Below are 115,343 nucleotides of genomic sequence, written 5' to 3' on the forward strand. Positions count from 1 at the left end.
GACCGCGCCGCGATGAACAGGAAGATGTTCGCCGCGCTGAAGCCCGGCGGCTTCCTCATCATCGCCGACCATTCGGCCAAGCCGGGCGAAGGCACGAGTGTCGCCAAGACGTTGCACCGGATCGAGGAGAGCACGTTGAAGCAGGAGGTCGAGGCCGCCGGCTTCAAGCTGGCCGCCGAGGGCGATTTCCTGCATCATGCTGAGGACCCCAGGGACATCCCCGTCTTCAAGGCGCCGGTGCCGATCGACGAGTTTGTCCTGAAGTACCAGAAGCCGCAGTGAGATCAGCCCATCGCTTCGCCTGACCAGACCAAAGCCCTGCTCCGCATCACCGGACTGACCAAGAGCTATCGCTCGGCGAGCGAGGATGTCGCCGTGCTGCGCGGCGTCGATCTCGCCGTCGCAAGCGGCGAGAGCGTCGCGCTTTCCGGCGAATCCGGCAGCGGCAAGAGCACGCTGCTGCACCTGATCGCGGGGCTGGACGCCGCCGATGGCGGCGAGATCAGGCTCGCCGATACTATCGTCTCCGGGCTCAACGATGCCGGCCGCGCCGAATTGCGCCGTGACCGGCTCGGCCTCGTGTTCCAGCAGTTCAATCTGATCCCGAGCCTGACGGTATCGGACAATCTCGTCTTCCAGTCACGCATCGCCGGCCGGCACGATGCCAACTGGCATGACGAGCTGGTCGAGCGGCTCGGCCTGAAAAGCCTGCTCAAGCGCTATCCCGAGCAATTGTCCGGCGGCCAGCAGCAGCGCGTCGCGATCGGCCGCGCGCTGGCGCCGAAGCCCTTGCTGCTGCTCGCCGACGAGCCGACCGGCAATCTCGACGAGGACACCGCCGACGAGGTGCTGCGGCTGGCGCGCGATCTCGTGGCGCGCACCGGCTGCGGCTTCCTGATGGTCACCCACAGCGCACGGCTTGCCGCGACGCTGGACCGCCAGGTCACGCTCCACGCCGGGGTGATCGCGTGAGGCGACCTCTCTGGATACTGGCCGTGCTGCTCAGCCACTGGCGGCGACATCCGATGCAGCTCGCGACGCTGCTGATCGGCCTGATCTCGGCGACCGCGCTGTGGAGCGGCGTGCAGGCGCTGAACCAGCAGGCGCGCAACGCCTATGACCGCGCCGCGGCCACCTTCGGCGGCGCACGCACCGCGATGCTGGTGGCGAAGGACGGCGCGACCTTCCCGCAAAAATGGTTCGTCGATCTGCGCCGTGCCGGCTGGCCGGTGTCGCCGATGCTGGAGGGCCGCATCCAGATCGACGGACGCAGCTACCGCCTGCTCGGCGTCGAGCCGGTGACCTTGCCGACCGAAGTCGGCAACGCGCCGGCGGTCGCGCGCGGCAATCTGCAAGCCTTCGTCACGCCGCCCGGCGAGATGCTGGTGGCGCCGGAGACGTTGCGCGATCTCGGTCTCAAGCCAGGCGAGCGGCCACAGGCGAACGGCGTCGCACTGCCGCCGTTGCGCGTGCAGAGCGAGCTCACGCCGGGTGCGCTGGTGGTCGATATCGGCATCGCGCAGACTATCCTGAAACTGCCGGATCAGGTCTCGCGTCTGCTGGTCGGCAAGTCGAAGGCGCCGCGCGCGACGCTCGACAGCATCGTCGGCGACAAGCTCCGTCTGGTCGCGCCGAGCGCAGAGAGCGACCTCGAACGGCTCACCGACAGTTTCCATCTCAACCTCACCGCCTTCGGTCTGCTGTCGTTCTTCGTCGGCCTGTTCATCGTCAATTCCGCCGTCGGCCTCGCCTTCGAGCAGCGGCTGCCGATGCTGCGCACCTTGCGTGCCTGCGGCGTCTCGGCGCGGCTGCTCAACACCGTGCTTGTGATCGAGCTGGTGTCGCTGGCGCTGATCGCCGGCCTGATCGGCCTGGTCTGCGGCTATCTCATCGCGGCGGCGCTGCTGCCCGATGTCGCGGCGTCGCTGCGCGGCCTCTATGGCGCGCAGATCCCCGGCGAGCTTTCGCTCAAGCCTGCCTGGTGGTTCGCCGGCATCGCCATCAGCATTGTGGGCGCGCTCGCCGCGGCGGCCGCGAGCCTCGCCAAGGCGATCCGGATGCCGGTGCTGAGCACGGCGCAGCCGCAGGCCTGGCAGCAGGCGCAGCGGCGCTGGCTGATGGTCCAGAGCACGGCAGCGCTTGCCGTGTTCGCGGCCGCCGCCGGCCTGATCCGGTTCGGCGATTCGCTGATCGCGGGCTTTGCCGTGCTCGCCGCGCTGATGCTCGGCGCGGCGCTGATCCTGCCGATGGTGCTGCAGATCGCGCTCTCGCTCGGCCAGCGCAGCGCGCGCCAGCCTGTCAGCATCTGGTTCTGGGCCGACAGCCGCCAGCAGCTCTCCGGATTATCGCTGGCACTGATGGCGCTGCTGCTGGCGCTTGCGGTCAATGTCGGTGTCGGCACCATGGTGTCGAGCTTCAACCGCACCTTCCTGGTCTGGCTCGACGGCCGCCTCGCTGCCGACGTCTACATCAATGCGTCCAGCGACACCCAGGCCAAGGAGATCAAGGCATGGCTACGCGAGCGGCCCGAGGTCGAGGCGATCCTGCCCGGCGGCCGCGCCGACAGCCAATTCGGCGGCGCGCCGATCGAGGTGCTCGGCCTGCCCGATCACGCCATTTATCGCGACAACTGGCCGCTGCTCGATAGCGCCGCGAATGCCTGGGTGAAGCTGCGCCCCGGCGACACCTGCCTCGTCAGCGAGCAGCTGTCGCGACGGATGAAGCTCGGCCTCGGCGATCGCATCGAGGTGCCGACGCCTGGCGGACCCTGGCCGCTCGAGATCGTCGGCATCTATGCCGATTACGGCAACCCCAAGGGCCAGATCGCGGTCAATTTCGCCGCGCTGACGCGATACTTCCCGCAGACGCCGCTGACGCGGATGGGCCTGCGCGTCGTGCCGGACAAGATCCCGCCGCTGATCGCGGCGCTGCAGCAAAAATTCGAACTCGACGACCGTAACGTCGCCGACCAAGCGACGATGAAGGCGGAGTCAAAGCGGATCTTCAACCGCACCTTCTCAGTGACCGCGGCGCTCAATGCCTTCACGCTCGGCGTCGCCGGCATCGCGCTGTTGACCAGCCTGCTGACGCTCGCCAATTCGCGGCTGCCGCAGCTCGCGCCGCTGTGGGCGATCGGCCTGACGCGGCGGCGGCTCGCCGCGCTCGAGCTGCTGAAGACCATGGCGGTCGCGCTGATCACCGCGCTGTTCGCGCTGCCGCTCGGCCTTTTGGTGGCGTGGTGCCTGCTTGCGATCGTCAACGTCAAGGCGTTCGGCTGGCGGCTGCCGTTCCACGTATTCCCGCTGCAGCTGATCGAGCTGCTGGCGGTGGCGATGGCCGCGGCACTCTGTGCCGCAGCGCTCCCGGTCGCTAGACTGGCCCGCATGCAGCCGGCCAGGCTGATCAGGATCTTCGTCAATGAGCGCTAGGCTCACCCGCCGCGCCTTTGCCGGCGGCGCGCTGGCGCTTGCGCTGGGCGGCAAAAGCTTCGCGCAAGGCTTTGCCGGCCTCGGCGAGAGTGCGGAAGGGTTTGCCGCCGTCGCCCCCGGCAGGCCATTCGTGTTTCCATCCGACCACGGCCCGCATCCAGAATTCCGGGTCGAATGGTGGTACGTCACCGCAAACCTCGCCGACGCCAACGGCACCGCCTATGGCGCGCAATGGACGCTGTTTCGCCAGGCGATGCGGCCTGGCGCCAACGTCGAAGGCTGGGCCAACCAGCAGGTCTGGATGGGCCACGCCGCCGTCACGAGCGCCACGACACATCGCTTCAGCGAGACGTTTGCGCGCGGCGGTGTCGGACAGGCCGATGTCGTGGCCACGCCGTTCCGTGCATGGATCGACGCCTGGGAGATGGATGGGCTCGACGGCTTCGATGCGCAACGAACAGCGCCGCTCGCGCTGAAGGCCTCGGGCAGCGATTTCAGCTATGCACTCCGCCTCGACGCCGACCGTCCGCTGGTGCTGCAGGGCGACCATGGCTACAGCCGCAAGTCGGATCGCGGCCAGGCCTCCTATTACTACAGCCAGCCGTTCTTTGGGGCGTCCGGCCGCATCGTCATCGACGACAGATCGGTCGAGGTCACGGGCCGCGCCTGGATGGACCGCGAATGGAGCAGCCAGCCGCTCGCCTCCGACCAAACCGGCTGGGACTGGTTCTCGCTGCATCTGCCCAATGACGAGAAGCTGATGCTCTACCGGCTGCGCCAGAAGGACGGCCGAGAGAACCTGTTCGGCAACTGGATCACGCCGGACGGCCGCTCCACCGAGATCGCAGCTGATGGCAACAGCATCGTGCCAACTGCTGCCAGCGAGATCGGCAGCCGCAAGCTGCCGACGTCGTGGCGCGTATCGCTCCCATCGCGCGGCCTCTCGATCGAGACCACGCCGCTCAATCCGCAGAGCTGGATGGCAACCAGCGTTCCCTACTGGGAAGGCCCGATCCGTTTTGCGGGCAGTCATGCCGGGTTAGGCTATCTCGAACTGACGGGATACTGAGAAAAGCAACGAGGACACACCCGACATGTACCACATCACCGCCGTCATCACCTGCCTAGCCATCGCGTTCTATCTGTTCACCTCGATCGAGGTGTCGCGCGCTCGCGCACGCTACGGTGTCAAGCTGCCGGCGATCACGGGCAATGCCGATTTCGAGCGCGTCTACCGCATCCAGATGAACACGCTGGAATGGATGCCGATCTTCCTGCCTCCGTTGTGGCTGTTCGCGATCTACATCAGCGACGTCGGCGCCGCCGCGCTCGGCGCGATCTGGATCATCGGCCGCATTCTCTACTTCCTCGGCTATCGCGAGGCGGTGGCGAAACGCAGCCGTGGATTCGCGATCCAGGCCATGGCCTGCATCGTGCTGTGGATTGGCGCGCTTGGTGGCGCGATGTGGCGGCTGGTGCATTGAGGGCGCGGCGGCGCCGCACACTCACTGTCGTCCCGGGCTTGACCCGGGACCCATCAACCACAGGATGTGGTTTTGCGAAGGCTGGAGCTCCAGCCCGACGCTACAACTGACAACGGTGGTTATGGGTCCGTGCTCCGTGCGCAACCGCGCACTAGGCAGGGACGACACCTTTGTTGTTGCGCGCGCTGCGCATCACGAGCCACGGCTCACTTCGTCAGCGGGCAGCCCGAGTCTTTGGCCTTCGGGAACGCCTGGTCGCCGGGCACCACCGCGAGCTGCTTGTAATAGTCCCACGGCTTCTTCGATTCCGAGGGCTTCTTGACCTCGAACAGATACATGTCGTGGACCATGCGGCCGTTCTCCAGCACCTTGCCCTGCGCGAAGGCGTCGTCGACCGGCAGCTCCTTCAGCTTTTTGGCCACCGCCTCGCTATCCTTGGTGCCGGCAGCCTTCACCGCCTTCAGGTAGCTCAAGGTCGCCGAATAGGTGCCGGCATGGATCATGCTCGGCATCCGCCCGGTGCGCTTGAAGAAGCGCTCCGAGAAGGCGCGGCTCTTGTCGTCGTGGTCCCAATAGAAGCCTTCGGTCAGCACCAGGCCCTGCGCCGCCTCGAGGCCGAGGCCGTTGACCTCGGCCAGCGTCATCAGCAGGCCGGCGAGCTTCTGGCCCTGCTTGACGATGCCGAATTCGGCTGCCTGCTTGATCGAGTTGGTGGTGTCCTGGCCGGCATTGGCGAGACCGATGACCTTCGCCTTCGAGCTCTGCGCCTGCAGCAGGAAGGAGGAGAAGTCCGACGAGTTGAGCGGCACGCGCACCGAGCCCAGCACCTTGCCGCCGGCCGCGGTGACGATCTCGCTGGTGTCCTTTTCCAGCGCGTAGCCGAACGCATAGTCGGCGGTCAGGAAGAACCAGCTGTCGCCGCCCGCCTTCACCAGCGCGCCGCCGGTCCCGACCGCGAGCGCGTGGGTGTCGAACGCCCAGTGGAAGCCGTAGGGCGTGCAGGACGCACCTGTGATCGCCGAGGTCGCGGCGCCGACCACGATGTCGATCTTCTTCTTTTCCTTCGACAGCTCCTGCACCGCGAGCGCGACCGACGAGGTGGTGAGCTCCGTGATCATGTCGACGCCGTCGGCGTCATACCAGCGCCGCGCGATCGAAACGGCGAGATCCGGCTTGTTCTGATGGTCGGCGGTGACCATCTCGATCTTCTGGCCGAGCACCTCCCCGCCGAAATCCTCGATCGCCATCTTGGCGGCTTCGACCGAGTATTTTCCGCCGTAGTCGGCATAGACGCCGGACTGATCGTTCAGGATGCCGATCTTGACGCCCTGCGCCACCGCCGGCGCCGCAAGCAGCAGGCTGCACGCCGCGACCGCGGCCAAAAATCCCGATTTCATTTTGTTGGCTCTCCCTACAGTTTCTATCGAGAAAAATCGGCGCGAGACTATTTTATAACCCCGCGCCTGCCCATCACTTTCGGTTCAGCCAATAGTATGCCCCGTCATTCGCGGTGCGCAATTGCGCACCTGAGGGCATCGCGAAGCGGTGAGCCCGGAATCCATACTCACGATCGTGGTTATGGATTCCGGGCTCGCGCTGCGCGCGCCCCGGAATGACGAGGGAAATTGCGGCAGCCGCCTCACCCCGCCACTGCCGCCGGCTTCTCCACCGGCTTGCCCTCGTTCCTGCCTTCCGCGAGGTTGCGCACCACCATGTAGAAGATCGGGGTGAAGACGAGGCCGAACAGCGTGACGCCGAGCATGCCGAAGAACACGGCGACGCCGACCGCCTGGCGCATCTCCGAGCCCGAGCCGGTCGACACCACCAGCGGCAGCACGCCGAGGATGAAGGCGAACGACGTCATCAGGATCGGCCGCAGCCGTAATCGACAGGCCTCGATGACGGCTTCCAGCCTTGGCCGTCCCTCGAGTTCGATGTCGCGCGCGAACTCGACGATCAGGATCGCGTTCTTGGCCGCGAGCCCCACCAGCACCACGAAGCCGATCTGGGTCAGGATGTTGACGTCCTGGCCCATGATGCGGACGCCGATGGTTGCCGCGAGCAGGCACATCGGCACGATCAGGATCACCGCGAACGGCAGCGTCCAGCTGCCATATTGCGCGGCCAGCACCAGATAGACGAACAGCACGCAGACCGGGAAGACATAGAGACCGGCATTGGCGCCGTTGACCTGCTGATAGGACAGATCGGTCCATTCATAGGCGAAGCCCGACGGCAGCGTCTGGTCGGCGAGCTTCTTCATGGTGTCGATCGCAGTCGTCGAGCTGGTGCCGGGCAGCGCCTCGCCCTGCAGCTCCGACGTCGTGTAGAGATTGTAGCGCGCCACGCGATCCGGACCGGAGACGTCGCGGAATTCGACGATGCTGCCGAGCATCACCATGTCGCCATTGACGTTGCGCGTGCGCAGCCGGGCCAGATCGACATTGTCCTTGCGGAATTTGAGGTCGGCCTGCGCGGTGACGTGATAGGTGCGGCCGAACAGATTGAAGTCGTTGACATAGGTCGAGCCGAAATAGGTCTCGATCGCGTCCGTGACGTTCTGGATCGGCACGTTGAGCTTCTGCGCCTTGACGCGGTCGATATCGACGAACACCTGCGGCGTGTTGGCCGTGTAGGGCGAGAACACCGAGGTCAGGCCCGGCGCCTTGCGCGCGGCGCCCACAAGCTCGTCGGTCGCCGCCGCGAGCAGATCGGGTCCGCGGCCCTGGCGATCCTGGATACGCATCGTGAAGCCGCCGCCGGTGCCGATGCCCGGAATCGGAGGCGGTGGAATCACGATGATGAACGCGCCCTCGATTCCGGCGAGCCGCTTGCGCAGATCGGCGGTGATGGCGGACGCGGTCAGCCCCTTCTTCAGCCGCACCTCGGGATCATCGAACACCGGGAACAGCGCGGCGGCGTTGCTCGCCTGGGTTCGCGTCGCGCCCGACAGGCCGGCGAAGGCCGCGACGCGGATGATGCCCGGCGTCTCCAGCGCGGCCTTCTCGATCTGGCGCACGATCGCAGTGGTGCGCGCCAGCGATGCCGCGCCGGGCAGTTGCGCCGACACGATGACGTAGCCGCGATCCTGGGCGGGGATATAGCCTTGCGGTGTGGTCGCGATCAGCCAGCCGGCGCTGCCGAGCAGACAGACATAGACCACCAGCATGATCAGCCGGTGCCGGATCACGAAGCCGGCCAGGTCGGCATAGAAGTTCGACAACCAGTCGAAGGCGCGGTTGAACAGGCCCGTAAAGCCCTGCCACGCGCGCGCGATCAGGTTCCAGGCCGCGGGCTTCTTGTGCTCCTCATGCGCGACGAGAATCTGCGAAGCCAATGCCGGCGACAACGTCAGCGAGCAGAAGCACGAGATCGCGGTGGCGACCGCGATCGTGATGGCGAATTGCTGGAAGAACAGCCCGGAGATGCCGCCGAGGAACGCGGTCGGCACGAACACCGCGCACAGCACCAGCGCGATCGAGACCAGCGCGCCGCCGACCTCCTCCATGGTCTTCAGCGCCGCCTCGCGGCGACCGAGGCCATTGCGCAAGTGACGCTCGACATTCTCGACCACGACGATGGCGTCGTCGACCACGATGCCGACCGCGAGCACGAGGCCGAACAGCGTCAGATTGTTGATGGCGTAGCCGAGCGCCGACATCGCGGCGAAGGTGCCGACCAGCGACACCGGGATCGCCAGGATCGGAATGATCGCGGGACGCCAGCCCTGCAGGAACACCAGCACCACGATGACGACCAGGATCATCGCCTCGTAGATGGTCTTGATCAGCTCGTGGATCGACTGGGCGATGAACTCGGTCGGATTGTAGCCGATATTGTAGTCGAGCCCCTTGGGGAAGCTCGCCTTCAGCTTCTCCATGGTGTCCGAAATGCCCTTGGCGGTCGCCAGCGCGTTGGAGCCGGGAAGCTGGGTCACCAGCAGGGCCACCGCGGTCTTGCGCAGCATGAAGCTGTTGGTCGAATAATCCAGCGCGCCGAGCTCGACCCGCGCCACGTCACGCAGCCGCACGGTGCGTCCGTCGCCGCCGGCCTTGACGACGATGTCCTCGAATTGGGAGATGTCCTTGAGCCGCCCGGTGAAGGTGAGGTTGGGCTGGAAGGCGCGGTCGGAGATCGGTGGACTGCCGATCTGCCCGCCGGTGATCTGCAGATTCTGCGAGCGGATCGCCGCCACCACGTCGGTCGCGGTCATGCCGAGCGTGGCGATCTTGTCCGGATCGAGCCAGACCCGCATCGAATAGTCGCGCGCGCCGAATATCTGGATGTCGCCGATGCCGTCGAGCCGCAGCAACTGGTCGCGGACCTGCAACAGTGCGTAGTTGGAGATATAGAGCTGGTCGAGGCTGTCGTCGGGCGACAGCATGAACACGACCATCAGGATGTCGGGCGAGTTCTTTCGCGTGGTGATGCCGTTGCGCTGGACTTCTTCCGGAAGCTGCGGCGTTGCGATCGCGACGCGGTTCTGCACCAGCACCTGCGCCTGGTCGAGATTGGTGCCGAGCTTGAACGTGATGGTGATGGTGAGCTGGCCGTTCGAGGTCGCCTGGCTGTACATGTACAGCATGTTCTCGACGCCGTTGATCTGCTGCTCGATCGGAGCTGCGACCGTGTCGGAAATCGTCTGCGCCGAGGCACCCGGATATTGCGCGCTGACCACGACGGTCGGCGGCACGACTTGCGGATATTCGGCCACCGGCAGGGTCGGATAGGCGATCGCGCCGACGATCACCAGCACGATGGAGAGAACCATCGCCAGGATCGGCCGATTGACGGAAAGACTGCCAAGATTCATGACTTGCTACCCGCCGATCTTGCCGTCACGCGGGGTCACCTTGGCACCGATGCGCGCACGCTGGATGCCGTCGATGATGACCTTGTCTTCCGCCTTGAGGCCGTCGCGGATCACGCGCAGGCCTTCGTCGAGCGGGCCGAGCGTCACGGCTCTCGCCTCCACCGTATTGTCGGCCTTGACCACGAACACGATCTTGCGCGACTGGTCGGTGGCGACAGCGGTGTCCGGAATCAGCAGCGCCTCATAGGGCGAGGAGCCGATGATGCGGACGCGGCCGAACTGTCCGGGCAGGATCGAGAGATCCTTGTTCGGAATGATGGCGCGGCTGCGCAGCGTCGCGGTCGAGACGTCGAGCCGGTTGTCGAGGAAGTCCATCGTGCCCTCATGCGAGGGCTTGGTCTCGCCGGTCAGCGTCACCTGCACCGGGTTCGCGGTGTCGCGCGAGCTCGGCCGCTTGCCCTCGAACCAGAGCTTGCTGTTGCGCTGATAGGTCGCCTCGTCGACGTCGAAATAGATGTAGATCGGATCGAGCGACACGATCGAGGTCAACAGCGTTGCGCCGCCTTCCGAGCCCTGCACCAGATTGCCTTGCGTGACCAGATGGCGGCTGACGCGGCCGGTGATCGGCGCCAGCACATGGGTGAATTCGACGTTGAGCTGGGCCGCCTTCAGCACACCCTCGGCCTGGGTCTCGGCGGCGCGCGCCGCCTGCAAGGTCTGGCGGCGCTGGTCGACGGTCGCTTCGGTGACGGTCTGGTTCAGCGTCAGGCTCAGCGAACGGTCGAGCTCGCGCTTGGCCAGCTCGCCCCTGGCGCGGGCGTCGGCGAGCTGGCCTTCGGCCTGCAGCGCCACCGCCTCGAACGGACGCGGATCGATGATGTAGAGCAGATCGCCGGCATGGACGATGGCGCCGTCCTTGAACTCGACGCTGTTGACGAAGCCGCCGACCCGGGCGCGGACCTGGACCTCCTCGATCGCCTCGAAGCGACCGGTGAACTCATCCCAGTCGGTGACCGTGCGCTTGACCGGCTGGGCGACCGTCACCGGCGGAGCCGGCGGCGCAGCCTGGGCCTGGGGCTTGTCATCGCAGCCGCCCAGCGTCAGCGCCAGGAGAAGGCCAATCGGCGCTGCGCCGCGCCAGCCAAGGCTGCGGATAGGATGGCGCTCACAAGCACTCGCCGGAGCCGGACGCCCCGCTGTGTCAGTCGTACTCACGTCCGTCTCCCCAAAGACTTCAAACGTCGCAATTGAAATTGCCGTGATTCAGGCGAGGTTGGCCGCCACGACATCGCCGCGGCGGACGTCACAGATGTAGCTGCGCCCCAGTCTGTTCAAGATGGCCGCGGGATCAAGCGAATACTTGCGGAATCTGAAAGCCTTAAGACGCCGCTTCTAAAAATTCACGCCAAAAGGGTCAACGGCGCTGGCCTATCGCGGTGGATGACGTCACATTGCGTGCATCGCCAAGCGATCACAAGGCGGGTACGTGACACATGCCTGTCACGATGCGCCCCTGTCACGATGCGCCGCCCTTGGATGCACCGCAAAAACCTCGCGACGGAACCGCAGCACGGCGCTGATCGCTGCGCTCTACCTCCCGCTGCGTCGCGCGATCAAGGTTAACGGTGCGATGTCATGCAACCTCACATTGACACTCAGAAACATCGCCAATACGGTCGTGGTTGCCAAAGGGTAAATTTGATTGGCCGCCGCATTTTTCTTGAACATTCATTGAGCTTCAGTCGCGGCGTGAGTGAGTGAGGCGACTACGTAATGGCAAGCGCATTTGAACTTGCTGACGTCACGGCTCCGTCGAGCGTGCGGCTTTCGCGCAATGCGCGCGGCCCCCTGCGGTCTCGGGTCGCACAAGATCAACTTCAAGGTGTGAACGGCTTCACACCGGCTCTTTCTCGAAAATTGTAATTATTGACCGGCTTCCATGCCGGTCGCAGGAGTTCTCATGTCGATCATACCTGCCTATACAATCGGTGGTTTAACCCGCCCCGAACTTCATCTCGATGCCGACGGCCATATCATCCTGGATCCGGTCGCGCAGGCATTCGCCGACACGTATGGTCTGCAATATCTCTATCTCGGCTGCCCTCCCGGCACGCTGTGGCCGCCGATTCCCGGCGCCTTGTCGGCACCGGTCGACACCAACGCCACCGGTAATTCGGTCGTCGAAGGCGCCGCGGCCGACACCTCGGTCAATCTCACCGCGCACTCCGACAGCCTGGTCGGGCTTCCGGTCACCTATTCGCTGATCGGGGATACCTCGAACGGCGGCTTCAAGATCGATGCCAACACCGGCGTCGTGACCGTCGCCGATCCCACCAAAGTCGACTTCGAGAGCTCCGGCGGCAGCTACGCCGTTACCGTGCAGGCGACCGACGGCATCTTCGTCTCGTCGCAGAGCTTCACGATCGCGGTGGCCGATGCGCCGCCCTCGACGCCGACCGACAGCGACGCCGCGGCCAACACCATCGCGGAAGGCGCCGCCGTCAATACCCTGGTCGGCATCACCGCATCGTCCACCGACGTCAACGGCCCGGCCGTGAGTTACGCGCTGACGGACGATTCCTCCCATGGCGGCTTCAAGATCGATCCGAACACCGGCATCGTCACCGTCGCCGATTCCAGCAAGGTCGATTTCGAGACCGCGCCGGGCCACGCCTACACCATCACCGTGCAGGCCAGCGACGGCCATGGCGGCGTCAGCTCGCAGACCTTCACCATCGGTGTGACCGACGTGGCGCCGTCGACGCCGGTCGACGGCAATGCAGCAGCCAACGCGGTCACGGAGGGTGCCGCCGTCAACACCCTGGTCGGCATCACCGCATCGTCCACCGACGTCAACGGCCCCGCCGTGACCTGGTCGCTGACCGCGGATTCGTCGCATGGCGGCTTCAAGATCGATCCGAACACCGGCGTCGTCACCGTCGCTGATCCGACCAAGATCGACTACGAGAGCGCCGCCGGCCACGCTTACACCGTCACGGCCACCGCCAGCGACGGCACGCTGACCAGTTCGCAGAGCTTCACCATCGGCGTCACCGACGCCGCGCCGTCGACCCCGGTCGACAGCAACGCTGCTGCCAACGCCGTCGCCGAAGGCTCGGCGGCCGGCACTGCCGTCGGCATCACGGCGCACTCGACCGATGTCAACGGCCCGGCCGTGACCTATTCGCTGACCGCGGATTCGTCGCATGGCGGCTTCAAGATCGATCCGAACACCGGCGTCGTCACCGTCGCCGATCCCACCAAGATCGACTATGAAAGTGCCGCCGGCCACGCCTATACCGTCACGGCCACCGCCAGCGACGGCACGCTGACCAGTTCGCAGACCTTCACCGTCGGCGTCACCGATGTTGCGCCGTCGACGCCGGTCGACAGCAACGCCGCCGTCAACACGGTCGCCGAAGGCGCGGCGGTGGGCACCATCGTCGGCATCACGGCGTCATCGACCGACGTCAACGGTCCGGCCGTAACCTATTCGCTGACCGGCGACACCTCCGGCGGCGGCTTCACTATCAATGCGACCACCGGCGTCGTCACCGTCGCCGACCCGACCAAGATCGATTACGAAAGCGCGCCCGGCCACGCCTATACCGTTACCGCACAAGCGAGCGACGGCACACTGACCAGTTCGCAGACCTTTACGATCGCCGTCAGCGACGTGCCCATCGGCACGCCGACCGATGCCAATCCGGCAGCCAACACCGTGGTCGAAGGCGCCGCCGCTGGAACCACAGTCGGCATCACGGCATCCGCAATCGACCCGAACGGGCCGCCGACAACCTATGCATTGATCGGCGACACATCGGGCGGCGGCTTCACCATCGATTCCACGACCGGCATCGTCACCGTCGTCGATCCGACCAAGATCGATTACGAGAGCGCGCCCGGCCACGCCTACTCCGTCACCGTGCAGGCCACCAACGGCGCTGTCGTAACGTCGCAAAGCTTCGCGATCGCGGTGAGCGATGCGGCGCCATCGGCGCCGGTCGACAGCGACGTCGCTGCCAACACGGTCACCGAAGGCGCGGCGGCCGGCACCACCGTCGGCATCACCGCGTCATCGACCGACGTCAACGGCCCGGCCGTTACCTATTCGTTGACCGGCGACACCTCCGGCGGCGGCTTCACCATTAATGCCGCGACCGGCGTCATCACTGTCGCAGATCCGACCAAGATCGACTACGAGAGCGCGGTCGGCCACGCCTACACGGTGACGGCGCAGGCCAGCGACGGCACGCTGGCCAGCTCGCAGACCTTCACCATCGACGTCAACGATGTCGCGCCGTCGATTCCTGTCGACACCGACGCCACGGCCAACATTGTGATCGAAGGCGCAGCCGCCGGCACCCATGTCGGCGTGACCGCGCACTCGGACGACGTCAACGGTCCGCCCGTGACCTATTCGCTGACCGGCGACACCTCCGGCGGCGGCTTCACCATTGATTCGACCACCGGCATCATCATCGTCGCCGATCCCAGCAAGATCGACTACGAGAGCGCACCCGGCCATGCCTATACCGTCACCGCGCAGGCCAGCGACGGTACGCTGACCAGCTCGCAGACCTTCACCATCGGCGTCAACGACGCCGCGCCGTCGACACCTGCCGACAGCGACGTCGCTGCCAACACGGTCATCGAGGGCGCGGCCGCCGGCACCCATGTCGGCGTGACCGTGCACTCGGACGACGTCAACGGGCCGCCCGTGACCTATTCGCTGACCGGCGACACCTCCGGCGGCGGCTTCACCATCAATGCGACCACCGGCGTCATCACCGTCGCCGATCCCACCAAGATCGACTACGAGAGCAGCGGCGCGGCTCACAGCTACACCGTGACCGCGCAGGCCAGCGACGGCACCCTGGCCAGTTCGCAGACCTTCACTATCGCCGTCGGCGACGCGCCGCCGTCAACGCCGGTCGACACCGACGGCAGCGCCAACACCGTCGCCGAAGGCGCGGCGGCCGGCACCACCGTCGGCATCACGGCGGCCTCGACCGACGTCAATGGCCCGGCCGTAACCTATTCGCTGGTCGGCGATACCTCCAGCGGCGGCTTCACCATTGATTCGACCACCGGCGTTGTCACCGTCGCCGATCCCACCAAGATCGATTACGAGAGCACCGCTCCAGGACACACCTACACCATTACCGCGCAAGCGAGCGACGGCACCGATATCAGCTCGCAGACCTTCACCGTCGCCGTCACCGACGTCCCGCCGTTGACGCCGGTCGACAGCGACGCCACGGCCAACGCGGTGACCGAGGGCGCGGCCGCCGGCACCACCGTCGGTGTCACGGCGCACGCGACCGACGTCAATGGCCCGCCGGTGACCTATTCGCTGACCGGCGACACATCCGGAGGCGGCTTCACCATCAATGCGACCACTGGCGTCATCACTGTCGCGGATCCCACCAAGATCGACTACGAGTCCGCGCCAGGCCACGCCTACACCGTGACCGCGCAGGCGAGCGACGGCACCGACGTCAGCGCGCAGACCTTCACCATCGCCGTCAATGACGCCCCGCCATCGGTACCGGTCGACAGCGACGGCAGTGCCAACGCGATCGCCGAAGGTGCAGCCAATGGCTCGACCGTGGGCGTCACCGCCCACGCGACCGACGTCAACGGCCCGGCCGTGACCTATTCGCTGACCAGCGATACCTCCGGCGGCGGCTTTACCATCAATGCGACCACCGGCGTCATCACGGTGGCCGATTCGACCAAGATTGATTACGAGACCTCGCCCGGCCACGCCTATGCCGTCACCGCCACGGCCAGCGACGGCACGCTGACCAGTTCGCAGACCTTCGCCATCGCCGTCACCGACGTCGCGCCGTCGACTCCGGTCGACAGCAATGCCGCGGCCAACCAGGTTGCGGTCAGCGCACCGGCCGGCGCCACCGTCGGTATCACCGCCGCCTCCACCGACGTCAACGGACCGGCCGTGACGTATTCGCTGGTCGGCGACACCTCCGGTGGAGGCTTCACCATCAATGCGACGACCGGCGTCGTCACTGTCGCCGATCCCAGCAAGATCAACATTGCAGACCCGTCCTACGACATCACGGTCGATTCCTCGGATGGCACGCTGCACAGCCAGCAGACCTTCACCATCGCCGTCGTGATCGATGCGGCGCCAGTCGTCACCGCCGGCCATACGCTGAGCTACACCGAAAACCAGATCGCGACCGCGATCGATCCGGCGATCACGGTCACGGATTCCGACAACGCCAATCTCGACCACGCATCGGTGCAGATCACCGGCGGCTACGTCAACGGCGAGGACATCCTCGGCTTCACCGACCAGAACGGCATCCACGGCACCTGGGACGCCGCACACGGCACGCTGACGCTGACCGGCACCGCGACCGTCGCCGACTACCAGACCGCGCTTGCCTCGGTGACCTATTTCGACAACAGCGAGAATCCGTCCGGAGCCGATCGCACCGTCACCTTCATCGCCAATGACGGCACGCTCGACTCGGCAGCAGTGACCGACACCATCCACGTCACCCCGGTCAACGACCCGCCCGTCGTGGTCGCCGGCCACACCTTGAACTACACCGAGAACCAGGCCGCCACCGCGTTCGATCCGGCCATCGCCGTCTCCGACGTCGACAACACCACGCTGGCGTCCGCGAAGGTGCAGATCACCGGCAACTACGCCAGCGGCCAGGACGTGCTCGGCTTCACCGACCAGAACGGCATCCACGGCACCTGGGATGCCGGAACCGGCACGATGACGCTGACCGGATCCGCCAGCCTCGCGGACTACCAGACGGCGCTCGCCTCGATCACCTATGTCAACACCAGCGACAACCCGTCAGGTCTGGCACGCACGGTCACGATCACGGCCAATGACGGCACGGCCGACTCGACCGGCGTCACCGACACCATCAACGTCACCCCGGTCAACGACCCGCCGGTGACCACCGCCGGCGCCAGCAACACGCTGAACTATCTGGAGAACCAGGTCGCGACCGCGATCGATCCGACGTTCGCCGCGAGCGACGTCGACAACACCACGCTGGCGAGCGCGACGATCACGATATCCGGCAATTATGCCAGCGGCCAGGACGTGCTCGGCTTCACCGACCAGAATGGCATCCATGGCACCTGGGACGCCGTCCACGGCACGCTGACGCTGACCGGCGTTTCGAGCCTGGCGAACTACAATGCCGCGGTCGACTCCATCACCTATTTCAATTCGAGCGACAACCCGTCCGGGCTCGACCGCACCGTCAGCTTCACCGTCAATGACGGCGCCGCCGACAGCAATGCCTCGACCGCGACCATCCACGTCACGCCGGTCAACGACGCGCCGGTGGTGACCTTCGGCGCACTCAACGGCTTCACCGAGCCGCCGAACGGCACGCCGGCGTCGAGTTCGACGCCGATCACGATCGCGCCGAGCCTCACCATCAGCGACGTCGACAGCAGCAACCTGATCGGCGCCACTTTCGAGCTGACCGACCTCAAGCCGTCGGACGCGCTGTCGATCTCGGGCCATGCCGGAAGCAGCGGCGACATCGGCAGCATCCATTTCGATATTTCGAGTACCGCCGGCACCGAGACCGTCACCCTCACCGGCACCGACACGCTCGCGCACTACAACGCCGTGCTCGATGCGATCCAGTTCAACAACACCAGCGAGAATCCCGACCAAACCGCGCGCACCTATACCGTCACCGCACAGGACGACGGCGGCACCGCGAATGGCGGCCAGGACACCGGCACGGGCAGCGCGAACCAGACCGTGACCGGGGTGAACGATGCACCGACCGCGACGGTGCCGGCGGACAACTCGCTCGGCACCGCCTATTCGCACACCAATTTCTCGATCTCGGGGCTTTCGGTCGCCGACGTCGATTCCGACCCCGGCACCGTCACGGCAACGATCAGCGCGACGCACGCCAATCTCAGCTTCGACACGAATGGGCTTTCGGGCTTCACCAACAACAACAGCCACACCGTGACGCTGACCGGCACCGCCGCGCAGGTCAACACTGCGCTGGCCACGCTGACCTATAACAGCGACGACGGCTTCTCCGGCACCGACGCGGTGACGCTCAACGTCAGCGACAACGGCCACACCGGTTCCGGCGGCACGCAGACGTCGGGCGACCACACCTTCCATGTCGGCGTCGTGCCGCAGGTGTTCTATATCGACAATTCGGCGACCACGAGCCACAACCTCGGCACGCAGGCCGATCCGTACACCTCGATCGCCGCCTTCAACGCCGCGAATCCGGCGGGCTCGGGCGACTACGTGGTGCTGGAGCACGGCACCGGCACCTACAGCGAAGCCAGCGGCATCAACCTCAACTCCGGCGTCAACCTGATCGGCGGCAGCCAGACGCTGCAATTCACCAACCCGGTGACCAGCCAGGTGGTCACCGCAAATGTCGGATCCGGAACGGATCCGACCATCAAGGTGACAGGTGCCGACAGCGGCATCGATCTCGCCGGCGGCGGCGGGCACATCATCTCGCACGTCGACATCGACACCTCGGCCTCGAGCGGCGCCGGCATCAGCGACGACAACAACAACGTCGGCACCGTCGCGATCGACGACGTCACGATCAAGACGGCGAGCGGCGCCGGCATGAACTTCACGCACGGCGGCACCCTCACCGTCACCGGCACCAACTCGATCACGACCACCACCGGCACCGCGCTCGACGTCTCGAACACCAGCATCGGCAGCGCAGGCCTGACCTTCCACGACATCAGCGTCAACGGTGCCACCAACGGCATCATCCTCAACAACACCGGCACCGGCGCGGGCAATGGCGGGCTCACCGTGACCGGCGACGGCTCGACGGCGGGATCGGGCGGCACCATCCAGAACAACGTCGAAGGCGCGTTGTTCACCAACACCAAGGCGCTGTCGCTGTCCTACATGAACTTCACCAACCCCGACAGCGGCAACGGGACGGCGTTGAACGCCGACGATTCCACGTTCAACAGTGGTGCCGATGCCGGCATCAACATGAACGGCGTGGTGGGCGCGACGCTCGACCACCTCAATGTCAACGGCAACGGTGGTGCCGGCGGCGCGCAGATCGGCATCAACGGCATCAACGTCTCCAATCTCACCCTCAGCAACAGCACGGTCGTGGGCTTCGGCGACGACGACGGCGCCAACAATTCCGAAGGCGACGTCCGGATGTTCAATCTGAGCGGCACCTCGAACATCACCAACTCGACCTTCGGCTTCGTGCCCGGCGACGGCACGGCCGGCGACAACCTCGTCGATATCAGAAACACCGCCGGCACGCTGACGCTGAACGTCACCGGCAGCACTTTCCACAACACCGCCGACTCGACGTCCGGTGCGGACGGCCTCCAGGTCACCAGCAACAGCAGTTCGGTGATCAACCTCAACGTCTCCAACAGCACGTTCACCAACCTGAAGACCGCGGGCATCGACACCTTTGCCCGCGACTCCTCGACGATGAACGTCAACATCACCGACGGCGGCGTCACCGGACAGGGCAACAGCTTCACGCCGGGCTCGGTGGCGATGCGCGCCGTCGGATTGAACGCCGAGGATACCGCGCATCTGAATTTCAACATCAACCGCAACATCGCCATGAAGGGGTACGGCGGTCCGGTGGTCGAGGTCTTCGGCATCAACAGCGCGGTGATCAACGGCCATGTCGACAACAACGCCGACATCGAGAACAACGGCACCAGCAACCTGGCCGGCAGCCCGCTCGATTTCGACATCGAAGACAACGCCACCGCGGCGATCGAGGCCAGCGGCAACACCATCAAGAATGCCGGGTCGGACGCGGGTATCGTCGTGTACGCGACGGGCGACGGCGGCACCACGAACAACAAGGCTGCCGTCGACCTGACGCTGGCGAACAATACCATCAACATGACCGGGTCGAACCTGATCAACGACGGCAATCATTTCAACGACGGCATTCTGCTGGTTCCCGGCGCCAACGCCAACGACGCCACCACCATCGTCGCCAACATCCACAACAACACGGTCACCAACAACGCCACCAACACCCCCGGCGCCTTCGTCAACTCCGGCGTCCTTGCCTTCGTCAACGAAAACACCGGCGGCGCCGGATCGCATCTCTATCTCGAAGGCTTCACCACCAACACCAACACCACCTGGAACAACAACGGCAACACGCCGCAGAACTCGACGCTCGAGGCCAATTCGCCGGGCTCCGCGGCGATTCCGGGCGCCCACAATGGCGGCCATACCATATTGCCGTCCAATGCCAACGCGCTGTTCGCCGGCGCCGGCGGCGTCGCAAGCTCGACCGGCAGCACCGGCGAGACCAACCTCACCCAGGCAGAACTCGACACCGCCGTCGCCGCGGCGATTGCCGCCTGGGCCGCCGCCGGGCTGTCGTCCGAGCAGATCGCGACGCTCCAGCATGTCACTTATGATGTCGCCGACATCACATCCGGCTGGCTCGGCCAGTCGACAGCCGGCCATGTCACCATCGACGTCAACGCCGATGGGCACGGCTGGTTCGTCGATCCGACCCCGTCGGACAATTCCGAGTTCGCGCACGCGGCGTCGGCGACGGATCTGATCACGGATCCGACCACGGACGCCGCCGGTCACATCGACCTGCTCACCACCGTCATGCACGAGATGGGCGAGCAACTTGGCCTTCAGGACACGTTCGCGCCGTCGGATCAGGGCAGCCTGATGTATGCCTTCCTCGGCACCGGCGAGCGCGTGCTGCCTGATGCGGCCGATGTGGCTGCGATCCCGGCGTCCAACTCCGGTCCGGTCGCACCACCGCCGCCGGTCAGCCTCGCCGGCGGCGCAGCGCCGCACAGCGATTTCAGCGGCGACGGCCGGGACGCCATCGCGCTCGTCAACGACAACGGCTCGGTCACGACCTGGGACAGCAGTCAGGGCACCCAAACCGTTGCGTCGGCCGGCACCGTCGGCGACGGCTGGCACTTCGTCGGCACCGGCGATTTCGACGGCGACGGCAAGAGCGACATGCTCTGGGTCAATACCGACGGCGCGGCATCGATCTGGAGCGACGGCCAGCTCGCGCAAGCGCACTGGATTGCCCCCGTCGGCACCATTTCCAACGGCTGGCACTTTGCCGGCACCGGCGATTTCGACGGCAATGCCAAGAGCGACATCCTCTGGGTCAATGACAATGGATCGGTGTCGATCTGGGATAACGGCCAGATCGGCAGCGCTCACATCATTGCCCCCGCCGGCACCATTTCCGACGGCTGGCACTTCGCCGGCACCGGCGATTTCGACGGCAACGGCAAGACCGACATCGCGTGGGTCAACGATAACGGCAAGGTGTCGATCTGGGACAACGGCCAGATCAACAGCGCCCACATCATTGCCGACATCGGCAGCAACATGCAGGGCTGGCATTTCGCCGGTACCGGCGACTTCGACGGTAACGGCAAGAGCGACTTCCTCTGGGTCAACGACAACGGGTCGGCCTCGATCTGGGACAACGGCCAGCTCAGCGGCGCCCATATCATCGCTCCCGCCGGCACCCTCTCGAATGGCTGGCATTTTGCCGCAACAGGCGATTTCGACGGCAACGGCCGCACCGACATTGCCTGGCAGAACGACGACGGCGCGGTGTCGATCTGGGACAATGGCCAGCTCAGCGGCGCGCATATCGTCGCCAATCCGGGCACCGTCGTCAGCGGCTGGCACATCGTGTGAGCTGACGTTCCGCCCCGACAACAAACCGCCTGCCGGACAAGCCGGCAGGCGTTTTGCTGTGATCTCCGAATCCACTGCGCGCCGCTTGCAGCTGATAGCTTCGGTCCTGGCCCGGTGTTTGTTGATGTCCGGCTCGTGACATCCATGCTGCCCGCTCGAAGCGACCACAACCGATGCGCGAACAAAAAATTGCAAACCGCCGACAATCGTTGAGGTTGCGCTTGGCGCAAAACACGGTATCGTGCGTTTCGTTATCGTGTGACGACATTACCCTACATTCCTTTCATCGCGTGGCCTACGACAGAGAGCCACTGACACGACAGATCGCTTCGCGGAGAGATCGATGGCCGAGCCGTTTCTTTCAGAAATCAGGATGATGTCATTCGGCTTCCCGCCGAAGGGCTGGGCGCTCTGCAACGGCCAGCTATTGCCGATCAATCAGAACCAGGGGCTGTTTTCCCTGCTTGGAACGACCTATGGCGGGGATGGGCGCGTCAACTTCGGACTGCCCGATCTGCAGGGCCGCGCTCCGATGCACATGGGCGACGGCCATACGCTCGGTGAGAGGGGCGGCGAGACGTCCCACACGCTCTCGATCGCCGAAATCCCGACGCATACGCACACGCCGAATGCATCCAACACGACAGCGACGCTGCCGCCGGCCAACAACCTGTTGGGCAACTCGGCACCGAACAACATCTACGGGCCGCCGCAGAGCCTCACGGCACTGAATGCGGCGACGGTCGCCTCTGTCGGAGGCAGCCAGGCCCATCCCAACATGCAGCCCTACCTGGTGCTCAATTTCAGCATTGCCCTGCAGGGCATTTTCCCGTCCCAGACCTGAGGAGACGCCGATGGCACAACCTTATGTGGGCGAGGTTCGCATGTTCGCCGGCAACTTCGCACCGGCCGGCTGGATGTTCTGCGAGGGCCAGCTGCTTCCGATTTCCGAATATGAAACGCTGTTCAACCTGATCGGCACCACCTATGGCGGCGACGGTCAAAGCACATTTGCCTTGCCCGACCTGCGCGGCCGTCTACCCATCCACATGGGTACAGGCGCGGGAACCAGCTACACGCTTGCCGAGACCGGCGGCGTCGAGGAGGTCACCCTGACGATCCCCCAGACCCCGGCGCACGGCCATTCCTTCCTCGGTTCGAGCGACGTCGGCAATCTGCCCGGCCCGAACAACAATGTCGTGGCAAGATCCTCCCAGGTGAAGATGTTCGCCAACGCGACGCCCAGCGTTGCGATGGCCCCGCAGTTCCTCGGAAATACGGGTGGCAGTCAGCCGCACACCAATTTCCAACCCTATCTCTGCGTCGATTTCATCATTTCCCTTTTCGGCATATTTCCGAGCCAGACGTAGGAGCACGCCATGGATCCGTTCGTTGCGGAGATCCGCATTTTCCCATTCAATTTCTCGCCCAAGGGCTGGGCCTTCTGCGATGGACAGATCCTGCCGCTTTCGCAGAATACGGCGTTGTTCTCGCTGCTCGGCACCACCTATGGCGGCGATGGCAAGACCAATTTCGCGCTGCCCAACATGCAGGGCAACGCGCCGATGCATCCGGGACAGGGCCCGGGCCTGTCGTTGCACGATCTCGGCGAGACCGGCGGCTCGGATACGGTAAACCTGCTTGAATCAGAAATTCCATCCCATTCGCACGCCGTCCAGAGCGTGCCGGGTAACCTGCAAGCCACGCTGGACGTTCCCACCAACAATTCGTTCGCGAGGGCCGCGCAGGGAAATGCCTATATCGGTCCGCCAACTCAGGTGCCGTTGGCGCCCCAGACGATCGCCCCTGCCGGCGGCGGCCAGCCGCACAACAACCTGATGCCCTACCTCACGCTGAATTTTTGCATCGCGCTGCAGGGCGTCTACCCGCCACGCACCTGAGGTCATCTTGAATCTCGACGCGCCCGCCATCGCGATCGCCGCGCCCGGATTCGGCTGGGCGCGCGCGACCGAGGCCGGCTGCCGCTTTCGCCGCATCACGGATGCCGATCTACCGTTCCTCGGCCGGCTCTATGCCTCGACACGCGTCGAGGAGCTGGCGCCGGTGCCGTGGAGCCAGGCCGACAAGGACGCCTTCCTCGATCATCAGTTCCGCGCCCAGCACGCGCATTACCAGCGCTATTATCCCAACGCCGACTGGCTGGTGATCGCGCAGGGGGATGCGGACATCGGCCGGCTCTATATCGAGCGCTGGCCGAGCCAACACCGCATCATCGATATTGCCTTCCTGCCGGTGCATCGCGGCAAGGGGCACGGCGAGGCGCTGCTGCGCGACCTGATGGACGAGGCCGCCGCCGCCGGCAAGGACGTCTCGATCCATGTCGAGAAGCTCAATCCGGCGATGCGGCTTTACCGCCGGCTCGGCTTCACGGTCGAGGAGGACAAGGGCGTCTACGATTTGATGCGCTGGCGCGCGGAGGCCACGCCTCAGGTGAAGATCGCCTGATAGCCATTACCGCCGGCGAGCGGCCCGATCGGCACCAGGAATATCTCCATTGTGCCCAGCGCCGGATGCTGCACGGGATGGATCGCCTGCTCCAGCCACGGCCCCTTCGCACCCGCAAACAGCAATGAGAACGCACCACCCGGCCGCCCGCTGTTGCCGGCCGGCTCAACCTTGACGAGCTGCAGCGTCACCGGGCCATCCGCCGCCGGGACCTCGAACGTGGTGTCCTGATGCGGCTTGAAATCATCGATGCGCAACTGCGCGAGATCGACGGATGATGCCATGCTGATATGTCCCCGTTGCGCTGCAAGCTGTAGCACGCTGCGCGCCACGACGCGCGACAAAATGGCCGGCAGGCGATACGGCGGTATCCGTTGAGGTTGGCGGCATGCGCAGGTGATGACACCGATCTGTTGTGCGAGAGCAACAAACCCGGTGTCGTCCCCGGCGTAGGCGGGGACGACAATATAGAGTGTCCGCTCCGACCTCCACGGCTCCCTGATGACGCCCCCGATTTCCTCCGCTAACCTGCGACTAACGCCGTCGGCAAAACGGCAAACAACAGGGAGGACCGGCGCGTGCATCGAGGCCGTGTCGTATTCGGCGCCATGGACGAGGTCGTGTTCGGGCGCCCGGCCGTTGAGGCCATCGTCGAGCAACTGGACCGGCTGGGCGCGCAGCGCGCTTTCCTGATGGTCTCCGGCACCTTGAACCGCCAGACCGACGAGATCGAGAAAGTCCGCCGGGCGCTTGGGCCCCGCTGCGTCGGCACCTTCGACGAGATGCCGGCGCATACGCCGCGCGCCGCGGTGATCTCAGCGACTGCGCAGGCCCGCGCCGCCAAGGCCGATCTGATCGTCACGATCGGCGGCGGCTCGATCACCGACGGTGCGAAAGCCGTGCAGCTCTGCCTCGCCAACGACGTCACCACGTCCGACGGTATCGATGCGATCCGCACCCATGGCGGCGTCTCGCCCGAGATGAAGCCGCCGCTCGTGCGACAGATCAGCGTGCCGACCACGATCGCCGGCGGCGAGTTCTCGTCGATCGCCGGCGTCACCAACGAGGCCAAGCGGCAGAAGGAGATGCTGCGCCACCCGCTGGTGATGCCGCGCGCCACCATCCTCGATCCGGAACTGTCGGTGCACACGCCGGACTGGCTGTTCCTGTCGACCGGGATCCGCGCCGTCGACCATTGTGTCGAGGGCATCTGCTCGCGCGAGGCCAACCCCTATGGCGACGCGCAGGCGCTCAAGGGCCTCGAAATGCTGGCGCAAGGACTGCCGCGGGTGAAGGCCGACCCGAAGGACATCTCGGCGCGGATGGATTGCCAGATCGGCACCTGGCTCTCGATCGGCCCGCTCGCCGCGGGCGTGCCGATGGGCGCGAGCCACGGCATCGGCTATGTGCTCGGCGCCGAGTTCGACGTGCCGCACGGCTACACCTCCTGCGTGATGCTGCCGGCGGTGATGCACTGGAACAAGCGCGACAATGCCGACCGGCAGGCGCTGATCGCCGCCGTGATGGGGCACGCGCGCGAGGACGCCGGCGACGTGCTCGACAATTTCATCCGCAACCTCGGTATGCCACGCAGCCTTGCGGAGGTGCGCGTCGGCCCCGAACATTTCGACCGCATCGCATCGCAAGCGATGCGAACGCCCTGGGTGCCGCGCAATCCGCGCAAGATCGACGGCCCGTCCCAGGTTCGGGAAATTCTCGAGATGGCTGCTTAGGGAGACGTAAAACTCGATGTACACCGGCAAGCACGCGCACCTTCGTCCCTTGCAGCCCGCCTTCATCATGGCCGGCACCGGCGAGATCGTCACCTATCGCGAGCTGGAGGCGCGCAACAACCGGCTCGCGCATCTGTTCCGCAAGTGCGGCATGAAGCGGTTCGACCACTATTCGATCTTCATGGAGAACAACAACCGCTACCTCGAGGCCTGCGGCGCCGGCGAACGCGCAGGCCTGTATTTCACCTGCGTCAATTCCTTCCTCACCGCGGCCGAGCTCGCCTACATCCTGACCAACAGCCAGTCCCGCATGCTGATCACGTCGAAGCTGAAGCTCGATGTCGCGCGCGGGGCGCTCGAGGAGTGCCCTTTGGTCGAGCTCTGCATCGTCGTCGACGGTGAAACCGAGAACGACCGCATCGTCGGATTGCGCGAGGCGACCTTCGGCCTGCCGACGACACCGATCGCGGACGAAGTGCTGGGCACCGCGATGCTCTATTCGTCCGGCACCACCGGCCGGCCCAAGGGCATCGTGCGGCCGCTGCCGGAGCAGCCGCCCGGGCAGAACCTGCCGCTGTTCGATTTCCTGATCAAGCTGTGGCACTACCGCGAAGGCATGGTCTACCTCTCGCCGGCGCCGCTCTATCACTCGGCGCCACAGGCCGCCGTGAACCTCACGATCCGGATGGGTGGCACCGCCATCATCATGGAGAGTTTCGATCCCGAGCGCTATCTCGAGCTCGTGCAGAGATGGGGCATCACCCACAGCCAGCTGGTGCCGACCATGTTCTCGCGCATGCTGAAGCTGCCCGAGGGGGTGCGCCACCGCTACGATTTGTCGTCGCTGGAGATCGCGATCCACGCCGCGGCACCCTGCCCGGCGCTGGTCAAGGACGACATGATCAAATGGTGGGGCCCGATCATCCACGAGTATTACGGCGCCACCGAAGGCCTCGGCTTCACCGCCTGCGACAGTCACGAATGGCTGGCGCACCGTGGCACCGTCGGCCGCGTGCTGCTCGGCGACCTCCATATCCTCGACGAGAACATGCAGCCCTGCCCGACGGGCACGCCTGGGACGGTGTGGTTCAAGACCGGCTCGCCGTTCGAATATTTCAACGATCCGGCCAAGACCAGCGAAGCGCGCTCGCCCGACGGCAGCATGAGCACAGTCGGCGATGTCGGCTATATCGACGACGACAACTTCCTCTATCTCACCGACCGCGCCACCTTCATGATCATCTCCGGCGGGGTGAACATCTATCCGCAGGAATGCGAGAACCTCCTGATCACCCATCCCAAGGTCGCCGACGCCGCGGTGTTCGGCGTGCCCAATGTCGATCTCGGCGAGGAGGTGAAGGCGGTGGTGCAGGCAGCCGATGGCATTGCACCCGGGCCGGAGCTGGCTGAGGAACTGATCGCGTTCTGCGCGCAGTCGCTGTCGCGACAGAAGGTGCCGCGCTCGGTCGATTTCGAGAAAGAGCTGCCGCGGCTGCCGACCGGCAAGCTCTATAAACGCCTGCTGCGCGACCGCTACTGGGGCAACAAGACCTCGCGGATCGTGTGATGACGCGTTTGCGCCGATTGCCTCTCTGGCGTAGCCTCGCAGCAACAAGAACAAACGGGAGGATCTGCCCATGGACGTGATTCCACTCGCGCCGGGCTTCGGCGCCGAACTGCGCGGCGTCACACTCGCCGACGTCGCCAGTGACGATGCCGCCTATGCGGCCGTGCGTGCGGCGTTCGAGGACCATTCGGTGCTGGTGTTCCGCAGCCAGGAGGTCACCGACGACACCCAGCTCGCCTTCTCGCGCCGCTTCGGGCCGCCCGAGGTGACCAAGGTCGGCTCGATGGGCACCGGCTCGCATTTCGTGATCCTCTCGACCTTCGGCCCCGACGGCAAGGTGGTGCCGTCGGATCACCGCCAGCAACTGCGCGCCAGGGCGAACCAGCTCTGGCACACCGATTCCTCCTTCAAGCGCACGCCGGCGCTGACCTCGATCCTCTCGGCGCGGATCATTCCCGAGCATGGCGGCGAGACCGAATTCGTCTCGATGCGGCTCGCCTTCGAACGGCTCGACAAGGACGTGGCGAAGCGGCTGGAGAATTCCTTTGCCTGGCACTCCTACGCGCATTCGCGCAGCAAGGTCGCTACGGGGCTGGCGACGACTGCCGAAGTCGATGCGCTGCCGCCGGTGTGCTGGCGCATGGTGTGGCGCAATCCCGTCAACGGCCGCGGCGCGCTCTATCTCGCCTCGCACGCCTATGGCGTCGAAGGCATGGATGCCGATGCCGGCAAGGCGCTGATCGAGCAACTGACCGAGGCCGCAACCGCACCCGGCACCACCTACCTGCATCAATGGAAGCAGGGCGACGTCGTGATGTGGGACAACCGCGCGACCATGCACCGCGGCCGCCCCTGGCCCGCCCATGAAGGCCGCCTGATGATCCGCACCACGATCTCGGCAACCGATGCGGACGGTGTTGGCAGCGTCGCACCGCCGTCATCGCAGGCGGCGGAGTGAATGCTGCTGCGATGATTGTCCCGTCATCCTCATGAGGATGACGGGAAGGGCTTCAGCGCCGTCGGCTGGAAGCGGCGACAAACTGTCGCTGACTTACGCTTTGGTTCCCCGCATCAACGTCATCATTATTCCCGGTCAATGGAAATTTCATGATTGATTGTCATCCGAATTGCCAATCCCCGCACGACCCTCGCCGGTTGCCCGGCAGGCTCACCATGGTATCCTCAATGCCAATCGGCGATTGAGACCGAAATCTGTGGAGGGGACCATGCGGAGCGCGCACGCGCTGGCCGTCGCGGTGTTGTCTGTGTTGGCGATCAGCGGCGTGTCGCACGCGGCCGACCAGCCGAAATCCGGCGGCATCCTGCGGATCTATCATCGCGACAGCCCCGGCAGCGCCTCGATCCATGAGGGCGCGACCTACTCGGTCAACGTGCCGTTCATGCCGATCTTCAGCAACCTCGTCATCTTCGACCAGCACATCGCGCAAAACAGCCTCGACACCATCCGGCCCGAGCTTGCGGAGAGCTGGGCCTGGAGCGGCGACAACAAGACGCTGACCTTCAAGCTGCGCAAGGACGTGAAATGGCACGACGGCAAGCCGTTCACGGCGGCCGACGTCAAATGCACCTTCGACATGCTGATGGGCAAGTCGAAGCAGAAGTTCCGGCAGAACCCGCGCAAGTCCTGGTACGACCAGGTCGACGAGGTCACGACCAATGGCGACTATGAGGCGTCGTTCAAGTTGAAGCGGCCGCAGCCGGCGCTGCTGTCGCTGCTCGCCTCCGGCTATTCGCCGGTCTATCCCTGCCACGTGTCGCCGGCGGAGATGCGCACCAAGCCGGTCGGCACCGGGCCGTTCAAGTTCGTCGAGTTCAAGGCCAACGAATCGATCAAGCTGGTCAAGAACCCGGATTACTTCAAGAAGGGCCTGCCCTATCTCGACGGCATCGAATTCACCATCATCCCGAACCGTTCGACCGCGATCCTGGGCTTCGTCTCCGGCAAGTTTGACATGACGTTCCCAACCGAGGTCTCGATCCCGCTGCTCAAGGATGTCAAGTCGCAGGCGCCGAACGCCATCTGCGAGGTGGAGCCGAACAACGTCTCCACCAACATCATCATCAATTCGACCGCGCCGCCGTTCGACAATCTCGACATCCGCCGCGCGCTGGCGCTGGCGCTCGACCGCAAGGCGTTCATCCAGATCATGTTCGAGGGTCAGGGCGACATCGGCGGCACCATGGAGCCGGCACCGCAAGGGCTGTGGGCGATGCCCAAGGACATGCTGGAATCGATCCCCGGCTACGGCCCGGACATCGAGAAAAACCGGGAAGAAGCGCGCAAGCTGATGCAGAAGGCGGGCTACGGCCCGGACAAGCACCTCGCCATCAAGGTCTCGACCCGCAACATCGCGGTTTATCGCGATCCTGCCATCATCCTGATCGACCAGATCAAGAGCATCTATATCGACGCCGAGCTCGACGTCGTCGATACCGCGCAGTGGTTCCCGAAGATCGCGCGCAAGGACTATTCGCTCGGGCTCAATCTGACCGGCAATGCCGTCGACGATCCGGATCAGTCGTTCTACGAGAATTATGCCTGTGGCTCGGAGCGCAACTACACCAACTATTGCAACAAGGACATCGAGAAGCTGTTCGACCAGCAGTCCGAAGAAACCAACGTCGACAAGCGGAAGAAATTGGTCTGGGAGATCGACAAGAAGCTGCAGGAAGACGTCGCGCGTCCGATCATCTTCCACGCCCGCACCGGCACCTGCTGGCAGCCCTATGTGAAGAACGTCACGATCATGACCAACAGCTCCTATAACGGCTATCGCTACGAAGACGTCTGGCTGGATAAATAACGCGATAACGCGGACGGGATCAGGGAGAGAGCCAGGGTGTTTGCCTATATCGTCCGGCGCCTGTTCCTGATGCTGGTGACCCTGTTCGGGATCTCGGTGATCATCTTCGTGCTGCTGCGGGTGGTGCCGGGCAACATCGTCGACATCCTGTTCGCCGCGGCGGGCTATGTCGATCCCGCCGACAAGGCCAATCTCGAGCGCGACCTCGGCCTCGACCAGTCGATCGTGATGCAATATCTGCATTGGATCGGCGGCCTGCTGCGTGGCGACCTCGGCTATTCCTACGTGTCCGAAAAGCCCGCGCTGGAAGAGATCCTGCCGCGGATCCCGATCACTGCGCGCCTTGCCGGTCTGGCGCTGCTGTTCTCGGCCTCGATCGGCATTCCGCTCGGCGTGATCAGCGCCGTGCACCAGGGCTCGCGCCTCGACTATGCGCTACGCGTCGTCAGCCTCAGCGGACTGTCGTTGCCATCGTTCTGGCTCGGCCTCCTGATCCTGATGGCCTCGGTCTCGCTGTTCGGCACCATGCCGATCTTCAACCCAAACCCGCAAACCTGGCTCGAGGCATTCACGATTTACGCCGTGCCGGCCGCAGCGGTCGGCTTCCGCAGCGCGGCGCTGACGATGCGCATCACGCGCTCCTCGATGCTGGAGATCCTGCGCCAGGATTATATCCGCACCGCGCGCGCCAAGGGCGCGTCCGAGGCCTCCGTGAACTATCGCCACGCACTGAAGAACGCGGTGTTGCCCGTCATCACCGTCGTCGGCATCGAGGCTGCCTTCCTGATCGGCGGGCTGATCGTGACGGAAACGGTGTTCAACATCCCCGGCATCGCCCGCTTCCTGGTCGAAGCGCTGCGTTGGCGCGACTACCCGATCGTGCAGAACCTGGTGATGTTGATCGCCATCGTCGTGGTGGTCGTGAACTTCATCGTCGACATGCTCTACGCCGCGATCGACCCGCGCATCCGGTTTGGGGATTAGCCGCGTGGCCACCATCAATTTCGAGAGCGAGTTGCGACGCGCCGGGGCCAGCGCCACCGGCGGCTGGGCGCGGCTGGCTTTCCTCGCGCAGCGTCACGTGCTCGGCACCATCGGCTTGTTCATCATGCTGCTATTCGTGTGGATGGCGATCTCCGCGGACCTGATCTGCCGCTACGACCCGCTCAGCGTCGATTCCGCGCATCGGCTTGCTGCGCCCTCCGCGCTGCACTGGTTCGGCACCGACTCCTTCGGCCGCGACGTCTGGAGCCGCATCATCCATGGCGCGCGGATCTCGCTTGCGGTCGGCATCGGCTCCACGGCGCTGGGCGGTACGCTCGGCGTCATCGTCGGCCTTACCTCGGGCTATCTTTCCGGCTGGGTCGATCTCGTGTTCCAGCGCGTCACCGACATCCTGCAGTCGCTGCCGCTGCTGGTCCTCGCACTTGTCATGACCGCAGCGCTCGGCCCGTCGCTGCCGAACGTGATCCTGGCGATCGCGATTCCCCTGGTCCCGACGGTCGCCCGCGTGATCCGCGCCAACACGCTGGCGCTGCGTGAGCAACCGTTCGTCGAGGCCGCCAAATCGATCGGCATGAGCGAGACGCGGATCGCGCTGCGTCACGTGCTGCCCAACACGATCGCGCCGCTGATCGTGCTCGCCACCGCGCAGCTCGGCTCGACCATCCTGACCGAAGCATCGCTGTCGTTCCTCGGCCTCGGCATTCCCGAGCCCTATCCGTCCTGGGGCCGCATGCTGTCGGAATCCGCCGCCGAATATGTCCGCGTCGCGCCCTGGCTCGTGATCTTCCCGGGCATCGCGATCAGCCTCGCGGTGTTCGGCACCAACCTGTTCGGCGACGCCTTGCGCGACATCCTCGATCCGAGGCAGCGCGGCTGATGGCTGAGATGCGCGCGGAGGAGATGGTTCTCGAGGTGAAGAACCTGCAGACGGTGTTCTTCACCAATTCGGGCCTGTTCCGCGCGGTCGACGATGTCTCGTTCTCGGTCCGCCGCGGCGAGACGCTGGCGATCGTCGGCGAATCCGGCTGCGGCAAGAGCGTCAGCGCGCTCTCGGTGATGCGCCTGGTGCCCGATCCGCCCGGCCGCATCGTCGGCGGCCAGGTGATGCTGGAGGGCACCGACCTGCTGACGCTCGACGATGCCGCAATGCGCGGCATCCGGGGCAATCGCATCTCGATGATCTTCCAGGAGCCAATGACCTCGCTCAACCCGGTGATGCGGATCGGCGACCAGATCATCGAGGCGGTGCGGCTGCATCAGAACGTCTCCAGCAAGGACGCCTGGAAGCAGGCCGTCGACACGCTGCGGCTGGTGCGCATCCCCGAGCCGGAGCGGCGGGCCAAGGAGTATCCGCACCAGCTCTCCGGCGGCATGCGCCAGCGCGCGATGATCGCGATGGCGCTGGCGTGCCGGCCGGCGCTGCTGATCGCGGACGAACCGACCACCGCACTCGATGTCACGATCCAGGCGCAGATCCTGGCGCTGATCGTCGATCTGCAGCAGCGGCTCGGCACCGGCCTGATCCTGATCACCCATGACCTCGGCGTGGTCGCGCAGACCGCGCAGCGCGTGATCGTGATGTATGCCGGCAAGAAGGTCGAGGAAGCCAGCGTCGATGATCTGTTCGAGACGCCGCTGCATCCCTACACGCGCGGATTGATGGCCTCGATCCCCGCCGTGCCCTCGCCCGACGCAAAGCAGGCCGAGCGGCTGGTCGAAATCCCCGGCATGGTGCCGTCATTGACCAGGCTGCCGCCCGGCTGTGCGTTTGCGCCGCGCTGCAAGCTCGCGGTCGACCGCTGCCGGCAGGAATATCCGCCGCTCGCAGAGATCAAGAGCAATCATTGGGCGGCGTGCTGGCGCGCCGGCGAGTTGGCGGAGGCGTCATGACCGAGCCGCGTCCGCTCCTCGAAGTGACCGATCTCGTCAAGCACTATGCGGTGCGCGGCGGCGTGCTGCGCCGGCAGGTCGGCACCGTGCACGCGGTCGACGGCGTCAGCTTCGCGCTCGGCGCCGGCGAAACGCTGGGCCTGGTCGGCGAATCCGGTTGCGGCAAATCGACGGTCGCGCGCACCGTGCTGCGGCTGGTCGAGCCGACCAGCGGCGCCATCAAGCTCGACGGCGAGGACATCGCGCCGCTCAGCAAGACCGCGCTGCGTCCGTACCGCCGCTCGATGCAGATCGTGTTCCAGGATCCGTTCGCCTCGCTCAATCCGCGCATGACGGCCGGCGATATCGTCGGCGAGCCCCTGGTCGTGCATGGACTTGCGAACGGCGCGAAGAAGCAGGAGCGCGTCGCGGAGCTGTTCCAGCAGGTTGGCCTGCGCGCCGACCAGATGAAGAATTTTCCGCATCAGTTCTCCGGCGGCCAGCGCCAGCGCATCTGCATCGCGCGCGCGCTCTCGCTCGGACCGCGGCTGATCGTCTGCGACGAGCCGGTCTCCGCGCTCGACGTCTCGATCCAGGCGCAGGTGATCAATCTGCTGATCGACCTGCAACGCAAGCAGAATTTCTCCTACCTCTTTATCGCCCACGATCTCGCCGTCGTCGCCCATATCAGCCATCGCGTCGCGGTGATGTATCTCGGCCGCATCGTCGAGATCGCGGACAAGCACGCGCTGTTCGCCAACCCACGCCATCCCTACACCCAGGCGCTGCTCGCCTCGGTGCCGATCGCCGACCCCAAGGCCAAGCGGCTGGCGCCGATGATCGACGGCGATGTGCCGAGCCCGATCAACCCGCCGCCCGGCTGCGCCTTCCACACCCGCTGCCGCTACGCGATCGATCGCTGCAAGACGGAACGGCCGGCGCTGAAGGAGACAGGCACGGGACATCAGGTGGCGTGCTGGCTGAATGACGGGACGGGGCGTGGGGTCTCATAATCGGTGTCGTCCCGGCGAAGGCCGGGACCCATTACCCCGAATGCCCGTTGATTTGCTGAGCTGAGGCAACAGCTTGTTCCAACAACATACAGCGTTGGTTATGGGTCCCGGCCTTCGCCGGGACGACAGCGGAGTACGCCGCCGCGCCGACTTTCATGCCGCCGCTTCAATCTCCACCACGATCTTTCCCGTCGTCACCTGCTCGCCCTCGGCGACGTCGATCGCCGACACCGTGCCGGCGACGCCGGCGGTGTGGACGTGCTCCATCTTCATCGCCTCGAGCGTCATCACCGGCTGACCAGCCGCGACCGTGTCGCCGGCCTTGACCAGCACCGCAACGACGCGGCCATTCATGGCCGCGCGCACCTTGCCGTCACCCCCGGCGGCTGCCGCGCTTTCCGGTGGCGCCAACGTGAGATCGCGGACCGCCAGCGTGACGCCGCGATGCAGGATATAGAGCCGATCGCCATCGCGCAGAAATCTGGCCTGCTCCATCAGCCCGTCGCGGCGGAAACGGATGCTGTTCTGCCCGAGCTCGTCGATCTCGAGACTGAAGCGATCGCCGTTGCAGGTTGCGACATAGCCGCCGTCACGCGCGCGGAAAATCTCGATCTCCTGGACGCCGTGACCGAGATCGATCCGCAAGCCGAGCGAGAACGTCGCGGCGAGCGACCGGCCGCGCTGCCATGGCGGCGCGTGGGGATTGGTGACGTAGAGCAGCAGCGCCGCGAGCGCGAGATCGCTGCCGCGATGCTGGCGCGGCGCCAGCAGCACCTCGCGGTTCTGGCCGATGAAGGCTGTGGTCGCCTCGCCCGTGGCAAAGACCGGATGACGCAGGCAGTCGATCAAGAAGCCCTGGTTGGTGGTGACGCCGAAGGCTGCGACCTGCTCCAGCGCACAGATCAGCTTACCCCGCGCTTCGTCCCGGGTCGCGCCATGGCTGATGATCTTGGCGATCATGGAATCGTAGAACGGCGGAATATCTGAGCCCGACTGCAGCGCGTGTTCGACGCGGATGCTCTCCGGCATCTGCCACAAGGCCATGGTGCCCGACTGCGGCATGAAGTCGTGCGCAGCGTCCTCGGAGCAAAGCCGCACCTCGATGACATGGCCGGAGAACATGACGTCCTCTTGCCTCACGTCGAGTGGTTCGCCGCTGGCAATTCGGAGCTGCAGCTCGACCAGATCGAGCCCGGTGATCGCCTCGCTGACGGGATGCTCGACCTGCAACCGCGTGTTCATCTCCATGAAATAGAATTTGCCGTCGCGATCGAGCAGGAATTCCAGCGTGCCGGCGCCCTCATAGCCGATCGCCTTCACCGCCTGCACGGCGACCGCGCCCATCCGTGCCCGCAACTCGGGCGTCACCGCCGGCGACGGCGCTTCCTCGATCAGCTTCTGGTGCCGGCGCTGCACCGAGCAATCGCGCTCGCCGAGATGGATCGCGTTGCCATGGCGGTCGCCGAACACCTGGATCTCGATGTGGCGGGGATCGACGATCGCGCGCTCCAGGATGACCGTCGGATCGCCGAACGCGCCCCTCGCCTCCGAGCGCGCGCTGCGCAATGCGTCGGGAAATGCCGCGGCATCGGTGACGAGCCGCATGCCGCGCCCGCCGCCGCCGGCGACGGCCTTGATCATCACCGGGAAACCGATGGCTTTGGCCGCCGACAGCATGGCGCCGTCGCTCTGATCGTCACCCTGGTAGCCCGGCACGCAGGGCATGTCAGCCTTTTGCATGATGTCCTTGGCGCCGGCCTTGTTGCCCATCCAGCGGATCGCCTCAGGCGACGGGCCGATGAAGACGAGCCCCGCATCGCGACAGGCTTGCGCGAAATCCGCGTTCTCGGCGAGGAAGCCGTAGCCGGGGTGTATCGCGCCGGCGCCGCTCGCCCTGGCCGCGGCGATGATCGCCTCGATGTTCAGATAGGATCGCGCCGGCAACGCTTCGCCGATCCGCACCGCCTGGTCGGCCTCGCGCACATGCAGGGCGTCGCGATCGGCATCGGAATAGACCGCGACCACGCCGAAGCCGAGCCGGCGCGCGGTGCGCATGATGCGCAACGCGATCTCGCCGCGGTTGGCGATCAATATCTTGAAGAACGGCGTCCGCTTCACCTCTCGCCCGCTCATGGCCGCGCCACCGAGAACTGCATGCGCTGAGGGTTGCGTGCTTCGGCCTCGCGGCAGATCGCAAGCACCTCCGCGAGCACGCTCCGGGTATCGCGCGGATCGATCACGCCGTCATCGAGCACGCGCGCGCTGGTCGAGAACACGTCCATCTGGCTGTCGAACACGCCTGTTATCTGCGCCTTCATCGCCTCCAGCTTCTCCCGCTCGACCGGCTTGCCGCGCCTGATAGCGGCGGCTTCGGTGACGATCGCCATGGTCTCGGCAGCCTGCTCGCCGCCCATGACAGCGGTCTTGGCGTTCGGCCAGGAGAAGCAGAAGCGCGGATGGAAGCCACGGCCGCACATGCCGTAATTGCCGGCGCCGAACGAGGCGCCGCAGTACAGCGTGATCTGCGGCACCGTCGCCGAGGTCACCGCCTGGATCATCTTGGAGCCGTGCTTGATCATGCCGGCCTCTTCATAGGCCTTGCCCACCATGTAGCCGGTGGTGTTGTTCATGTAGAGGATCGGCGTGCGCGACTGGCAGCAGGCCTGAATGAAATGCGTCGCCTTGTTGGCGCCGGGCACATCGAGCGGGCCATTGTTGGTAATGATTCCGATCGCATGACCTTCGATGCGGGCGTGACCGCAGACCGTCGCCGGACCATAATTGGCGCCGAACTCGGTGAAGTCGGAATCGTCGACGAAGCGTGCGATCGCCTGGCGCATGTCGACGGGACGCTTATGATCGACAGGCATGATGCCGAGCAATTCCTCCGCATCATAGCGCGGCGGCTTGAATGCCTCAGGCTCGCGCTTCGGCCGGTCCCAGCGCAGCTTGGCCATGATGTCGCGCGCGATGCGGAGCGCGTCGCGGTCGTCCTCGGCGAGGTAATCGCCAAGACCAGAGATCGCGGTGTGCATCTCGGCACCGCCGAGTTCTTCTTCAGTCGCGATCTCGCCGGTGGCAGCTTTGAGCAGCGGCGGCCCGGCGAGGAAGGCGCGGGTGCGGCCGCGCACCATCACGATGTAGTCGGACAGGCCGGTCTGGTAGGCGCCGCCTGCGGTCGACGAGCCATGGGTGACGGTAACGACGGGCAGCCCCGCTGCCGAGAGCCGCGCCAGATTGCGAAAGATGTTGCCGCCGCGGACAAAATCCTCGACGCGGTAGCGCAGCAGGTTGGCGCCGGCGCTTTCGACGAGCTGCACATAGGGCAGCTTGTTCTCCAGCGCGAGCTCCTGAACCCGCAGCGTCTTATCGAGGCCGTAAGGCTGCAACGCACCGGCGTCGATGCCGGCGTCGTTGGCGCTGACCATGCAGCGGATGCCGGCGACGAAGCCGATGCCGGCGATCAGACCACCGCCTGGCACGCTCTTGTCGGCGTCGGCGACGTCGAACATGTAGCCGGCGAGTGTCGACAGTTCGAGGAACGGCGAGCCGGGATCAAGCACCAGCGCGACGCGCTCGCGCGGCAAAAGTTGGCCGCGGCTGTGGAAGCGGTCTTTTGCTCCCGCCGAAGCTGCGCGCGTGCGATCTTCCAGTGCCCGCATCCGGGCGATCAGCGCCAGCATGCCGTCACGGTTGGCCTGGAAGGTGGCGCTGCCGGTGGAGACGGTGTTTTCAATGATGGGCATCAACTCACCCCCTTCGTCATTCCGGGGCAGCCCAAAGGGCTGAGCCTGCGGCGCATCCCGGAATGACGATCAATGTCTGACTCCAAAAATCTCGCGCGCCTCGGCCGGGCTCGCGATCTCGCGGCCAGCGCGCCGCGCGCAGGCAGCGAGCGCTTCGACGATCTGTCCGTTCGACGTCACCTTGGTGCCGTCGCCGAGATAGAACGTGTCTTCCAGCCCGCTGCGCAAATGGCCGCCGAGATCAGCGGCGCGCTGATGCAGCGGCCAGATCTCGGCACGGCCGATGGCGGTGACCTGCCAATGCGCGTCCGGCGCTTTCAGCTTCAGCAGGATCGGCAACAGCTCCGGATCGGCCGGCATGCCCGAGGCGACGCCCATCACGAAGTTATATTCCAGCGGACCGGCATACATGCCGGTCTGCCGGTACATGCCGACACAGCGCACGATGCCGACATCGAAGCACTCGAATTCGGGGATGGTGCCTGATACCTTCATCACGTCGAGATAGTCCTGCACCTTCTCGACCGCGTTATCGAACATCATCGGCGGCCAGGCCCAGCTGTTGTCGGACTTGACCTTGAGATAGTTCAGCGAGCCGGCGTTGCAGGCGGCGATCTCCGGCCTGGTCTCGCGCACGCAGTCGAGCGCGCCCTGGTAGTTCGGACCCGAGGTGCCGGTGGTGTGGTTGATGATGACGCCGGGGCAGGCCTCGCGGATCGCCTGCTGAATCTCCTTGCTGACGCTGACCTCCCATGACGGCAAATGGCCCTTGTTCGGCTCCTGCTGACGCAGATGGATGTGCATGATGCTGGCGCCCGCGTCGAACGCGGCCCTGGCCTCGCGCGCCATCTGCTCCGGCGTCACCGGGACGTTGTGCTGTTTGGGATCGGTGAGCACGCCGTTCAGCGCGCAGGTGATGACGGCCTTGTCGCTCATTGTTTCGCTGGTCCTGATCGCGGCGCGTGCGCGCTGCTGATTTCCCATGATGGGAAATTTGTCTCAGCGTCATCTTGCGTTGACTGGCTAGAGCAGTGCGCGAGCCGAGGCTCTAACTCTCCACGTCGTCCCGGCCAAGGCCGGGACCCATACCGCGTGATCTCTCGATAGACCGGGATGACAGACACCGGCCGAAGCAACCGGCGACGGTGGTTATGGGTCCCGGCCTTCGCCGGGACGACGGTGATGTCTAGAGCGCCCGCTCGTTCACCACCTGCCCTGCCCGATAGATCGCGAGATCGCGCGAGCCGGAAAAGATCGCGCGCGGCTTCAGGCCGTAGAAGCGGCGGATCGAGTGACTGAAATGGGTGCTATCGGGATAGCCGATGTCCTGCGCGAGATGCGCGAGGTTGATGTCCTGGTTGGCGAAGTGCAGCAGATACCGGGCGCGCTTCCAGGCGCGGAAGGAGCGGAACGAGATGCCGGTCTGCTCCTTGAACAGATGCAGGAAGCGTGACGCCGACAATCCGGCCTCGGCCGCGCAGCCCGCCGCCGTCACCGGCTCGCCGGAGAACCGGCCGATCCGCGCGATCGCGCGCAGCACGCGGGGATCCAGCACGCGCTGCGGCAGCGCGTCGCCGAAACACATCGTGTCGAACTCGGCGTTGGAGATCACCTCGCGATGTTGCATCTCGGCCAAGCTCGCATAGGCGGCGCGGATGCGGTTGGCGAACCGATGCGCGTCAGGGCCTTGCAGTTGGCGGGCGACCGCCTCCAGCGTGCCGTCGGGCACGCTCTCCGGTTCGATCGCGACGCAGATCGCCGCACGGTATTCGCTGGTGATGGTGTGGCGCAGGTTAGGCATCGTGACGGCGATCTCGCCATGCGCGTCCTGACCGTCGCTGGTCAGGAGATGCAAGGCGTCGCGGATCGCGACATAGACATGGAAGGCGCCCGGGCAGCGCTCCCGCGGGCGACCGAGCAATCCGGCATAGAACACGCGCTCCGGCGTGATCAGCATGCGGTGGCCGGATTCTTTGACGGACTCCAGGCCCTTCGCGTCCACGATGGCATCCATGCTGGTTCCTCCTCGCGCGGCTCTTTGGCTGCTGCGACCGAGCTACCATAGCGCAAATTCGAGGGCTGTCACCGACAGGCTGGCTCAATTCCAGGACAGATCGCCACGGCCGCAATTACGGCCGCGCCCGCGGTGCAACGTTCTGTTCCACCCCGGCTTTTTGCTCGGCCGCCACCGCGCGCCGAAACCCCTCGCGCTGCTGCAGCCGGGCCCAATAGGCCGCGACATTCGGCCCAAAGTCCTTGGCGAGGCCGATATTGCCGGCGAGCCGGAGCGCGTAGCCATTGGCGATGTCGGCGGCGGTAAAACGTTCCGCGCAGAGGAATTCGGATTTCTCGGCCGCGGCCTCGACGGCACGCAGGCGGCCGAGGAACCACTTTGCGTAGTCGCCAGCGACCTGCTGATTGCGCCGCTCCTCCGGCTCGAGCTGGCTGTAGCGGAGCACCAGCGTCTGCGGAAAGGTCAGCGTGGCGTCGGAAAAATACATCCAGTTCAGGAAGGCGCCATAGGCGGGCTCGTCGACCCCGACGATCAGCGGCGTCGGGCCATATTTGGTGCCGAGGTAATGGCAGATGCCGGACGATTCCGTCATCTTCGTCTCGCCATCGATCATGAAGGGAATTGTGCCGAGCGGATTGAGGCCGAGATACTCCTTGGCGAACACCCGCGGCGGGAACGGCAGCATCTTCAGCTCATAGGCGAGCCCAAGCTCCTCCAGCATCCACAGCGGACGGAATGAGCGCGCGGCGTCGCAATGATAGAGCGTGATCATCAGGCGTTTCCCTCTTGCATCGCCGGCGCGAAGCGGCAGGACGATGCCGAAGACGGCCCCTGCAAACTTGCGCTGAGTGGCTGTCCGGCATCGGCCCCCGCCTCGCTGGCGAGGTCATGCGATTCATCCTAGGATGAATCCGCATCTGGTAGGACTGAAATGGTGGGGAAATCGGGGCGGCAATCGCGAGGCGCTGGGGGCGCCCTCCACCAACAAACCGCGGCGACCGGCGCTGCGGCCGATCCGCCCGGGCTGGACCTGAAGGCCTGGATCAACGCGCTCAGCGCGGTCCCGGCGGGCGCGATCACCGAGCACCAGATCCTTGCCTGGGTCGAAGGGCCGCTGCGAATCTTCTTCCCGTTCGAACGCTTCCTCGGCAGCTATGGAAAGCTCTCCGGCGGGCGCATCCGGATGCGCAATCTGGTGACATCGGGCCACCACGCGGAGTTCATTGCCACCCTCGACCGGGCGTTCGATATCTCCTCACGCGGCGTCTTCGCCTGGTGGGTGCAGAACCGTGCGGCCTTCATCCTCGACCCGGCCTCGCCGCCGCCTTTCGCGACCAAGCGCGAGCTCGACGAGATCAAGCAGTTCTCGCTCGGTATCATCGCGGCGCATGGCGTGGTCGATCCCTTCGCCAACACCGGCACCTATGTCAGCTTCGCCGGCGTTGCGGCCGACGATCCCGTGCGCACGCGGGCCGCGCTGAACCTGATCGCGCCGGTGCTGCATGCGCTGTTCCTCGCCACCGAGCAGGTGGCGGCGTCATCGGTCGACCTGTCGAAGCTGACCGATCGGCAGCGACAGCTGGTCGATCTCGCGCTACTGGGCCTGCCGGACAAGACCATCGCCAGCCGCCTCGGCATTTCGGAGAACACCGTCGGCAATCATTTCCGCGGCATCTATCAACGGCTCGGCATCAGCAAGCGCAGCCAGCTGATCGCGGCGCTGAAGTCCTGAGACGGTCTCTCCGTCGTCATTCCGGGGCTTGCGCCAGCGCGCGCCCGGAATCACGATATCGGTCACAGCCCCATCTGCCGCGACGCGAGGTCTTTCATGATCTCCTCGGTGCCGCCGCCGATGGCGTTGACCTTGACCTCGCGGTAGATGCGCTCGACCTTGATGCCGCGCATGAAGCCGGCGCCGCCGAAGATCTGCACCGCCTCGGAGGCGCAATGCGCCATGGTCTGGGTGGCCTGGTTCTTCATCATGCAGATCTCGGCGACCGGGCTTTCGCCCTGACCGAGCCGCCACGCCAGCATTTCCAGCATCGCCTGCGACGCCGCGACCTTCTGCGCCATGTCGACGATCTTGTGCCTGATGACCTGATGCTGCGCGATCGGCTTGCCGAAGGTCTTGCGCTCCTTGGCATAGCCGATTGCCTCGTCGAGGCAGACGCGGGCATAGGCGGTGCAGCTCGCCGCCATGCCCATCCGCTCGCTGTTGAAATTCTGCATGATGATCTTGAAGCCCTGCCCCTCCTCGCCGATCAGGTTCTCGGCGGGCACGCGGCATTCGTCGAAATGCAGGGTCGCGGTGTCTGACGCCCACCAGCCCATCTTCTTCAGCTTGGTGCGGGACAGGCCCGGCGTATCGCCCTCGATCAGCAGCAGGCTGACGCCCGACGCGCCCTCGCCGCCGGTGCGCACCGCGACCGTCAGGTAGTCGGCGCGCACGCCGGACGTGATGAAAGTCTTCTCGCCGCTGACGACGTAATGATCGCCGTCGCGCCGCGCCTTGGTGCGCAGATTAGCGACATCGGAGCCACCGCCCGGCTCGGTGATCGCAAGCGCGGAGATTTTTCGGCCCGCAAGCACCTCCGGCAGCACCCGCGCCTTGACCTCCGGCCGCGCCGCGCGCGCGATCGGCGGCGAGCCGATGGTGTGGCTCATCAGGCTGGCGCTGACGCCGCCGCAGCCTGCGCGCGCCAGCTCCTGCGAGGCCACGATCTTCATGAACTGGTCGGCGGCGATCCCGCCATACTCTTCCGGGAAGCCGAGGCCGAGCAGCCCGATCTCGGAAGCCTTCGCATAGAGCTCGCGCGGAAACTCGCCGGCCTCGTCCCATTGATGGGCGTAGGGCTCGATCTCCTTGGCGACAAAGCGGCGCATCACCTCGCGAAAGGCCTCATGCTCGCTGCTGTAGAACGGGTTCGCCATCCGGCTTGCTCCCATGATTCTCGCGTCGAACGATGTCCGTATTTCTACCAGTTCACTTGCGTCGAGTGGCTGCCTTTGAAGCGGGCACGATCGGCCAGCCACTAAACGCAAGACTGCATCCGGCCGTCGCTCTCCATTCCCGAACCGTGGTATCAATCCAGCCAGGAGCAGGCGGCGCAAGACTTCCGCTCCTCGAGGAGGGACATTTGCCGGTTCGTTACTACGACTGGATCGCGCATCATCGCCGGCGCACGCCGGACAAGGTCGCGCTCGTCGATCTCGCGAGCGGACGCCGCTTCACTTACGCGGAGCTCGACGCCCGCGTGTCGAAGCTGGCGACCTACCTGCGCGACCAGCTCAAGGTCGGCGGCAGCGACCGTGTCGCGGTGCTGGCGCTGAACACGACGGATACGCTGGAAATACAGTTCGCCTGCTTCCGGATCGGCGCGGTGTTCCTGCCGCTCAACACCCGCCTCACCGTTCCCGAGCTGCACTACATCACGGGCGACGCCTCGCCCAGGGTGATGATCCATGACGATGATCTCGCCGAGACGGCGCTGGCAGTGGCAAAGCTCTGCAATGTGACGTCCTCGGTCAGGCTCGGCCCCGGCGGCTCCTATGAGGCCGGCATCGCCGCGGCGACGCCGCTGGCGCGGTTCGAGGAGGTGATGCTCGATGACATCTCGACCATCATGTACACCTCGGGGACGACCGGCCAGCCGAAGGGCGCGATCATCACCCATGGCATGACGTTCTGGAATTGCGTCAATCTCGGCGGTCCCGCCTATATCTCGCCGTCGTCGGTGCTGCTGACGGTGCTGCCGCTGTTCCACACCGGCGGGCTGAATTGCTACACCAACCCGGTGCTGCATGCCGGCGGCACCGCGCTGATCATGCGCGCCTTCGATCCGGGCGAGGCGATGCGGCTGATCAGCGATCCCGCGCAGGGCATCAACGTGTTCTTCGGTGTGCCCTCGATCTACCAGTTCATGGCGCAGCATCCGGCGTTCGCGAGTGCCGATTTCAGCCGCCTGATCATCGGCGGGGTCGGCGGCGCGCCGATGCCGGTGCCGCTGCTCAAGACCTGGGAAGCGCGCGGCGTGGCGTTGCAGCAGGGCTATGGCATGACCGAGACATCGCCCGCGGTGATGGTGCTCGATCGCGACGACGCCGCGCGCAAGGCCGGCTCGTCCGGCAAGCCGGTGCTGCACACAGAGGTGCGGATCGTGCGGCCCGACGGCAGCGATGCCGCGGTCGGCGAGCTCGGCGAACTCTGGGTCAAGGGACCGAACATCACGCCGGGCTACTGGAACAGGCCGGATGCCAACGCCGCCTCCTTCACCGACGGCTGGCTGCACACCGGCGATGCCACGCGGATCGACGAGGACGGCTTCTACTACATCGTCGATCGCTGGAAGGACATGTACATCTCCGGCGGCGAGAACGTCTATCCCGCCGAGGTCGAGAGCGTGCTGCACCAATTGACGGCCGTGGCCGAAGCCGCCGTGATCGGCATCCCCGACACGCAATGGGGCGAGATCGGCATGGCCATCATCGCCGTCAAGCCCGACCATTCGCTAACCGCGGCCGAGATCAATGCCCATTGCCAGGCCAATCTGGCCCGGTTCAAATGCCCGCGTTTGATCGAATTTGTCGAGGCCCTGCCGCGCAATGCGACAGGCAAAATTCATAAGCCGACGCTCCGGCAGCGGTTCAGCCAGCCGAAGCCGACCGATACCGCGGCGTGATCGTTTTACGGATCCTGCCGCGACATGGAGTGCTCCGTCGCCAGCCGCCGGGACCGGCGACGGGGGTGTTGCTGATCCCCAACCAGAATCAATCGAGGAAATTGCCTTTATGAAAACCACAAAATTGTCGCTGCTGGCCGCCGCCACGACGCTCTGCCTGCTCTCCACCCAGGCCGCCTTTGCGCAAAAGAAATACGACACCGGCGCCTCCGACACCGAGATCAAGATCGGCAATGTCGAGGCCTATAGCGGCCCCGCCTCCGCCTATGGCGTCATCGGCAAGACCGAGGAAGCCTATTTCAAGATGATCAACGAGCAGGGCGGCATCAACGGCCGCAAGATCAACTGGATTTCCTATGACGACGGCTACTCGCCGCCGAAGACCGTGGAGCAGATCCGCAAGCTGATCGAAAGCGACGAGGTGTTCCTGGTGTTCAACGCGCTGGGCACGCCGACCCAGACCGCGGTGCAGAAGTATCAGAACGCCAAGAAGGTGCCGCAGCTGTTCCTCGCCACCGGCGCCAGCAAGTGGAACGACCCGAAGGAATTCCCGTGGACCATGGGCTTCCAGCCGAGCTACCGCGTCGAGGCGCGGATCTTTGGCAAGTACATCCTCAAGGCCAAGCCCGACGCCAAGGTCGCGATCTTCTATGCCAATGACGATTTCGGCAAGGACTACCTGGTCGGACTGAAAGAGGTACTCGACAAATCGTCCGCCAAGATCGTCGCGGAAGAGAGCTACGAGACCACCGAACCGTCGATCGATTCCCACATCGTCAAGCTGAAGGACACCGGCGCCGACGTGTTCGTCAACATTTCGACGCCGAAATTCGCGGCGCAGGCGATCAAGAAGATCCACGAACTCGGCTGGAATCCGATGCAGGTGATGACCGACGTCTCGCTCTCGATCGGCGCGGTGATGAAGCCGGCCGGCCTCGACGCCAGCGAAGGCGTGCTGTCGGCCGGATATCTCAAGGACGCCTCCGACCAGCAGTGGAAGAATGACGAAGGCATGAAGAAGTTCATGGCCTTCATCGACAAATACATGCCGGGCGCCAATATCTCCGACGCCAACCTGGTCTATGGCTACGCCGCGGCGCAGACCATGGTGCAGGTGCTCAAGCAGTGCGGCGACAACCTCACCCGCGAGAACGTGATGAAGCAGGCCGCCAGCCTGAAGGACTTCGCACCCGACACGCTGCTTCCCGGCATCAAGATCAACACCGGTCCGACCGATTTCGCTCCGATCGAGCAGCTCCAGATGTGGCGGTTCAAGAGCGGCCAGTGGGAGCGGTTCGGCGATATCCTCAGCGCGGAAGTCGGCGGCTAAGGCCGCGACCAACATTCCCAGTGTCACGAAGCCGCCCCTCCGGGCGGCTTCGTTGTTTGGCAGGCTCTTCGCAAGGATGCGTAGGGTGGGCAAAGCGAAGCGTGCCCACCATCACGTGCACGGCGTGGATGGAGGGCACGTCGCTGCGCTCCTTTGCCCACCCTACGACTCTTGCCTAGCCCGCAGTCAAAATCCACAGCGTCACGAGGCCGTCCCTCCGGGCGGCTTCGTTGTTTGTGGCTTCACTCCTCCTTCATCCGGAGAGAATGTGAATACATGGCTCACAGACGGCGCCTTCAGCGTCGTCCTGGCGAAAGCCAGGACCCATTACCCCAGCCGCTTGCCGTTGCGCGACGCTGGGGCCACGACCCGCTCACACTTCAGTTCGGTGGTTATGCGTCCTGGCTTTCGCCAGGACGACGTGCGCGGAGAGGCGTGCGCCAATATCCATCACCGTCGCCATGAGAGGATGTGAGGCCACATCCTTGTGATCCCGGCCGCAAACTCCCACGTGTAACGGCAGACCGAGCCAGAACCGGATCGCGAGTTCGATGCATTCCCACGTTCATTACCTGCCGATGACGCCGGGATTCTTCTCGATCCTGGTGCTGGCGGCCGTGGCGCTGGTGATCCTGATCCAGCTTCGCATCCTGCGCTACGCCTATATGCGGCTCGGCATCGGTCCCGGGGCTGCATTGCTGCTGCTGTTCGGCTCGCTGATCGGCAGCTATTTCAACATTCCGCTCACGGTGCTGCCGGGACCACCGGTGCAATCCGGGCAGATCATCGACTTCTTCGGCATGCGCTATGTCGTGCCGTTCGTGCAGTCGCCGAGCACGATCCTCGCCGTCAATGTCGGTGGCGCGGTGATACCCGCCATGATGTCCGCCTATCTCATGCTGCGCTACCAGCTGTGGCTCAGGGCCGCGATCGCCACGATCGTGATCGCGGCCATCGTGCATGCCAGCGCGACGCCGGTGCGGGGCATGGGCATTGCCGTTCCGGTGTTCGTGCCCGTGATCATCACCGCGATCCTGGCGCTGCTGCTGTCGCGCGCATACGCAGCACCTCTGGCCTATATCGGCGGTTCGATGGGGACGCTGCTCGGCGCCGATCTGCTCAACCTCGACAAGATCGGCAGCCTCGGCGCGCCGATCGCCTCGATCGGCGGCGCAGGCACGTTCGACGGCATTTTCCTCACCGGCATTCTTGCAGTGCTGATCGCCGGCATCGCCGCGCCGGCGCAACCAAGCCGAGCCGCGTAATTATCCAGGCAGCAGGATCGCAAATGGCTCGTCGACCGTGCGGCGCAGATGCTCGCGGTAGAGCTTGTGGTTCGCATCGTCGGGCGAGACCCGTCCGAGGCTCGGATTGGGCACGTTCTTCTCCGGCAGGAACGCGATCGGCGCCGCGATCGGCGTCAGCACCGCGCCCCGCCCGGCGAGCAGCGTCGTGATGATGCCGTACATCTCGCCGGAATTGCGCGGGCGCGACACCGTGATCACGCGGTGCTGGCCATGCCTGTTGGTCACGAGATAGACGAAGCCGGATTCGTTCGGCACCGCGACCTCGCCGAACTGCGTGTAGTCGGCATCCTGCCGCTCGCCCTCGCGGAATCCGAGCGCTGACGTTGCGTCATCCCATGCGATCACGGTGCGATAGGCATAGATCGAATCCTTGTCGCCGAATGACGGCCGCACCGTGATGTAGGTGCCTTCGATCCGCGCCACCGCGCGGCGGGAATAGGAGCCGAGACTGTCGGGCGCGATCTCGCCATTGGCGGGCGTGGCGATCGGGATCGCCTCCGGCAGCTTGCGCAGGGGAACGCCGAGCGCCTGCTCCAGCCGTACCGTGGTCGCCAAGGTGAACGGACGGCGGCCGCCAAGCACCTTTTCCAGTGTCGACAGGCTGAGCTTCGCCTGCTCGGCCAGCGCCTGCCGCGAGATCCGGCGGCGCGCGATCTCCTCGCGGATGGTCTCCGCCACCTGCCGGCTCTGCTCGGCGGAAAGCTGCGTGTCCGGCGTCGGCATCGTCATTCCTTGCGCGATTCCCCTGCAATTTGGCCAGTCTAGCAGACCGCACAATCCAGCACAAAACCGCACAAACCCGCCTTCCGCGCGGGCGGACCGCGCCGGGCGGCGGCCGATCATTGCCGATCAATCCGCTCGCGCCAAAGCGGTCGTTCTCCATGATTGCAAGGCAGCGAAAACCTCGCTTCGGGAGTGAAGAAATGACGATTTACGATGCATGTGAGAGCAGCCCGCAGATCCGCCTGTCGCGTCGGATGCGTATCCTGCTGTTCTTCCTGGTGGAAGGCGTGGCCGCGCTGGTGATCGGCTTTGCGGCGCTGTTTGTGAGTTTCGATTCCGCGTGGTCGGCCGAGCAGCCGCAGCATGCGGTGACGCGGCCGAGCGAGGCACGCTCCGGCTCGCTGCTGGTCAAGACCGATGACGGCTATGCCGACGCGCTCAGGCTCGGCATCGATGTCGACCTCACGGTGTCGGGGCCGACCGTCCGCGCCCGCGTCACCCAGATCTTCCGCAACCCGACCAACGACTGGGTCGAAGCGACCTATGTCTACCCGCTGCCGGCGGGCGGCGCGGTCGACACGCTGAAGATGGTGGTCGGCGACCGCATCGTGGTCGGCGACATCAAGGAGCGGCAGCAGGCCCGCGCGATCTACGAGCAGGCCAAACAGAACGGTCAGAAGGCTGCACTCACCGAGCAGGAGCGGCCGAACATTTTCACCAACTCGGTCGCCAATATCGGCCCCGGCGAGACCGTGCTGGTGCAGATCGAATACCAGGAGCCGGTGCAGCAGAACGGCAACGAGTTCTCGCTGCGCCTGCCGATGGTGGTCGCCCCGCGCTACAATCCGAAGCCCCTGGTGCAGAGCGTCGACCTCCGCGCCGACGGCAGCGGCTGGGGCGCAACCTCGACCGATCCGGTGCCGGATCGCGATCGCATCACGCCGCCGGTGCTCAACCCGGCAGGGAATGCGCCGATCAATCCGACTGACATCACCGTGCACCTGAACGCCGGCTTCCCGCTCGGCGAGGTGAAGAGCCATTTCCATCAGGTCAAGATCGAGAGCCCCGACAGCACGACGCGCGTGATCAAGCTCGCAGAAGGGCCGGTGCCGGCCGACCGCGACTTCGAGCTGACCTGGAAGCCGGCCGCCGAGAAGGCGCCGTCGGTCGGGCTGTTCCGCGAGCATGTCGGCAATTCCGACTATCTGCTCGCCTTCGTCACCCCGCCCGCCGTCGAGCAGGCGCGCGAGAAGCCGCTGCCGCGCGAGGTGATCTTCGTGATCGACAATTCCGGTTCGATGGGCGGCACCTCGATCATCCAGGCCAAGGCCAGCCTGTTGTACGCGCTCGGCCGGTTGCAGCCGACCGACCGCTTCAACGTGATCCGCTTCGACGACACCATGGACGTGCTGTTCCCGACGCCCGTGGCCGCCAACAGCGGCAATATCGGCACCGCGACGTCGTTCGTCAGCGCGCTGCAGGCACGCGGCGGCACCGAGATGATCCCGGCGATGCGCGCCGCACTGTCCGACACCAACCGCGACGATGCCGATCGCGTTCGCCAGGTCGTGTTCCTGACCGACGGTGCGATCGGTAACGAACAGCAATTGTTCGAGACCATCAATGCGCTGCGCGGCCGCTCCCGCATCTTCATGGTCGGCATCGGCTCGGCGCCGAACACCTATCTGATGACGCGCGCTGCCGAGCTCGGCCGCGGCACCTTCACCCATATCGGTTCGGTCGAAGAGGTCGACGAGCGGATGCGTGGCCTGTTCGCCAGGCTGGAGAATCCCGCGGTGACGAACCTCTCGGCAAAATTCTCCGAGGCCAACGCCGATCTGACGCCGGCGGCGCTGCCCGATGTCTATCGTGACGAGCCGCTGGTGCTCGCGGCCAAGCTCGACAAGCTTGCCGGCTCGGTCGAGATCAAGGGCCGCATCGGCGACCGGCCGTGGAGCGTGACCTTGCCGCTGGCGAATGCCGCCGAAGGCAAGGGCCTGTCGAAGCTGTGGGCACGCCGCAAGATCGCAGATGCCGAGGTCGCGCGGACCACACGCCAGGAGAGTCCGGAGGACGCCGACAAGACGATCCTCGCACTGGCGCTGGAGCATCAGCTCGTGACGCGGCTGACCAGCTTGGTTGCGGTCGACAAGACGCCGAGCCGTCCCGATGGCGAACCGCTGACGCTCGCCGAGCTGCCGCTCAACCTGCCCGCCGGCTGGGACTTTGCAAAGGTGTTCGGCGAGCATCCGCGCCAGCCGGTCACACCGACCGAGCGCCGCGCTGAGGCCGGCGACGGCAAGGTGCAGGTCGCCGCGCTGAAGCGCGCAGTGCCGGTCGTCACGCCTGGCACGGTGCAGCTGCCGAAGACCGCGACCGATGCCGAACTGAAGATGATCGCGGGTGTGATCCTGCTCACGGTCAGCCTTCTCCTGATGGTGTTCAACCGACGTCAGACGTCGTCCCCCCGTTGACGTCGGATGAAAGGAGGAGGCGCCCCCCAACCTCCTCTTTCAAGAGCGCGCGCGGCCTTCCACCCGTCCCCCAAGGGTCGCGCGCGCCGCTCTTCCCCTACCGTCATTGCGAGCGAAGCGACGACGAAGGAAAGACGATGCCCCGGTTCATCCCACCCCTCGCCTTCGCCTTCATCGGCATGGTCCTGTTCGGCCAGGGCGCCTACATCCACGCGAAGGCGCTGCTCGCACAGGTGCTGCTGGAACGCGCCTTCACCGAGACCATCGCCGCCGGCCATCCGGTGAAGCCGTGGAGCTGGGCCGATACCTGGCCGGTGGCGAAAATCGAGGTGAAACGCATTCAGGCCTCGGCCATCGCGCTCGCCGGCAGCAGCGGCCAGGCGCTGGCCTTCGGCCCCGGCCATGTCGAGAACACGGCCGATGCCGGCGAGCGCGGCGTCGCGGTCTATTCCGCGCATCGCGACACCCATTTTCGCTTTCTCAAGGACGTCAGGATCGGCGACGAGATCGACGTCACCAGAAGCGACGGCAGGACATTTCGCTATCGCGCCGATCGCAGTGCGGTCGTTCGTTTCGATCAGTCCGGCATCGATCCTCTCACGGACGGGTATGAGCTGGTGCTGTCGACCTGCTGGCCATTCGACGCGCTGACGTCGGGTCCGGAGCGCTATCTGTTGCACGCGACCCTGATCGACCCGGAATCGCGCTTGCGCGAATCAGGTTCCTGATGCGCATGAATTTTGCGTATGCCGGGATATTGGGCCTGATGCCCTGATTTGCGCGCGCGTGAGTTGCCACCCGCTTTCATCGGCCATAAAAGGAGAGGAAATAAAGAAGGACAAGGGCAGGCTCCATGGAAGCTCTCGCAAGCACCGCGTCTCATGCGTCCCGCAAATGGACGCCGCCCGCTGACGCCAGCGACATCGTCAAGAGCATTCATGCGATGCTGCACCCGCGCAACATCGTGCTGGTCGGTGCCACCGACAAGCCCGGCAATTACGCCGAGCGAATCTGGAACAACCTGATCAAATACCAATATGCCGGCGGATTGTTTCCGATCAACGCCAAGCGCGAAACGATCTGGGGCGTCACCTGCTACAAGGATTTCACCAGCCTTCCCGAAAAGCCCGACCATGTGCTGGTGCTGGTGCCGGCGCGTTTCGCGGTGCAGGTGATCCGCGATGCGGCGGCGGCCGGCGCGCGCTCGGCGACCATCGTCACCTCGGGCTTCAGCGAATTGCAGGACGAGGAAAGCCAGCGGCTCGCGGTCGAACTGAAGCGGGCCATCAAGGAGACCGGGCTTGCCGTCACCGGCCCGAACTGCCTCGGCAACCTCAGCGCCGGTGAACACCTGTTCACCAATATCGACGACCGCATCGTCACCATGGAGCAGGGCGCGGTGGCGATCGCCGGCCAATCCGGCGCGATCGTGATGGCGATCCGCCAGGCGCTGGAAGATCGCGGCGTCGGCGTCGGCTACATGGTCACGACCGGCAACGAGTCCGGGCTCGAGACGCCGGACCTGATGAGCTATTTCGTCGCCGATCCGAGCATCCGCGTCATCGTGGTCTATCTCGAAGGCGTCAGGAACACAAAGGTGTTTCGCGATGCCTGCAAGGCCGCGCGCGCCGCCGGCAAGCCGGTGATCGCGTTGAAGCTCGGCGCCTCCGAAGGCGGCCGCGCGGCGGCGATGGCACATACCGGCGCACTCGCCGGATCGATCGAGACCTTTGACGCGATCTCGACCCGCGAGGGCGTGATCCGCGTGCGCGGGCTCGACGAGCTGATCGAGACCACGGAGTGCTTCGTCCATGCCGATCCGCCGAAGGGCAATCGCCTCGCCGCGGTGTCGCTGTCCGGCGGCAAGCGCGGCCTCCTGATCGACGCGTTCTATTCGGCGGGCTTGAACTTTGCGCCGCTGAGTCCTCATGCGACCGGGCAACTGGCGCAGATGCTCGGACCGGGCAGCATCGTCGGCAATCCGCTCGATGCCGGCTTCGCCGCGGTGGTCGATCCCTCCGTCTACATGAAATCGATCAAGATCATGATTGACGATCCCGACACCGATATCGTCATCATCGATGCCGAGCTGCCGAAGGCGCCGCATGAACTGCGCGAGCGCAATCTGCGCATCGTCGACGAGATGGCGGGCCAGGCCAACAAGCCGGTGATCTACATCAGCGCGATGTCGATCGGCTTCACCGAGTTCACCAAGGGATTGCGCAAGAGCTTGCCCAATATCGCGGTGATGCAGGGCCTCGACCGCGCCGTCGGCGCGATCAAGGCGCTGATCGAATATGCCGGCCTGCGCAAGGAAGTGCCCGACATCGCGTCGAGCTCGAAGGCCTCCGCCCGCGCCATGCTGGAGAAGACGCTGAAGGCCGCCAACGGCGCCGCCGCGCTCGACGAGGTCGCCTCCAAGCAGTTGCTGAAGGCCTATGGCATCCCGATCTCCAAGGAAGAGGTGGCGCAGACGGCTGCGGACGCTGTGAAGATTGCGAAGGCGATCGGTTTCCCCGTGGTCGCCAAGGTGGTCAGCCCCGACATCCTTCACAAGTCCGATATCGGCGGCGTCGTGCTGAACCTCAACAGCGCGGCCGAGGTGAAGCAGGCGTTCAACGACATCATCGTGCGGGTGAAGAAGCTGAAGGGCAAGCCGAAGCTCGAGGGCATTCTGATCGCGCAGCAGGTCAAGGCTGATCTCGAGCTCGTGGTCGGCGCCTCGCTCGATGCCGAGATGGGCCCCGTGGTGCTGTTCGGCACCGGCGGCGTCGACATCGAATTGCTGAAGGACGTCGCCCTCGCCGGCGCGCCGCTCGATGCCGCCGAGGCAAAGCAGCTGATCGCCAAGACCAAGGCCGGCGTCAAGATGAAGGGCTATCGCGGCAAGCCGGCGCTGCACGAGACGTCAGCGGTGAAGGCGCTGGTCGGCCTCGCCAATCTGATGGCGGACGCCAATGGCCGCATTGCCTCGATCGACGTCAATCCGTTCCTGATCAACAGCAAGCTCGGCGTCGCGGTAGATGGCCTGATCGTGCTGAACAACGCCGCGGCGAACAAGGCGGCGGGGCATTAGGTTCGACGCACACCGAATCCATCACCGTCATCCTGAGGTGCTCGCCTCTTCGGCGAGCCTCGAAGGATGAACGGCCACCGGCCGGGCCGTGCATCCTTCGAGGCTCGCTCCGCTCGCACCTCAGGATGACGGAACTTTGAGCGCACGATCCGCCCAGAGAGCATCCGATCTAAAACCCCGCGCCCCATTGCCGGGCGGTCTGCATCACCCAGTCGCGGTAGAGCGTCAGCGGCGTGACGCCGGTGATGCCGCCGCAGCCGGCGGTGCCGTTCGGCCCGGTCGACCAGCTCACCACACCGATGATCGCAGGCCCACTCTGCTTGTCCTCGAACACAGGCGCACCGGAATCGCCGGTGCAGGCCCCTAACCCGTCGCGCGCGCCCTGGCCAACCGGATCGACCAGGCGGATCTGCAAGGTGCCGGGCTTGCCGGTCGCAACGAGGCCCGCGACGCGGATGATGCCGCCGCTCTTGCCGTCGCCGCGGACGGTGACACCGACACCGGCGATGGTGAAGCGGCCGCCGAGCTGGATCGGGATGTCAGGCATCCCAAGCGCGGCCGGCATCTTGCCTGCGGCCGGCGCCGCGAGCTGCAACAGCGCGACGTCCGCGGTCGCGACATGGTTCATCATCGCCTGCATCCGAAAGCCCGGATGGATTGCCACCGTCCTGACGTCCTGCAGCTTCGGCTGCCGGTCCGCGCCGTAGTCGACGATCTTGTAGTCGGCGCCAGGCTGCACGCAATGCGCCGCGGTCAGCACGACCTTCGGCGCGATCAGCGCGCCGGTGCAGAAATTGCCGCGCGAGCCGACGATGGTGACGACGGCGCGCGCCACGCCGTCGGTCTGCGGCGCGCCGCCACCGACAATGGCGGAGGCAGGCGCTGATATCAGCGACATCGCGGCCGCGAGGATCAGGGCAGGTCTTTTCATCTGCGCAGCAATAGCCCGCGCCGCCGATGTCGCCAAGCGCGGATCGGGCTGGTTCTCCTGCCTGATCCGTGTTAGCCGCTGCCTGACAAGCACATCGGGCGGGAATCAATGATCGAAGCAGTGATCTGGGATTTCGGCGGCGTCCTGACCACCTCGCCGTTCGAGGCGTTCGCGCGCTACGAAGCCGAGCGCGGCATTCCCGCCGACATCATCCGCCGCACCAACGCCGCCAATCATCTCGAAAACGCCTGGGCCAGGTTCGAGCGCGCCGAGATCGACATCGACACATTCGACGAACTGTTCGCCGCGGAATCCAGGGCGCTCGGCGCCGAGGTGCGCGGCAAGGACGTGTTGCCGCTGCTGTCAGGCGATCTCCGTCCCGACATGGTCGAAGCGCTGAAGCGCATCAAGGCGACCTGCAAGACCGGCTGCATCACCAACAATCTGCCGGCGAATGCGATCGGCAGCCACAGCGGACGCACGCTCTACGTCGCCGAGGTGATGGCGCTGTTCGATCACGTCATCGAGTCGGCCAAGATCGGCTTGCGCAAGCCCGATCCGCGCATCTACCGGATGATGGTGGAGACGTTGCAGGTCAACCCGAGCAACTGCGTCTATCTCGACGATCTCGGCGTCAACCTGAAGCCGGCGCGCGAGATGGGCATGACCACGATCAAGGTGCTCAATGCCGCGCAGGCGATCGGCGAGCTCGAAGCCGCGACCGGGCTCACGCTTCGGTGAAGCGGGTTCCGCCGGCATTCAGCCGACATTCAGGCGATCGCATCTAATCGTGCGTCTCCTTCCCGGAGACACCGCCATGAAAATTCCCGCCGTCGCCTTCGTCGCAGCCGGCTCGCTGCTGGCCTCGGTCGCAGCCTTTGCGCAATCCACGTCAACTCCGCCCGCAGCTCCGACGCAGGACAGCACCGCCGCGGCCGCGCCGGTGCCCGGTGCGAAGAAGGCAGCCTGCCAAAGCTCGGCCCAGGCCTTGAAGGGCCAGGACGAGCGCGACCAGATGCAGCTCTGCATGGCCCAGGCGCGGCTCGATTGCCTGAAGCAGGCGATCGACCAGAAGGTCACCGGCCCGCGGCGCAAGGATTTCGTGAAGAGCTGCGCGGGCTGAGGGTGTCCCGTTCACGAGGTATTTGCGCTCGGCGGAAATACCCCCGCAGCATGTGCTAACCCCATGCTGTTGCGGGCCAAACGAGCCTTGTGCTTTGCCCGCAACGGGCGCAGAACAGGTCCGAGTTTGTTACAAATTCGGAGCTGATCTCGTGGCTGACACCAGGCCCACCGCCTCGATCGAGGCTGTGGAAAGCGGCCTCGCCGCGCAAGGCTATATCGCGAGCCGGCAGATCGCGACCGCGGTCTATCTGTCGCAGCAGATCGAGAAGCCGATCCTGGTCGAAGGTCCCGCCGGCGTCGGCAAGACCGAGCTGGCGAAAGCGATCGCCGCCTGGCGCGGTCTGAAGATGATCCGCCTGCAATGCTACGAAGGCCTCGACGAGGCCAAGGCGTTGTATGAATGGAAGTACGCCAAGCAGCTGCTCTACACCCAGATCCTGAAGGACAAGCTCGGCGAAGTGCTCGGCGGCGCGAAGACGCTGGCTGCCGCGCTCGACCAGCTCCATACGTTCGGCGACGTGTTCTTCTCCAAGGAATTCGTCGAGCCTCGCCCGCTGCTGCAGGCGCTGGAGCAGCCCGCGGGCTGCGTGCTGCTGATCGACGAGATCGACAAGTCGGACGCCGAGTTCGAATCGCTGCTGCTGGAAATCCTCTCCGACTTCCAGGTCACGATCCCGGAGCTCGGCACGGTATCCGCGGTGGCGGCGCCGACCGTGATCCTGACCTCGAACAGCGAGCGCGATCTCGGCGACGCCTTGAAGCGGCGCTGCCTGCATCTGCATATCGGCTTCCCCGAACAGCGGCTGGAAGAGCGTATCGTCGAGAGCCGGGTGCCCGGCATCTCGCAGACCTTGCGCAAGCAGATGGTCGGCTTCATCCATGAAATCCGCACGCTGGATTTGAAGAAGCTGCCGTCGGTGAGCGAGGCGATCGACTGGGCGCGCGTGCTGGTGCTGCTGCAAGCGAACGAGCTCGACCATGAGATCGTCAAGGACACCCTCAACGTGCTGCTGAAATACGAAGCCGACATCGAAGCCGCGACGCCGCAGATCTCCGCCTTCATCGCCAAGGCCTCGCGGCAAGGCGTGTTCAGCTAGGGCACAATGCGCGAGAACCTGCATCGCTTCTTTCGTGCGGCGCGGGGAGCCGGGGTTCGGGTCTCGCCGGCCGAAAGCATCGATGCGATGCGCGCGGTCTCGGCGGTCGGCTTCTCCGATCGCGCCGTCCTGCGCGACACGTTCCTGCTGACGCTCGCCAAGACGCAGGACGAGAAGCGCGCGCTCGGCGATTGCTTCGACCTGTTCTTCAGCCAGCCCGAGCCGCAGCAAGAGAACGCTGAGCAGAACAAGACAGACGACAAGAGTGATTCCGGCGCCAATCCGGATGCCGGCGAGCATGGCGACGCAACCGGCGACGCGGAGAGCGAGACTCTCGGCCCGCTGGCGCAGATGCTGCTGGCGCAGGACCGCACGTCGATTGCGACCGCGATCGCCAATGCCTCCGGCGCGGCGTCGCTGCCGGATATCCGCTACTTCACCCAGCGCGGCATCTTCCAGACCCGCATCCTCAACGCGATGGGCATCGAGCGGCTGCGCGACGACATCGACGATGCGACGGCGAGCAATCCGGCGCTCGCCGAGCGGCTGCAGGAGGCGCTCAACGGCCTGCGCGGCAGCGTGCGCGACACCGTCTCGCAGGCGCTGCTGCTCTACGGCCGCGAGGAAGCGGAAAACCTGCGCAACGAGATCCTGCGCAACGCGCCGATGGCGCGGCTCGAGCCGCGCCAGGTCGAGCAGATGCGCGCGCTGATCCGCCAGATCGCGCGCCGGCTGCGCGAGCGCTATTCCAAGCCGCGCAAGCGCCAGCGCCGCGGCCATCTCGACGTCCGCCGTACGCTCCGCCGCAATGCGGCCTGGGGCGGCGTGCCCTTCCTCACCGCCTGGAAACGCAAGCACCGCGACCGACCGAAGATCGTGGCGCTGTGCGACGTCTCCGGCTCGGTCGCCCGCGTCTCGGATTTCTTCCTGCTCCTGATCCACAGCCTGCACGAGGTGGTCGACGACGTGCGCTCGTTCGCCTTCTCCGGCCATCTGATCGAGGTCAGCGACATCCTGGAAAAGAAATCGCCGGAAGAGGCGATGAAGGAGATCATGTCCAAGGTCGGCTTCGGCTCGTCCGATTATGGCAATTCGTTCGCCGATTTCGAGCACGAATGGATGAGCGCGGTGACGCCGCAAACCACCGTGATCGTGCTCGGCGACGCCCGCAGCAACAATCTCGATCCGCGCGCCGACATCCTGCGTCGCATCGGCGAACGCTCGAAGCGGCTGGTGTGGCTCAACCCCGAGGGCCGCATGACCTGGGGTTTTGGCGATTCGGAGATGCCGCGCTACGCCACTTTCTGCAGCGTGGTGCGCCAATGCGCCACTGCCCGACAACTCGAACGCGCGGTGTCGGACATCGTGGCGACCTATCAGTAGACGGCATCGCGACGGCGGAAACTACAGGCCGAGCCAGCCGCGCAGCAGCAACCATCCGGCGAGCGACGTCACCGTCAGCGCAATCGCCGCCATGAAGCTTGCGAGCTTGATCGCCGTGATCGCCTTCATGATCGACACCGTCTGCGCCGCCGCCTGCGGGTCGCCGCGCAGCAACAGCCACGCCAGCAGGCAATCCTCGGTCAGGTCGCTGAGCAGATAGACGCCGGGAACGAACAGGCCGAGCCAGGCCGCGGGCGGGTGCAGCTGATTGATCCAGTGCGATGACGCCGCCCCCATCGCGCCGGCGAGCGCCAGCATCACCACCAGATCGAACGGAAACAGGATCGGAAAGACATACTTCATCCGGAGATCCGACCTGACGAGTGCCGCGAGCTGCTCGCTTGTGTAGCTCAGCGTCTTCTCCGGAAAGCGGGTGCGGAATCGCGTGGCGAAGACGCGGTCGGCGTATTTGCCGACCGACCAGAACAAGCCAAACGCGAGCAGGACCAGGACAGCGAGGATCATTGTCACGAGCGCCTGGTGGCTCATCCCAGCGGGTCCCCGCGCAGCACGAAGGGGACGTGGAACGCGGCACGGGAAGTCGCGAACAAAGCAATCGCGCGCACCGGCGGAATCTCCAAACGCGGGAAAGTATCAATACAATTCGGCAATGATTACCGGGTCAGATTCCCATCTTTTCCAGAACGTTGCAATTGAATTCAGCGCATTGCCACAGCCGCCACGCGTGCAGACGACGATGCGGCAACTACCCCGACGTTCATCCCGGGTACACATAACCGTCTTCAATTAAAGATTGAATCCGGATTGCCTTCTGCCTTACGATGTAGCCTTTCACGCGGCGACCGCGGGGGCAACGGATGCCGAAGGATATCGTGATTTGCTGCGACGGCACCGGCAACGAGATCGGCGCCAACATCTCCAACGTGCTCAAGCTGTTTCGCGTCACCGACAAGGATGACCGGCAGCGGATCTACTATCATCCGGGCCTCGGCACGATCGGCCTGCAGAACACCTGGGGCCGCTTCAAGCAGAAGGTCCGCGGCCTGTGGGGATTGGCGTTCGGTGCCGGCCTCGACGAGGATACGCTCGGCGCCTATCGCTTCCTGTGCAAGAACTGGGAGCCGGGCGACCGGGTCTGGATGTTCGGCTTCAGCCGCGGCGCCTACACCGTGCGCGTGCTGGCGGCCTTCATCCATGTGATGGGCCTGTTGCCGGTCGACCAGCTCGACCTCGCTGGCTATGCGTTCTCGACCTACAAGAAGGCGAGCTCGGACGCGCAAAAGTCCGACGGGACGTTCGATGACGGGCCGCTGAAGGAAGCCTGGCATTTCAGCCAGATCGCCGGCGGCCGCAACATCGAGATCGAGTTCGTCGGAGTGTGGGACACCGTCGCCTCGATCATCGTGCCGCGGCAGGACAACTTCCTGTTCGACCTGCAGACGCTGCTGTTCACCCGCACCAATTCGAGCGTCAAGCGCTTCCGCCAGGCCATCTCGATCGACGAGCGCCGGCGCATGTTCCGCCTCAACCGCTGGATCGAGCCGCAGAAATTCCGCTCCAATCCGTTCGATCCCTCGACCGCGGTGGATCAAGACATCCGCCAGGTCTGGTTCGCCGGCGTGCATTCCGACGTCGGCGGCGGGTATCCGGAGGACCAGAGCGGGCCGTCGAAATTTCCGCTGATCTGGATGCTCGTGCAGGCCAAGGCGGCGGGCCTGCGCGTCGACCAGGCGCTGATCGATCATCTCGCCTGGGGCATGCCGCTGCCGCCCCACACGCATGACTACGTGCCGCCGAGCGCGACGGCGCCGCTGCACAATTCGCTGACCGGCGCCTGGATCATCCTGGAATGGATCCCGAAGAGCGACAAGTGGAAGGAATGGCCGGAACGGAAGTCCTTCCTCGGCTTCTATCTGCCGATGGGCGAGCCGCGGCTGATTCCGGAAGGTGTGCTGATCCACGGCTCGGTGCTGGAACGCATGGACAAGGATCCGACCTACCGCCCGATCAACCTGCCGAAGGAATACAAGATCGAGCCGATGACGCCGCCTCCGGCGCCGCCCACTGCCGTCGCCTGAGTTTCACGCATCGATCGCATCCTTGATCCGCTTGCGGCTGAGCGGCAGGTTGCGCAACCGCTTTCCGGTCGCGTGCGCAATCGCATTGGCGAGCGACGCGGCCGCGGGGCCCTGCCCGGTCTCGCCGCTGCCGAGGAACGGCTGGCCCGGGCGGTTGATGATATGAACGTCGATGCTGTCAGGCACCGCATTGAAACGCAGGATCGGGTAGGTCTGCCAATCGGTGCTGGTGATCCTGGTGTCGTCGAAGGACACGCTCTCATAAAGCGTCCAGCTCGTCGACTGCACGATCGCGCCCTCGATCTGGTTGGTGATCCCGTCGGGATTGACGACCTGCCCGGCATCGACCGCCGCGACCGCGCGCACCAGCCGCGCGCGGCCGGTCTCGCGATCGACTTCTACTTCAGAGGCGATCGCGCAATAGGCCGCGAGATTCTTGTAGCGTGCGAACGCAAAGCCGTAGCCGCGGTTCGGCGGCGCCGCCTTGCCAGGCGCCCAGCCGAAGCCTTCGGCGGCCGTCTCGACCACGGCACGGCCGCGCTGATCATCGAGATGCTTTAGGCGAAACTCGACCGGATCGGTTTCGGCAAGGCTCGCCAGCTCATCCATAAAGCTCTCGATCGAGAACACGTTGTGATAGGCGCCGAGCGCCCGCATCGCCGAAATCCTGATCGGCATCGCCGGGATGAAATGGTGCATCACATGCGCGTTCGGGAAATTGTAGATCGGGATCGCGTTGCGATCGCCGCCGCCTTCCGGCAACGGCAGCGGCTTTGGCGCAGGCACCGCGAAGGACCGCGCCATGTGCTGGGCCGCCAGCAGCGCGCCGGCGCCGCCCGGCCGCATCGAATGGGTGTTGCTCCAGACCGCAAAATTCCAGTCGGCGATCTTGCCGCTCTCGTCGAGCGAGGCGCTGAGCCTGGTCACCATCGCCGGACCATAGGGTTCCCAGCCGTGTTCCTGCTCGCGCATCCACTGCACCCGGACCGGACGCCCGGGCAGCGCACGGGCAATCAGCGCCGCGTCCGCCGCCGCATCGTCGGCGCCGTTGTGGCCGTAGCAGCCGGAACCCTCGACATGGATCAGGCGCACGCTTGGTTGCGGCATGCCAAGCATCTCGGCGATTGCCTGCCGATCCGGATAGACGCCTTGCGTATGCGTCCACACCGTCATCGCGCCGTCAGCGAACTGCGCGACCGCGCAGGACGGTCCGATCGAGCCGTGCGACTGGTAGGGCCGTGTATAGGTCGCTTCCAGCGCTTTTGCACCGGTCACGGAGGGATCGCTACGCGTGAAGATCGCGAAATCCTGCGAGGGCAGCTTTGTTAGCACGTTGGGCAGATCATTCCGATCCGGAAGTTTTGCGCTCTCCCGCCACTTCGCCGCGGCTGCCAGCGCACGCATCGCCTTGACTGCCAAAAACTCCTTTTCCGCGACGACGGCGAGGAAGTTGCCGTCGCGCACGACCTGGATAACGCCGGGCATCTTCTCGACCGCGGAGGCATCGCACTCCGTCAATTGCGCACCGTAGCTCGGCGGACGCACCACGCGCGCGTGCACCATACCGGCAAGCCGCATGTCCTGCACATAGGCCGCGCCGCCGGTGACCTTCGCCGGAATATCGACCCGCGGCACCGGCTGATCCATCACCTTGAAGCTTTGCGGATCCTTCAGCGGCGACACCGGCTGGGCCCGGACGTGCAGGACATCGGCGGCGACAAGCTCGCCATAGCCCAGATGCCGTCCATCGGGCGCGACGACGGCCGCATTCTCCGTCCGCAGATTCTCGGCCGGCAGCTCGAACCGCTTTGCCGCCTCCGCCACCAGCAACCCGCGCGCCTGCGCCGCGGCGTGCAGGATCGCGGTGCCGCTGTCCTGCATGGAATGGCTGCCCGAGGTGTAACCCTCGTTCGCCGTGAGCTTGGTGTCGGCGGTGATCACCTTCACCGCCTCGAAGGGGACATCAAGCTGCTCGGCCGCGATCTGCTGGAAGGCAGTCTTAAAGCCCTGCCCGAGTTCGGCCTTGCCGGTGAAGGCCGTGATGCGGCCATCGGCATCGATGCGGAGCCAGGAATCCAGCGAAGGTGAGGTCGCGAGGCTGCCGGGCAGCTTCGGTCCCGTGCCGGGCTTCGGCTCCTGCGCCTCCGCATGGCGCAGTGAGCAGCTGACGATCAGCGCGCCGCCGCCGGCGAGCACACTGCGACGGTCGAGGATCACGGGCCCGCTCATCGGACCACCCTACTGCTTGCGGCATCCGCCGTGTCCATCAATCTGGCTGCGCGATGCACCGCGCGGAGGATGCGCATGTGAGTGCCGCAGCGGCAGAGATTTGGATCGAGCTCGGCGCGGATCTCCGCATCGGTGGGCTTGGCGTTGCGCATCAGCAGCGCCTGCGCTCGCATCATCATCCCGGCGATGCAATAGCCGCATTGCGCCGCCTGCTCCTCGATGAAGGCGCGCTGGATCGGCGCCGGCGCGGCTGTTGTGCCGATCCCTTCGAGCGTCGTCACCTGCTTGCCCTCGACGAGCAGCAGCGGCGTGGCGCAGGACAGCACCGCCTTGCCGTCGATGATGACGGTGCAGGCGCCGCATTGCCCAAGCCCGCAGCCGAACTTGGCGGCATTGAGTTCGAGATCGTCGCGCAGCACATAGAGCAGCGGCGTATCCGGATCGGCATCGATCTGGTGATCCCGGCCATTGACCTTCAATGTCATCATGGCTTGCCTCGCTGATTGGTTGGGACCGATGCGGCGATCGACGCGGTCTGTGTGGCGCGTGCCTCGCGTACGATCTTGTCGAGATCGCCCCACGCCGGCCGCTTGCCGAAATGTTCGCGCAGATAATTCAGCAACGCTGCGATCTGCGTATCGTCCATGCTGGCGGCAAAGCCCGGCATGATCGGGCCGCGTTCGCCCGGGACGGCGGCGACCCCGGACAGCAGGATGTTGACGAGATTTCGCGGATCGGGGCTCGCGACCGCCGTACTCACAGCCAAATTGACGCCGCCATAGGGCAGCGACCGCTGGCCCTCATGGCAGGATGCGCAGGCCGCGGCATAGACCGCTGCGCCTGCCGTCTGCGACGCATCCGACGACGGCGCGTCGGCGACCTTGGCGGGAGGCGCGCGATCCGGCCCCGTGCCCGAGATATCGGCCATGTAGACCGCGATCGCGCGGACATCGCTGTCGTCGACATCAGACAGATTGCTGGCGACCTCGGCCATCGGGCCGCGCGCGGTGCCGTGATCGGGCTGCCAGCCATGGCGCAGATAGGCGTACAGCGCGTCCGCATTCCAGCGCACCGGCGCATGCGAGGCATCGTTCAGGGCATAGGCGTGCCAATGATCGACGTCGCCGCCGGAAAACTGCGCGCTGAGGCGTTCGGCGCCGAGCGCGTTGCGCGGGGTGTGGCAGGCGCCGCAATGCGCCAGACCCTCGACCAGATAGGCGCCGCGGTTCCACTCGGCGCTTTTGCTGGCATCGGCTCGGAGATTGGCGCTGCGCAGGTACAGCAGCTTCCATCCGGCGATCAGCGGCCGCTGGCTGAACGGGAAGGACAGGCTGTTTGGCGGCGGCGACGCATGCACGGCCTGCCGCGTCATCAGGAACGCATAGAGCGCGCGGTCGTCGGCCTCGGAAACGTTGGTGAAATGATCGTAGGGGAAGGTCGGATAGAGATGATGGCCGTCGCGGCTGACGCCCGAGCGCATCGCACGGACGAAGGCGTCCTCCGACCACCGCCCGATGCCGGTTTCGGCATCCGGCGTGATGTTGGACGAGAAGATGGTGCCGAACGGTGTCGGAACCGGCAGACCGCCGGCGTAATTGCCGCCCTGCGCGGTGTGGCAGGTGTTGCAATTGCCGATCGCGGCGAGGTCGCGGCCGCGTTTGACGATCGCGGGATCGAACGAATCGGGCCGTGGCGGCGCCTCCGCCGCGATCTGTGGTCGCCAAACGACCGCAAAGCCCGCCGCCGCGCCGACGACCAGCACGACAGCGACAATGCCTGTGATGATCCGCAGCTGCGAGCCCATGCCTGAATTGAGTTTGTGATCGGACGGTGTATTAACACATCTCGTTCCGGTATCGTTCGCCCCGGAGACATCGATCACCGCCTGTTGACCCGAATCCCAGGGATCATGACCGCTCAGCCCGCCCTCGATCGCGCACCCGCCCCGCCTCGCGACGCGCTGTCCGTGCTCAACCACGTGTTCGGCTTGCCGGGCTTCCGCGGCGCGCAGGAGAAGATCGTCCGCCACGTCACTGACGGCGGCAATTGCCTGGTGCTGATGCCGACCGGCGGCGGCAAGTCGCTGTGCTACCAGCTGCCATCGCTGCTGCGCGACGGCTGCGGCATCGTGGTGTCGCCGCTGATCGCGCTGATGCGCGACCAGGTCGCGGGTCTGACCGAGGCCGGCGTCAATGCCGCGGTGTTGAACTCGACGCTGACTTACGAGGAAGCCTCGGAGGTCGAGCGGCGGCTGCTCGCCGGCGACCTCGATCTGCTCTATGTGGCGCCGGAGCGGCTTTTGACGCCGCGCTGCCTCAACCTGCTCGGCCAGGCCCGGATCGCGCTGTTCGCGATCGACGAGGCGCACTGCGTCTCGCAATGGGGCCACGACTTCCGCCCGGAATATATCGGCCTCTCCATGCTCGCCGACCGCTTCCCCGAGGTGCCGCGCATCGCGCTGACCGCGACCGCGGACGCCATGACGCGCAAGGAGATCGCCGAGCGGCTACTGCTCACCGATGCACCGCAATTCGTCGCGAGCTTCGACCGGCCCAACATCCGCTACGAGATCGTCGACAAGCAGAACGCGGTCACGCAGCTGAAAAATCTCATCAAGGACCGCCACGCCAGCGACGCCGGCGTGGTCTATTGCCTGTCGCGCGCCAAGGTCGAGGACGTCGCGGCATCGCTGAGCGAAGCCGGCATCCCGGCGCTGCCCTATCATGCCGGGCTCGACGCTGGTGTACGCGCCCGCCACCAGGATCGCTTCATCAACGAGGACGGCATCGTGATCGTTGCGACGGTCGCGTTCGGCATGGGCATCGACAAGCCGGACGTTCGCTTCGTCGCGCATCTCGATCTGCCCAAGAGCGTCGAGGCCTATTACCAGGAGACCGGCCGCGCCGGCCGCGACGGCAAACCGTCGACCGCGTGGATGGCCTATGGCCTTTCCGACATCGTGCAGCAGCGCCGCATGATCGACGAATCGACCGGCGCCGACGCCTTCAAGCGGGTCTCGATCGGCAAGCTCGACGCGCTGGTCGCACTCGCCGAGACCGTGCATTGCCGGCGGCAGCGGCTGCTCGGCTATTTCGGCGAGACCCGCGCCGACGAGAGCTGCGGCAATTGCGACAATTGCCTGACACCGCCACGCGTCCGCGACGGCAAGGTGCTGGCGCAAAAACTGTTGTCCTGCGTCTACCGCACCGGGCAGCGGTTCGGCGCCATGCACCTGATCGACGTGCTGGTCGGCCGGCTGACCGAGCGGGTCCAGCAGTTCAACCACGACAAATTGTCGGTGTTCGGCATCGGCCGCGAGCTCAACGAGAAGCAATGGCGCGCGGTGCTGCGCCAGCTCGTGGCGATGGGCCATCTGCGTGCCGACAGCGACGCCTTCGGCGCGCTGAAGCTGACCGAGAGCGCGCGCGGCGTGCTCAAGGGCGAGACCGCGGTGATGCTGCGCGAGCAGGTCGAAGGCGCGCGCAACCGCGCGATCCGCGACAAGTCACGCCGTGGCGAGCTCGCACCCGCCGCGAACGGCAAGGGTGCCGCCGCCAACCCTGCCCTGCACGCCGCGCTGCGCGCCTGGCGTTCCGAAGTAGCGCGGCAGCGTGGCGTGCCGGCCTATGTCGTGCTGCACGATTCCACCATCGACGGCATCGCTGCGGTGCGCCCGGCCTCGCTGAACGAGCTGCGCAACATCGCAGGCATCGGCGACAAGAAGCTCGAGCATTACGGCGACGAGTTGATCCGGCTGGTGAAGGACACCGAGGGCTGATCTTGCTGCGCCAGGTGCTCCTTTCGTCGTTGTGAGGAGCGCTAGCGGGAAGCAAAAGGTACGCGCTCTCAAATATCGAAAAACAACCCCATGCAAAGGAGCAGGCGCCGCCGGCACTCGGAAAACCGCTTGACACGTCGGGCAACTCAGCGGTATTCTTCCATTATTCCGAAATCCTGCAGGCAGTTCGCCGCCGTGCAATAGTCTTGCTGTGTCGGGTCCTCCCTCCGATCTCGCGGACCCCGGCGAGATTCGACGGTCTCCAGATCACAGAGATTGACGACCGTTCGCCATTCCGCCATCCGTGACCGATGTCCCCGCAATCCGAGGCCGCGCCGGCCGAGCTGTTACGTCATCCGCCGCTGCTGCTGTTCGTGGCATCGCGCAGCTTCTCCGAATTCGCCTACCAGATCGCGACGGTTGCGATCGGCTGGCAGGTCTACGCGCTGACCGGCAGCGCGGTCTATCTCGGCCTGGTCGGGCTGGTGCAGTTCATCCCGAGCGCGCTGCTGGTGTTCATCGCCGGCCACGCCGCCGATCGCTACGATCGCCGCCACGTCGTGCAGGCCTGCCAGATCATCCAAGGGCTGGGGGCCGCCTATCTCGGCTGGCGCAGCGCTTTTGGCGTCCTGACGGTGCCCGAAATCTTCTCGGTGCTGGTCGCGTTCGGCGTCGCCGGCGCATTCGGTGATCCCGCCGCCTCGGCGCTGCTGCCGGCCGTGGCGCCGGAGGGACATCTGCAGCGCGCCACCGCGCTGTCGACCGGCGCCTGGCAGGCCGCGATCGTCACCGGCCCCGCGATCGGCGGCCTGGCCTACGCGATCTCGCCGGCCGTCCCCTATGCGGTGATGGCGGCGTTCTGGCTGCTCGCGGCCATCTTCTGCGGCGCGATCCGGCTGGAGCGGCCGGCGGCCGAGCCGGACCCGCCGTCGCTCGGGCAGTTGTTCGCCGGCGTCAAATTCGTCCGCGACAATCCGGCGATCCTCGGCACCATCTCGCTCGATCTGTTCGCGGTGCTGCTCGGCGGCGCCAGCGCGCTGTTGCCGATCTATGCGCACGACATCCTGCTGGCCGGTCCCTGGGCGCTCGGCGTGATGCGCGCGGCACCTGCGGTCGGTGCGCTGCTGATGACGGCGGTGCTGGCGCGACAACCGATCTCACGGCAGGCGGGACTGCGCATGTTCCAGGCGGTGATCGCCTTCGGGCTTGCGATTTGCGTATTCGCGCTGTCGCGGCAGATCTGGCTCTCGACCCTGGCGCTCGCGGCGATGGGCGCGGCCGATACGATCAGCGTCGTGATCCGCGTCTCGCTGGTGCAGCTTGCGACGCCGGACGACATGCGCGGCCGCGTCGGCGCCGTGAACTATCTGTTCGTCAATGCCTCGAACCAGCTCGGCGAGTTCGAAAGCGGCATCACGGCCGCATTGTTCGGCGCGGTGCCGGCCGCCCTGATCGGCGGCCTCGGCACCATCGCCGTGGGGCTGCTCTGGATGCGATTGTTCCCGTCGCTGCGCAAGGTCGAGCGGCTGGAGTGAGGCGGCGCAGGAATACCGCTGCCGGCAGCGTCGCGGCATAGGAGCCATACCCGACGCGGCAACGCACGCGCTTGCAGGCTGCGCCGCCCTCGCCCTAATCTTTCCGTCGACGCGCCCGACGAGGCGCCACGACGATATAGGGAAGAGACGGGCCATGGCTCAGGAGAGCGCCGCGCGCACGACTGCGCGACCTGCCGAAACCGCAACGTTCGATGCCGTCGTGGTCGGCGCGGGCTTTGCCGGCATGTATATGCTGCACCGGCTGCGCGGGCTCGGCTTCACCGCGCGGGTCTTCGAGGCCGGCAGCGGCGTCGGCGGCACCTGGTACTGGAATCGCTATCCCGGTGCGCGCTGCGATGTCGAGAGCATGCAGTATTCGTTCTCGTTCTCGGAAGAGCTCGACCAGGAATGGAGCTGGTCGGAGAAATATTCGCCGCAGCCGGAGATCCTCAGCTACGCCAACCATGTCGCCGATCGTTTCGATCTGCGCAGCCAGATCGTGTTCGACTCCCGCGTCACCGCGGCGCGCTTCGATGAAGCGGCCGGCACCTGGCTGATCGAGACCGATCGCGGCGACAAGGTCACCGCAAGGTTCTGCATCATGGCGGTCGGCTGCCTGTCGGCGCCGAACCGGCCGGCGTTCACCGGGATGGAAGATTTCCGCGGGCCGATCTATCACACCGGCGAATGGCCGCATGAGGGTGTCGATTTCACCGGCCTGCGCGTCGGCGTGATCGGCACCGGCTCGTCGGCGATCCAGTCGATCCCGATCATCGCACAGCTGGCGTCCGAGCTTACCGTGTTCCAACGCACCGCGACCTGGACGGTGCCCGCCCGCAATGCGGCGCTTTCCGAAGACTATTTGAAGGAAGCCAAGGCGCACTATCCGGAGCTGCGCGCAAAAGCCCGCGCGCGGCCGACCGGCTTCTATTTCCTGTTCAATGCCCAGCCCGCGCTGGAGGCCAGCGCGGAGGATCGCGAGCGGCTCTATGAGGAGGCCTGGGAGCGCGGCGGCCTGCCCTTCCTCGGCGCATTCGGCGACCTCTTGTTCGAGAAGGCCGCCAACGACACCATCGCCGATTTCGCGCGCGAGAAGATCCGCGGCATCGTCAAGGATCCCGCCACCGCCGATCTGCTGTCGCCGCAGAACGTGTTCGGCTGCAAGCGGCTCTGTGTCGATACCAACTACTTCGAGACCTACAATCTGCCGCATGTGAAGCTGGTCGACGTGTCGACCAATCCGATCGAGCGCTTCACCACCGACGGCATCGTGGTCGACGGCAAGGATTACAAATTCGACGCCATCGTCTCCGCGACCGGCTTTGCCGCGATGACCGGCTCGTTCGACAAGATCGCGATCACCGGCCGCGGCGGCCGCACGCTGGCCGAGAAATGGCGGGCCGGCCCGCGCGCCTATCTCGGCCTCGCCTCGGAGGGCTTTCCGAACCTGTTCATGATCACCGGACCGGGCAGCCCGTCGGTGCTGGCGAGCATGATCCAGGCGATCGAGCAGCATGTCGACTGGCTGGCGGATTGCCTCGGCCATCTGCGCGACGTCGGCGCCACGACCATCGAGGCGGAGCGCGAGGACGAGGATGCCTGGGTCGCCCATGTCAACGACGTCTCGACGGTGTCGCTGCGCTCGACCTGCAGCTCCTGGTATGTCGGAACCAACATTCCCGGCCGTCCCCGCGTGTTCATGCCCTATATCGGCGGCTTCCCGGTCTATGTGCAGAAATGCAATGCGGTGATGAATGCCGGCTATGACGGCTTCGTGCTCGGAGGCGCACGCAGCAGCAACGCGCCGCCGCAAGTGCGCTTCACCGAGCGTTGGCAGGTGCCGCTCGACATCGAGGTGATCTCGCCGGCCCAGGTCGCGGCCAAACGCGTGCCGGTGGTCTGAACCCGGCCGCGGACCGGCGGCCTGTCGAGGGACTTCGGTTCGCGTCTGGAAAGCGTGTCAAAACAAGCCTTTGGCATCGGTCTGGCAATTTAGAACCGAAAATGCACGACTTTCCCGGCATATTCGCGCTTCGCGACACGACGCGCGCAGGAGACGATGACCGACACGGCATTGCAGGGACTGATCGAGCGGATCGGCGCTGACCATGTCGCGCGCCGGCTGGCGGTCGAGACCAGGCACGAGCGGCAGTTGTTCGGCCACGGCACGCTGCTGTTCAACGTCGAGAACTGGAATCCGGCACCGTTCATCGTCGAGACCGGGTTGAAGGTCGCCGGCCTCTACGGCCGCGCGCGGCGCAATGCCGATCGGGTCGAGGTCCGGCGCAATCTGGTGACCTCGACGCGGCTGCCGGCGGCGTTCGACGGCTTCACCATTCTTCATCTCAGCGACCTCCATGCCGACATCAGCGCCGGCGCGATGCGGCATCTGATGGACATCGTGCGCTATGTGGCGTGCGACATCTGCGTGCTCACCGGCGACTATCGCGGCAAGACCTATGGTCCATTTGAGACATCTCTCGCGCTGATGAAGGACGTCTGCGCACGCATCAAGCTGCCGCTGTACGGCATCCTCGGCAATCACGACAGCATCCGCATGACGCCGGCGCTGGAGGCGATGGGGATCCGGATGCTGTTCAACGAATCCGAGGCGATCGTGCGCGGCGGCGAGACGATCCATCTCGCTGGGATCGACGACGCGCATTTCTACCGCGCCGACGACATCGCGAAGGCGGCTGCGGGAATTCCGCGCGATGCGTTCTCGGTGCTGCTCGCGCATACGCCGGAATCCTACCGCGCGGCGGCCGACGCCGGCTTCGACCTGATGCTGAGCGGCCATACCCATGGCGGTCAGCTCTGCCTGCCCGGCGGCGTTGCGATCAAGCTGGAAGCGCGGCTGCCGCGCCGCATGGGCAACGGCGCCTGGCGCTTCGAGAACCTGCTCGGCTACACCTCCGTCGGCGCCGGCACCAGCCTCGCGCCTGTGCGACTGAACTGCCCGGCGGAGATCACGGTGCATACGCTGCGGCGGCTGACCTGAGCGAACACCGCGAGCAGCTGGTGCAGTGTCGTCCCTGCGAAAGCAGGGACCCATAACCAGAGGGTTGGGTTGTTGAAGAACGCTGTGGCCCCAGCGTCGCGCAACAACGACCTTCGGTGGTTATGGATCCCTGCTTTCGCAGGGACGACGGCGTGGAGAGGCCACGCGCCAAAATCGAACCCCGTTATCCTGGCGAGAGGCAGCGGTCACCGCCGTCAATTCCCCTTCTTCGCGCTCGCGCTCTGCTCGTTGACCTTGCAGGTGATCAGCAGCGTGTAGCCGCGCGCGTCCTTGGCGATGTCGGAGGTCTCCCGCTTCGAGCCGTCACGTCGTTCGGCGTTGCGGTACTCCACCGCGCTGTTGTCGAGGAAGTCGCGCAGCGCGCCGGTCTTGATGGCGAAGTTGATGTTCTCCGGGATGCTGCCGGTCGCGCGCGCCATCCGCACCGCGTCGAGCTTGGCGGCAACCACGCCGACCACGGCGCCGGTGAAATCGAACAGCGGTCCGCCGCTGTTTCCGGGCTGCACCGCGGCGCTGATCTGCAGATAGCGGGTGTCGTTGAGGATGCCGCTGAGCGAACTGACGATCCCCGTGGTCACGGTGAAATCGGACGTCAGCAGGCCGTGATAGGGATAGCCGATCGCCACCACGCCGTCGCCGACCCGGATCGAGTTCTGCCTGATCGAGGCGACCTCCTTGAACGGGCTCGGCGCCTGCAACAGCGCGAGATCGTTGATCTCGTCATCGGACACCAGCCGCAGCTTGACCGCCGCCTCGCCGCTCAGATTGCCTGATATCTCGCTGCAGCCCTCGACGACGTGATGATTGGTCACGACATGCCCGCTGCTGCTGACCACGAAGCCGGTGCCGGTGCCGCCTTTGGCCTGCTTCTGCGGCGAGTTCGGCGCAGCCTGCGACGGCGCGGCCGCCGGCTTTGCAGCCACCGCAAACTCGCCGGCATTGGCGATGCCGTTCTTCTTGACCGTCACCACGCAGTTGAGCAGCGCCGGCAGTAATTGCGCGGTCTGGTTCAGGTTGAACTGGAACAAATGTCCGTCCGCGAAGGCCGACATCTGTCGCGCCTTGCGAAACTGGTTGATGAGCGCCGAGTTCACCGGCATCTCGATATTGACGAGCTTGGCCCCGAGCGGCATGCCGTAGACGTTGAAGGGCGGCTGGCCATCGAACGTCAGCGTCAGCGGAAACGCTTCGCCCGGCGTCAGTCGCCAGTTGTCATGGGCAAAGCCCAATCGCCAGCTGCCGTTCTCGGCGATCGAGACCATGAAGAAAACGCCGCTGTCGTAGGTAGCGCCCGCCGAGCAATGGGTGAAGGCACCGTTGTTGTCGTTGGTGAAAGCGCCGCCCTTCCAATTGCCGACCGTGATCGAGCCATAGGGACCGCGGGCGTTCGACGAGGCTGTGGACGCAAACACCCACACGGCCGCGACGATCGCCCAAACCACAACTCTCATGAACCGCCACTCCCCCGCCACAACCAATCATAGAGCGTCGAGACTCACCTACAAGTGGCACGCGGCATGACCACCGGCATACGCCCGCGCAGAACCGCCGTAGATGAAGCATTCGCCACACCCTCTGGTTACAGCGCCATGTTCTTATTTTGTTCGACGCATGTCAACCCGGACACACGGCTCACCGGCCTAGTTCGGCTCCTGAAGCGACCTTGGCTGTGTGGGTGACCTGAGATGATCGAACCAGTACCAGGATGCGAGCGCGTGCACGCCAACGCCGATCAGGAAGATGCCGGTATAGAGCTCGATCTCCCACACCCGCCCGTGCGGGTAGGGTCGGTCCATGTGGGTCCAGAACCAGTGCCCGACGGCGATGATGCCGACGCCCAAGGCAGCGATGGCCTGGCCGAGGGCGTTCATGATCCTCACGCGGTGGTCTCCCGAGCAGCTCGGCACGGGCGAGGATAACGGGGCAACCTGACGCGGACCTTACGCAGAAATGCGTAGAAATGCGCGGTTCGGTGCCCGGATAAAGACCGGGTAGCCCGGATGGAGCCAACGGGTCGCGCGAACGCGCGCCCGATGGCTACATCCAGGCGACAAGGCCTCAACCGTTCCTAAACGCGTAGGCGTAGCCGTTGAGCGCGGGCGCGCCGCCGAGATGGGCGTAAAGCACCTTGGACCCGGCCGGGAAGTGGCCTTTCTGTACCAGATCGATCATGCCCTGCATCGATTTCCCCTCATAGACGGGATCGGTGATCATGCCCTCGAGCCGGGCGCACAGCCTGATCGCCTCTTTGGTCTCTTCCGACGGTACGCCGTAGGCGGGATAGGCGTAGTCCTCGATCAGCACGACGTCGTCGGCCGTGATGTCGCGGCCGAGCTCGACGAGCTTTGCCGTGTCCTGCGCGATCGAGAGCACCTGCGCCTTGGTCTGCGCCGGCGTGAACGAGCCGTCGATGCCGATCACGTTGCGGGCGCGGCCGTCGGCGGCGAAGCCGACCAGCATGCCGGCATGGGTCGAGCCGGTCACGGTGCAGACCACGATGTAGTCGAACTTGACGCCGCTCTGCCGCTCCTGCGCGCGCACCTCCTCGGCAAAGCCGACATAGCCGAGCCCGCCGAATTTGTGCACGGAGGCACCGGCCGGGATCGCGTAGGGCTTGCCGCCCGAGGCCTTCACCTCCTCGATAGCCTGCTCCCAGCTCTTGCGGATGCCGATGTCGAAACCGTCGTCGACCAGGCGCACATCGGCGCCCATCACCCGCGACAGCAGGATGTTGCCGACGCGGTCATAGACCGCATCCTCATGCGGCACCCAGCTCTCCTGCACCAGCCGGCACTTCATGCCGATCTTGGCGGCGACGGCCGCGACCATGCGGGTGTGGTTCGACTGCACGCCGCCGATCGAGACCAGCGTGTCGGCGTTGGAGGCGATCGCATCGGGGATGATGTATTCGAGCTTGCGCAGCTTGTTGCCGCCATAGGCGAGACCGGAATTGCAGTCCTCGCGCTTGGCATAGAGCTCGACCTTGCCGCCGAGATGCTTGGAGAGCCGGTCGAGCTTCTCGATATGGGTCGGCCCGAAGGTCAGCGGATAGCGCGCGAATTTTTCCAGCATGCTGGCGTCCTCATTGGGGGTCTTGGAACGGCGGCAACACCTATCACCGGCCGTGCGAAAGGTGCTCTCTAACTCGAGCCAGAAATTTCCTTCAGATTGCGCACATATCTATTTGTGCTATCTTTTCTTTCACAAATCTGACAAATAGTGAGAGATTCTTCCATGGCCGCCTGGCTCGACCGCATCGACCTCAAGATGCTGAGATTGCTGCAGAAGAACGGCCGGCTCAGCAATGCCGAGCTGGCCGAGCAGGTCGGCGTCAGCCCCGCCACCTGCCATCGCCGGACGCAGGCGCTGTTCGACGAGGGTTTTGTGGCCGGCGTGCGCGCCGTGGTGGCGCCGCGCAAGGTCGGCATGGGCACGCTGGTGATGGTCGGCGTCGTGCTCGACCGCTCGACCCCGGAGAGCTTTGCAAGCTTCGAGCAGGCCGCCGCGAAGCTGAAATGCGTGCTCGACTGCCACCTCGTCGCCGGCGACTTCGACTATTTCCTGAAAATCCGCGCCGGCGACGTCGACGACTTCAAGCGCATCCACGGCGACCAACTGATCGCGCTGCCCGGCGTGCGACAGACCCGCACTTTCTTCGTGATGAAGGAGGTGGTGGACAACGCGGCGCTGGAGTTTTGACGAAGTGGCAAAGCGTCGCAGCAGCGAACCAGGCGGCGTCAACAAATTGCGAGCGCATTTCGCGTCTACACTTGATGCCCTAGACTTCGAGACGCCAACATTGCCCGCGGAGCCGTAAAGCCGGAATTCACGTCACATATCAGTTCACCTCACGCTCCGAGTGGCTCGCGCCGTTGGCGGCACGCCGACATCACGGGAGAACGTCATGACGATGAGACCCGATCCGACGTTTCACGCCTCGCCAAAGCTCGCCATGGAGGCTCCGCCGGAGAACTTCGCCTACACGCTGCTGCTCAGTCCCGACTTCTCGAAGCCCGACGCGCTCGCGGTGATCGACGTCAGACCGGCATCGAAGACCTACAGCCAGATCGTTCACACCGTGACGATGCCCAACAAGGGCGACGAATTTCATCACTTCGGCTGGAACGCCTGCTCATCGGCCTTGTACCCGCTCGCCGGTCACGCGTTTGTCGAGCGGCGCTATCTGATCATTCCCGGACTGCGGTCGTCGCGCATCTATGTGATCGACACCAAGCCTTCGCCGCTGGAGGCGAAGATCCACAAGATCATCGAGCCCGAGGAGGTGTTCGAGAAGACCGGCTACTCGCGGCCGCATACCACGCATTGCGGGCCTGGCGGCATCTATGTCTCGACGCTTGGCGGCGGCGGCAAGGATGGCACGCAAGGACCGCCCGGCATCTTCATCATGGACTGCGAGACCTTCGACATCCTCGGGCGCTGGGAGATCGATCGCGGCCCGCAGACCCTGCACTATGATTTCTGGTGGAATCTGCCGCGCGACTACATGGTCAGCAGCGAATGGGGGCTGCCGCCGCAATTCGAGAACGGCATCGTGCCGGAAGACCTGCTGTCGAACAAATATGGCCACCGGCTGCACTTCTGGGACCTGCGCGCGCGGCGCAACGTCCAAACCATCGACCTCGGCGCCAACCACCAGATGGCGCTCGAGGTCCGGCCCGCGCACGATCCGGTCCGCGAATACGGCTTTGTCGGCGTCGTCGTTGACACCACCAATCTCGAAGCTTCGATCTGGACCTGGTGGCGCGACGGCGGAAAATTCCACGTCGAGAAGACCGCGACGATTCCGCCCGAACCGGCGCCCAAGGAGAAGCTGCCGCCTCTGTTACAGGGGTTCGGCGCGGTGCCGCCGCTGGTGACCGACATCGATCTGTCGATGGACGACCGCTTTCTCTACGTCTCCTGCTGGGGCACCGGCGAAATGCGCCAGTACGACGTCACCGATCCCAGGAAGCCGAAGCTGGCTGGCTCGGTGCATGTCGGTGGCATCGCGCGCCGGACGCCGCACCCGAACGGCAAGCCGTTTGCCGGCGGACCGCAGATGGTCGAGATCAGCCGTGACGGCAAGCGCGTCTATTGGACCAACTCGCTCTATTCGACCTGGGACGACCAGTTCTATCCCGACGGCATGCCGGGCGCGGAAGTCATGGCCAATGTCGGCGCCAATGGCGGCATCGAGCTCGCGAAGGACTATTTCGTCAGCTTCCCCGAAGGCTATCGACCGCATCAAATCCGCCTCGAAGGCGGTGACTGCTCGACCGATTCGTTCTGCTATCCCTCGGTTTGAACTTGACCGAAGCAGGCGCGACCGCGGTCTGGTTGTGGCTCGCGATCGTCGCGAGCGGCCTCTATCACGGAATCAATCCCGGCATGGGTTGGCCGCTCGCGGTTTCCGCCGGCCTGATGGACAGATCGTCGCGCGGGCTCGCCGGCGCGCTGCTGCCGCTATCGGCTGGCCATCTGGCGGCAATGCTGCTGATGCTGCTGCCGTTTGCGCTCCTGATCGCGCTGGTGGCATGGCAGCGCCAGATCCAGGTCGCGGCGGCGCTCATCGTGATCGGCTTCGGCCTCGCACGCCTCGTGATCCGCCGTCATCCCCGGGCACTGGCACGGATACCGCCGACGCAACTGGCGCTGTGGTCGTTCGCGGTGGCGATCGCGCACGGCGCAGGCCTGATGCTGCTCCCGATCTATCTCGGGCTCTGCGCGAGCCCGGCTGCGCATGACGGCCACGGCGCGGCCGCAAATGTCGTCGGCCAGAATCTGGCAATGGCCCTGCTGGTGGCCTTGGTCCACACCGCCGCGACGCTGATTGCCGGCGGACTGCTGGCCTATCTGGTCTATCGCTACCTCGGCGTGCGGTTTATCGCACGGAGCTGGCTCAATCTGGAGAGCGTTTGGGCAGCCAGCCTGATCGTGGTCGGGGCCACGGCGCTCGCGATCAATCTGACGAGCCGGTGATCGCGGCGCGCGGCCGTTCTTGCGGCCGGCTGCGGATGCACTAGATAGCCTCGATGTCGCACCCCGCCCTGCAGGATTTCATCGCCGGCCACCAGCGCCTGTTCGTGCTGACCGGGGCCGGCTGCAGCACCAATTCCGGGATTCCCGACTATCGCGACAGCGACGGCAACTGGAAGCGGACGCGGCCGGTCACGATCCAGGCGTTCTTGGGCGAGGCCGCCACGCGGCAGCGCTACTGGGCGCGCAGCATGGTCGGCTGGCGGCGGTTCGGCCGCGCCGCGCCGAACGACGCGCATCGCGCGCTGGCGAAGCTCGAAGAACATGGCCGCTGCGAGCTGCTGCTGACGCAGAATGTCGATCGCCTGCACCAGGCCGCAGGCAGCCGGAAGGTGATCGACCTGCACGGACGGCTCGACGTGGTCCGCTGCCTCGGCTGCGGCGCGACGACGCCGCGCGAGGAATTTCAAAGCGAGCTGGCACGACGCAATCCCGCCTGGCTCGCGCTCGATGCGGCGGATGCGCCCGACGGCGATGCCGATCTCGATCATGATTTTTCATCGTTCGTGGTGCCGGCGTGCGAGGCCTGTGGCGGCGTGCTGAAGCCCGACGTGGTGTTCTTCGGCGAGAATGTACCACGCGATGTCGTCGCGTCGGCGCAAGAGCGCCTGGAGCGGGCCGATGCCATGCTGGTGGTCGGCTCTTCGCTGATGGTCTATTCCGGCTTTCGCTTCGTGCGGACGGCACAAGAGCGGGGCTTGCCGATCGCGGCGGTGAATCTCGGACGCACCCGGGCCGATGAGCTGCTCACGCTCAAGGTCGAGGACAGTTGCGAGACAGCGCTGGCGTTCCTGCTGTAGAGCCTCGTCATTCCGGGGGGCGCCTCTTGGCGCGAGCCCGGAAATGACGACTCACGCCCGCTGCCGCTGCGCCTTGGCTATCGGCAGATTGGCGTTCCAATGCTCCCAGCTGACGCTGGCGAGGCTGCCGCGATCGGTCGCCAGCGGGCGGCGGCTGCGGCGCTCATATTCGGCGATGCAGCGGCCGGATTCGCCGATCTTGCGCTGCAATTCGTCGATCGTCATCTGCGTCGCACGGCCGCAATTGGCCTTGCCGATCTGCTCGACCTCGAGCGCCTTCAACGCCGCGCGGAGCTTCTTGAGCTGCGCGCGCTGCCAGGCGATGTGACTGTTGCTGTCTGCTGTCATGTGGCCGCCACCATCATCGATCGTTGCACGCCGTTGGGTACCTCGATGTCGACCTCGAGCATCGAGACGAACTTGCCGCGGTCCATCCGGATCACGACCTTGTCGGGATCGACCTCGACATGCTTGGACACCACGGCAAGGATTTCGCCGCGCAGAATCTCCAGCAGATCGGACCCGCCGCCACCCCGGCCGCGTTCATGCGCGAGCAGGATCTGCAACCGCTCCCGTGCGACGGGCGCCGACGCGGCGCGGCCACCGAACAGCCGCATCACGTTCATCATGCCGCCCTCCGTCGCAGCAGCCGGTCCATCAGCCCCTTGCGCTCGACCGGCACCGTCATCTCGACCGGCTCGCCCATCAGGCGGCGCACGGCGTCGATATAGGCCCGCGCCGGCGCGCTGCCGGCATTGTTCAGCGTCACCGGGCAGCCGACATTGGAGGCGCGCAGCACGTCCTGGCTTTCCGGGACGATGCCGAGCAGCGGCGTCGCCAGGATCTCAAGAATATCGTCGATCGTCAGCATCTCGCCGCGGGCGGCGCGCGCGGCATCGTAGCGCGTGATCAGCAAATGCTTCTCGACTCGCTCGCCACGCTCGGCGCGTGCCGTCTTGGAATCGAGCATGCCGATGATGCGGTCGGAATCGCGCACCGACGAGACTTCCGGATTGGTGACGATGATGGCCTCGTCGGCATAGCGCATCGCGAGCGTCGCGCCGCGTTCGATGCCGGCCGGGCTGTCGCACAGGATCCAGTCGAATTTCGGCCGCAGATCCGAGATCACGCGCTTGATGCCTTCCTCGGTCAGCGCATCCTTGTCGCGGGTCTGCGAGGCCGGCAGCAGCCAGAGATTCTCCAGCCGCTTGTCGCGGATCAAGGCCTGCGGCAGCTTGGCCACCCCCTGCACCACGTTGATGAGGTCGAACACGACCCGCCGCTCGGCGCCCATCACGAGGTCGAGGTTGCGCAAGCCGACGTCGAAATCGATCACGACGACGTTCTGCCCCATCTGCGCTAGCGCCGCGCCGAGCGCGGCGGTCGACGTCGTCTTGCCGACGCCGCCTTTACCTGAGGTCACGACCAGGACCTTGGCCATTCTCTTCTCCTTGTGGTCGGTTCTCGTTTGAGCATGATCATTTCGGAAAACCGCTGCACACTTTTCCGGATCATGCCCTAGTTCAATGGTGTGATGCGCAGCATCTCGCCCTCGAGCCACGCCTGGGCGGCCCGGTTGCGCAAGCTTGCGTCGATGTCTTCCGCCGTCTGGTAGTAGCCGTCGATGGCGAGCAGCTCGGCCTCGATCTTCTGGCAGAAGATCCGCGCCGCCGCGTTGCCGTTGATGCCGGCCATCGCGCGGCCGCGCAGCGAGCCGTAGATATGGATCGAGCCGCCGGCGACGATTTCGGCACCGGAGCCGACCGAGCCGAGCACGGTGACGTCGCCCTCGGCGAACACGATCGACTGCCCGGAGCGGACCGGCTGCTCCAGCAGCAGCGAGGGTGATTTCGTCTTGGCCTGGACCGCCGAAGGCTTCGGCTCGGTCTGGGCGATGACGCAGGCGCGGCCGCCGGTCAGCAGCGGCGGCATGTTGGCACCGAGCCGCGCTTCATCGACGCCCTCGATGCCGAGGATGCGGATGTCGCGCTCACCGAGGCTGCCGACCAGATGCGTGATCGCGCTCTGGCTGAGATCGACCGCCGCAAGATCGAGCACCACCGGCTTGCCGGTGAAGAAGCCGGGCGACTTCGCCAAGGTCGCATCGATCTCGGCGAGCCAGTTGACGATCGGCACCACGGGCGAGAACACGAACGCAACATAGGAGCGGCCGCGCATGCGGACCTGTTGACGTGCGGCCTGTTGAGTTGCGTCCATCGCTCCTGACTCGGTTGTCTTGTCGAATGGTTAACAATCGGCCCGCATGGTTAACCGAAGGTTAACAGAGGCCGGGATGTTACGGATTTGAGTTGGGAGGCTGCTTGGCGGCAACGCACGCCGCTTTCAGCTCGCCTCGCCTCCGGGGGAGGGGTCGCACCACACCGGAGATGGGATGGCTGCGCTACCTGTTGCCGGCGCGAGGCTGCTGGGACAATTGCCGCAGGAAATCGTTGGTGTTCTTGGTCAGGCCGTTGCTCTGGACCTGATTGTCCGGCGAGTTCATCACCGGCGGGAGCGAGACGGTTGGCGAAGAAGAGGCCTGGGTCGCGCGCTGCTGCGGAAACCGCCAAGCGACGATGAGCCCGAGCACCACGACGGCGGCCACGGCAACGGTACCGACCGTGAGCGGATCCGGCCTGCGACGCTCGACCACCGTGTCCGGAAGCATGGGTGACGCACCGACTTCGGCCGGCGCTGGCACCGCCGCGACGTCGGGAGCGGCCTGCGCTACGACGGCAGCCGGTCTGCCTTTCACGCTGCCCGCGACGATCAGCAAGACGAGATTGACGCCGCTGCTGAACAAACCGACCGTCCTCAAGAGCGCCATGAACTGGGCGTCCGGAAGCTTGTTTGCGATCGCGTAAGGAACAAGCCCCAGCGGAATCACCACCGTCGTGGCAATCACGATCAACGCGGCGATCCAGCCCGGCCAGCCGATATCCTTGAACCGGCGCACCAGGATGAGCGCGTACCAGATGACGATGATGATGTCGGCGGTGCCTACCGCCGGAACTCCCGCCGCAGCGGCCAATGACGCCACCACATGCACGAGCACCAATGGGATCGCCCATTTCCAGAATGTCGTCCGGTCGACATTCTCAGGTAGCTTCATCGTTCACCCCTTGGAATTTCCGCGCGCGTCAATCCCTCGACAATTCCGGCGCTGCGACAATCGCCCACCATCGCAGCGTTTTGCGGTGATGCCGGTGATGATGACATGGCCGCACCGGGATGAGCAACCGTGCCGCGTGGCGATCACCGTGAGGCCGCGCGTCGATGCATCAAGCCGCGCGGGCGAGGCCGGCAACGGCGATCACCGACGCGATGCTGTCGCGCGCGTGATCAATGCGGCCGCGACGGCGTGCGCTCGGCTTGCGTGGAGGCATCGAACACCGCGCGGCACGACGGGCTCAGGCTGTCGACCTGCGCGGCCATGCAATCCCTGATCCGGTTGCGGTCCGGAATGTAGGCGCCGCACAGGCGCATCGCATCGCCCATGCAGGCTTGCCGCTGGACGGCCTCGCTCGGCCCGGACTGGGCAAACGCTGAAGTCATCGCGGGTGCGATGGTGGCGGCGATGACGACGAGGGCAAGACGACGTTTCATGGATCACTCTTTCACAGTCAGGTTGGTGTCTTGGGGGAGGTGCAGCAGGGTTGCGATCGCGGTGTCGATCAGGAGCGTCCACGACGCCTTCGGATCGATCTCGGGCGCGATCCGTGTCAGCAGCATCGGAAATGTCGGCGGCGGATTGAGCGCGGCATTGAGCAGCCCGAAGAACAGCGCCGGATGGCTGGCGCGAACGATGCCGGCGGCGATGCCGGCCTGCAGCAGTTCGCGCACCGATTCGTAGGCCGGACGCAGCAGCTTCTCGGTCACCTGCGCGGTCCGCTCCGGCGCCTCGGCGCCGTGCCGGACCGCGAAATTCTTGGCCTGCGGATAGGCGGCATAGAACGTCGCGACGCGGATGATGACGTCGCGCAGCCGATCGCCGAGCGGACGGCCAGCATCGTTTGCGACGTTCGCAATGTCGGCGATCGCAGGGGTCGCGCTCGCGATGATGCGGTCGAGACAGGCCTCCCAGAGCGCGGCCTTGTTGCCGAAATGGACGCGGACCAGGTTCGGGCTGACATTCGCCGCAGTGGCGATGCTGCGCAGGTCGGCGCCGTCGAAGCCGAGACCGGCAAAGGCCTCCGTCGCCGCGAGCAGCAACGCCTGGCGGCCATCGGGCATGTCCTTGCTTCGGCGCCCTCTTGGCCGGGTGATTTTGGTGGTGTCAGTCATCGCGCTCATAATATGTTCGATTGTACATATAAGCGCGCAATGCTCTGTCGCAAGAGGCGGAGCCTGGAGGCGGAATTCAGAAAAACTATTTTGAATCAATTACTTAAATTTAGCTATGACCGGTGGCGTGAGAATCGCCGCGATACCGCGGGGTGCCCAAAAGCAAAAAGCCGGCGTCGTCCGACGCCGGCTTGATGCAGTCGCGAGCTTTCAGTGAGGAGTGACTTAGCTCTTGATGTCAGCCGCCCAGGTCTTCTCGATCTGCTTCACGACGCTGTCGGGCATCGGGATGTAATCGAGTTCTTCGGCGCTCTTGCCGCCCTTCTCGAAGGCGAACTTGAAGAACTTGAGCGCTTCCTTCGCGGCCGCCTTGTCGGTCGCATCCTTGTGCAGCAGGATGAAGGTCGAGGCGACGATCGGCCAGGACTTGTCGCCGGGCTGGTCGGTCAGGATCAGGTAGTAGCCGGGCGCGTTGGTCCAGTCGGCATTGGAGGCCGCGGCCTGGAATGCGTCATTGGTCGGCTGCACGGTCTTGCCGGCCTTGTTGATCAGCGCCGTGTAGGTCAGCTTGTTCTGCTTGGCATAGGCATACTCGACATAGCCGATCGAGTTCTTGGCCTGCGCGATGTTGCCGGCAACGCCCTCGTTGCCCTTGGCGCCGACGCCGACCGGCCACTCGACCACGGTGCCGGAGCCGACTTTGCCCTTCCAGTCCGCGCTGACCTTGGAGAGATAGTCGGTGAAGTTGAAGGTCGTGCCCGAGCCGTCGGCGCGATGCACCACCGAGATCGCTTCCGACGGCAGCTTCGCCTTCGGGTTCAGCTTCTTGATCGCGGCGTCGTCCCACTTGGTGATCTTGCCCTGGAAGATATTAGCGAGCGTCTCGCCATCGAGCACAAGTTCGCCGGCCTTCACGCCCTCGAGGTTCACCACCGGCACGATCGCGCCCATGATCATCGGCCACTGCGAGAGGCCGTCCTTCTGCAGCTGATCCGACTTCAGCGGCGCGTCGGTCGCGCCGAAGGTCACGGTGTTGGCCTGGATCTGCTTGATGCCGGCGCCCGAGCCGATCGACTGGTAGTTCACCCCGCTGCCCGCGTCCTTCTTGTAGGCATCGGCCCACTTCGACAGGACGGGGAAGATAAAGGTCGAGCCGGCGCCGGTAATATCGGTCGCAAAGCTCGGCGAGGCCATGGCCACCAGGCCGGCGGCCACGATCGTCTTGACGAATTTCATGCTGATCTCCGTGGGAAACGCGAGAGGTTCGCGTGTTGGATGCGCTCGTACAGCAGCGGCACGTTGTTTCGAATGCCCATGACAAAGGGATGACGGAGGCGCTTGACCTTCGGCCTACTTCGAAAGTTCGAAGGCCCGCGAAAGCGTTGTTCGCCAACTCCTTGATGCCGATCGGACGGCTGCAACCAGGAATCAAAAATCCATCGACCGCGACGCAGACGGTATCCGCCGGCGCCGTGTCGGCACAGCCGGCTACCTTCCGCCTACTCGGCCTTGATGTTGGCGGACTTGACGATCGGCCACCATTTGTCGATCTCGGCGGTCTGATGGCTGCGCAGCGCGGCGGGGCCTTGCTTGTCCGGCGGCGGAATGTCCTGGCCGAGCTCGGCAAAGCGCGCGCGCACGGCGGGCTCGGCGAGCGCCGCCATCACCGCCTTCGACAGCACCGACACCATCTCCGGCGGCGTGCCCTTCGGCGCCCAGATGCCGTGCCAATAGGCGATGTAGAGCCCGGGTACGCCGGCCTCGTCGACGGTCGGAATCTCCGGCGCCGCGGCAAGCCGCGCGGGCGCGGTCACCGCGAAGGCTTTCACCGTGCCGCTCTTGACCTGCGGCAGTGAGTTGGAGGCCTGGTCGAACATGACGTCGATATGGCCGGCCATCAGATCGTTGAGCACGGGCCCGGCGCCGCGATACGGCACGAAGGAGAAGTTCGTCTGCGTCAACTGCTGGAAGAACACGCCGGCGACATGCGCGCCGGAGCCCGGCCCAGCGGTGCCCGAGGTCGCCTTGTCCGCATTGGCCTTGAGCCACGAGACCAGGTCCTTGAGATTCTGCGCCGGCAAATCCGGCCGTCCGATGATGAGTTGCGGGCCGCTCGCGATCAGCGCGATCGGCTCGAACTCGCGCACGTCGTATTGCAGCTGATAGATCGCGCCATTGAGACAATGCGTGCCCCAATGGCCGATCGTGATCGTCGAACCGTCCGGCGCCGCGCGCGCCGCCCGCAGGCCCGCCACCGTGCCGGAGGCGCCGGTGATATTCTCGATCACGACGGGATGCCCCAGCGAGTTGCGCATATATTCGGCGAGGATCCGCGCCAGCACGTCGGTCGGCCCGCCGGCGGCGAACGGCACGATCATGGTGACGGGACGCGCCAGCGTTTCCGCACGCGCGCCGAGCGAGGCCAACGGCAGCGCGGCGGCGCCGAGCGCGGCTTTCAGAAACGGTCGGCGAGAGATCTTTGGCAAGATGCGTTTCCTCGATTGCCCCGACGTCATTGGGTCGACGCCAAAGCGCGGCGCAACCTGATCGGGTCACGCCATCGCTAACACTATTCGTCGCCCGTGGCGACGCGGGGAGCAACTGCAATCAGAACGGCCGCACGATGCCGACGCGCGGGATCAGCGTGTTGACCCAGCCGAAGATCATGGTCTTCCGATCGAGACTCGGGATCGGCGAAACGTCTCGCGCCGCCGGCAGCATCTTCACGGCGTGCAGCAGCAGGAACATGCAGACCGCCCAGTTCGAGATCCAGCGCGAATAGTCGAACACCATGGCGAACATCACGAGATAGCCGAGGCTGACGCCGATCAGCGCCACCACGACGAGGCGCCTCTGGATCGGCGCGGCAAGCGAGCGGATCAGGTCCGCGAAATAGCGCCAGAGCGGCGCATGCAGCCAGATCAGCAGCGCGAAGACGGGGATGCCGAGGATATTGTGCGGCATCATCTCCCAGGTGTCGGCAATCTCCTTCGACAACGGCTGGTACCAGATGTAGCTGAACTGCAGCAGGCTGGTGCGGGAGGGATCGGCCATCCGCCCCTGCAAATAGCGCACGAAGTCGGCCTCCGGCAGCGGCATCGTGCCCCAGAACTGCGCGGCGAAGAACAGTGCGCTGACGGATGCGAGCGCCAGCAGCCCGATCGCGACATTGGTTCGGCTGAGCCCGCACAGCAGATAGTGCCTGATGACGACGATGACGATGATGGTCGGCACATACATCAGCAAATGGATGTGGTGGATCAGCACGAGGACGATCGAGAACAGCGCGGCGATCGCGATGTAGAAGACCGAGCGCGCCGGAATCAGCAGCAGCACCAGCGCCAGCGCGCAGCCATAGATGTCGAAATGGCCGAGCGAATGCATGAAGTTCTTCAGGAAGAACGGCGAGCCCGCCATGAAGACGAACAGCGGCAAATTTCGGTCCTGGAATCCGAACGTCTTGCGGAACAGCCAAACGAACAGCGCGAGCGTGACCAGCCAGGCCGCGCCGCCGATCGCGAACACCAGCCACACCGGCACCTTCGCCACGAACAGCGAGACGATCGCGCCGATCAAGGCGCGCTTGATGAAGCCGAAGCGGTAATCGACCAGCAGGTGGATATAGGGAACGTAGGGCGGCAGCAGAATTTTATGGATAAAGACCCCGACGATGACAGCCGCGTTGATCGCCAGCAGCAGCGGCCACGGGTTCTTCTGCCAGATGCTACTGCGCGCGGTATCGCCCGCAGGCACGTCGATTCGTTGTCGCGTCGAGACGGGCATGCTGCGGTTTCGGCAGGGGTCATCGATGCCGCGTCACGGCCCGCGGCGACATCCGCCGCAAGCCGCGCGCGGCGATCAGAAGCCCACGTGCTCGTTCATATAGAACGTGTTGAGGATGGAAATCCGGTAGCGGTCGGTCTGGATCGGCGGACGGCCGTGCCAGCTCATGTTCTTCAGCGTGTGATACGCCTTCAGCACCACGAACGCGTAGCCGAGATTGGGCAGGAACGGGATCGTCTTCACCGGCTCCAGGCAGTAGGAGCCCACATGAAACAGGCCCTTCAGCGACGCCTGATAGAGCGTGGTGCCGAGCGCTTCCTGGCTGTCGTCGGACGGGCAATAGAGCTGCATCGTCACGACCTTCTTGCGGGTGTCGGGATGCGGCTTGATCCGGTAGCCATCGGCGTCGCGGTAGAGCACGGGCTTGGCGACCAGCGTGAGTGCCTCGGCGTTGGCGAGCTTGTCGCCCTTGGCGCGAATCTCGAGGCCGTCATGCAATCGCCTCCGGATCGCGTCCTCGACTGCCTTGGAGGTGAGCATGGCCGAGGCGGCAGCCCAGAGTGGCTGGAACTCGGCATCGACGTGATTGATATGATCCCCGTAGAGGCGTAGCGCCATGCGGGACCCGGTGCCCGTGATCGGATCATATCCCTTGGTGGGGACGCTCTTGATCAGATCGCGATAAAAGCTGTCGGGGAAGATATTCCTAAAGACGATATGCGGGAATGGCGCAGCCGAATGCTCCGCGGCCTCGATGCTCGCGACCGCATGCGCGATCAACTCTTCAGCCAGACCGGACGGCCTGACTTCAATTTCTGCAACGGCAGCCATTCCAGCTCTCCGGTCAACTTTTGCTTGAATTCACCATACCGCAAGCGGTCCCGGGCTGGCAATTCGGCCCGGCCGGCACATACAAAGACGTGAGATTCCATGATATTGGCGGCAGCGCGCCGACAATCTTGCTTGCCTCGTGCCAGGCCATCAAAGATGAAGGAACCGACGAGGAGAGTAGACGTGCCAGCTCGCACCGCCCAGCCCGAATCAAGATCCGCGCGCCATGGGAAAGAGAAGCCGACGATCGAGGTCGCGGGCGCCGACGTCGGTCTGGACGGCCTCGCCGGCCATGTCGGATACGCGGTGCGGCGCTTCCAGCTCTGGATCTTCCAGGACTTCATCAAGACGCTGGCCGCGGTCGACGTTACGCCGACACAGTATTCCGTCATGACGGTGATCGCGGCCAATCCGGGCCTGACCCAGATGGCGGTCGCCAAGCGCCTCGGCATCGAGCGCGCGCGGCTCGTGCATCTGCTCGACGCGCTCGAGCAGCGCGACCTGGTGAAGCGCGCGGCGTCGAAGACCGATCGGCGGAGCCATTCGCTTCACCTTACCGGCGCGGGCGAGGCGTCATTGCGTCAATTCAAGCAGCTCGCCGCCGAGCACGAACGGCACGTCATCGACAAGATCGGCAAGGACAATCGCGAGCGGCTGCTCGAGATCCTCGCGCAGTTCCGATAGCTATGCTGCGAGCGCCTGCTGAAGCGCGACCGCCTGGTCGCGGCTCTGGAACGCGATCGCGGTGTGGCTGTAGTCGGCGTCGGTTTGCGAGCGGGCGATATAATTGAGGATCTCGCTGCCCTTGATCACATGGAGATCGGGCCCGCCCTGCGCCGGGAAGATACCCAGCACGACGTCGTAGGCTTCAACGACTGCTTTCAGCGCGCTCGCCTTGTCATCGGAGGCTTCAATGAAGATGCGCACATCCGCGGCGAGATCCCGCAGCTCGTCAAAATCGATCACTTGTTAACTCCCACGCAACTCACTGATCGACCCTAGCGCCAACGTGCTTACTGAAACATAAAGGAACTCACGGTCTTGCCGGGGAATGTTTCACGAGCCCGTGCGGTGATGCGAAAGCGTGACGGCCACGCCACGTTCGAACGATCAGGAAATCGAAACGATTTCCAGCTCCTGATTTCCAGAGCCTGCGACATCACCCGACGCCTTACCCATCAACGCCTTCGCGACCGGCGAGACGTAGGAGATCGAGCCAGCCTTCGGGTCGGCCTCGTCCTCTCCGACGATGCGATAGGTCTGCACCCGGCCATCGGAGCGGCTGAACGTCACCGTGCTGCCGAAGACGACGGTCTCCGATGAAGCGGGCTCAGGCATGACCTGCGCCGTGCGAAGCCGCTCCGCGAGGTATCGCGCGTCGCGCAGCGGAACGGCGGACTGGCGTCGCCGTTCGTTGACGTCCTCTAGCCGCTGCACGATCTCGCAGGCTTCGCGCGCTTCCTTGAGCTGAAGCTCCAGGGCTTTCAGCCCGGCTGCGGTCACCAGATTGGGATGGGGCGAGATCGGCCGATCCGGCAACAGCGTCTCGGACGCGGTCTCGGCGCTTTCTTCCTTGGTGAACGCGACGCTCAATCTTGATCCCTTCCCTTCGGGCGCTATTCAGGCTTCGGGTGCACGCTTGTGCCACCGAAGCGGCGCTTGGCGCCTTCCCGCCAGCGCTGGAACGTGACGTAGAGCATCGGCACGAGGAAGATGCCGATCGAGCTCGCCGTCAGCATGCCGCCGAACACCGCGGTGCCGACGGCGCGGCGGCTGATCTCGGCGGCGCCGGTCGCGACCACCAGCGGAAACAGGCCGAGGATGAACGCGATCGAGGTCATCATCACGGCGCGGAAGCGCATCTGCGCGCCGAGCAGCGCCGCATCCGCGATATCCATGCCCGCCTCGCGCTGCTCCTTGGCGAACTCGACGATCAGGATGCCGTTCTTGGCGGCGAGCGCGATCAGCACCACGAGGCCGATCTGGCCGTAGAGGTCGACATTCAGCCCGGCCACCTTGATCGCGAGGTAGGAGCCGAACACGCCGACCGTGATCGACAGCAGCACCGGGATCGGGATCGTCCAGCTCTCATACAGCGCCACCAGGAACAGGTAGGCGAACAGCACCGCGAGCGCGAGGATGATGCCGGTCTGGCCGGAGGCGGCCTGCTCCTGATAGGCGGTGCCGGTCCATTCGTAGGAATAGCCGGCCGGCAGCGTCGTCTTGGAGAGGTCGGCCATCGCTGAGATCGCGGTGCCCGACGACACGCCGGCCGCCGGGCCGCCGTTCACGGTGACCGAGCGATAATTGTTGTAGCGGGTGATCACCTGCGGGCCGGTGACGATCCGCAAGGATGCGATCGAACGGATCGGCACCATCTGGCCGCCGCTGTTGCGCACATAGATCTGCCAGATCGCGGGGATGTCGCCGCGGTCCGCCGCCTCGCCCTGCACGTTGACCTGCCAGGTGCGGCCAAACAGGTTGAAGTTGTTGACGTAGATGCCGCCGAGCGTGGCTTGCAGCGCGGTGAAGACGTCGGCCATGTTGAGGCCGAGCGCCTGCGCCTTGGCGCGGTCGATATCGAGATAAACCGACGGATTGGTCGCGGTGAAGGTCGAGAACACCCGGGTCAGGCTTGGATTGCGGTTGGCGGCGCCGATCAGCCCACCCATCACGCTGCCGAGCGCGGCCGGATCCTGCCCTTCCAGCGCCTCGAGCTGATACTCGAAGCCGCCGGAGGTCGACAGGCCGATGATCGGCGGCAGGTTGAACGGCAGCACCGAGGCCTGACGGATCTGCGATCCCCCGATGAAGGTCTGCCGGATCGCGGCCTGCACCGAATCCGTCACCGCCTTGCGGTCGGCGAACGCCTTCATGCGGGCGACCATGAACGCCGAATTGGGTTCGCTCGCACCGTCGAGCAGCGAGAAGCCGACGATCGAGAGCACGTGGTCGACCGATGCATTCTTCTTCAGCAGCGCCTCGACCTGCTTGGTGACCTCGCTGGTGCGCGCGACCGAGGCGCCGTCAGGCAATTGCACCGCGATGAAGAATGCGCCCTGGTCCTCCTCGGGCAGGAATCCGGTCGGCGTGATCCTCGACACCCCGAACACCGCGCCGGCGAACACCAGGACGGCAACCACCGACAGCACCGCCACGCGCAACAGCCGCCGCACCATGCTGGCGTAGCGGTCGCGCACCCAGTCGATGCCGCCGAGCACCCGGCCCATGATGCCGCGGCGCGGACCGCCATGGCGCAGGAACACGGCGCAGAGCGCCGGTGACAATGTCAGCGCGTTCAGCGCCGAGATCACCATCGCCGCGCTGATCGTCACCGCGAACTGGCGGAACAGGGTGCCGGAGATGCCGGGAATGAAGGCGATCGGCACGAACACCGAGAGCAGCACCAGCGAGATCGCGATGATCGGCGCGGTGATCTGCGCCATCGCCTTCTTGGTGGCGTCGGCCGGCGACAGCTCCGGCTCCTCCTCCATGACGCGTTCGACGTTCTCGACCACGACGATGGCGTCGTCGACCACGATACCGATCGCGAGCACCATCGCCAGCAGCGACACCGTGTTGGCGGAGTAGCCGAGCGCCAGCAGCACCGCGAAGGCGCCGATCAGGCTGACCGGGACCGCGACCGCCGGGATCACCGTGGCGCGCAGATTGCCGAGGAACAGGAACACCACGATCACGACCAGCACGAAGGCTTCGCCGAGCGTCTTCATCACCTCCTTGATGGTATCGGTGACGAAGGTCGTGGAATCGTACTGGACGAGATAGGTCAGGCCCGGCGGAAACCGATCCGACAGTCTGGCAAGCGTGCTCTGGACCGCCTTGGCGGTGGTCACGGCATTGGCGCCGGGCGCCAGATAGATGCCGATCGGCACGCCGGGATTGCCGTCGATCCGCGACTCCGAATCCATGTTCTGCGCGCCGATCTCGACGCGGGCGACGTCCTTGATCCGCAGCACCGAGCCGTCCGGATTGGCGCGCAGCACGATGTTGCCGAACTGGGTCGACGTGGTCAGGCGGCCCTGGGTCTGCACGTTGAACTGGAACTGCTGCTCGTCGCTGATCGGCCGCGCGCCGATGCGGCCGACCGGCGCCTGCACGCTTTGCGCGCGGATCGCCGCCACCACGTCCGACGGCGCCAGATTGAGGCTGGTCAGCCGCTGGGTGTCGAACCAGATCCGCATCGAATAATTCAGCTTGGCGAACAGCGATGCCTGTCCGACGCCGGGCGTGCGGGAAATCGCGTCCAGCACGTTGATGATGGCGTAGTTGGTGATGAACAGCGGATCCTGCTGGCCGTTGTTGCTGTAGAGCACGATGAACTGCAGCACGGCCGAGGATTTCTTCTGCACGGTCAGGCCCTGCGCCTGCACCTCGGTCGGCAATTGCGCCAGCGCGCTCTGCACGCGGTTGTTGACGTTGACCGTGTTGATGTCGGGATCGGTGCCGAGCGCGAACGAGACCGTCAGCGTGTAGCTGCCGTCATTGCCGCTGGTCGACTTCATGTAGAGCATCTTGTCGACGCCGACGACCTGCGCCTCGAGCGGCTGCGCGACGCTCGATTCCACCACGTCGGCGGAGGCACCGGGGAAGACCGCCGAGACCGTGACCTGCGGCGGCACGATGTCGGGGAACTGGGCGACCGGAATCTGCAGCAGCGCCAGCGCGCCCGCGATCGTGATCACGAACGCAATGACGATCGCAAGCCGGGGACGATCGACGAAAACCGCTGAGATCATGGGTTGGCGCCCGCAGCTTTCGGGGTGCTCGCGGCAGGATCCGCCGAGGCCTTCATGCTCGACTGGATCAGCGCGCTGGCCGGTCCCGGCGCCACCGCCTCACCCGGGCGCACCTTCTGCAACCCCTCGACGATCACCTTGTCGCCGAGCGCGATGCCGCTCGTCACCGACGCAATCGTGGACGTCGATTGCCCGAGCTTGATCCGCCGCTGCTCGGCCTTGTTGTCGCTGCCTACGACATAGACATATTCGCCCTGCTGATCCGACAGCACGGCGGCGCGCGGGATCGCCAGCACCTCGACCGGCTGCACGCCTTCCAGCAGGACGGTCACGAACTCGTTGTCGGTCAGCTCACGCACCGCGCCGCCGGTCTCGGCGGAATTGTAGATTGTCGGGTTGGGAATGGTGCCGCGCAACGTGATCGTGTCGGTGTTCTGCGCGATCGTGTTGTTGACGAAGTTCAGCTCGCCGACCTTGTCGTAGGTCCGGCCGTCCGGCAGCCGAATCCGGATCACCACCGCCTTGAAGCCGCCGCGTGTCGCGTAGCGCTCGCGCAGTCCCAGCGATTCGCGCACCGATACCGGGAAGGTGACGTACATCGGATCCTGGCTGACAATCGTCGTCAGGGTTCCCGAACTCGGCGTTACCACGTTGCCCTCGGTGACGGCGGTGCGCCCGATCTTGCCGTCGATCGGCGAATGGATCTGGGTATAGTCGAGATTGATCTGGGACAGGTCGACCTGTGCCTGCGCCGCCTGGACCTGCGCTTCCAGGCTCTGCTGGTTGGCGTTCGCAGCGTCGACGCTGGATTGCTGGCCAGCCGGTCCACTGAGCAGGGCCTTGGCGCGATCCGCGGTCAACTTGGCGTTGACCAGGGTCGCCTGCAATTGCGCGACCTGCGCCTTCTTCGATGCAAGGTCGGCCTCGAACGGCCCACGCTCGAGCTGATACAAGAGGTCACCGGACTTGACCTCCGCGCCCTCGACGAAGTTCCGCTTTTCCAGGAAGGCCGTGACGCGCGCCACCACATTGACGCGGTTGACCGCCTCGATGCGTCCCAGGAACTCGTTGGACTCGGTGATCGGCCGCTTGACGGTTTCCATCACGCCGACGGCGGGAGGTCCCGCCGGCCCGGCCTGCGCATGGGCGGCCGACATCCCTGCGAACGCCAATCCTGCCGATACGAGAAAGCTTGCTACAAGACTTGCCGTTCGACCAAGCATGCCTTCCGTACCATTCATGTTGGCCAACCCTTCGCGCATGTCAGGAGAAGCAAGCTGCACTGCGGCGGATCATAGCGCCACCCCTCAGGCACAGACAATCCTACCCGGATGCCTAGTTCCACGTCGGTATTCTCTGGGATATCGGAGCTAAGGCGCGATCGCGATTCAACCGATCTCATCGCGCTTTAGCGCCACGGATCGATTTCGGATCAGACCGCCGTCACGGTCCTCACAGCGCAATCACGTTCTTGAGACGGGACGTGATCTGATAGGCAGGCGACGTCATCCGTTCCTGGAGCCAAGGCCGCGCCGCCTTGCCGCTGACCTCATGGATGCCGTCGAACACGGCCATGTCGATCAGATCCGGATGGCCCGATGCTGCGTAGACCGACTGCATTTCCGCGAACTTCTCGTCCCGTCCATATGGAATCGAATTCGCGGCATCGCGGCTTCCGACCTCGACGAACAGGGGACATGGACGGATCAGGCGCGCCAGCTCCCGCCCGACATATTTGGCGCGGCTGGTGTTGAAATGGATGTAGGAGGCGAGCTCGATGCCGAGGTTCCTGGTGAGGATGGGCGACATCAAAAACTTCTGCTCGTCGCGCATGTAGCCGGAAACGACGGTCGGCCGCATGCGCCCAGTTGCGGCCTCGAGATGCAACGCCAGGAACGCACCCCAGGACGCGCCGTAGACGCCGACATTGAGATCGGACATGCCGGTCAGCTTCCGGCAGACGATCTCGCCTGCATCGACCGATGCGCACGACACATTGTGTGCGGAGATTCCATGCGAGGCCAGCATCGCGGCGATGTTGTTCTGGCTTTCCTGGTTTCCGATCTGCACGATGTATGGACACCAGACGACATAGCCGTCCTCGCAGAGCTGCTTGCCGATCGCGTTCATGTAGTCCGGATCGCTGTCGGCGAAGCAGCGCTCCGGCGTCGAGGCCATGCCGTGCGCGAGCAGGACCAATCCCTTGACGCCGCGATCGGGAATTCCGAGACATCCCCGCACCGGCAGCCCGCATTCCAGGTTGAACTCGACCTTGACGACGGAGAACCCATCCGCCGCCTGCCGCCACAGCACCTGCATCTCGTTACTGGACGGCCTGTAGAGTCGCTGCTGCTGGAACAGCGGACGCATCTCGCGTCGAAGCGCCGAACCCGTCGCACGCGCGCTCAGCCTTCCGGCCGTGGCGATGTCGAAGAACGATCGGCAGAATGCATCATAGCCGAGCGCGGGCAGATCGACATTGGCGCACGAGCCGTGGCAACGGCTCAGCCCCAGCGTGTCACTGCCGGCGACCGAGGCAGGTCCGACCAGCGTCATCAACAGTCCGGACAGCGCCCTGCGGCTGATCATCGATGCCCCCGGATCCGACAAGGATCCGAAATGAATGACTGAGCTCATCGTCCAGCAGGCGCCACGCGACGACCGAAGGCAAATTAAAGGATGTCCATGGTCGAACGATCGGCACGCGGCGTCACCCAAAAGCGACGTTTGCAGGTGATTGTGATACAATTACCGCGGAAGTTGTTTCGCAATGCTTCAGACCATTTCAGATCATTGCAGCGGCCGGAGCCGCTACTGCAAGGGCTACTGCTTGATCTACTGCTAGATCTTGGGCTTGGCGTCCGCGACCTTGTCGGCCGCCGGCTTCGGCAGGTCGCCGAAATCGAGCTTCTTCTGAAAGCCGAGCTGCACGTTCAGGGCCCAAGGCTGAACCTCGTCGGGCCGCCGCACCTGCCGCACCGACGCGCCCGCGGTGCCGATATATCCGTCGCCGAAATCATGCGCGAAATCCAATCCGGTGAGGAACGTCGTGCTCCACAGATCGGTGCCGAGATAATCGTCGCGCCGATGGCGCGTCAGCAGGCTGACGGCGTTCTTGTCGTCGATCTTGTAGCTGACCGAGGCTTCGTACGACAGCGCGGTATCGAGCGAGGCGAACGACAGCGTGGTATCCTGAATGGTGCGCGAGGATCCGACGCCGAACGCCCAGGAACCCGTCTGATACTTGGCCTTGGCGGTGTAGAGCAGCTGCCTGACGTCCTCGAAATCGGTCGTGTCGTAGCGCGCAAAGAACGGCGACACCGAGCCCTCGACCTCGACGCCGCTGGTCTTCACGTTGAAGAAGGCGTTGGGCTGGATCCTGTTGTGGCTGCGGTCGAGCCCGAAGATGTCGGTATCGAGATAGGTGACGCGCGATACCGCGACCGAGGTGCCGATTTCACCGGTCCCGAACTTGTAGGCAAAGCCGGGCATGAACGACACGGTGGTGAAGTTCTCGTCCTGGGGCAGGAAGTCGCCGAGCGTGAAGATGTTGCGCTCGTTGAGCGCGTTGATGCCGGCATCGACATTGGCGAAGATCCTGACATCCGCGGTGTCGTATTCGACGCGATTGCGCAGTTGCACGCCATGCGAGCGGCGCGCCCAGCTGTCGTCGATCGTCGTCGTCAACGTCGTGCGCAGGGTCAGCTTCGGCGCAAGCGCGATCGCTCCGGTGACTGCGACGACGGCACCGGTGCTGGGAGCCGCGACATTGGGATCGTATTGCGTGTCGGCGAACTTGACGTTGACGCCGATGATGCCGTCCTGGAGCGAGCCGCGCAGATAATCGTAGGTGATCGTCTCCGTGGCGAAGGCGCTGCCATGCGCGCCCAGCGTGTCCGTGGGATTGGAATCATAGCCGGTGCGCAGGCCGATCGAGCCCGCATTGACGGATACCGTCTCCGCAGCCGGGGCGCCCTGCGCGAAACTTGCGGAGACACCAAGCTGCGAAGCAACAAACGCCGCCACCACCGCACGCTGAATCATGGACGCAACCCTCCACAAACAGGGTCGGCGATCATGGTAAATCGGCGGTTAAGTCGGCAATTTCTGGTTGATTTTGTCTTCGCGTCACTGCGCGGCTTTTGATGACATCATCAGTATAAATAGGGTCATCAGCGAATTCGATAATATGGTTAACGCTAAGTATTAGAGTAAAAAACTACTTCAAGTTGTAGTCGAATCCGAGACGTGGATAGTGACCGCACCCAAGCAACACGCTTGGTTCGATAACAACGGAGGAAGTCATGAAGAAGTATCTCGTCGCCGTCGCTCTCGCTTCGCTCGTCGCTTCGCCGGCCTTCGCCGGTGGCCCCCGCGGTGGTGGCGGTGGCCTGCTTGGCGGCGTAATCGCCCCGATCACGACCGCGGTCTCCGCGCTCAATGTCAACGCGCTGAACAACGTCAACGTGCTCGGCGGCGGCGTGAACGTCCTGAACGGCAACAAGACCAACGTCTCGGCCATCCTGCCGATCAGCCTCAAGAACACCGGCATCCTGTCCGGTATCCTGGGCAGCGGCGCGGCGCATGGCTGCGGCTGCAACTAACACGGATTGTCGGGAGGGCACCAAGGTGCCCTCCCACCAACCAAGCCCCTCTCGACGCCTCGCCGTCTACAACATCCCCGCCCGCCTCGCGCCGCCGCATTCGCTCCGGCATCGAGCTTCCCGCCATCAGCGATGCTCAGGCCAATTTCAGGCGCGCTGCGAAGAAATTGACCACGCGGCCGATCGCATCCGCGGTCGCCGGATCATTGTCGGCGAAGTCGAAGCCGTGGCCCTTGCCCGGATAGGTGACGATCTCCGCCGGCGCGCCGACCGACTTGCCGAGCTTGACGAGCTCCTCGCCCTGCGCCAGCGACACATTGCGATCCGCCTCTCCATGCAGTTCGAGCAGCGGCGGCAGATGCTTCACGCCGGCCGCGAACTTCCTGGGCATGCCGCCATACAGCACCGCGAGCGCAGCGACACGCGCATCTCGGGCTGCGGTCGCGGCCGCGACGTAGCCGCCGAGCGAGAAGCCGAGCAAGCCGGCATGGCCGGAACTGTCGGCGCCGGCCAGCACGGCGGAGAGTGCGGCGGATACGCGGCCGGCCCAGGCATCGAAGTGTTCGGTCTCATAGGCCTCGCGGACCTCGCGCGCGTGCATGGCCGCGATCGCCTGCGTGTCGGCCGAGGTGTAGTAGCGGACGAAATAGGCGTCGATGCCGGCAGCGGCGAGCGCGTTGGCGTGGCGCTCATAGGCGGTCAGCCTGAGGTCGAAGCCGCGCGAGCCGTGCAGCAGCAACACGGCCGGGCGCTTGCCGGACCGTGCCGACGCGTAGCGGCTCAGCGCGACGCGGCCTTCGCCGGCTTCGATGCTGAGCTGCTCGGCCGCCCGCAGCGGGCGCGTTGCCGCAACGAGCGCGAGACCGACCAAAGCATGTCTGCGGGTGATGATCGGCATCGGACGGTCCGAGGTGGCGAAAGGCCGCCCGCCATATCACGACGACCGCGGGGACACCACGGCCGAACGATCGCATGTTCAAATCGCGCCGGTTGCGCTAGTGATAGCCCCCTCCTCAAGATCCGTGCGTCCGTCCCGGCGCACATCCCGCCAATGAGTGCACCTGAATGGCCGAAGCCGACCTCGACGCCGTGATCCGGCAAACCGCAAGAGCGCAGACCAAGGCCGTGATGGCAGCCGCGAAGAAACAGCAGGCCGCGTGGGCCGCCCGCGCCGCCAAGGCCAAGGACAAGGACGCCAAGGCGCGCTTCCGCCACCTCGCCAAGAGCACGCTGCTGAACGCCACCGCGACCGCCAAGCGGCTGCAGAATTCGGCCGAGAACGCCGCCGATGCCTACGCCCGCGCGATGAAGAAGGTGATGGAAGAGCCGCCGCCGGCGAAGAAGCCCGCAAAGAAGACCGAGGACGCCTGAGAGGAGCCCGCATGCTCACCGTCCATCATCTCGGCCGGTCGCAATCGGAGCGGATCGTCTGGCTGTGCGAGGAGCTCGATATCCCCTACGAGCTGAAGCGCTACGCACGCGATCCCGTCACGGTGCTGGCGCAGCCCGACTACAAGGCGCTGCACCCGATCGGCGCGGCGCCCGTCATCACCGACGGCGAGCTGGTGCTGGCTGAATCCGGCGCGGTCGTCGAATACATCATCGCCAGATATGGCAGCGGACGGCTGGCGTTGAAGCCCGACCATCCCGACTTCGCCCAGTTCCTCTATTGGTTCCATTTCGCCAACGGCACACTGCAGTCGCAGATGGGCCGCAGCATGATTCTGAACCGGCTCAACCTCGCCGACGACCATCCGATGCTGGTCGCGACCCGGGCCCGGGTCGACCGCTCATTCGACCTGGTCGATGCGCATGTGCGCGATGCGACCTATCTGGCGGGCGACGACTTCACTTCGGCCGACATCATGATCGGCTTCTCGCTCACCACGATGCGCTATTTCCTGCCCTACGACCTCGGACGCTGCCCCAACATCCAGGCCTATCTCGGCCGCATCGCCGCGCGCCCGGCCTACCGGCGCGCGATGGAGAAGGGCGATCCGGGGATGACGCTGCTCCTGACATGAGGCGGTGATGCCCCGTTACGTCGCCCTGCTCCGCGCGGTCAATGTCGGCGGCACCGGCAAGCTGCCGATGACCGAATTGCAGGCGATGTGCGTCGAGGCCGGATTTGACGACGTGCAGACCTACATCGCCAGCGGCAACGTCGTGTTCTCGTCGAAACTCGGCGCCGCGAAGGTCAAGGCCGCGCTGGAAAAGCGCCTGCAGGCCTATGCCGGCAAGCCGGTCGGCGTGGTCGTCCGCGCGGCGGATGAAATGGCCGCGGTGCTGAAGGCCAATCCGTTTCCGAAGGCGCCGCCGAACACGACGGTTGCGATCTTCCTCGACGAGCCGCCGCCGAAAGACGCCTTGAAGGCCATCAAGGGTCAGCAGGACGAAGAAGTCCGGCTCGGCAGGCGCGAGATCTACGTCGCCTATGGCAGCGGCATCGGACGCTCGAAGCTGAAGATCCCCGCAGCAATCAACGGCACCGCGCGCAACATCAACACGATCGCGAAGCTCGCCGAGATGGCGGCGGAAGACTAGAGGTGCGTGAGAGTATGTCCTCGTCCGTGGTGTCATCGCCCGGCCTGTGCGCAATTGCGCACATGGACCGGGCGACCCAGTACGCCGTGGCCCCTCGGCTTAGACACAACTGCCTCTGGAATACTGGATCACCCGCATGCGCGGGTGATGACACCGAGCAAGGCGAGCAACTCAACTCTCCCTCACCGCAAATCCCTCCGCGCCGAGCTTCGCCAGCACGTCCTCCAGATGCGCGCGGTCGCGGGTCTCGATCACGAGCTCGAGCAGCGTCGCCTTGGCCGGCAGGTCGGAGAAGGTGCGCTGATGCGAGACCTCGATGATGTTGGCGCCGGCCGACGCCAACAGATTGCAGACCGCGGCGAGCTGGCCGGGACGGTCGACGATGTCGAGCGCCAGCTGCGTCAACCGGCCCTCGCGGGCCAGCTCGCGGGTCAGGACCGAGGCGATCAGCCGCGTGTCGATGTTGCCGCCGGTCAGCACCAGGCCGACTGAGCGGCCGGCAAAGCGCTCGGGCGCGGCGAGCACCGCAGCGAGGCCGGCGGCGCCGGCGCCCTCGACCACCGTCTTCTCGATCGAGATCAGGGTCGCGACCGCGCGCTCGATCTGGTCCTCGCTGACCAGCATGATGTCGTCGACGAGGTCGCGGACGATTGCCTTCGTGATCTGGCCGGGCGTCTTGACCGCGATGCCCTCGGCGAGCGTATCGCCGCGCATCGGCAGATGCTGGCCCTTGATGGCGTTGTACATTGAGGGATAGAGCTGCGCCTCGACGCCGATCACCTGGATCGCCGGCTTCAGCGCCTTGGCAGCGGTGGCGATGCCGGAGATCAGCCCGCCGCCGCCGATCGGCACCACCAGCACGTCGAGTTCCGGCACCGCCTCGAGCATCTCGAGCCCGATCGTGCCCTGGCCTGCGATGATCAGCGGATCGTCATAGGGATGAATCTGGATCAGGCCCTGCTCCGCGGCATGCGACCGGACGAAGGCGGAGCATTCTTCCAGCGTCTGCCCGGTGATGACGACCTCGGCGCCGTGCCGCCTGGTGTTCTCGATCTTCACCATCGGCGTGCCTGATGGCATCACGATGGTGGCGGGAATGCCGAGCCGCTTGGCGTGGTACGCCACGCCCTGGGCATGATTGCCGGCCGACATCGCGATGACGCCGCGCTTGCGCTCCTCAGCCGAGAGTGCTTGCAGCCGGTTCAGTGCGCCGCGCTCCTTGAAGGTCGCGGTGAACTGCAGATTCTCGAATTTGAGGAACAGGCGGCAGCCGCAGATCTCGCCCAGCGTGCGGCTCTCGTTGCAGGCCGTGACCTGGACGGAGCCGCGGATCACGGCCGCGGCGCGGCGGATATCGGCAAGGGTGATGGCGGGAGGTTCGGAATGAGGCGGCATCGGCTTCGCTTTGGTCCGTGACGGAAAGCGGAACCTAGCCGGTTTTGCCACCGAAGACGACCGCGCTATCGCGCAGTCACGGCCTCTTCCCCTGCCTTCCCCTCTGCCTTCTCAGCCTTGGCCGGCTTCGCCAGCTCGATCTCATCGCATTTCAGGCATAACAGCGCGGTGCGGAAATGCTTGTCGAGCACAATGGTTCGCGTGCTGCCGCACTGGCAGCGCATCGGCTTGTCCATCGGAGATCGGCCCGGGTTCGAAATGCAGGGAAGCGTGCGCTTAGCTACCCTCGCCCGGTTAACCTAATATGACTTTGCGGATGAAAATCGTCGCCGCGCTAGAAGAAGCCCCAGCTGAGATCGAGGCCGTAGCTTGCCCGGAGGACGACAACGAACAGGACCGCGGCGACCAACAGCAGCACATGCCGCGCAACGGCGTTGCGTGGCGAAGCGGCGGAAAACGCCCGCGCGATCGATTGAGCCAGAGCAGTCATTTGCGACCTCCAGAGCCATACCCGAAGTTAGGTCGCGCCCGCAGCTGCGAGGTTCAACGACCTCCGAAGGCAACCGATGTGGCCGCACGCTTTTTCCGTGGAACCACGCTGCGCGCTCGCGTCCGATTCCTGAAGCGGCGGCGGCAGTTTTCCGCAATTCGGTCCAGTGATATCGATTTGGGCCAGTCGGAGCCGCTTGAGCTTGTGATGAAGAGCTGCGCGTCGCGCCTAGAGGTTCGGCGCCTCCGCCGGCGCGATCGCGGTCAGCCCGCCGAAGCGGCGTTCGCGGCGATGGAAGGAGGCGAGCGCGTCAGCGAGATCGTCGGCGTCGAATTCGGGCCACATCCGCTCGGTGAAGTGCAATTCGGCATAGGCGCCTTCCCAGAGCAGGAAATCCGACAGCCGCTTCTCGCCGGAGGTGCGGATGATGAGGTCGACGTCGCGCAGGCCGACCTCGCCGGTGACCAGGTCGGCGAAGCTTTCACGGCTGAGCTGGCCTGCGGCGCCCGCGCGCGCCGCGGCGTTCAGGATCGCATCGCGCGCGGAATAGTCGATGGCGATGCGCAGATGCAGCGTCGTGCCATTGGCGGTCTCCCGCTCGGCGCGCGCGATCGCATTGGCGATGCCGTCCGGCAGGCGGTCGCGGCGGCCGATCACGGTGAGCCGGACGCCGTTCTTCACCAGCGCCGCGATCTCGTTGGCGAGATAGAACCGCAGCAGCCCCATCAGCGCCGATACCTCGGCCTTCGGCCGGCGCCAATTGTCGCTCGAGAAGGCATAGAGCGTCAGCGTGCCGACGCCCTGGTCCGGCGCGGCTTCGACGATACGGCGGATCGCTTCGACGCCCGCCTCGTGTCCACGCACCCGCGACAGGCCGCGTCGCACGGCCCAGCGGCCATTGCCGTCCATGATGATGCCGACATGCAATCGGGCGGCGGCCTGCGGTTCGAGCGGAAAACTACTTTGCATTACAAAGTCTCCAGGCAGAAAAAATCGGGGATCAGGCCGGCTGGATGCCGAGGCGCCGCGACGCGCCTTCGTCATTGCCGGCGGCCCTCGCGGCGCGCACCAGCTGCTCGAGCACGGCGAGATAATCGAGGAAGCGGCGGCGGCCGGTCTTGGTGAGGCGGCAGGTGGTGTGCGGGCGATTGCCCTCATAGCCCTTGATGACGTCGACCAGGCCCGCTTCCTGCAGCACCTGCAGATGCCGAGAGAGATTGCCGTCGGTCAGACCGCACAGCTGCTTGAGGTCGGCGAAGGCAAGCCCCTTCGGATGCGCCATCAGCGAGGTCAGCAACCCGAGCCGCGCCTTCTCATGGATGACGCGGTCGAGGCCGTCATAGGCGAATGGCGCGCTGGTCACGTCAATCTTCGGCATCATTGTCTCCGGAGGCGAAATACAGCAGCGCCGCGAGCAGCAATTGGCCGATCGCGAACGGCAGGCCCATGGTCCACGGCGACAGCGCGTGGCCCTGGCTTGCGATCAACAGCACCGTGAAGCCCGACAGGAAATACCAGGCGCCGCCGAGCGCGATCGTGCGCGGCAGCAATCGGACCGAGGCGAACACGCCGAGGCTGACCAGCACCTGCCACAGGCCCGGCAGCATCTACAGCGTCTCGGGCGCGAATTTCCATTGCAGAATCGCGAGCAGCACGCCGGCGATCGCCGCGGGAACGAACTGCTCGATCGCCTGCTGCACCATGGCATCGGCAAGACCCGAATGATGCCGTCGCGAGCGCGCCTGCATCTCGGTCCAGATCAGCACGGCGGACAGCAACGCCGCGATCGCCCAGCCGGCGAGAAACGCGATCGGACGACCGGTGGGATCATCGAGCCAAAGATACTGGGCAATCGCCGTGAGCAGCGCGATACCGCTGGTGGTGGCGACGGTCGCCGGACCATAGCCGCGGAACGCGGTGCCTGCCGCAATCTGGTTGCGGATCGCGAGGATGTCGGCCAACGCCTTGTCGAGGTCGCGCATGATTCGCCCGAACTTTGTATTGCAAAGTATATGGGATCACCAAGCAAAGGCAAGGCGTCTGACGCCATGCGTCGATCAAGATGTTTAACGGCGCGTAACTGCACGAAAAATGCACGGATGGTCCGTCGATGTCATTGCGAGGAGTGAAGCGACGAAGCAATCCATGTTCGCACATGTGGCGCGATGGATTGCTTCGTGGAGCCTGTCATCGGCCGCGTTCGCGCAACCCGTTGGCTCGCAATGACGGAGCGAGAGGATGCACCTCAGTGACAGCAGATCGCCTTGTTTGGTGCCTGCTCATACTGATCGCGCAGCCGCACCCAGTCCATCGGATACGGCAGCCCCTCCTCGTGTCGCCCGAGCGGCGTCAGGTCGAGATAGTGGTAGGCCGCATTCATCATATCGAGGCCGCGCGCGAAGGTGGAATAGGTGTGGAAGATCGCACCACCCTCGTCGCGATAGAACACGCTGATGCCGGGCAACTCCTCGCCATAGAGCGGCGTGGTTCCGTAATTGTACACCGCCTCGCCGCTATCGATCTGCTCGCGGGTAAACGAGACGCCATAATCATAATTGAAGTCGTTCGCCCCCGACGAGAGCCAATCGAAAGTCCAGCCCATCCGCTGCCTGAACGCCTCGAGCCTCGCCAGCGGCGCGCGGGAGATCGCGACCATGGTGGTGTCGCGCGCGGCGAGATGCGGCACCATGTGGTCGAAACCGTCGGCCCAGAACGAGCAGCTCTTGCAGGCAGCCTCCCATTCCGGCGCGAACATGATGTGCTGCACCACGAGCTGCGGCCGGCCGTTGAAGAGATCGGCGAGCGCGACCCTGCCGCTCGGCCCATCGAACACATAGTCCTTGTCGACCTTGACCCAGGGCAGTTCGCGGCGCTGGCGGCTCAGCGCGTCACGGGCCTGCGTCAGTTCCTTCTCGCGGGTCATCAGCGACTTGCGGGCCGCGATCCATTGCTCGCGCGAAACGATCTTGTGCTGATCCATGAGATGCTCCTTTGGGATGCTCCTTTGCCGCTCAGGCGGCGACGAAGTTTTCCAGGTTGCCGAGGAATGCGGTCCAGCCGCGCGCATGGTTGTCGCGCGCGGTCTCGTCGACGAATTGCGCGTGATGGAAGGTGAGCAGCGAGCCGGCACCGTCGGGCTTGATCGACACGGTTACCAGCGACTCGCGCTCCGGCGTCGAATGCCAGGCCCAGCTGAACACCAGCCGTTCGTTCGGCACCACCTCGCGATAGACGCCGCCGACCTCGTGATATTCACCGTTCTCGCCGCTGAAGCTGATGCGGTAACGGCCGCCGACACGGACATCGAGCTCCGCACGCGTCGTGCCGGGCTTGACCTCACCGCGACCGAACCATTGCACTAGGTTTTCCGGCGCGGTCCACGCGGCGTAGACCTTTTCCGGCCGCGCGCGGAGCCGCCGCGTGAGGGTGAGGCTGGGACGTGCGGCGAGGCCGGCATCGGCTGCGGTGTTGTTGACCATGGGTCGTCCTCCACAAAGGCGGCAAGGCGATCGAGATTGTCGGACCAGAATTGAGCGTAGCGGTTGAGCCAGTTCATCGCCTGCTCCATCGGCCGCGCGGTGAGCCGGCACGCCACGGTGCGGCCGGACTTTTCGCGCGCGATCAGGCCGGCGTCCGAGAGCACGTCGAGATGTTTCATGATCGCGGGCAACGACATCGCAAACGGCTCGGCCAGTTCGCTCACCGAGAGCGCGTCTCGTTGGCCGAGCCGTGCCAGCAGCGCCCGCCGGGTGGGATCGGAGAGCGCCGCAAAGGTACGGTCCAGCGTTTTATCCTCATACTTAACCATATGGTTTAGTATAGGCGCAAACAACGCGGCGTCAAGGACGCGGCTTCACGATTGCGTCAATGTGGCGCCGTCGCGATGAAGGGCAGAGACTTTCTCAGGACGGACTTTTGCCGCTGGGGCCGCTAGCGCCGGTGGCCCCTGCGATGCTTGCGCCAGTGACGATGATGCGGTCGCGGATCGCCCTGCCACTGTCGCTCGCCCTGCCACTGCTGCCTGCGAAACAGAACGACCGGATTTTCGCCGCAGGCGAGGAAGCGCCCGGACACGCTCGCCTGGCACTGCTGGTAGGTCTGGTAGGCACACTCGCCGGGATAACCGAGGCTCGGCCCTTGCGCACACCAAGGGTAGTCCTGCGCCGACGCAGAACCGACGCTCGCCGCGCCGGCAAGCGTCATGGTTGCCAACACAAGTCCCGCCAATCGCAATATGCGCATGATCCGACCTGCTCCTACCAGCATGATTCCGCAGTCAATAAAGTAGCATATCCCGTCGATGGTTCCTGCGCGTTCGACACGGGGTCTATTCGACCCTGAGACCGGCGAACTGGACCACCTTCTGCCACTTGTCGGTCTCGGCCTTGATGTCGTTGCCGAAGGCTTCAGGCGTCTGGATCAGCGAGTCGCCGCCAAGCTCGACCAGGCGCTTGCGCATGTCGGGCTCGGCGAGCACGGCATTGATGTCGCCGTTGAGCTTGGCAATGAGCTCTTTCGGCGTGTTCTTCGGCGCGCCCATGCCGAACAATGCGCTGGCCTCATAGCCTTTCACGGTCTCGGCGATCGCCTGCACGTCGGGCAGCTGCGAGGAGCGTTCCGCCGTGGTGACGCCGAGCGCGCGCAACGAGCCGGAACGGATGTGCTGGATGATCGAGGGCATGTTGTCGAAGATCACCTGCACCTGGCCGCCGAGCATGTCGGTGATCGCGGGCGCGGCGCCGCGATACGGCACGTGCTGCATCTTGCAGCCGGTCATCGACATGAACATCTCGCCGGAGAGATGCACCGAAGTGCCGTTGCCGGACGAGGCCATGTTCACCTTGCCCGGATTGGCCTTCACGTATTCGATGAACTCGGCGACGTTCTTCGCCGGCACGTCCTTGTTGACCGTCATCACGTTCGGCACGCGGTTGAACGAGGCGACCGGCGCGACGTCGCGCACGAAATTGAACTTCAGGTTCGCATACAGCGACGCGTTGATGAAGTTCGCCGGGTTGACCAGCAGCACCGTGTAGCCGTCGGGCTCGGCATTGATCGCAGCCTCGGTGCCGATATTGTTGCCGGCGCCCGGCTTGTTCTCGATCACGAACTGCTGGCCGAGCTTTTCCGACAGCCGCTGCCCGATCAACCGCGCGATGATGTCGGTCGCGCCGCCCGGCGGATAGCCGACGATCCAGCGCACCGGCCGCGCCGGATAATCGGCGGCGGAAGCGCGGCCGATCGCGAATGTCGAAATCCCCGACCCGATCAGGCCCAGCGCGGTGCGGCGTGAAATCATCGACGTTTTCTCCCGAGGCGACAGGGCTTGCCCCTGCCCGTTTCTGTTGAATTGTGTGCGGCGCGGTTCTAACAAACAATGTCAGAGGCAGCCAGTGCGACACAAGTGCAGACGACCGCGACCAAAGGCTAAGAGTTTTGTTTGACGCGTTTTCTTCACGCGAACCGGTGTCGACTTCGCTCGAAACGCTCTGGAAGGGATCAAAAATGTCCGTCAAGGTGAACGCGCTCGACCATCTCGTGATCAACGTCGCCGACGTCGCACGCTCGGCCGCCTGGTACAGCAAGATCCTCGGCATGCAAGTGAAGGTGTTCGATCCAGGCCAGGGCAAGACGCCGCGCACCTCGCTGGTGTTCGGCAACCAGAAGATCAATGTGCGGCCGCGCGACGCCGACAAGATCGAGTGGTTCACTGCCGATCACGAGACCGCCGGCAGCGACGACCTCTGCTTCCTCACGATGAGCACGCCCGAGGAGGTGGTCGCGCACCTCAAGGCCAACGGCGTCGCGATCGAGGAAGGTCCGTCGGCCAGGCAGGGCGCCCGCGGCACGCTGCGCTCGGTCTATTGCCGCGATCCCGACGGCAGCCTGATCGAGATCTCGTCTTACGAGGGCGACGCGAAGTAGGCACGGCGCAGCCACAATTAAAGTCGTCATGCCCGGGCTTGACCCGGGCATCCACGCATCAGCGTGCGCTGCAGAGAGACGTGGATGGCCGGGTCAAGCCCGGCCATCACGATGGCATAGAGGCGCATGGCATTTGCCCATCGCCCCGTCCGGTGGCAAAACCATCCTCCAAGCACAACAAGCAAGCGGCCGCCCAAGGCTGCACGGGAGGACACATGATCGGTTCAAACCCAGCGCCAGGCGTCGTCGGTCCCTTCGTCGGCCTCGACGTGCCGTGGCTGCTCAAGATGCGCGCCGAGGTGCGGCGCGATCACCCGTTCCTGATCTGGGCACCGTTCGATGCGCCGGCGCGACGCTGGAGCTATGGCGAATTCGATGAGCGGGTCGGCGCGCTGGCTGCGGGGCTTGCCAAGCGCGGCATCAAGCAGGGCGACTATGTCCTGATCCATCTCGACAATTGCATCGAGGCTGTTTTGGCGTGGTTTGCCTGTGTCGAGCTCGGCGCCATCGCCGTCACCACCAACACCCGCTCGGCCGCGGCCGAGATGGACTATTTCGCCGGTCATTGCGGCGCTGTCGCCGCGATCACCCAGCCGGCCTATGCCGAGCTGATTTCAGCGAACTGCAAGGGCCTGCGCTGGATCGCCGTGACCGCGCACGACGCGGGCCAGGCGCCGGCGCAAGCACCCGCGCGCGGCGACAGCTTTGAATCACTGTTCGCCGACAGCGCCGACCGGCCGCGCCGGGCGACAGATCCGCTCGCGCCTTGCAGCGTGCAATACACCTCCGGCACGACATCGCGGCCGAAGGCGGTGCTATGGACCCATGCCAATGCGCTGTGGGGCGCCAAGATCAACGCCGCGCATCAGGACCTGCATGCCTTGGACGTGCATCAGACCTATCTGCCGCTGTTTCATACCAATGCGCTGGCCTATTCGATGCTGGCGAGCCTGTGGGTCGGGGCGACCTGCGTGATCCAGCCGCGCTTCTCGGCCAGCCGGTTCTGGCCGGTCGCGGTGGAGCATGGCTCGACCTGGACCTCGACGATCCCGTTCTGCATGAAGGCGCTGCTGGAGCACGCGATCCCCAAGGACCACAAATTCCGGCTCTGGGGCACCGCGGTGAACGAGCCGCCGGCATTCGCGGCCTTCGGCGTCAAGATCATCGGTTGGTGGGGCATGACCGAGACCATCACCCACGGCATCATCGGCGAGGTCGACCAGCCCAACATTCCGATGTCGATCGGCCGCGCCGCGGCGGAATACGAGATCCGCATCACCAACGACGACGGCACCCCGACTCGTGTCGGCGAGACCGGCAACCTGCTGATCAAGGGCATCCCAGGCCTGTCGCTGTTCTCAGAATATCTGCGCAACGAAAAGGCCACGCGCGAGAGCTTCGACGAGCACGGCTATTTCATCACCGGCGACCGCGTCACGCTGCTCGAGCGCGGCTATATCAGGTTCGGCGACCGTGCCAAGGACATGTTGAAGGTCGGCGGCGAGAATGTCGCGGCCTCCGAGATCGAGCAGGTCATCGCTGTCGTGCCCGGCGTGCGCGAGGCCGCCGTGGTGGCGAAGAAGCACCCGATGCTGGACGAGGTGCCGGTGGTCTTCATCATCCCGCAGGCCGGTATCGCGGCGCTTCCGGCGGATTTGCACGAAAGGGTCATGACCAGCTGCCGCGCCGCACTCGCGGACTTCAAGGTGCCGCGGGAAATCCGCTTCGTCGACGAGATGCCGCGCTCGACGCTGGAGAAGGTGGCAAAGGCAGAGCTGCGGAAGATGCTGGAATGAAGGGTGTTGCGTAGGGCATGCGTAGGGTGGGCAAAGCGAAGCGTGCCCACCATCGCGAGCACGCTTGGAATGGTGGGCACGTCGCTGCGCTCCTTTGCCCACCCTACGAAGCGGCTCACTCCACCTCGAACCTGATCGGCAGCTTCTTCGGGCCGTTGACGAAATACGCCTGCGTCATCTTCACCTCGCCGTCGAGCGACAGCGATGTCAGCCGCGGCAGCAGCTCCTCGAACAGGATCCGCATCTCGAGCTTGGCAAGATACTGGCCGAGGCAGAGATGCGCGCCGTAGCCGAAGGCGACGTGGCGGTTCGGCTTGCGGTCGCTGCGGAAGCGATCGGGATCCTCGAACACCTCCTCGTCGCGGTTGCCGGAGGCGTAGCACAGCATCAGCCAGTCGCCCTTGGCGATCTTGCGGCCGCCGAGCTCGGTGTCCGCGGTCGCCGTGCGCATGAAATGCTTGACCGGCGTCATCCAGCGGATCGCCTCGTCGACCAGGCCCGGGATCAATTCAGGATTGGCCTTCACCCTGGCGAATTGCGCCGGATCTTCCGCCAGCGCCCAGATCGCGCCCGCGGTCGAGGATGAGGTGGTGTCGTGGCCCGCGGTCGCGACGATGATGTAATAGCTGGTCGCGTCGAGCTCCGGCAGATACGCGCCATCGATCCTGGCATTGGCGATGACGGTGGAGAGATCGTCACGCGGGCTGCGGCGCCGATCCGCGGTGATCCCGGCGAAATAGGCGGAGAAATCCGCGACCACGGCCTGCATCATCACGGAGTACTGCTCCGCGCTCAGCGCCTCGCGAACCCGCGCGGTGTCGGGATCCTGCGGCCCGAACAGCTCCTGCGTCAGCTTGAGCATGCGCGGCTCGTCCGCCTCCGGCACGCCGAGGATCTCCATGATGACGTGCAGGGGATAGCCGAGCGCGACATCGGCGACGAAATCGCAGGCGCCGCCTCGGTCGAGCATGCGCTGCACCGTGGCGCGTGCGATCTCGCGGATGCGGTCCTCGAACTTGCCGAGGTTGACCGGCATGAACCAGCTCTGGGTCAGCGCGCGATATTTCGGATGTTCGGGCGCATCCATCTGCACCAGCGAGCGCACCAGATTGGGTCCGCCGGTGATCTTGCGGATGCGCTCCACCACGGCCTGCGGCGTCAGCGTGGTGGCGCGATCGGCGTTGTGAAACAATTCGTTCTGGCGGCTGACGGCCTGGATATGCGCGTGCTTGGTCACCACCCAGAACGGATCGAACCGCTCCACGCGGGCGACGCCGAGCGGGTTGTTGGCGCGCAGCCAGCGGTAGGTGTCGTGGATGCGGTCGTCGGCATAGGCCGCGGGATCGACGAGGGTCGCCGCGACGTCGGCGGGGATGTCGAGATTCGCAGGTGTGTCCATGACAGCCTCGCAGCCCAATCATCGGTCACGCCGATGATTGGTGAAATCTAGGCGGAGGCAAGGAGGTTGGACTTGCGTTGAATAGCTGCGATCAAGCCCGTCATTCCGGGGCGATGCGGAGCATCGAACCCGGAATCTCGAGGTTCCGGGTTCAACGCTGCGCGTTGCCCCGGAACGACAGCGACCTCAATAATGCCCGAACGCCACCGGGCGGAATGCCTGCAGCAATTGCTGGTCGAGCTTGCCGGTCATCTCCTCCATCATGGAGAACGCCTTGGCGTGGGTGAATTGCAGCCGGTAGGCGCGCTTCTCGACCAACGCGGCATAGACGTCGACGATCGTGGTGACGCGGACGATGTCACTGATCTCGCTGCCGCTAAGGCCGTTGGGATAGCCGGTGCCGTCGAGGAATTCGTGATGATGCAGGATCACGTCGAGCATTTCCGGCGGGAAGCCGCCCTGCGCCGACAGCGCCTCATAGCCGCGGCGCGGATGCTCGCGCATCTCGGCCATTTCCTCGACCGTCAGCACACCGGGCTTGTCGAGCAGCGCGACCGGGACGAAGGCCTTGCCGACATCGTGCAACAGGGCGGCGCGGGCCAGCCTGCGCTGGTCGTCCTCACGCATGCCGAGATGCTGCGCGAACGCCACCGCAAAGCCGGTCACGAACAGGCAGTGACGGTAGGTCTCCTGGTGATGACAGCCGACCGTGGTCAGCCATTCGCGCAACGAATTGTGCCTGATCGCCTTGAGGATCTTGTTTTCGGCGGCGACGATGTCGTCATATTTGAGCGGCTCGCCGACACGCATCCGCTCGAACATCTTGACCATCACCGCATGCGCGGCCTCGACGCCGCGGTTCAGCGCCTTGCCGCGGTCGGTCTCGTCATAGCCGCTGTCGTCGGGAAAGGCGGCGCGGATGCGTTGCAGGATGCCGCGGGCATCGAACGGCCGCGAGATCGTGTCGGTGGCGCCGAGCGCCCAGGCCTGCATCGAGGCGTGATGCAGCGCGTCCGCCAGCACGAACAGCCGCGGCATCTCGCGGTAGGCATCGGCCTGCAGCTTGGCGCGCACCATTTGCACGCTCTCTGGCGAACGCAAATTGATGTCGACCACGATGCCTGAGAGATCGCGGGCCGGCGCTTCGGGAATGTCTGACGTCGCGATGGTGTCGACTTCGCCGACCGAGCGCAGGATGGTGGCGAGTTCGTTGCTCTGATCGCTCCGATCTGACGCCAGCAGCAAACGGCGCTTCGAAGTCTCTTTGGCTAAGGCAGTCATGACATCCCCGTCGCGGTATCGCCCGACGCAACCGACGCTAGCCGACGATGCGTTCCCTCCGCCTTAATGGGGATGCTGAACGGCGGTTGAGCGCAATGGCTACAATTTGAAGCACCGCGAAATCCGCCAGCAAAATCAGGCGTGCTTCAAAAAGAAATCCGCCGGGAATCGACCCGGCGGATGATCTTTTTTTGGGTGGTTGAAGATGCTTATGCCTTCATCGCGCCCTTGACCGCTTCCGCCGTGATCGGCAGGCCGCGGACGCGGGCGCCGACCGCGTTGAAGACGGCGTTGCCGATCGCCGGCGCCACCACCGTCACCGCGGGCTCGCCGACCCCGGTCGCCTTCTCGCCATTGGCGATGACGGTGACCGCGATCTCCGGCATCTGGCTCATCCGCAACGGCGTGTAGGTGTCGAAGTTGGTCTGCTCGATGCCGCCGTCCTTCAACGTCGCCTTCTCGAACAGCGCCAGCGACATGCCCCACAGCGCCGCGCCCTCGACCTGGGCCCGGATGTTGTCGGGATGTACCTGGGTGCCGACGTCGGTTGCGACCGTCAGCTTCTTCACCGTCACCTCGCCCGATGGCGCGACCGCGACATGGGCGACGCAGGCGGTCCAGCTCGCCGTGGCGCGCTCCTGCGACGACACGCAGGACACGCCCATGCCTTCACCCTGCGGCAGCTTCTTGGTGCCGTAGCCGGCAAGCCCCATCGCCGCGAGCAAGGTGTTGCGGAGGCGTTGCGCGCCGCCGTCGTTTTTGCCCTTGCCGTCGAGCAGTTCGACGCGGAACAACGCCGGATCCTTGCCGGTCGCATGCGCGATCTCGTCGATCATGCTTTCGACCGCCCAGAAGGTCCAGCCCGGCGCCACCGAACGCAGCTGACCCGACGGGGTGGCGTTGTGCGCCATCTCGTTCTTGATCGCTCGCACGTAATGGTTGGGCACGGTGTAGAAGAAGTCCGCCCCGTTCACCGTGAAGGCATCGAGCGGCCCCTTCTTGTCGACCGAGGGCGACAGGAAGTCGGGGATGCCCCAGCGCGCCGTCGGCCAGGCCGAGACCACGTCGTGGCTGAGCGCGACGAGCTTGCCGTCGCCATCGACGCCGGCCTTCACTTTTTGATAGGTGAGCGGCCGCGAGAAATCCATCGTCATGTCGTTTTCGCGGGTATAGATCACCTTGACCGGCTTGCCGACGGCCTTGGCCGCCTGCACCGCCGGCACCATCATGTCGGCGTCGAGCCGCCGGCCGAAGCCGCCGCCGAGCCACATCTGATGCATCACGACCTGCTTGGGATCGATCCCGGCTGCGCCAGCCGCGATCGCGCCGGAACGCGTCGCGAACTGGTTGCCGGAATAGATGTGCAGGATGTCGCCCTTGAACTCCGCGGTGGCGTTCATCGGCTCCATCGGCGCGTGGATGTTGATGTTGGTGGTGTATTCCGCCTCCAACACCTTGGCCGCCGTGCCGAACGCCGCCTTCGGATCGCCGTCCTTGACGAAGAACTGGCCGGAATCGTCGAGCCCCTGAAGCCGCTTGGCCTCCGTGATCAGCGACTCGCTCGACACTTTCGCATTCGGGCCGCCGTCATAGTCGACCTTCAGCGCCGCCGCCGCCTTCTTGGCGTTGGCGTAGGTGTTGGCGACCGCGACCACCCAGCCGGTCGTGGTGGTGGTCTTGTCGTCGAGGGTGACGGCCTTGATGAAGCCCGGCACCTTCTTGGCGGCGCTGTCGTCGACCGATTTCACCGTGGCGCCGTAGCGCACCGGGGGCGTCACCAGCGCACCATAGACCATGCCCGGCAGCATCACGTCGATGCCGTATTTCGCCGTGCCGTTGGTCTTGGACGGAATGTCGATCTGCGGAACCGAGACGCCGATCATGGTGTACTGATCGGGCGTCTTCAGCTTGATCGCCTTCAGCTCGTCCGCGGTGAAGGTCTTGGTCGCCTTGCCGCTCTTGACCACGTCGGCGAAGGTCATCGACTTCTTCGACTTCGGATGGCTGATCACGGAATCGCGCACCACGAGCTCGGAGGCCGGCACGCCCATCGAGGCGGCCGCCGCTTCGCTCAATGCCATGCGGCCGGCGGCGCCCGCGCGGCTCATCGCATCGAAGTTCATCATCGTCGACCAGCTGCCGCCGGTGATCTGTGCGCCCAGCACCGGATCGTTGTACCGGGGATCGTTGGAGGCGAGCTGGACCCGCATGTCCTTCCAGTTCGCGCCGAGTTCTTCGGCGACGATCTGCGCCATGGTCGAGGCGATGTGCTGGCCCATATCGGCCTTGCCGCAGGTCACGGTGACGAGCCCGTCGGGCGCGATCGCGTACCAGACGCTGGGCTCGAAATTCGACGGCGCGGCGAGCGCCTGATCGATGCCGGGAACGGCGGCGTAGCCGAGCACGAGGCCGGTTGCAGCGGTGCCGACCAGGAAGGAACGGCGGCTGAGGTCGGTCGTCTCGGGGGCGAGGTTCTTCACGTGCTTGTTCATGTGGGCCTCCGCTCGCTGCCGGTGGCCGACGCCGTGCGCATATCGGCCGCGGCACGCATGATCGCCTTCTGGATCCGGGAATAGGTCATGCAGCGGCAGAGATTGCCGTCCATATGCGCGACCACTTCCTCCTTGGTCGGGTTGGAATTCTTCGACAGCAGCGAGGCCGCCTGCATGATCTGGCCGGACTGGCAGTAACCGCATTGCGGCACCTGCTCGGCGATCCAGGCCTTCTGCAGCGGATGATCGCCCTTGGCGGAGAGCCCTTCGATGGTGGTGATCTTCTTGCCGACGGCATCGGAGACCGAGGTCTGGCAGGACCGCACTGCTTCGCCGTTGAGGTGGACCGTGCAAGCGCCGCAGAGGCCCGCGCCGCAACCGAATTTGGTGCCGGTCATCTGCAACTGCTCGCGGATGACCCAAAGCAGCGGCGTATCATTGGCCGCTTCGACGGACATATTCCGCCCGTTGATATTGAGATTTGGCATCTCTCTCCCCTTCCGGTGTAGGAAGCCGCTTACGGCGGCAACTCACTGTTGGGTCATGGCTGGCGCCCACCGGGTAAGCGACAGTTGCCGAAACAATGATCCGGTTCCTTTCTGGAGGCAATCCAATTTGGAATTGCTCGAACCAAATAAGTTCGGCAGGCTCCCGTTGTGCGCCGCGGCAATGGCATGAAGCTTTTGAAATGCCAGTGGTGATGCCGTATCGATAGCTCCTACCAAGGTCGGTAGCGCGGCCGGCCCCGGTATCGACAGCAGAAGGAAGCCCTCGAATGGCCAAGCTCGACCGCGGCGGTGTCACGCTCCATTATGAGGTTCACGGCAGCGGCCCACCGTTGATCCTCACCCATGGCTACTCGTCGACGTCCGCGATGTGGCACGGCCAGATCGAAGCGCTGTCCAGGCATCACAAGCTGATCTTGTGGGACATGCGCGGCCACGGGCTGTCAGACTACCCCGACAATCCCGAGGCCTATGGCGAGGCGCACACCGTCGGCGACATCGCCGCCCTGCTCGACGCGGTTGGCGCCGACAAGGCGATCGTCGGCGGCCTGTCGCTCGGCGGCTACATGTCGCTGGCGTTCCGTCGCGCCCACCCGGAACGGGTGCGGGCGCTGTTGATCATCGACACCGGCCCGGGATTCAAGAAAGACGATGCGCGCGAGGCCTGGAACGCGCGCGCCCGCGACACTGGCGACCGGTTCGACCGCGAGGGGCTCGAGGTGCTGAAGACCCTGAGCGCGGAACGCGCCTCGGTCACGCATCGCGACGCCAAGGGCCTGGCGCATGCCGCGCGGGGCATGCTGGCGCAGCGCGACGCGCGGGTGATCGAATCGCTGCCCGACATCAAGGTGCCGTCGCTGGTCGTGGTCGGCGCCGACGACACTCCGTTCCTGGCGGCCTCCGACTACATGGCGGCGAAAATCCCGGGCGCGCAGAAGGCCGTGATCCCGAATGCCGGCCACGCCGTCAACATCGACCAGCCGCAAGCCTTCATCGCTGCCGTGCTGCCGTTCCTCGCGGGTCTTGAGAGCGCATCATGAAAGCGATCGTCATCGCCGTGCTGCTGGCCACGGGCGCGAGAGCTGCCGCCAGCGCCGAGAGGCTGCCGCCGTTCGTCACCAAGCCTAACACCTTCACCGCGACACTGTCGAACAACACGCCGCTGGTGTTCGGCATGGACGTCGACACCGCGCAGCGCGCGCTCGGTACACCCTTCACCTACATCCGCGGCCGGCCCGGCGACGAGGTCTTCCTGACCTTCCGCGATCTCGGCGGCAGCGGCCTCGTCACGCACCGCGACCGTCTCTATCTGCAATTCCGCAAAGGCCGGCTCGCCGGCTGGAAGGGCGATTGGGGCGAGAACTGGATGTGGCGCTAAAGCGCGATGAGATTGGGTTGAATCGTCATCGCGCTTTAGCTCTTTGTTTGCGCATGATCTGCTCGGAAAACCGCGCCACACTTTTCCGGATCATGCTCTAAACCTTCATGCAACCCCCGAACTGACAAGGATGGACCATGGGACAAGACATCAGGCTGAAAGCATCCGACGGTTTTGAGTTCGGCACCTATCGCGCCGACCCGGCCAGTGCGCCGAAGGGCGCGGTCGTCGTGATCCAGGAGATTTTTGGCGTCAACCACCACATCCGCTCGGTCTGCGACCGGCTAGCGAAAGAAGGCTATGTCACGGTCGCGCCGTCGATCTTCGATCGCAGCGAACCCGGCTTCCAGAGCGGCTATTCGCCGGATGAAATCGCCAATGCGCGAAAATTCGTCGCCAATCCGGACTGGGCCGCGCTGCTGCGCGACACCCAGGCCGCGATCGATGCGGTGAAGTCGGCCGGCCCGGTCGGCATCATCGGCTTCTGCCTCGGCGGCAGCATCGCCTATGCGGCGGCCACCAAGCTGAACGGGCTGTCGGCCGCGGTCGGTTATTACGGCGGCGTCATCGCGCGCTTTGCC

At 65.2% G+C, this 115,343-nt stretch carries 99 protein-coding genes and 1 pseudogene (2 of these 100 running past the window's edge); 48 read left to right on the forward strand and 52 right to left on the reverse strand.

Annotated features, from left to right (window positions below):
- The 5 genes in view from IC762_RS34630 to IC762_RS34650 are tightly spaced (at most 36 nt apart) and all read left to right on the forward strand, a layout consistent with a single transcriptional unit that may run on beyond the window.
- A protein-coding gene (locus IC762_RS34630; RefSeq protein WP_195786541.1) for a class I SAM-dependent methyltransferase crosses the window boundary here: on the forward strand, positions 1-282 show its 3' portion. Its footprint begins 480 nt before the window's first position; 282 of the gene's 762 nt are visible here — the last part of the coding sequence; its start codon lies off the left edge, out of view; the stop codon is at positions 280-282.
- 36 nt (positions 283-318) lie between these two features.
- Positions 319-972, forward strand: coding sequence for an ABC transporter ATP-binding protein (locus IC762_RS34635; protein ID WP_195790420.1), 654 nt, complete (start codon positions 319-321; stop codon positions 970-972).
- Entirely contained in the window at positions 969-3,428 is a 2,460-nt protein-coding gene (locus IC762_RS34640) for an ABC transporter permease (protein WP_195786542.1), read from the forward strand. The genes IC762_RS34635 and IC762_RS34640 overlap by 4 nt, the downstream gene beginning before the upstream one ends.
- A complete protein-coding gene (locus IC762_RS34645) occupies positions 3,418-4,497 on the forward strand; it encodes a lipocalin-like domain-containing protein (RefSeq protein WP_195786543.1) in 1,080 nt (359 codons plus the stop codon). Before IC762_RS34640 ends, IC762_RS34645 begins: the two co-directional genes overlap by 11 nt.
- Positions 4,498-4,522: 25 nt before the next feature.
- The gene (locus IC762_RS34650; RefSeq protein ID WP_195786544.1) at positions 4,523-4,912 is read left to right on the forward strand and encodes an MAPEG family protein; all 390 of its coding nucleotides are present in this window, start codon (positions 4,523-4,525) and stop codon (positions 4,910-4,912) included.
- A 206-nt stretch (positions 4,913-5,118) separates the two neighbouring features.
- Here IC762_RS34650 and IC762_RS34655 read toward each other — a convergent pair whose 3' ends face one another.
- From IC762_RS34655 to IC762_RS34665, 3 genes are all read right to left on the reverse strand, one after another.
- The gene (locus IC762_RS34655; RefSeq protein WP_195786545.1) at positions 5,119-6,309 is read right to left on the reverse strand and encodes an ABC transporter substrate-binding protein; all 1,191 of its coding nucleotides are present in this window, start codon (positions 6,307-6,309) and stop codon (positions 5,119-5,121) included.
- 242 nt (positions 6,310-6,551) lie between these two features.
- Positions 6,552-9,725 (reverse strand): efflux RND transporter permease subunit, encoded by a 3,174-nt coding sequence (locus IC762_RS34660; RefSeq protein ID WP_195786546.1) that lies wholly within the window; start codon positions 9,723-9,725, stop codon positions 6,552-6,554.
- Positions 9,726-9,731: 6 nt separating this feature from the next.
- Entirely contained in the window at positions 9,732-10,847 is a 1,116-nt protein-coding gene (locus tag IC762_RS34665) for an efflux RND transporter periplasmic adaptor subunit (protein ID WP_246801739.1), read from the reverse strand.
- Positions 10,848-11,685: 838 nt separating this feature from the next.
- Between IC762_RS34665 and IC762_RS34670 the strand changes: the two genes are divergently transcribed.
- From IC762_RS34670 to IC762_RS34690, 5 genes are all read left to right on the forward strand, one after another.
- Positions 11,686-21,435 carry a cadherin domain-containing protein gene (locus IC762_RS34670; RefSeq protein WP_195786547.1) on the forward strand — a complete coding sequence of 3,250 codons (9,750 nt, stop codon included), beginning with the start codon at positions 11,686-11,688 and terminating at the stop codon, positions 21,433-21,435.
- A 343-nt stretch (positions 21,436-21,778) separates the two neighbouring features.
- Complete coding sequence (locus IC762_RS34675) at positions 21,779-22,279, forward strand: phage tail protein (RefSeq protein WP_195786548.1); 501 nt, start codon at positions 21,779-21,781, stop codon at positions 22,277-22,279.
- Between the two features lie 10 nt (positions 22,280-22,289).
- A complete protein-coding gene (locus IC762_RS34680) occupies positions 22,290-22,805 on the forward strand; it encodes a phage tail protein (protein WP_195786549.1) in 516 nt (171 codons plus the stop codon).
- A 9-nt stretch (positions 22,806-22,814) separates the two neighbouring features.
- On the forward strand, positions 22,815-23,336 hold the full coding sequence (locus IC762_RS34685) for a phage tail protein (protein ID WP_195786550.1): 522 nt from the start codon (positions 22,815-22,817) through the stop codon (positions 23,334-23,336).
- 7 nt (positions 23,337-23,343) lie between these two features.
- A complete protein-coding gene (locus tag IC762_RS34690; protein WP_246801370.1) occupies positions 23,344-23,901 on the forward strand; it encodes a GNAT family N-acetyltransferase in 558 nt (185 codons plus the stop codon).
- On the opposite strand, the gene IC762_RS35540 is transcribed toward IC762_RS34690, so the two are convergent.
- Positions 23,883-24,485, reverse strand: coding sequence for a DUF6916 family protein (locus IC762_RS35540; protein ID WP_246801371.1), 603 nt, complete (start codon positions 24,483-24,485; stop codon positions 23,883-23,885). The genes IC762_RS34690 and IC762_RS35540 overlap by 19 nt on opposite strands.
- Here IC762_RS35540 and IC762_RS34700 point away from each other — a divergent pair.
- The 8 genes from IC762_RS34700 to IC762_RS34735 all read left to right on the forward strand — a co-directional run bounded on the left by IC762_RS34700 (position 24,480) and on the right by IC762_RS34735 (position 33,913).
- Positions 24,480-25,634: an iron-containing alcohol dehydrogenase gene (locus IC762_RS34700; protein ID WP_195786551.1), complete on the forward strand. Its 1,155-nt coding sequence runs from the start codon at positions 24,480-24,482 to the stop codon at positions 25,632-25,634. The two genes, IC762_RS35540 and IC762_RS34700, sit on opposite strands and share 6 nt — an antisense overlap.
- Before the next feature lie 16 nt (positions 25,635-25,650).
- Positions 25,651-27,201 carry an AMP-binding protein gene (locus IC762_RS34705; protein ID WP_195786552.1) on the forward strand — a complete coding sequence of 517 codons (1,551 nt, stop codon included), beginning with the start codon at positions 25,651-25,653 and terminating at the stop codon, positions 27,199-27,201.
- Between the two features lie 70 nt (positions 27,202-27,271).
- Positions 27,272-28,159 (forward strand): TauD/TfdA dioxygenase family protein, encoded by an 888-nt coding sequence (locus tag IC762_RS34710; RefSeq protein ID WP_195786553.1) that lies wholly within the window; start codon positions 27,272-27,274, stop codon positions 28,157-28,159.
- A gap of 268 nt (positions 28,160-28,427) precedes the next feature.
- Positions 28,428-30,026: an ABC transporter substrate-binding protein gene (locus IC762_RS34715; RefSeq protein ID WP_195786554.1), complete on the forward strand. Its 1,599-nt coding sequence runs from the start codon at positions 28,428-28,430 to the stop codon at positions 30,024-30,026.
- Between the two features lie 36 nt (positions 30,027-30,062).
- Positions 30,063-31,010, forward strand: coding sequence for an ABC transporter permease (locus IC762_RS34720; RefSeq protein WP_195786555.1), 948 nt, complete (start codon positions 30,063-30,065; stop codon positions 31,008-31,010).
- A 4-nt stretch (positions 31,011-31,014) separates the two neighbouring features.
- The gene (locus IC762_RS34725; protein ID WP_195786556.1) at positions 31,015-31,908 is read left to right on the forward strand and encodes an ABC transporter permease; all 894 of its coding nucleotides are present in this window, start codon (positions 31,015-31,017) and stop codon (positions 31,906-31,908) included.
- Positions 31,908-32,921 (forward strand): ABC transporter ATP-binding protein, encoded by a 1,014-nt coding sequence (locus IC762_RS34730; RefSeq protein ID WP_195786557.1) that lies wholly within the window; start codon positions 31,908-31,910, stop codon positions 32,919-32,921. Before IC762_RS34725 ends, IC762_RS34730 begins: the two co-directional genes overlap by 1 nt.
- Positions 32,918-33,913, forward strand: a complete 996-nt coding sequence (locus IC762_RS34735; RefSeq protein ID WP_195786558.1) for an ABC transporter ATP-binding protein — start codon at positions 32,918-32,920, stop codon at positions 33,911-33,913. The genes IC762_RS34730 and IC762_RS34735 overlap by 4 nt, the downstream gene beginning before the upstream one ends.
- A 153-nt stretch (positions 33,914-34,066) precedes the next feature.
- Here the strand turns inward: IC762_RS34735 and IC762_RS34740 are convergent, their stop codons facing one another.
- The 5 genes from IC762_RS34740 to IC762_RS34760 all read right to left on the reverse strand — a co-directional run bounded on the left by IC762_RS34740 (position 34,067) and on the right by IC762_RS34760 (position 40,445).
- Complete coding sequence (locus IC762_RS34740) at positions 34,067-36,046, reverse strand: acetyl/propionyl/methylcrotonyl-CoA carboxylase subunit alpha (RefSeq protein ID WP_195786559.1); 1,980 nt, start codon at positions 36,044-36,046, stop codon at positions 34,067-34,069.
- Positions 36,043-37,659 (reverse strand): acyl-CoA carboxylase subunit beta, encoded by a 1,617-nt coding sequence (locus tag IC762_RS34745; RefSeq protein ID WP_195786560.1) that lies wholly within the window; start codon positions 37,657-37,659, stop codon positions 36,043-36,045. The genes IC762_RS34740 and IC762_RS34745 overlap by 4 nt, the downstream gene beginning before the upstream one ends.
- Positions 37,660-37,728: 69 nt before the next feature.
- Complete coding sequence (locus IC762_RS34750) at positions 37,729-38,595, reverse strand: 3-keto-5-aminohexanoate cleavage protein (RefSeq protein WP_195786561.1); 867 nt, start codon at positions 38,593-38,595, stop codon at positions 37,729-37,731.
- A gap of 250 nt (positions 38,596-38,845) precedes the next feature.
- A complete protein-coding gene (locus IC762_RS34755) occupies positions 38,846-39,673 on the reverse strand; it encodes a helix-turn-helix domain-containing protein (protein ID WP_195786562.1) in 828 nt (275 codons plus the stop codon).
- 115 nt (positions 39,674-39,788) lie between these two features.
- Positions 39,789-40,445, reverse strand: coding sequence for a glutathione S-transferase family protein (locus tag IC762_RS34760; protein WP_195786563.1), 657 nt, complete (start codon positions 40,443-40,445; stop codon positions 39,789-39,791).
- A 159-nt stretch (positions 40,446-40,604) separates the two neighbouring features.
- On the opposite strand from IC762_RS34760, the gene IC762_RS34765 reads away from it, so the two are divergent.
- Positions 40,605-41,405 carry a helix-turn-helix transcriptional regulator gene (locus IC762_RS34765; protein WP_195786564.1) on the forward strand — a complete coding sequence of 267 codons (801 nt, stop codon included), beginning with the start codon at positions 40,605-40,607 and terminating at the stop codon, positions 41,403-41,405.
- Between the two features lie 62 nt (positions 41,406-41,467).
- Here the strand turns inward: IC762_RS34765 and IC762_RS34770 are convergent, their stop codons facing one another.
- Positions 41,468-42,604 carry an acyl-CoA dehydrogenase family protein gene (locus IC762_RS34770; protein WP_195786565.1) on the reverse strand — a complete coding sequence of 379 codons (1,137 nt, stop codon included), beginning with the start codon at positions 42,602-42,604 and terminating at the stop codon, positions 41,468-41,470.
- A 206-nt stretch (positions 42,605-42,810) separates the two neighbouring features.
- Here IC762_RS34770 and IC762_RS34775 point away from each other — a divergent pair, with 206 nt between their 5' ends.
- The 3 genes from IC762_RS34775 to IC762_RS34785 all read left to right on the forward strand — a co-directional run bounded on the left by IC762_RS34775 (position 42,811) and on the right by IC762_RS34785 (position 46,947).
- A complete protein-coding gene (locus IC762_RS34775) occupies positions 42,811-44,352 on the forward strand; it encodes an acyl-CoA synthetase (RefSeq protein WP_195786566.1) in 1,542 nt (513 codons plus the stop codon).
- Positions 44,353-44,461: 109 nt separating this feature from the next.
- On the forward strand, positions 44,462-45,682 hold the full coding sequence (locus IC762_RS34780; protein WP_195786567.1) for an ABC transporter substrate-binding protein: 1,221 nt from the start codon (positions 44,462-44,464) through the stop codon (positions 45,680-45,682).
- A 551-nt stretch (positions 45,683-46,233) separates the two neighbouring features.
- Positions 46,234-46,947, forward strand: a complete 714-nt coding sequence (locus IC762_RS34785) for a DUF1614 domain-containing protein (protein ID WP_195786568.1) — start codon at positions 46,234-46,236, stop codon at positions 46,945-46,947.
- Here IC762_RS34785 and IC762_RS34790 read toward each other — a convergent pair whose 3' ends face one another.
- Positions 46,948-47,712, reverse strand: coding sequence for a helix-turn-helix domain-containing protein (locus IC762_RS34790; RefSeq protein ID WP_195786569.1), 765 nt, complete (start codon positions 47,710-47,712; stop codon positions 46,948-46,950).
- Between the two features lie 200 nt (positions 47,713-47,912).
- Between IC762_RS34790 and IC762_RS34795 the strand changes: the two genes are divergently transcribed.
- From IC762_RS34795 to IC762_RS34805, 3 genes are all read left to right on the forward strand, one after another.
- A complete protein-coding gene (locus tag IC762_RS34795; protein ID WP_195786570.1) occupies positions 47,913-50,186 on the forward strand; it encodes a marine proteobacterial sortase target protein in 2,274 nt (757 codons plus the stop codon).
- A gap of 137 nt (positions 50,187-50,323) precedes the next feature.
- A complete protein-coding gene (locus tag IC762_RS34800; RefSeq protein WP_195786571.1) occupies positions 50,324-50,914 on the forward strand; it encodes a class GN sortase in 591 nt (196 codons plus the stop codon).
- Between the two features lie 125 nt (positions 50,915-51,039).
- Positions 51,040-53,262, forward strand: coding sequence for an acetate--CoA ligase family protein (locus IC762_RS34805; RefSeq protein WP_195786572.1), 2,223 nt, complete (start codon positions 51,040-51,042; stop codon positions 53,260-53,262).
- 169 nt (positions 53,263-53,431) lie between these two features.
- Here IC762_RS34805 and IC762_RS34810 read toward each other — a convergent pair whose 3' ends face one another.
- A complete protein-coding gene (locus tag IC762_RS34810; RefSeq protein ID WP_195786573.1) occupies positions 53,432-54,193 on the reverse strand; it encodes a S1 family peptidase in 762 nt (253 codons plus the stop codon).
- 108 nt (positions 54,194-54,301) lie between these two features.
- Here IC762_RS34810 and IC762_RS34815 point away from each other — a divergent pair, with 108 nt between their 5' ends.
- The 4 genes from IC762_RS34815 (at position 54,302) to IC762_RS34830 (ending at position 57,798) form a co-directional block, all read left to right on the forward strand.
- A complete protein-coding gene (locus IC762_RS34815) occupies positions 54,302-54,934 on the forward strand; it encodes an HAD-IA family hydrolase (protein WP_195786574.1) in 633 nt (210 codons plus the stop codon).
- A gap of 76 nt (positions 54,935-55,010) precedes the next feature.
- Positions 55,011-55,316 (forward strand): hypothetical protein, encoded by a 306-nt coding sequence (locus IC762_RS34820; RefSeq protein WP_195786575.1) that lies wholly within the window; start codon positions 55,011-55,013, stop codon positions 55,314-55,316.
- Positions 55,317-55,467: 151 nt separating this feature from the next.
- A complete protein-coding gene (locus IC762_RS34825; RefSeq protein WP_195786576.1) occupies positions 55,468-56,415 on the forward strand; it encodes an AAA family ATPase in 948 nt (315 codons plus the stop codon).
- 6 nt (positions 56,416-56,421) lie between these two features.
- Positions 56,422-57,798 carry a vWA domain-containing protein gene (locus IC762_RS34830; protein ID WP_195786577.1) on the forward strand — a complete coding sequence of 459 codons (1,377 nt, stop codon included), beginning with the start codon at positions 56,422-56,424 and terminating at the stop codon, positions 57,796-57,798.
- A gap of 21 nt (positions 57,799-57,819) precedes the next feature.
- Here IC762_RS34830 and IC762_RS34835 read toward each other — a convergent pair whose 3' ends face one another.
- Entirely contained in the window at positions 57,820-58,323 is a 504-nt protein-coding gene (locus IC762_RS34835) for a hypothetical protein (protein ID WP_195786578.1), read from the reverse strand.
- Between the two features lie 353 nt (positions 58,324-58,676).
- Between IC762_RS34835 and IC762_RS34840 the strand changes: the two genes are divergently transcribed.
- A complete protein-coding gene (locus IC762_RS34840; protein ID WP_195786579.1) occupies positions 58,677-59,897 on the forward strand; it encodes a DUF2235 domain-containing protein in 1,221 nt (406 codons plus the stop codon).
- A gap of 3 nt (positions 59,898-59,900) precedes the next feature.
- Here the strand turns inward: IC762_RS34840 and IC762_RS34845 are convergent, their stop codons facing one another.
- From IC762_RS34845 to IC762_RS34855, 3 genes are read right to left on the reverse strand one after another with little or no spacing between them, the layout of a single operon-like run.
- On the reverse strand, positions 59,901-62,126 hold the full coding sequence (locus IC762_RS34845) for a xanthine dehydrogenase family protein molybdopterin-binding subunit (RefSeq protein WP_195786580.1): 2,226 nt from the start codon (positions 62,124-62,126) through the stop codon (positions 59,901-59,903).
- Positions 62,123-62,614, reverse strand: a complete 492-nt coding sequence (locus IC762_RS34850) for a (2Fe-2S)-binding protein (RefSeq protein WP_195786581.1) — start codon at positions 62,612-62,614, stop codon at positions 62,123-62,125. Before IC762_RS34850 ends, IC762_RS34845 begins: the two co-directional genes overlap by 4 nt.
- The gene (locus tag IC762_RS34855; RefSeq protein WP_195786582.1) at positions 62,611-63,930 is read right to left on the reverse strand and encodes a c-type cytochrome; all 1,320 of its coding nucleotides are present in this window, start codon (positions 63,928-63,930) and stop codon (positions 62,611-62,613) included. The genes IC762_RS34850 and IC762_RS34855 overlap by 4 nt, the downstream gene beginning before the upstream one ends.
- A 105-nt stretch (positions 63,931-64,035) precedes the next feature.
- Here IC762_RS34855 and recQ point away from each other — a divergent pair, with 105 nt between their 5' ends.
- The 4 genes from recQ (at position 64,036) to IC762_RS34875 (ending at position 70,440) form a co-directional block, all read left to right on the forward strand.
- Positions 64,036-65,904: a DNA helicase RecQ gene (gene recQ / locus IC762_RS34860; protein WP_195786583.1), complete on the forward strand. Its 1,869-nt coding sequence runs from the start codon at positions 64,036-64,038 to the stop codon at positions 65,902-65,904.
- A gap of 311 nt (positions 65,905-66,215) precedes the next feature.
- Positions 66,216-67,439 carry an MFS transporter gene (locus IC762_RS34865; protein ID WP_195786584.1) on the forward strand — a complete coding sequence of 408 codons (1,224 nt, stop codon included), beginning with the start codon at positions 66,216-66,218 and terminating at the stop codon, positions 67,437-67,439.
- 154 nt (positions 67,440-67,593) lie between these two features.
- Complete coding sequence (locus IC762_RS34870) at positions 67,594-69,342, forward strand: flavin-containing monooxygenase (RefSeq protein ID WP_195786585.1); 1,749 nt, start codon at positions 67,594-67,596, stop codon at positions 69,340-69,342.
- A 156-nt stretch (positions 69,343-69,498) separates the two neighbouring features.
- Positions 69,499-70,440: a metallophosphoesterase gene (locus IC762_RS34875; RefSeq protein ID WP_195786586.1), complete on the forward strand. Its 942-nt coding sequence runs from the start codon at positions 69,499-69,501 to the stop codon at positions 70,438-70,440.
- Between the two features lie 215 nt (positions 70,441-70,655).
- On the opposite strand, the gene IC762_RS34880 is transcribed toward IC762_RS34875, so the two are convergent.
- The 3 genes from IC762_RS34880 to IC762_RS34890 all read right to left on the reverse strand — a co-directional run bounded on the left by IC762_RS34880 (position 70,656) and on the right by IC762_RS34890 (position 73,533).
- Complete coding sequence (locus IC762_RS34880) at positions 70,656-71,912, reverse strand: S1C family serine protease (RefSeq protein ID WP_195786587.1); 1,257 nt, start codon at positions 71,910-71,912, stop codon at positions 70,656-70,658.
- 189 nt (positions 71,913-72,101) lie between these two features.
- Positions 72,102-72,332 (reverse strand): hypothetical protein, encoded by a 231-nt coding sequence (locus tag IC762_RS34885; protein WP_195790424.1) that lies wholly within the window; start codon positions 72,330-72,332, stop codon positions 72,102-72,104.
- A 187-nt stretch (positions 72,333-72,519) separates the two neighbouring features.
- Positions 72,520-73,533, reverse strand: coding sequence for a 1-aminocyclopropane-1-carboxylate deaminase (locus IC762_RS34890; protein WP_195786588.1), 1,014 nt, complete (start codon positions 73,531-73,533; stop codon positions 72,520-72,522).
- Between the two features lie 162 nt (positions 73,534-73,695).
- Between IC762_RS34890 and IC762_RS34895 the strand changes: the two genes are divergently transcribed.
- The 4 genes from IC762_RS34895 to IC762_RS34910 all read left to right on the forward strand — a co-directional run bounded on the left by IC762_RS34895 (position 73,696) and on the right by IC762_RS34910 (position 77,297).
- Positions 73,696-74,160: an Lrp/AsnC family transcriptional regulator gene (locus tag IC762_RS34895; RefSeq protein ID WP_195786589.1), complete on the forward strand. Its 465-nt coding sequence runs from the start codon at positions 73,696-73,698 to the stop codon at positions 74,158-74,160.
- Positions 74,161-74,365: 205 nt separating this feature from the next.
- A complete protein-coding gene (locus IC762_RS34900; protein WP_195786590.1) occupies positions 74,366-75,766 on the forward strand; it encodes a selenium-binding protein SBP56-related protein in 1,401 nt (466 codons plus the stop codon).
- Positions 75,767-75,768: 2 nt separating this feature from the next.
- Positions 75,769-76,440 carry a hypothetical protein gene (locus tag IC762_RS34905; RefSeq protein WP_195786591.1) on the forward strand — a complete coding sequence of 224 codons (672 nt, stop codon included), beginning with the start codon at positions 75,769-75,771 and terminating at the stop codon, positions 76,438-76,440.
- 53 nt (positions 76,441-76,493) lie between these two features.
- A complete protein-coding gene (locus tag IC762_RS34910; RefSeq protein ID WP_195786592.1) occupies positions 76,494-77,297 on the forward strand; it encodes an NAD-dependent protein deacetylase in 804 nt (267 codons plus the stop codon).
- A gap of 51 nt (positions 77,298-77,348) precedes the next feature.
- On the opposite strand, the gene IC762_RS34915 is transcribed toward IC762_RS34910, so the two are convergent.
- From IC762_RS34915 to IC762_RS34965, 11 genes are all read right to left on the reverse strand, one after another.
- Positions 77,349-77,645: a hypothetical protein gene (locus IC762_RS34915; protein WP_195786593.1), complete on the reverse strand. Its 297-nt coding sequence runs from the start codon at positions 77,643-77,645 to the stop codon at positions 77,349-77,351.
- A complete protein-coding gene (minE, locus tag IC762_RS34920) occupies positions 77,642-77,923 on the reverse strand; it encodes a cell division topological specificity factor MinE (RefSeq protein ID WP_195790425.1) in 282 nt (93 codons plus the stop codon). The genes IC762_RS34915 and minE overlap by 4 nt, the downstream gene beginning before the upstream one ends.
- Positions 77,923-78,738 (reverse strand): septum site-determining protein MinD, encoded by an 816-nt coding sequence (minD, locus tag IC762_RS34925; RefSeq protein ID WP_195786594.1) that lies wholly within the window; start codon positions 78,736-78,738, stop codon positions 77,923-77,925. Before minD ends, minE begins: the two co-directional genes overlap by 1 nt.
- 77 nt (positions 78,739-78,815) lie before the next feature.
- The gene (gene minC, locus IC762_RS34930; RefSeq protein ID WP_195786595.1) at positions 78,816-79,514 is read right to left on the reverse strand and encodes a septum site-determining protein MinC; all 699 of its coding nucleotides are present in this window, start codon (positions 79,512-79,514) and stop codon (positions 78,816-78,818) included.
- Between the two features lie 184 nt (positions 79,515-79,698).
- Positions 79,699-80,352 carry a hypothetical protein gene (locus IC762_RS34935; protein ID WP_195786596.1) on the reverse strand — a complete coding sequence of 218 codons (654 nt, stop codon included), beginning with the start codon at positions 80,350-80,352 and terminating at the stop codon, positions 79,699-79,701.
- A gap of 287 nt (positions 80,353-80,639) precedes the next feature.
- Positions 80,640-80,903, reverse strand: a complete 264-nt coding sequence (locus IC762_RS34940) for a hypothetical protein (protein ID WP_195786597.1) — start codon at positions 80,901-80,903, stop codon at positions 80,640-80,642.
- A 3-nt stretch (positions 80,904-80,906) separates the two neighbouring features.
- A complete protein-coding gene (locus IC762_RS34945; protein WP_246801372.1) occupies positions 80,907-81,530 on the reverse strand; it encodes a TetR/AcrR family transcriptional regulator in 624 nt (207 codons plus the stop codon).
- 276 nt (positions 81,531-81,806) lie between these two features.
- Complete coding sequence (gene pstS / locus IC762_RS34950) at positions 81,807-82,817, reverse strand: phosphate ABC transporter substrate-binding protein PstS (RefSeq protein WP_195786599.1); 1,011 nt, start codon at positions 82,815-82,817, stop codon at positions 81,807-81,809.
- A 263-nt stretch (positions 82,818-83,080) separates the two neighbouring features.
- On the reverse strand, positions 83,081-84,013 hold the full coding sequence (locus tag IC762_RS34955) for a tripartite tricarboxylate transporter substrate-binding protein (RefSeq protein ID WP_246801742.1): 933 nt from the start codon (positions 84,011-84,013) through the stop codon (positions 83,081-83,083).
- A gap of 175 nt (positions 84,014-84,188) precedes the next feature.
- Positions 84,189-85,334, reverse strand: a complete 1,146-nt coding sequence (locus IC762_RS34960) for a hypothetical protein (protein WP_246801373.1) — start codon at positions 85,332-85,334, stop codon at positions 84,189-84,191.
- A 105-nt stretch (positions 85,335-85,439) separates the two neighbouring features.
- Positions 85,440-86,195 (reverse strand): hypothetical protein, encoded by a 756-nt coding sequence (locus tag IC762_RS34965; RefSeq protein ID WP_195786601.1) that lies wholly within the window; start codon positions 86,193-86,195, stop codon positions 85,440-85,442.
- Positions 86,196-86,378: 183 nt separating this feature from the next.
- Between IC762_RS34965 and IC762_RS34970 the strand changes: the two genes are divergently transcribed.
- A complete protein-coding gene (locus tag IC762_RS34970) occupies positions 86,379-86,879 on the forward strand; it encodes a MarR family winged helix-turn-helix transcriptional regulator (RefSeq protein ID WP_246801374.1) in 501 nt (166 codons plus the stop codon).
- Here the strand turns inward: IC762_RS34970 and IC762_RS34975 are convergent, their stop codons facing one another.
- The 6 genes from IC762_RS34975 to IC762_RS35000 form a co-directional block, all read right to left on the reverse strand.
- Positions 86,880-87,161, reverse strand: a complete 282-nt coding sequence (locus tag IC762_RS34975; protein ID WP_195786603.1) for a hypothetical protein — start codon at positions 87,159-87,161, stop codon at positions 86,880-86,882.
- A gap of 144 nt (positions 87,162-87,305) precedes the next feature.
- Positions 87,306-87,788, reverse strand: coding sequence for a transcription elongation factor GreA (gene greA / locus IC762_RS34980; protein ID WP_195786604.1), 483 nt, complete (start codon positions 87,786-87,788; stop codon positions 87,306-87,308).
- A gap of 23 nt (positions 87,789-87,811) precedes the next feature.
- The gene (locus tag IC762_RS34985) at positions 87,812-90,952 is read right to left on the reverse strand and encodes an efflux RND transporter permease subunit (RefSeq protein ID WP_195786605.1); all 3,141 of its coding nucleotides are present in this window, start codon (positions 90,950-90,952) and stop codon (positions 87,812-87,814) included.
- A complete protein-coding gene (locus tag IC762_RS34990) occupies positions 90,949-92,109 on the reverse strand; it encodes an efflux RND transporter periplasmic adaptor subunit (RefSeq protein WP_246801375.1) in 1,161 nt (386 codons plus the stop codon). The genes IC762_RS34985 and IC762_RS34990 overlap by 4 nt, the downstream gene beginning before the upstream one ends.
- Before the next feature lie 295 nt (positions 92,110-92,404).
- Positions 92,405-93,541 (reverse strand): alpha/beta hydrolase, encoded by a 1,137-nt coding sequence (locus IC762_RS34995; protein ID WP_195786606.1) that lies wholly within the window; start codon positions 93,539-93,541, stop codon positions 92,405-92,407.
- 252 nt (positions 93,542-93,793) lie between these two features.
- A complete protein-coding gene (locus IC762_RS35000) occupies positions 93,794-94,996 on the reverse strand; it encodes a hypothetical protein (protein WP_195786607.1) in 1,203 nt (400 codons plus the stop codon).
- Positions 94,997-95,256: 260 nt separating this feature from the next.
- On the opposite strand from IC762_RS35000, the gene IC762_RS35005 reads away from it, so the two are divergent.
- On the forward strand, positions 95,257-95,556 hold the full coding sequence (locus tag IC762_RS35005; protein ID WP_195786608.1) for a hypothetical protein: 300 nt from the start codon (positions 95,257-95,259) through the stop codon (positions 95,554-95,556).
- A gap of 136 nt (positions 95,557-95,692) precedes the next feature.
- On the opposite strand, the gene IC762_RS35010 is transcribed toward IC762_RS35005, so the two are convergent.
- On the reverse strand, positions 95,693-96,454 hold the full coding sequence (locus IC762_RS35010; protein ID WP_246801376.1) for a dienelactone hydrolase family protein: 762 nt from the start codon (positions 96,452-96,454) through the stop codon (positions 95,693-95,695).
- Positions 96,455-96,621: 167 nt separating this feature from the next.
- Here IC762_RS35010 and IC762_RS35015 point away from each other — a divergent pair, with 167 nt between their 5' ends.
- Genes IC762_RS35015 through IC762_RS35025 form a run of 3 tightly spaced genes read left to right on the forward strand, consistent with a single transcriptional unit; the run spans position 96,622 to position 98,100 of the window.
- The gene (locus tag IC762_RS35015) at positions 96,622-96,927 is read left to right on the forward strand and encodes a hypothetical protein (protein ID WP_195786609.1); all 306 of its coding nucleotides are present in this window, start codon (positions 96,622-96,624) and stop codon (positions 96,925-96,927) included.
- Positions 96,928-96,938: 11 nt separating this feature from the next.
- Positions 96,939-97,580, forward strand: coding sequence for a glutathione S-transferase family protein (locus tag IC762_RS35020; RefSeq protein ID WP_195786610.1), 642 nt, complete (start codon positions 96,939-96,941; stop codon positions 97,578-97,580).
- A 7-nt stretch (positions 97,581-97,587) separates the two neighbouring features.
- Positions 97,588-98,100, forward strand: coding sequence for a DUF1697 domain-containing protein (locus IC762_RS35025; protein ID WP_195786611.1), 513 nt, complete (start codon positions 97,588-97,590; stop codon positions 98,098-98,100).
- Between the two features lie 171 nt (positions 98,101-98,271).
- On the opposite strand, the gene IC762_RS35030 is transcribed toward IC762_RS35025, so the two are convergent.
- From IC762_RS35030 to IC762_RS35080, 11 genes and pseudogenes are all read right to left on the reverse strand, one after another.
- Positions 98,272-99,495 carry a threonine ammonia-lyase gene (locus IC762_RS35030; protein WP_195786612.1) on the reverse strand — a complete coding sequence of 408 codons (1,224 nt, stop codon included), beginning with the start codon at positions 99,493-99,495 and terminating at the stop codon, positions 98,272-98,274.
- Between the two features lie 65 nt (positions 99,496-99,560).
- Positions 99,561-99,731 carry a hypothetical protein gene (locus IC762_RS35035; RefSeq protein ID WP_195786613.1) on the reverse strand — a complete coding sequence of 57 codons (171 nt, stop codon included), beginning with the start codon at positions 99,729-99,731 and terminating at the stop codon, positions 99,561-99,563.
- 98 nt (positions 99,732-99,829) lie between these two features.
- Positions 99,830-99,985, reverse strand: coding sequence for a response regulator (locus IC762_RS35040; RefSeq protein WP_195786614.1), 156 nt, complete (start codon positions 99,983-99,985; stop codon positions 99,830-99,832).
- Between the two features lie 228 nt (positions 99,986-100,213).
- Positions 100,214-100,954 (reverse strand): di-trans,poly-cis-decaprenylcistransferase, encoded by a 741-nt coding sequence (locus tag IC762_RS35045; protein ID WP_195786615.1) that lies wholly within the window; start codon positions 100,952-100,954, stop codon positions 100,214-100,216.
- Between the two features lie 31 nt (positions 100,955-100,985).
- Entirely contained in the window at positions 100,986-101,366 is a 381-nt protein-coding gene (locus IC762_RS35050) for a transcriptional regulator (RefSeq protein ID WP_195786616.1), read from the reverse strand.
- Positions 101,350-101,967, reverse strand: a pseudogene (locus IC762_RS35055) (hypothetical protein). Before IC762_RS35055 ends, IC762_RS35050 begins: the two are co-directional and overlap by 17 nt.
- Before the next feature lie 263 nt (positions 101,968-102,230).
- The gene (locus IC762_RS35060; RefSeq protein WP_195786617.1) at positions 102,231-102,965 is read right to left on the reverse strand and encodes a DUF899 domain-containing protein; all 735 of its coding nucleotides are present in this window, start codon (positions 102,963-102,965) and stop codon (positions 102,231-102,233) included.
- Between the two features lie 31 nt (positions 102,966-102,996).
- Positions 102,997-103,344: an SRPBCC family protein gene (locus IC762_RS35065; protein WP_195790444.1), complete on the reverse strand. Its 348-nt coding sequence runs from the start codon at positions 103,342-103,344 to the stop codon at positions 102,997-102,999.
- The gene (locus IC762_RS35070) at positions 103,344-103,793 is read right to left on the reverse strand and encodes an ArsR/SmtB family transcription factor (protein ID WP_195786618.1); all 450 of its coding nucleotides are present in this window, start codon (positions 103,791-103,793) and stop codon (positions 103,344-103,346) included. The genes IC762_RS35065 and IC762_RS35070 overlap by 1 nt, the downstream gene beginning before the upstream one ends.
- Before the next feature lie 122 nt (positions 103,794-103,915).
- Positions 103,916-104,227: a DUF3551 domain-containing protein gene (locus IC762_RS35075; protein WP_349629744.1), complete on the reverse strand. Its 312-nt coding sequence runs from the start codon at positions 104,225-104,227 to the stop codon at positions 103,916-103,918.
- An 85-nt stretch (positions 104,228-104,312) separates the two neighbouring features.
- The gene (locus IC762_RS35080; RefSeq protein ID WP_195786619.1) at positions 104,313-105,284 is read right to left on the reverse strand and encodes a Bug family tripartite tricarboxylate transporter substrate binding protein; all 972 of its coding nucleotides are present in this window, start codon (positions 105,282-105,284) and stop codon (positions 104,313-104,315) included.
- 206 nt (positions 105,285-105,490) lie between these two features.
- Here IC762_RS35080 and IC762_RS35085 point away from each other — a divergent pair, with 206 nt between their 5' ends.
- Positions 105,491-105,910 carry a VOC family protein gene (locus tag IC762_RS35085; RefSeq protein WP_195786620.1) on the forward strand — a complete coding sequence of 140 codons (420 nt, stop codon included), beginning with the start codon at positions 105,491-105,493 and terminating at the stop codon, positions 105,908-105,910.
- 215 nt (positions 105,911-106,125) lie between these two features.
- Complete coding sequence (locus IC762_RS35090; protein ID WP_195786621.1) at positions 106,126-107,706, forward strand: AMP-binding protein; 1,581 nt, start codon at positions 106,126-106,128, stop codon at positions 107,704-107,706.
- A 115-nt stretch (positions 107,707-107,821) separates the two neighbouring features.
- Here IC762_RS35090 and IC762_RS35095 read toward each other — a convergent pair whose 3' ends face one another.
- From IC762_RS35095 to IC762_RS35110, 4 genes are all read right to left on the reverse strand, one after another.
- Positions 107,822-109,105, reverse strand: a complete 1,284-nt coding sequence (locus tag IC762_RS35095; RefSeq protein WP_195786622.1) for a cytochrome P450 — start codon at positions 109,103-109,105, stop codon at positions 107,822-107,824.
- A 186-nt stretch (positions 109,106-109,291) separates the two neighbouring features.
- Positions 109,292-110,386, reverse strand: coding sequence for an HD domain-containing phosphohydrolase (locus tag IC762_RS35100; protein ID WP_195786623.1), 1,095 nt, complete (start codon positions 110,384-110,386; stop codon positions 109,292-109,294).
- 209 nt (positions 110,387-110,595) lie between these two features.
- Positions 110,596-112,878 carry a xanthine dehydrogenase family protein molybdopterin-binding subunit gene (locus tag IC762_RS35105; RefSeq protein WP_195786624.1) on the reverse strand — a complete coding sequence of 761 codons (2,283 nt, stop codon included), beginning with the start codon at positions 112,876-112,878 and terminating at the stop codon, positions 110,596-110,598.
- A complete protein-coding gene (locus tag IC762_RS35110; protein ID WP_044586245.1) occupies positions 112,875-113,366 on the reverse strand; it encodes a (2Fe-2S)-binding protein in 492 nt (163 codons plus the stop codon). Before IC762_RS35110 ends, IC762_RS35105 begins: the two co-directional genes overlap by 4 nt.
- Positions 113,367-113,653: 287 nt before the next feature.
- Here IC762_RS35110 and IC762_RS35115 point away from each other — a divergent pair, with 287 nt between their 5' ends.
- The 3 genes from IC762_RS35115 to IC762_RS35125 form a co-directional block, all read left to right on the forward strand.
- Positions 113,654-114,424, forward strand: coding sequence for an alpha/beta fold hydrolase (locus IC762_RS35115; RefSeq protein WP_195786625.1), 771 nt, complete (start codon positions 113,654-113,656; stop codon positions 114,422-114,424).
- Positions 114,421-114,762: a hypothetical protein gene (locus IC762_RS35120; RefSeq protein ID WP_195786626.1), complete on the forward strand. Its 342-nt coding sequence runs from the start codon at positions 114,421-114,423 to the stop codon at positions 114,760-114,762. The genes IC762_RS35115 and IC762_RS35120 overlap by 4 nt, the downstream gene beginning before the upstream one ends.
- A gap of 137 nt (positions 114,763-114,899) precedes the next feature.
- Positions 114,900-115,343: the 5' portion of a dienelactone hydrolase family protein gene (locus IC762_RS35125; RefSeq protein ID WP_195786627.1), read on the forward strand. The gene runs 231 nt beyond the window's last position; only the first 444 of its 675 coding nucleotides appear in the window; it begins with the start codon at positions 114,900-114,902; the stop codon falls past the right edge of the window.

The organism is Bradyrhizobium genosp. L (assembly GCF_015624485.1).
GTDB lineage: Bacteria > Pseudomonadota > Alphaproteobacteria > Rhizobiales > Xanthobacteraceae > Bradyrhizobium.

What these genes read in the sequence shown, in the direction of transcription:
- IC762_RS34740 (WP_195786559.1), bottom strand. Translation starts at nt 36,046, where the DNA reads ATGAGCGGGCGAGAGGTGAAGCGGACGCCGTTCTTCAAGATATTGATC.
- recQ (WP_195786583.1), top strand. Translation starts at nt 64,036, where the DNA reads ATGACCGCTCAGCCCGCCCTCGATCGCGCACCCGCCCCGCCTCGCGAC.
- IC762_RS35040 (WP_195786614.1), bottom strand. Translation starts at nt 99,985, where the DNA reads ATGACTGCTCTGGCTCAATCGATCGCGCGGGCGTTTTCCGCCGCTTCG.
- IC762_RS34750 (WP_195786561.1), bottom strand. Translation starts at nt 38,595, where the DNA reads ATGAGCGACAAGGCCGTCATCACCTGCGCGCTGAACGGCGTGCTCACC.
- IC762_RS34790 (WP_195786569.1), bottom strand. Translation starts at nt 47,712, where the DNA reads ATGCCGACGCCGGACACGCAGCTTTCCGCCGAGCAGAGCCGGCAGGTG.
- IC762_RS35100 (WP_195786623.1), bottom strand. Translation starts at nt 110,386, where the DNA reads ATGACTGCCTTAGCCAAAGAGACTTCGAAGCGCCGTTTGCTGCTGGCG.
- IC762_RS35010 (WP_246801376.1), bottom strand. Translation starts at nt 96,454, where the DNA reads ATGCCGATCATCACCCGCAGACATGCTTTGGTCGGTCTCGCGCTCGTT.
- IC762_RS34965 (WP_195786601.1), bottom strand. Translation starts at nt 86,195, where the DNA reads ATGGCTGCCGTTGCAGAAATTGAAGTCAGGCCGTCCGGTCTGGCTGAA.
- IC762_RS35075 (WP_349629744.1), bottom strand. Translation starts at nt 104,227, where the DNA reads ATGCGCATATTGCGATTGGCGGGACTTGTGTTGGCAACCATGACGCTT.
- IC762_RS35090 (WP_195786621.1), top strand. Translation starts at nt 106,126, where the DNA reads ATGATCGGTTCAAACCCAGCGCCAGGCGTCGTCGGTCCCTTCGTCGGC.
- IC762_RS35540 (WP_246801371.1), bottom strand. Translation starts at nt 24,485, where the DNA reads ATGCACGCGCCGGTCCTCCCTGTTGTTTGCCGTTTTGCCGACGGCGTT.
- IC762_RS35095 (WP_195786622.1), bottom strand. Translation starts at nt 109,105, where the DNA reads ATGGACACACCTGCGAATCTCGACATCCCCGCCGACGTCGCGGCGACC.
- IC762_RS35120 (WP_195786626.1), top strand. Translation starts at nt 114,421, where the DNA reads ATGAAAGCGATCGTCATCGCCGTGCTGCTGGCCACGGGCGCGAGAGCT.
- IC762_RS35045 (WP_195786615.1), bottom strand. Translation starts at nt 100,954, where the DNA reads ATGCAAAGTAGTTTTCCGCTCGAACCGCAGGCCGCCGCCCGATTGCAT.
- IC762_RS35035 (WP_195786613.1), bottom strand. Translation starts at nt 99,731, where the DNA reads ATGGACAAGCCGATGCGCTGCCAGTGCGGCAGCACGCGAACCATTGTG.
- IC762_RS34845 (WP_195786580.1), bottom strand. Translation starts at nt 62,126, where the DNA reads ATGAGCGGGCCCGTGATCCTCGACCGTCGCAGTGTGCTCGCCGGCGGC.
- IC762_RS34985 (WP_195786605.1), bottom strand. Translation starts at nt 90,952, where the DNA reads ATGATCTCAGCGGTTTTCGTCGATCGTCCCCGGCTTGCGATCGTCATT.
- IC762_RS34660 (WP_195786546.1), bottom strand. Translation starts at nt 9,725, where the DNA reads ATGAATCTTGGCAGTCTTTCCGTCAATCGGCCGATCCTGGCGATGGTT.
- IC762_RS34850 (WP_195786581.1), bottom strand. Translation starts at nt 62,614, where the DNA reads ATGATGACATTGAAGGTCAATGGCCGGGATCACCAGATCGATGCCGAT.
- IC762_RS34655 (WP_195786545.1), bottom strand. Translation starts at nt 6,309, where the DNA reads ATGAAATCGGGATTTTTGGCCGCGGTCGCGGCGTGCAGCCTGCTGCTT.
- IC762_RS34910 (WP_195786592.1), top strand. Translation starts at nt 76,494, where the DNA reads ATGTCGCACCCCGCCCTGCAGGATTTCATCGCCGGCCACCAGCGCCTG.
- IC762_RS35105 (WP_195786624.1), bottom strand. Translation starts at nt 112,878, where the DNA reads ATGAACAAGCACGTGAAGAACCTCGCCCCCGAGACGACCGACCTCAGC.
- IC762_RS34680 (WP_195786549.1), top strand. Translation starts at nt 22,290, where the DNA reads ATGGCACAACCTTATGTGGGCGAGGTTCGCATGTTCGCCGGCAACTTC.
- IC762_RS34670 (WP_195786547.1), top strand. Translation starts at nt 11,686, where the DNA reads ATGTCGATCATACCTGCCTATACAATCGGTGGTTTAACCCGCCCCGAA.
- IC762_RS35060 (WP_195786617.1), bottom strand. Translation starts at nt 102,965, where the DNA reads ATGGATCAGCACAAGATCGTTTCGCGCGAGCAATGGATCGCGGCCCGC.
- IC762_RS34855 (WP_195786582.1), bottom strand. Translation starts at nt 63,930, where the DNA reads ATGGGCTCGCAGCTGCGGATCATCACAGGCATTGTCGCTGTCGTGCTG.
- IC762_RS34675 (WP_195786548.1), top strand. Translation starts at nt 21,779, where the DNA reads ATGGCCGAGCCGTTTCTTTCAGAAATCAGGATGATGTCATTCGGCTTC.
- IC762_RS35025 (WP_195786611.1), top strand. Translation starts at nt 97,588, where the DNA reads ATGCCCCGTTACGTCGCCCTGCTCCGCGCGGTCAATGTCGGCGGCACC.
- IC762_RS34830 (WP_195786577.1), top strand. Translation starts at nt 56,422, where the DNA reads ATGCGCGAGAACCTGCATCGCTTCTTTCGTGCGGCGCGGGGAGCCGGG.
- IC762_RS34645 (WP_195786543.1), top strand. Translation starts at nt 3,418, where the DNA reads ATGAGCGCTAGGCTCACCCGCCGCGCCTTTGCCGGCGGCGCGCTGGCG.
- IC762_RS35020 (WP_195786610.1), top strand. Translation starts at nt 96,939, where the DNA reads ATGCTCACCGTCCATCATCTCGGCCGGTCGCAATCGGAGCGGATCGTC.
- IC762_RS34745 (WP_195786560.1), bottom strand. Translation starts at nt 37,659, where the DNA reads ATGCCCATCATTGAAAACACCGTCTCCACCGGCAGCGCCACCTTCCAG.
- IC762_RS34805 (WP_195786572.1), top strand. Translation starts at nt 51,040, where the DNA reads ATGGAAGCTCTCGCAAGCACCGCGTCTCATGCGTCCCGCAAATGGACG.
- IC762_RS34770 (WP_195786565.1), bottom strand. Translation starts at nt 42,604, where the DNA reads ATGGCGAACCCGTTCTACAGCAGCGAGCATGAGGCCTTTCGCGAGGTG.
- IC762_RS34765 (WP_195786564.1), top strand. Translation starts at nt 40,605, where the DNA reads ATGGTGGGGAAATCGGGGCGGCAATCGCGAGGCGCTGGGGGCGCCCTC.
- IC762_RS34710 (WP_195786553.1), top strand. Translation starts at nt 27,272, where the DNA reads ATGGACGTGATTCCACTCGCGCCGGGCTTCGGCGCCGAACTGCGCGGC.
- IC762_RS34865 (WP_195786584.1), top strand. Translation starts at nt 66,216, where the DNA reads ATGTCCCCGCAATCCGAGGCCGCGCCGGCCGAGCTGTTACGTCATCCG.
- IC762_RS35015 (WP_195786609.1), top strand. Translation starts at nt 96,622, where the DNA reads ATGGCCGAAGCCGACCTCGACGCCGTGATCCGGCAAACCGCAAGAGCG.
- minE (WP_195790425.1), bottom strand. Translation starts at nt 77,923, where the DNA reads ATGAACGTGATGCGGCTGTTCGGTGGCCGCGCCGCGTCGGCGCCCGTC.
- IC762_RS34840 (WP_195786579.1), top strand. Translation starts at nt 58,677, where the DNA reads ATGCCGAAGGATATCGTGATTTGCTGCGACGGCACCGGCAACGAGATC.
- IC762_RS34815 (WP_195786574.1), top strand. Translation starts at nt 54,302, where the DNA reads ATGATCGAAGCAGTGATCTGGGATTTCGGCGGCGTCCTGACCACCTCG.
- IC762_RS35115 (WP_195786625.1), top strand. Translation starts at nt 113,654, where the DNA reads ATGGCCAAGCTCGACCGCGGCGGTGTCACGCTCCATTATGAGGTTCAC.
- IC762_RS34875 (WP_195786586.1), top strand. Translation starts at nt 69,499, where the DNA reads ATGACCGACACGGCATTGCAGGGACTGATCGAGCGGATCGGCGCTGAC.
- IC762_RS35080 (WP_195786619.1), bottom strand. Translation starts at nt 105,284, where the DNA reads ATGATTTCACGCCGCACCGCGCTGGGCCTGATCGGGTCGGGGATTTCG.
- IC762_RS34915 (WP_195786593.1), bottom strand. Translation starts at nt 77,645, where the DNA reads ATGACAGCAGACAGCAACAGTCACATCGCCTGGCAGCGCGCGCAGCTC.
- IC762_RS34730 (WP_195786557.1), top strand. Translation starts at nt 31,908, where the DNA reads ATGGCTGAGATGCGCGCGGAGGAGATGGTTCTCGAGGTGAAGAACCTG.
- IC762_RS34715 (WP_195786554.1), top strand. Translation starts at nt 28,428, where the DNA reads ATGCGGAGCGCGCACGCGCTGGCCGTCGCGGTGTTGTCTGTGTTGGCG.
- pstS (WP_195786599.1), bottom strand. Translation starts at nt 82,817, where the DNA reads ATGAAATTCGTCAAGACGATCGTGGCCGCCGGCCTGGTGGCCATGGCC.
- IC762_RS34800 (WP_195786571.1), top strand. Translation starts at nt 50,324, where the DNA reads ATGCCCCGGTTCATCCCACCCCTCGCCTTCGCCTTCATCGGCATGGTC.
- IC762_RS35070 (WP_195786618.1), bottom strand. Translation starts at nt 103,793, where the DNA reads ATGGTTAAGTATGAGGATAAAACGCTGGACCGTACCTTTGCGGCGCTC.
- IC762_RS34885 (WP_195790424.1), bottom strand. Translation starts at nt 72,332, where the DNA reads ATGAACGCCCTCGGCCAGGCCATCGCTGCCTTGGGCGTCGGCATCATC.
- IC762_RS34890 (WP_195786588.1), bottom strand. Translation starts at nt 73,533, where the DNA reads ATGCTGGAAAAATTCGCGCGCTATCCGCTGACCTTCGGGCCGACCCAT.
- IC762_RS35005 (WP_195786608.1), top strand. Translation starts at nt 95,257, where the DNA reads ATGAAGAAGTATCTCGTCGCCGTCGCTCTCGCTTCGCTCGTCGCTTCG.
- IC762_RS34755 (WP_195786562.1), bottom strand. Translation starts at nt 39,673, where the DNA reads ATGGATGCCATCGTGGACGCGAAGGGCCTGGAGTCCGTCAAAGAATCC.
- IC762_RS34945 (WP_246801372.1), bottom strand. Translation starts at nt 81,530, where the DNA reads ATGCCCGATGGCCGCCAGGCGTTGCTGCTCGCGGCGACGGAGGCCTTT.
- IC762_RS34880 (WP_195786587.1), bottom strand. Translation starts at nt 71,912, where the DNA reads ATGAGAGTTGTGGTTTGGGCGATCGTCGCGGCCGTGTGGGTGTTTGCG.
- minC (WP_195786595.1), bottom strand. Translation starts at nt 79,514, where the DNA reads ATGGACGCAACTCAACAGGCCGCACGTCAACAGGTCCGCATGCGCGGC.
- minD (WP_195786594.1), bottom strand. Translation starts at nt 78,738, where the DNA reads ATGGCCAAGGTCCTGGTCGTGACCTCAGGTAAAGGCGGCGTCGGCAAG.
- IC762_RS34995 (WP_195786606.1), bottom strand. Translation starts at nt 93,541, where the DNA reads ATGATCAGCCGCAGGGCGCTGTCCGGACTGTTGATGACGCTGGTCGGA.
- IC762_RS34820 (WP_195786575.1), top strand. Translation starts at nt 55,011, where the DNA reads ATGAAAATTCCCGCCGTCGCCTTCGTCGCAGCCGGCTCGCTGCTGGCC.
- IC762_RS34900 (WP_195786590.1), top strand. Translation starts at nt 74,366, where the DNA reads ATGACGATGAGACCCGATCCGACGTTTCACGCCTCGCCAAAGCTCGCC.
- IC762_RS35030 (WP_195786612.1), bottom strand. Translation starts at nt 99,495, where the DNA reads ATGCCGCCTCATTCCGAACCTCCCGCCATCACCCTTGCCGATATCCGC.
- IC762_RS34760 (WP_195786563.1), bottom strand. Translation starts at nt 40,445, where the DNA reads ATGATCACGCTCTATCATTGCGACGCCGCGCGCTCATTCCGTCCGCTG.
- IC762_RS34650 (WP_195786544.1), top strand. Translation starts at nt 4,523, where the DNA reads ATGTACCACATCACCGCCGTCATCACCTGCCTAGCCATCGCGTTCTAT.
- IC762_RS35000 (WP_195786607.1), bottom strand. Translation starts at nt 94,996, where the DNA reads ATGATTCAGCGTGCGGTGGTGGCGGCGTTTGTTGCTTCGCAGCTTGGT.
- IC762_RS34795 (WP_195786570.1), top strand. Translation starts at nt 47,913, where the DNA reads ATGACGATTTACGATGCATGTGAGAGCAGCCCGCAGATCCGCCTGTCG.
- IC762_RS34735 (WP_195786558.1), top strand. Translation starts at nt 32,918, where the DNA reads ATGACCGAGCCGCGTCCGCTCCTCGAAGTGACCGATCTCGTCAAGCAC.
- IC762_RS35085 (WP_195786620.1), top strand. Translation starts at nt 105,491, where the DNA reads ATGTCCGTCAAGGTGAACGCGCTCGACCATCTCGTGATCAACGTCGCC.
- IC762_RS35050 (WP_195786616.1), bottom strand. Translation starts at nt 101,366, where the DNA reads ATGATGCCGAAGATTGACGTGACCAGCGCGCCATTCGCCTATGACGGC.
- IC762_RS34685 (WP_195786550.1), top strand. Translation starts at nt 22,815, where the DNA reads ATGGATCCGTTCGTTGCGGAGATCCGCATTTTCCCATTCAATTTCTCG.
- IC762_RS34940 (WP_195786597.1), bottom strand. Translation starts at nt 80,903, where the DNA reads ATGAAACGTCGTCTTGCCCTCGTCGTCATCGCCGCCACCATCGCACCC.
- IC762_RS34810 (WP_195786573.1), bottom strand. Translation starts at nt 54,193, where the DNA reads ATGAAAAGACCTGCCCTGATCCTCGCGGCCGCGATGTCGCTGATATCA.
- IC762_RS34705 (WP_195786552.1), top strand. Translation starts at nt 25,651, where the DNA reads ATGTACACCGGCAAGCACGCGCACCTTCGTCCCTTGCAGCCCGCCTTC.
- IC762_RS34835 (WP_195786578.1), bottom strand. Translation starts at nt 58,323, where the DNA reads ATGATCCTCGCTGTCCTGGTCCTGCTCGCGTTTGGCTTGTTCTGGTCG.
- IC762_RS35110 (WP_044586245.1), bottom strand. Translation starts at nt 113,366, where the DNA reads ATGCCAAATCTCAATATCAACGGGCGGAATATGTCCGTCGAAGCGGCC.
- IC762_RS34785 (WP_195786568.1), top strand. Translation starts at nt 46,234, where the DNA reads ATGCATTCCCACGTTCATTACCTGCCGATGACGCCGGGATTCTTCTCG.
- IC762_RS34780 (WP_195786567.1), top strand. Translation starts at nt 44,462, where the DNA reads ATGAAAACCACAAAATTGTCGCTGCTGGCCGCCGCCACGACGCTCTGC.
- IC762_RS34870 (WP_195786585.1), top strand. Translation starts at nt 67,594, where the DNA reads ATGGCTCAGGAGAGCGCCGCGCGCACGACTGCGCGACCTGCCGAAACC.
- IC762_RS34990 (WP_246801375.1), bottom strand. Translation starts at nt 92,109, where the DNA reads ATGTCGGCCGCCCATGCGCAGGCCGGGCCGGCGGGACCTCCCGCCGTC.
- IC762_RS34895 (WP_195786589.1), top strand. Translation starts at nt 73,696, where the DNA reads ATGGCCGCCTGGCTCGACCGCATCGACCTCAAGATGCTGAGATTGCTG.